This window comes from Pseudomonas sp. TE24901 (genome assembly GCF_054058375.1).
Window position 1 is genome coordinate 339799 of the sequence record NZ_JBSSAF010000001.1, and the last position, 110946, is coordinate 450744.

112 protein-coding genes and 1 other RNA gene (2 of these 113 cut by a window edge) are annotated in these 110946 nt (G+C 61.0%); 45 read left to right on the forward strand and 68 right to left on the reverse strand.

From position 1 onward, the window contains the following. On the forward strand, positions 1-324 hold the 3' end of the coding sequence (locus ACVWVP_RS01565) for a penicillin acylase family protein (protein ID WP_457404315.1). Its footprint begins 2031 nt before the window's first position; the window shows 324 of its 2355 coding nt (coding positions 2032-2355); its start codon lies beyond the left edge, outside the window; its stop codon occupies positions 322-324. Positions 325-455: 131 nt separating this feature from the next. On the opposite strand, the gene ACVWVP_RS01570 is transcribed toward ACVWVP_RS01565, so the two are convergent. Further along, entirely contained in the window at positions 456-1358 is a 903-nt protein-coding gene (locus tag ACVWVP_RS01570) for an AraC family transcriptional regulator (protein WP_457404317.1), read from the reverse strand. Positions 1359-1457: 99 nt separating this feature from the next. On the opposite strand from ACVWVP_RS01570, the gene ACVWVP_RS01575 reads away from it, so the two are divergent. Beyond that, positions 1458-1811: a carboxymuconolactone decarboxylase family protein gene (locus ACVWVP_RS01575; protein WP_016973032.1), complete on the forward strand. Its 354-nt coding sequence runs from the start codon at positions 1458-1460 to the stop codon at positions 1809-1811. On the opposite strand, the gene ACVWVP_RS01580 is transcribed toward ACVWVP_RS01575, so the two are convergent. Next, entirely contained in the window at positions 1789-2754 is a 966-nt protein-coding gene (locus ACVWVP_RS01580) for a GlxA family transcriptional regulator (RefSeq protein ID WP_457404319.1), read from the reverse strand. The genes ACVWVP_RS01575 and ACVWVP_RS01580 overlap by 23 nt on opposite strands. Before the next feature lie 286 nt (positions 2755-3040). Between ACVWVP_RS01580 and ACVWVP_RS01585 the strand changes: the two genes are divergently transcribed. Beyond that, positions 3041-3682: an HD domain-containing protein gene (locus tag ACVWVP_RS01585; protein WP_058426491.1), complete on the forward strand. Its 642-nt coding sequence runs from the start codon at positions 3041-3043 to the stop codon at positions 3680-3682. A 140-nt stretch (positions 3683-3822) separates the two neighbouring features. Here ACVWVP_RS01585 and ACVWVP_RS01590 read toward each other — a convergent pair whose 3' ends face one another. The 8 genes from ACVWVP_RS01590 to ACVWVP_RS01625 form a co-directional block, all read right to left on the reverse strand. Next, positions 3823-4707, reverse strand: a complete 885-nt coding sequence (locus ACVWVP_RS01590) for an ABC transporter permease subunit (RefSeq protein ID WP_178919977.1) — start codon at positions 4705-4707, stop codon at positions 3823-3825. Then, the gene (locus ACVWVP_RS01595) at positions 4704-5624 is read right to left on the reverse strand and encodes an ABC transporter permease subunit (protein ID WP_176996832.1); all 921 of its coding nucleotides are present in this window, start codon (positions 5622-5624) and stop codon (positions 4704-4706) included. The genes ACVWVP_RS01590 and ACVWVP_RS01595 overlap by 4 nt, the downstream gene beginning before the upstream one ends. Further along, positions 5621-6763, reverse strand: a complete 1143-nt coding sequence (locus ACVWVP_RS01600; RefSeq protein WP_176996833.1) for an ABC transporter ATP-binding protein — start codon at positions 6761-6763, stop codon at positions 5621-5623. Before ACVWVP_RS01600 ends, ACVWVP_RS01595 begins: the two co-directional genes overlap by 4 nt. Positions 6764-6827: 64 nt before the next feature. Beyond that, positions 6828-7922 (reverse strand): polyamine ABC transporter substrate-binding protein, encoded by a 1095-nt coding sequence (locus tag ACVWVP_RS01605; RefSeq protein WP_176996834.1) that lies wholly within the window; start codon positions 7920-7922, stop codon positions 6828-6830. 151 nt (positions 7923-8073) lie between these two features. Then, positions 8074-9168 carry a polyamine ABC transporter substrate-binding protein gene (locus ACVWVP_RS01610; RefSeq protein ID WP_176996904.1) on the reverse strand — a complete coding sequence of 365 codons (1095 nt, stop codon included), beginning with the start codon at positions 9166-9168 and terminating at the stop codon, positions 8074-8076. 194 nt (positions 9169-9362) lie between these two features. Further along, positions 9363-10727 (reverse strand): aspartate aminotransferase family protein, encoded by a 1365-nt coding sequence (locus ACVWVP_RS01615; protein WP_178919976.1) that lies wholly within the window; start codon positions 10725-10727, stop codon positions 9363-9365. A 58-nt stretch (positions 10728-10785) separates the two neighbouring features. Next, the gene (locus tag ACVWVP_RS01620) at positions 10786-12144 is read right to left on the reverse strand and encodes a glutamine synthetase family protein (RefSeq protein WP_135310765.1); all 1359 of its coding nucleotides are present in this window, start codon (positions 12142-12144) and stop codon (positions 10786-10788) included. A 39-nt stretch (positions 12145-12183) separates the two neighbouring features. Next, positions 12184-12963, reverse strand: a complete 780-nt coding sequence (locus ACVWVP_RS01625; RefSeq protein ID WP_178919975.1) for a gamma-glutamyl-gamma-aminobutyrate hydrolase family protein — start codon at positions 12961-12963, stop codon at positions 12184-12186. A gap of 278 nt (positions 12964-13241) precedes the next feature. Here ACVWVP_RS01625 and ACVWVP_RS01630 point away from each other — a divergent pair, with 278 nt between their 5' ends. Further along, positions 13242-14618, forward strand: coding sequence for a glutamine synthetase family protein (locus tag ACVWVP_RS01630; RefSeq protein ID WP_178919974.1), 1377 nt, complete (start codon positions 13242-13244; stop codon positions 14616-14618). Positions 14619-14869: 251 nt separating this feature from the next. After that, on the forward strand, positions 14870-15499 hold the full coding sequence (locus ACVWVP_RS01635) for a TetR/AcrR family transcriptional regulator (protein WP_457404323.1): 630 nt from the start codon (positions 14870-14872) through the stop codon (positions 15497-15499). 136 nt (positions 15500-15635) lie between these two features. Here ACVWVP_RS01635 and ACVWVP_RS01640 read toward each other — a convergent pair whose 3' ends face one another. From ACVWVP_RS01640 to ACVWVP_RS01675, 8 genes are all read right to left on the reverse strand, one after another. Further along, complete coding sequence (locus tag ACVWVP_RS01640; protein ID WP_003213899.1) at positions 15636-15851, reverse strand: TOBE domain-containing protein; 216 nt, start codon at positions 15849-15851, stop codon at positions 15636-15638. Positions 15852-15878: 27 nt separating this feature from the next. Next, positions 15879-16685: an aliphatic sulfonates ABC transporter ATP-binding protein gene (ssuB, locus tag ACVWVP_RS01645; protein ID WP_259172334.1), complete on the reverse strand. Its 807-nt coding sequence runs from the start codon at positions 16683-16685 to the stop codon at positions 15879-15881. Next, on the reverse strand, positions 16682-17470 hold the full coding sequence (ssuC, locus tag ACVWVP_RS01650; RefSeq protein ID WP_176996840.1) for an aliphatic sulfonate ABC transporter permease SsuC: 789 nt from the start codon (positions 17468-17470) through the stop codon (positions 16682-16684). Before ssuC ends, ssuB begins: the two co-directional genes overlap by 4 nt. Positions 17471-17479: 9 nt before the next feature. After that, positions 17480-18628 (reverse strand): FMNH2-dependent alkanesulfonate monooxygenase, encoded by a 1149-nt coding sequence (ssuD, locus tag ACVWVP_RS01655; RefSeq protein WP_071485087.1) that lies wholly within the window; start codon positions 18626-18628, stop codon positions 17480-17482. A 25-nt stretch (positions 18629-18653) separates the two neighbouring features. Further along, positions 18654-19622, reverse strand: coding sequence for a sulfonate ABC transporter substrate-binding protein (locus ACVWVP_RS01660; RefSeq protein ID WP_259172335.1), 969 nt, complete (start codon positions 19620-19622; stop codon positions 18654-18656). A 94-nt stretch (positions 19623-19716) separates the two neighbouring features. Beyond that, a complete protein-coding gene (gene ssuE, locus ACVWVP_RS01665; RefSeq protein WP_176996843.1) occupies positions 19717-20310 on the reverse strand; it encodes an NADPH-dependent FMN reductase in 594 nt (197 codons plus the stop codon). 316 nt (positions 20311-20626) lie between these two features. Beyond that, the gene (locus ACVWVP_RS01670) at positions 20627-21265 is read right to left on the reverse strand and encodes a peroxiredoxin (protein WP_178919970.1); all 639 of its coding nucleotides are present in this window, start codon (positions 21263-21265) and stop codon (positions 20627-20629) included. A 291-nt stretch (positions 21266-21556) separates the two neighbouring features. Then, positions 21557-22957 (reverse strand): OprD family porin, encoded by a 1401-nt coding sequence (locus ACVWVP_RS01675; protein ID WP_178919969.1) that lies wholly within the window; start codon positions 22955-22957, stop codon positions 21557-21559. A gap of 370 nt (positions 22958-23327) precedes the next feature. Between ACVWVP_RS01675 and tauA the strand changes: the two genes are divergently transcribed. Continuing rightward, positions 23328-24314: a taurine ABC transporter substrate-binding protein gene (gene tauA / locus ACVWVP_RS01680; RefSeq protein ID WP_457404327.1), complete on the forward strand. Its 987-nt coding sequence runs from the start codon at positions 23328-23330 to the stop codon at positions 24312-24314. A 119-nt stretch (positions 24315-24433) separates the two neighbouring features. Here tauA and argA read toward each other — a convergent pair whose 3' ends face one another. Both argA and argE read right to left on the reverse strand, forming a co-directional pair. Next, positions 24434-25735, reverse strand: a complete 1302-nt coding sequence (gene argA / locus ACVWVP_RS01685) for an amino-acid N-acetyltransferase (RefSeq protein ID WP_178919967.1) — start codon at positions 25733-25735, stop codon at positions 24434-24436. 135 nt (positions 25736-25870) lie between these two features. Continuing rightward, positions 25871-27019, reverse strand: coding sequence for an acetylornithine deacetylase (gene argE, locus ACVWVP_RS01690; protein WP_178919966.1), 1149 nt, complete (start codon positions 27017-27019; stop codon positions 25871-25873). Between the two features lie 158 nt (positions 27020-27177). Between argE and ACVWVP_RS01695 the strand changes: the two genes are divergently transcribed. Next, positions 27178-28545, forward strand: coding sequence for a CYTH domain-containing protein (locus ACVWVP_RS01695; RefSeq protein WP_178919965.1), 1368 nt, complete (start codon positions 27178-27180; stop codon positions 28543-28545). Between the two features lie 101 nt (positions 28546-28646). Here the strand turns inward: ACVWVP_RS01695 and ACVWVP_RS01700 are convergent, their stop codons facing one another. Beyond that, on the reverse strand, positions 28647-29117 hold the full coding sequence (locus tag ACVWVP_RS01700) for an Lrp/AsnC family transcriptional regulator (protein ID WP_007928270.1): 471 nt from the start codon (positions 29115-29117) through the stop codon (positions 28647-28649). A gap of 127 nt (positions 29118-29244) precedes the next feature. On the opposite strand from ACVWVP_RS01700, the gene ACVWVP_RS01705 reads away from it, so the two are divergent. From ACVWVP_RS01705 to ACVWVP_RS01735, 7 genes are all read left to right on the forward strand, one after another. Beyond that, positions 29245-29583 (forward strand): hypothetical protein, encoded by a 339-nt coding sequence (locus tag ACVWVP_RS01705; RefSeq protein WP_457404330.1) that lies wholly within the window; start codon positions 29245-29247, stop codon positions 29581-29583. 85 nt (positions 29584-29668) lie between these two features. Continuing rightward, positions 29669-31354: a GspE/PulE family protein gene (locus tag ACVWVP_RS01710; protein WP_259172340.1), complete on the forward strand. Its 1686-nt coding sequence runs from the start codon at positions 29669-29671 to the stop codon at positions 31352-31354. A 77-nt stretch (positions 31355-31431) separates the two neighbouring features. Beyond that, positions 31432-32352: an SPFH domain-containing protein gene (locus ACVWVP_RS01715; RefSeq protein WP_065902324.1), complete on the forward strand. Its 921-nt coding sequence runs from the start codon at positions 31432-31434 to the stop codon at positions 32350-32352. Between the two features lie 4 nt (positions 32353-32356). Next, positions 32357-32803: an NfeD family protein gene (locus ACVWVP_RS01720; RefSeq protein ID WP_176996853.1), complete on the forward strand. Its 447-nt coding sequence runs from the start codon at positions 32357-32359 to the stop codon at positions 32801-32803. 69 nt (positions 32804-32872) lie between these two features. Next, positions 32873-33187, forward strand: coding sequence for a DUF2388 domain-containing protein (locus tag ACVWVP_RS01725; RefSeq protein WP_003176799.1), 315 nt, complete (start codon positions 32873-32875; stop codon positions 33185-33187). Between the two features lie 187 nt (positions 33188-33374). Then, positions 33375-34040 (forward strand): outer membrane protein, encoded by a 666-nt coding sequence (locus ACVWVP_RS01730; RefSeq protein WP_259172341.1) that lies wholly within the window; start codon positions 33375-33377, stop codon positions 34038-34040. 159 nt (positions 34041-34199) lie between these two features. Beyond that, a complete protein-coding gene (locus ACVWVP_RS01735) occupies positions 34200-35339 on the forward strand; it encodes a DegT/DnrJ/EryC1/StrS family aminotransferase (RefSeq protein ID WP_178919961.1) in 1140 nt (379 codons plus the stop codon). Positions 35340-35439: 100 nt separating this feature from the next. Here ACVWVP_RS01735 and gcvH read toward each other — a convergent pair whose 3' ends face one another. The 9 genes from gcvH to ACVWVP_RS01780 all read right to left on the reverse strand — a co-directional run bounded on the left by gcvH (position 35440) and on the right by ACVWVP_RS01780 (position 44914). Next, positions 35440-35823 (reverse strand): glycine cleavage system protein GcvH, encoded by a 384-nt coding sequence (gene gcvH / locus ACVWVP_RS01740; protein WP_178919960.1) that lies wholly within the window; start codon positions 35821-35823, stop codon positions 35440-35442. A gap of 53 nt (positions 35824-35876) precedes the next feature. Then, a complete protein-coding gene (gene gcvT / locus ACVWVP_RS01745; RefSeq protein ID WP_457404334.1) occupies positions 35877-36959 on the reverse strand; it encodes a glycine cleavage system aminomethyltransferase GcvT in 1083 nt (360 codons plus the stop codon). 156 nt (positions 36960-37115) lie between these two features. Further along, on the reverse strand, positions 37116-38732 hold the full coding sequence (locus ACVWVP_RS01750) for an ABC transporter permease (protein ID WP_457404336.1): 1617 nt from the start codon (positions 38730-38732) through the stop codon (positions 37116-37118). A 165-nt stretch (positions 38733-38897) separates the two neighbouring features. Beyond that, positions 38898-39902 (reverse strand): extracellular solute-binding protein, encoded by a 1005-nt coding sequence (locus ACVWVP_RS01755; RefSeq protein ID WP_457404338.1) that lies wholly within the window; start codon positions 39900-39902, stop codon positions 38898-38900. A 222-nt stretch (positions 39903-40124) separates the two neighbouring features. After that, positions 40125-41342: a 2-octaprenyl-3-methyl-6-methoxy-1,4-benzoquinol hydroxylase gene (locus tag ACVWVP_RS01760; RefSeq protein ID WP_178920098.1), complete on the reverse strand. Its 1218-nt coding sequence runs from the start codon at positions 41340-41342 to the stop codon at positions 40125-40127. A gap of 9 nt (positions 41343-41351) precedes the next feature. After that, on the reverse strand, positions 41352-41837 hold the full coding sequence (locus ACVWVP_RS01765) for a DUF4442 domain-containing protein (protein ID WP_457404339.1): 486 nt from the start codon (positions 41835-41837) through the stop codon (positions 41352-41354). Beyond that, a complete protein-coding gene (ubiH, locus tag ACVWVP_RS01770) occupies positions 41830-43017 on the reverse strand; it encodes a 2-octaprenyl-6-methoxyphenyl hydroxylase (protein WP_178919955.1) in 1188 nt (395 codons plus the stop codon). Before ubiH ends, ACVWVP_RS01765 begins: the two co-directional genes overlap by 8 nt. Further along, a complete protein-coding gene (gene pepP, locus ACVWVP_RS01775; RefSeq protein ID WP_457404341.1) occupies positions 43014-44336 on the reverse strand; it encodes a Xaa-Pro aminopeptidase in 1323 nt (440 codons plus the stop codon). The genes ubiH and pepP overlap by 4 nt, the downstream gene beginning before the upstream one ends. A 20-nt stretch (positions 44337-44356) precedes the next feature. Further along, complete coding sequence (locus ACVWVP_RS01780) at positions 44357-44914, reverse strand: YecA/YgfB family protein (protein ID WP_176996862.1); 558 nt, start codon at positions 44912-44914, stop codon at positions 44357-44359. 138 nt (positions 44915-45052) lie between these two features. Between ACVWVP_RS01780 and ACVWVP_RS01785 the strand changes: the two genes are divergently transcribed. From ACVWVP_RS01785 to ACVWVP_RS01800, 4 genes are all read left to right on the forward strand, one after another. Next, positions 45053-45262, forward strand: coding sequence for a TIGR02449 family protein (locus ACVWVP_RS01785; RefSeq protein ID WP_003177365.1), 210 nt, complete (start codon positions 45053-45055; stop codon positions 45260-45262). Then, positions 45259-45576, forward strand: a complete 318-nt coding sequence (locus tag ACVWVP_RS01790) for a cell division protein ZapA (protein WP_003176812.1) — start codon at positions 45259-45261, stop codon at positions 45574-45576. The genes ACVWVP_RS01785 and ACVWVP_RS01790 overlap by 4 nt, the downstream gene beginning before the upstream one ends. Positions 45577-45606: 30 nt before the next feature. Next, a non-coding RNA gene (gene ssrS, locus ACVWVP_RS01795) (6S RNA) lies at positions 45607-45785 on the forward strand. A 57-nt stretch (positions 45786-45842) separates the two neighbouring features. After that, positions 45843-46472: a 5-formyltetrahydrofolate cyclo-ligase gene (locus ACVWVP_RS01800; protein ID WP_457404343.1), complete on the forward strand. Its 630-nt coding sequence runs from the start codon at positions 45843-45845 to the stop codon at positions 46470-46472. Positions 46473-46479: 7 nt separating this feature from the next. On the opposite strand, the gene ACVWVP_RS01805 is transcribed toward ACVWVP_RS01800, so the two are convergent. Beyond that, positions 46480-46629: a hypothetical protein gene (locus tag ACVWVP_RS01805; RefSeq protein WP_259172347.1), complete on the reverse strand. Its 150-nt coding sequence runs from the start codon at positions 46627-46629 to the stop codon at positions 46480-46482. A gap of 195 nt (positions 46630-46824) precedes the next feature. Here ACVWVP_RS01805 and ACVWVP_RS01810 point away from each other — a divergent pair, with 195 nt between their 5' ends. Continuing rightward, positions 46825-47274: an EVE domain-containing protein gene (locus ACVWVP_RS01810; RefSeq protein WP_259172348.1), complete on the forward strand. Its 450-nt coding sequence runs from the start codon at positions 46825-46827 to the stop codon at positions 47272-47274. Positions 47275-47278: 4 nt separating this feature from the next. Here the strand turns inward: ACVWVP_RS01810 and ACVWVP_RS01815 are convergent, their stop codons facing one another. After that, positions 47279-47686, reverse strand: coding sequence for a flagellar basal body-associated protein FliL (locus ACVWVP_RS01815; RefSeq protein ID WP_178919952.1), 408 nt, complete (start codon positions 47684-47686; stop codon positions 47279-47281). Positions 47687-47836: 150 nt separating this feature from the next. On the opposite strand from ACVWVP_RS01815, the gene ACVWVP_RS01820 reads away from it, so the two are divergent. Together ACVWVP_RS01820 and glpT are read left to right on the forward strand one after the other, a co-directional pair. Beyond that, the gene (locus ACVWVP_RS01820; protein WP_259172349.1) at positions 47837-48814 is read left to right on the forward strand and encodes an NADPH:quinone oxidoreductase family protein; all 978 of its coding nucleotides are present in this window, start codon (positions 47837-47839) and stop codon (positions 48812-48814) included. Between the two features lie 292 nt (positions 48815-49106). Beyond that, positions 49107-50456, forward strand: a complete 1350-nt coding sequence (gene glpT / locus ACVWVP_RS01825; RefSeq protein ID WP_176996867.1) for a glycerol-3-phosphate transporter — start codon at positions 49107-49109, stop codon at positions 50454-50456. Here the strand turns inward: glpT and ACVWVP_RS01830 are convergent. Together ACVWVP_RS01830 and ACVWVP_RS01835 are read right to left on the reverse strand one after the other, a co-directional pair. Then, a complete protein-coding gene (locus ACVWVP_RS01830) occupies positions 50442-51098 on the reverse strand; it encodes a gamma-glutamylcyclotransferase (RefSeq protein ID WP_178919950.1) in 657 nt (218 codons plus the stop codon). The genes glpT and ACVWVP_RS01830 overlap by 15 nt on opposite strands. 26 nt (positions 51099-51124) lie before the next feature. Then, positions 51125-53512, reverse strand: a complete 2388-nt coding sequence (locus ACVWVP_RS01835) for a TonB-dependent receptor plug domain-containing protein (RefSeq protein WP_457404347.1) — start codon at positions 53510-53512, stop codon at positions 51125-51127. A 329-nt stretch (positions 53513-53841) separates the two neighbouring features. On the opposite strand from ACVWVP_RS01835, the gene ACVWVP_RS01840 reads away from it, so the two are divergent. Next, positions 53842-54324 carry a sn-glycerol-3-phosphate transporter gene (locus ACVWVP_RS01840; protein ID WP_310522012.1) on the forward strand — a complete coding sequence of 161 codons (483 nt, stop codon included), beginning with the start codon at positions 53842-53844 and terminating at the stop codon, positions 54322-54324. 120 nt (positions 54325-54444) lie between these two features. On the opposite strand, the gene ACVWVP_RS01845 is transcribed toward ACVWVP_RS01840, so the two are convergent. The 6 genes from ACVWVP_RS01845 to ACVWVP_RS01870 all read right to left on the reverse strand — a co-directional run bounded on the left by ACVWVP_RS01845 (position 54445) and on the right by ACVWVP_RS01870 (position 61717). Continuing rightward, entirely contained in the window at positions 54445-55413 is a 969-nt protein-coding gene (locus tag ACVWVP_RS01845) for a CDP-6-deoxy-delta-3,4-glucoseen reductase (RefSeq protein WP_178919947.1), read from the reverse strand. Further along, a complete protein-coding gene (gene ubiD / locus ACVWVP_RS01850; protein WP_178919946.1) occupies positions 55413-56879 on the reverse strand; it encodes a 4-hydroxy-3-polyprenylbenzoate decarboxylase in 1467 nt (488 codons plus the stop codon). Before ubiD ends, ACVWVP_RS01845 begins: the two co-directional genes overlap by 1 nt. 59 nt (positions 56880-56938) lie before the next feature. Next, positions 56939-58921, reverse strand: a complete 1983-nt coding sequence (locus ACVWVP_RS01855) for an acyltransferase family protein (RefSeq protein ID WP_457404350.1) — start codon at positions 58919-58921, stop codon at positions 56939-56941. Positions 58922-59076: 155 nt separating this feature from the next. Next, positions 59077-60336, reverse strand: coding sequence for a transcription termination factor Rho (gene rho / locus ACVWVP_RS01860; RefSeq protein ID WP_016973082.1), 1260 nt, complete (start codon positions 60334-60336; stop codon positions 59077-59079). Between the two features lie 234 nt (positions 60337-60570). Next, complete coding sequence (trxA, locus tag ACVWVP_RS01865; protein WP_003213989.1) at positions 60571-60900, reverse strand: thioredoxin TrxA; 330 nt, start codon at positions 60898-60900, stop codon at positions 60571-60573. A gap of 121 nt (positions 60901-61021) precedes the next feature. Continuing rightward, positions 61022-61717, reverse strand: coding sequence for a FadR/GntR family transcriptional regulator (locus ACVWVP_RS01870; RefSeq protein WP_457404352.1), 696 nt, complete (start codon positions 61715-61717; stop codon positions 61022-61024). Positions 61718-61971: 254 nt separating this feature from the next. Between ACVWVP_RS01870 and ACVWVP_RS01875 the strand changes: the two genes are divergently transcribed. From ACVWVP_RS01875 to ACVWVP_RS01890, 4 genes are read left to right on the forward strand one after another with little or no spacing between them, the layout of a single operon-like run. After that, positions 61972-62757 carry a transporter substrate-binding domain-containing protein gene (locus tag ACVWVP_RS01875; RefSeq protein ID WP_259172353.1) on the forward strand — a complete coding sequence of 262 codons (786 nt, stop codon included), beginning with the start codon at positions 61972-61974 and terminating at the stop codon, positions 62755-62757. 17 nt (positions 62758-62774) lie between these two features. Then, positions 62775-63443, forward strand: a complete 669-nt coding sequence (locus ACVWVP_RS01880) for an amino acid ABC transporter permease (RefSeq protein WP_457404354.1) — start codon at positions 62775-62777, stop codon at positions 63441-63443. After that, complete coding sequence (locus tag ACVWVP_RS01885; protein ID WP_178919942.1) at positions 63440-64090, forward strand: amino acid ABC transporter permease; 651 nt, start codon at positions 63440-63442, stop codon at positions 64088-64090. The genes ACVWVP_RS01880 and ACVWVP_RS01885 overlap by 4 nt, the downstream gene beginning before the upstream one ends. Further along, complete coding sequence (locus ACVWVP_RS01890) at positions 64077-64814, forward strand: amino acid ABC transporter ATP-binding protein (RefSeq protein ID WP_178919941.1); 738 nt, start codon at positions 64077-64079, stop codon at positions 64812-64814. Before ACVWVP_RS01885 ends, ACVWVP_RS01890 begins: the two co-directional genes overlap by 14 nt. On the opposite strand, the gene ACVWVP_RS01895 is transcribed toward ACVWVP_RS01890, so the two are convergent. From ACVWVP_RS01895 to ACVWVP_RS01910, 4 genes are all read right to left on the reverse strand, one after another. Next, positions 64786-65310, reverse strand: a complete 525-nt coding sequence (locus tag ACVWVP_RS01895; protein ID WP_457404356.1) for a DUF1120 domain-containing protein — start codon at positions 65308-65310, stop codon at positions 64786-64788. The two genes, ACVWVP_RS01890 and ACVWVP_RS01895, sit on opposite strands and share 29 nt — an antisense overlap. Further along, entirely contained in the window at positions 65300-67807 is a 2508-nt protein-coding gene (locus ACVWVP_RS01900) for a fimbria/pilus outer membrane usher protein (RefSeq protein WP_457404358.1), read from the reverse strand. The genes ACVWVP_RS01895 and ACVWVP_RS01900 overlap by 11 nt, the downstream gene beginning before the upstream one ends. 7 nt (positions 67808-67814) lie before the next feature. Beyond that, a complete protein-coding gene (locus tag ACVWVP_RS01905) occupies positions 67815-68513 on the reverse strand; it encodes a fimbria/pilus chaperone family protein (RefSeq protein ID WP_457404360.1) in 699 nt (232 codons plus the stop codon). A 119-nt stretch (positions 68514-68632) separates the two neighbouring features. Then, positions 68633-69280, reverse strand: coding sequence for a DUF1120 domain-containing protein (locus ACVWVP_RS01910; protein ID WP_457404362.1), 648 nt, complete (start codon positions 69278-69280; stop codon positions 68633-68635). Positions 69281-69728: 448 nt separating this feature from the next. On the opposite strand from ACVWVP_RS01910, the gene ppx reads away from it, so the two are divergent. Next, positions 69729-71231, forward strand: coding sequence for an exopolyphosphatase (ppx, locus tag ACVWVP_RS01915; RefSeq protein WP_178919936.1), 1503 nt, complete (start codon positions 69729-69731; stop codon positions 71229-71231). Between the two features lie 145 nt (positions 71232-71376). Here the strand turns inward: ppx and ppk1 are convergent, their stop codons facing one another. Together ppk1 and hemB are read right to left on the reverse strand one after the other, a co-directional pair. After that, the gene (ppk1, locus tag ACVWVP_RS01920) at positions 71377-73599 is read right to left on the reverse strand and encodes a polyphosphate kinase 1 (protein ID WP_176996883.1); all 2223 of its coding nucleotides are present in this window, start codon (positions 73597-73599) and stop codon (positions 71377-71379) included. Positions 73600-73617: 18 nt separating this feature from the next. Then, positions 73618-74631 carry a porphobilinogen synthase gene (gene hemB / locus ACVWVP_RS01925; RefSeq protein ID WP_178919935.1) on the reverse strand — a complete coding sequence of 338 codons (1014 nt, stop codon included), beginning with the start codon at positions 74629-74631 and terminating at the stop codon, positions 73618-73620. A 208-nt stretch (positions 74632-74839) separates the two neighbouring features. Here hemB and ACVWVP_RS01930 point away from each other — a divergent pair, with 208 nt between their 5' ends. Continuing rightward, positions 74840-75475, forward strand: a complete 636-nt coding sequence (locus tag ACVWVP_RS01930) for a DedA family protein (RefSeq protein WP_178920097.1) — start codon at positions 74840-74842, stop codon at positions 75473-75475. Here the strand turns inward: ACVWVP_RS01930 and ACVWVP_RS01935 are convergent. Continuing rightward, on the reverse strand, positions 75456-76691 hold the full coding sequence (locus tag ACVWVP_RS01935) for a sterol desaturase family protein (RefSeq protein WP_457404365.1): 1236 nt from the start codon (positions 76689-76691) through the stop codon (positions 75456-75458). The genes ACVWVP_RS01930 and ACVWVP_RS01935 overlap by 20 nt on opposite strands. A 116-nt stretch (positions 76692-76807) precedes the next feature. On the opposite strand from ACVWVP_RS01935, the gene elbB reads away from it, so the two are divergent. Beyond that, positions 76808-77473 (forward strand): isoprenoid biosynthesis glyoxalase ElbB, encoded by a 666-nt coding sequence (gene elbB / locus ACVWVP_RS01940; protein WP_178919933.1) that lies wholly within the window; start codon positions 76808-76810, stop codon positions 77471-77473. 128 nt (positions 77474-77601) lie between these two features. Here elbB and ACVWVP_RS01945 read toward each other — a convergent pair whose 3' ends face one another. Both ACVWVP_RS01945 and ACVWVP_RS01950 read right to left on the reverse strand, forming a co-directional pair. Next, complete coding sequence (locus ACVWVP_RS01945) at positions 77602-78057, reverse strand: YaiI/YqxD family protein (RefSeq protein WP_178919932.1); 456 nt, start codon at positions 78055-78057, stop codon at positions 77602-77604. 171 nt (positions 78058-78228) lie between these two features. Then, positions 78229-80124: an FTR1 family protein gene (locus ACVWVP_RS01950; protein WP_457404367.1), complete on the reverse strand. Its 1896-nt coding sequence runs from the start codon at positions 80122-80124 to the stop codon at positions 78229-78231. Positions 80125-80392: 268 nt separating this feature from the next. Here ACVWVP_RS01950 and ACVWVP_RS01955 point away from each other — a divergent pair, with 268 nt between their 5' ends. The 4 genes from ACVWVP_RS01955 to ACVWVP_RS01970 are packed head-to-tail and all read left to right on the forward strand — an operon-like array spanning position 80393 to position 83539. Continuing rightward, complete coding sequence (locus tag ACVWVP_RS01955; RefSeq protein ID WP_457404368.1) at positions 80393-81790, forward strand: COG3014 family protein; 1398 nt, start codon at positions 80393-80395, stop codon at positions 81788-81790. Between the two features lie 10 nt (positions 81791-81800). Further along, positions 81801-82172 carry a YcfL family protein gene (locus ACVWVP_RS01960; protein ID WP_457404369.1) on the forward strand — a complete coding sequence of 124 codons (372 nt, stop codon included), beginning with the start codon at positions 81801-81803 and terminating at the stop codon, positions 82170-82172. A gap of 35 nt (positions 82173-82207) precedes the next feature. Beyond that, entirely contained in the window at positions 82208-82795 is a 588-nt protein-coding gene (gene lpoB, locus ACVWVP_RS01965; protein WP_457404370.1) for a penicillin-binding protein activator LpoB, read from the forward strand. Between the two features lie 3 nt (positions 82796-82798). Beyond that, positions 82799-83539, forward strand: a complete 741-nt coding sequence (locus ACVWVP_RS01970) for a penicillin-binding protein activator LpoB (protein WP_259172360.1) — start codon at positions 82799-82801, stop codon at positions 83537-83539. Positions 83540-83661: 122 nt separating this feature from the next. On the opposite strand, the gene ACVWVP_RS01975 is transcribed toward ACVWVP_RS01970, so the two are convergent. The 3 genes from ACVWVP_RS01975 to ACVWVP_RS01985 all read right to left on the reverse strand — a co-directional run bounded on the left by ACVWVP_RS01975 (position 83662) and on the right by ACVWVP_RS01985 (position 86865). After that, complete coding sequence (locus ACVWVP_RS01975; protein WP_457404372.1) at positions 83662-84294, reverse strand: LysE family transporter; 633 nt, start codon at positions 84292-84294, stop codon at positions 83662-83664. Between the two features lie 88 nt (positions 84295-84382). After that, the gene (locus ACVWVP_RS01980; RefSeq protein WP_178919927.1) at positions 84383-84955 is read right to left on the reverse strand and encodes a mechanosensitive ion channel family protein; all 573 of its coding nucleotides are present in this window, start codon (positions 84953-84955) and stop codon (positions 84383-84385) included. Continuing rightward, entirely contained in the window at positions 84955-86865 is a 1911-nt protein-coding gene (locus tag ACVWVP_RS01985; protein ID WP_178919926.1) for an ATP-binding cassette domain-containing protein, read from the reverse strand. The genes ACVWVP_RS01980 and ACVWVP_RS01985 overlap by 1 nt, the downstream gene beginning before the upstream one ends. Before the next feature lie 50 nt (positions 86866-86915). Here ACVWVP_RS01985 and ACVWVP_RS01990 point away from each other — a divergent pair, with 50 nt between their 5' ends. Continuing rightward, on the forward strand, positions 86916-87374 hold the full coding sequence (locus tag ACVWVP_RS01990) for a TIGR02444 family protein (RefSeq protein ID WP_259172361.1): 459 nt from the start codon (positions 86916-86918) through the stop codon (positions 87372-87374). Here ACVWVP_RS01990 and ACVWVP_RS01995 read toward each other — a convergent pair. Then, positions 87371-88516, reverse strand: a complete 1146-nt coding sequence (locus ACVWVP_RS01995; RefSeq protein ID WP_457404374.1) for an AlgP family protein — start codon at positions 88514-88516, stop codon at positions 87371-87373. The genes ACVWVP_RS01990 and ACVWVP_RS01995 overlap by 4 nt on opposite strands. Positions 88517-88708: 192 nt before the next feature. Between ACVWVP_RS01995 and ACVWVP_RS02000 the strand changes: the two genes are divergently transcribed. Then, positions 88709-89386, forward strand: coding sequence for an FKBP-type peptidyl-prolyl cis-trans isomerase (locus tag ACVWVP_RS02000; RefSeq protein WP_259172363.1), 678 nt, complete (start codon positions 88709-88711; stop codon positions 89384-89386). Positions 89387-89440: 54 nt separating this feature from the next. Here the strand turns inward: ACVWVP_RS02000 and rsd are convergent, their stop codons facing one another. From rsd to ACVWVP_RS02035, 7 genes are all read right to left on the reverse strand, one after another. After that, positions 89441-89899: a sigma D regulator gene (rsd, locus tag ACVWVP_RS02005; protein ID WP_178920275.1), complete on the reverse strand. Its 459-nt coding sequence runs from the start codon at positions 89897-89899 to the stop codon at positions 89441-89443. A gap of 210 nt (positions 89900-90109) precedes the next feature. Beyond that, a complete protein-coding gene (locus tag ACVWVP_RS02010; protein WP_178920276.1) occupies positions 90110-90631 on the reverse strand; it encodes a disulfide bond formation protein B in 522 nt (173 codons plus the stop codon). Between the two features lie 236 nt (positions 90632-90867). Further along, the gene (locus ACVWVP_RS02015) at positions 90868-92109 is read right to left on the reverse strand and encodes a heme biosynthesis protein HemY (RefSeq protein ID WP_178920278.1); all 1242 of its coding nucleotides are present in this window, start codon (positions 92107-92109) and stop codon (positions 90868-90870) included. Between the two features lie 5 nt (positions 92110-92114). Further along, the gene (locus ACVWVP_RS02020; protein ID WP_259172365.1) at positions 92115-93230 is read right to left on the reverse strand and encodes a uroporphyrinogen-III C-methyltransferase; all 1116 of its coding nucleotides are present in this window, start codon (positions 93228-93230) and stop codon (positions 92115-92117) included. Positions 93231-93272: 42 nt separating this feature from the next. Further along, positions 93273-94022, reverse strand: a complete 750-nt coding sequence (locus tag ACVWVP_RS02025; protein WP_457404378.1) for a uroporphyrinogen-III synthase — start codon at positions 94020-94022, stop codon at positions 93273-93275. Then, positions 94019-94960, reverse strand: a complete 942-nt coding sequence (gene hemC, locus ACVWVP_RS02030) for a hydroxymethylbilane synthase (RefSeq protein ID WP_178920280.1) — start codon at positions 94958-94960, stop codon at positions 94019-94021. Before hemC ends, ACVWVP_RS02025 begins: the two co-directional genes overlap by 4 nt. A 138-nt stretch (positions 94961-95098) precedes the next feature. After that, on the reverse strand, positions 95099-95845 hold the full coding sequence (locus ACVWVP_RS02035; protein WP_457404380.1) for a LytR/AlgR family response regulator transcription factor: 747 nt from the start codon (positions 95843-95845) through the stop codon (positions 95099-95101). Positions 95846-96348: 503 nt separating this feature from the next. On the opposite strand from ACVWVP_RS02035, the gene argH reads away from it, so the two are divergent. Beyond that, the gene (gene argH / locus ACVWVP_RS02040) at positions 96349-97743 is read left to right on the forward strand and encodes an argininosuccinate lyase (RefSeq protein ID WP_176994423.1); all 1395 of its coding nucleotides are present in this window, start codon (positions 96349-96351) and stop codon (positions 97741-97743) included. Positions 97744-97885: 142 nt separating this feature from the next. On the opposite strand, the gene ACVWVP_RS02045 is transcribed toward argH, so the two are convergent. Next, entirely contained in the window at positions 97886-98545 is a 660-nt protein-coding gene (locus ACVWVP_RS02045) for a glutathione S-transferase family protein (protein ID WP_178920284.1), read from the reverse strand. Between the two features lie 126 nt (positions 98546-98671). Here ACVWVP_RS02045 and ACVWVP_RS02050 point away from each other — a divergent pair, with 126 nt between their 5' ends. The 3 genes from ACVWVP_RS02050 (at position 98672) to ACVWVP_RS02060 (ending at position 102313) form a co-directional block, all read left to right on the forward strand. Continuing rightward, the gene (locus ACVWVP_RS02050) at positions 98672-98956 is read left to right on the forward strand and encodes a hypothetical protein (RefSeq protein WP_178920286.1); all 285 of its coding nucleotides are present in this window, start codon (positions 98672-98674) and stop codon (positions 98954-98956) included. A 95-nt stretch (positions 98957-99051) separates the two neighbouring features. Next, the gene (locus ACVWVP_RS02055; protein WP_457404381.1) at positions 99052-99306 is read left to right on the forward strand and encodes a TIGR02647 family protein; all 255 of its coding nucleotides are present in this window, start codon (positions 99052-99054) and stop codon (positions 99304-99306) included. 166 nt (positions 99307-99472) lie between these two features. Then, positions 99473-102313 (forward strand): class I adenylate cyclase, encoded by a 2841-nt coding sequence (locus tag ACVWVP_RS02060; RefSeq protein WP_457404382.1) that lies wholly within the window; start codon positions 99473-99475, stop codon positions 102311-102313. On the opposite strand, the gene rnk is transcribed toward ACVWVP_RS02060, so the two are convergent. The 3 genes from rnk to cyaY all read right to left on the reverse strand — a co-directional run bounded on the left by rnk (position 102310) and on the right by cyaY (position 103423). After that, on the reverse strand, positions 102310-102723 hold the full coding sequence (gene rnk / locus ACVWVP_RS02065; RefSeq protein ID WP_135311347.1) for a nucleoside diphosphate kinase regulator: 414 nt from the start codon (positions 102721-102723) through the stop codon (positions 102310-102312). The genes ACVWVP_RS02060 and rnk overlap by 4 nt on opposite strands. Before the next feature lie 131 nt (positions 102724-102854). After that, positions 102855-103073: a DUF1289 domain-containing protein gene (locus ACVWVP_RS02070; RefSeq protein ID WP_046070059.1), complete on the reverse strand. Its 219-nt coding sequence runs from the start codon at positions 103071-103073 to the stop codon at positions 102855-102857. Positions 103074-103075: 2 nt separating this feature from the next. Then, positions 103076-103423 (reverse strand): iron donor protein CyaY, encoded by a 348-nt coding sequence (gene cyaY, locus ACVWVP_RS02075; RefSeq protein ID WP_016975873.1) that lies wholly within the window; start codon positions 103421-103423, stop codon positions 103076-103078. Between the two features lie 238 nt (positions 103424-103661). Here cyaY and lptM point away from each other — a divergent pair, with 238 nt between their 5' ends. The 6 genes from lptM to ACVWVP_RS02105 are packed head-to-tail and all read left to right on the forward strand — an operon-like array spanning position 103662 to position 108247. Further along, a complete protein-coding gene (lptM, locus tag ACVWVP_RS02080; RefSeq protein ID WP_034110232.1) occupies positions 103662-103832 on the forward strand; it encodes an LPS translocon maturation chaperone LptM in 171 nt (56 codons plus the stop codon). A gap of 9 nt (positions 103833-103841) precedes the next feature. Next, positions 103842-105089 (forward strand): diaminopimelate decarboxylase, encoded by a 1248-nt coding sequence (lysA, locus tag ACVWVP_RS02085; RefSeq protein WP_178920292.1) that lies wholly within the window; start codon positions 103842-103844, stop codon positions 105087-105089. 3 nt (positions 105090-105092) lie between these two features. Next, the gene (gene dapF / locus ACVWVP_RS02090; protein WP_178920294.1) at positions 105093-105923 is read left to right on the forward strand and encodes a diaminopimelate epimerase; all 831 of its coding nucleotides are present in this window, start codon (positions 105093-105095) and stop codon (positions 105921-105923) included. A 13-nt stretch (positions 105924-105936) separates the two neighbouring features. Further along, entirely contained in the window at positions 105937-106653 is a 717-nt protein-coding gene (locus ACVWVP_RS02095) for a DUF484 family protein (protein WP_259172369.1), read from the forward strand. A gap of 2 nt (positions 106654-106655) precedes the next feature. Continuing rightward, positions 106656-107555, forward strand: a complete 900-nt coding sequence (xerC, locus tag ACVWVP_RS02100; RefSeq protein WP_178920298.1) for a tyrosine recombinase XerC — start codon at positions 106656-106658, stop codon at positions 107553-107555. Continuing rightward, positions 107552-108247, forward strand: coding sequence for an HAD family hydrolase (locus ACVWVP_RS02105; RefSeq protein WP_178920300.1), 696 nt, complete (start codon positions 107552-107554; stop codon positions 108245-108247). The genes xerC and ACVWVP_RS02105 overlap by 4 nt, the downstream gene beginning before the upstream one ends. Positions 108248-108443: 196 nt before the next feature. Here ACVWVP_RS02105 and sutA read toward each other — a convergent pair whose 3' ends face one another. The 4 genes from sutA to glnK all read right to left on the reverse strand — a co-directional run. Further along, the gene (gene sutA, locus ACVWVP_RS02110) at positions 108444-108770 is read right to left on the reverse strand and encodes a transcriptional regulator SutA (protein ID WP_178920302.1); all 327 of its coding nucleotides are present in this window, start codon (positions 108768-108770) and stop codon (positions 108444-108446) included. A gap of 103 nt (positions 108771-108873) precedes the next feature. Further along, a complete protein-coding gene (locus ACVWVP_RS02115) occupies positions 108874-109299 on the reverse strand; it encodes a secondary thiamine-phosphate synthase enzyme YjbQ (RefSeq protein ID WP_178920304.1) in 426 nt (141 codons plus the stop codon). A 211-nt stretch (positions 109300-109510) separates the two neighbouring features. Next, positions 109511-110851, reverse strand: coding sequence for an ammonium transporter (locus tag ACVWVP_RS02120; protein WP_176994434.1), 1341 nt, complete (start codon positions 110849-110851; stop codon positions 109511-109513). Positions 110852-110885: 34 nt separating this feature from the next. After that, positions 110886-110946, reverse strand: the 3' portion of a protein-coding gene (gene glnK, locus ACVWVP_RS02125; RefSeq protein ID WP_002555808.1) for a P-II family nitrogen regulator. 278 nt of this gene lie beyond the right edge of the window; only the last 61 of its 339 coding nucleotides appear in the window; the start codon falls outside the window, past its right edge; it ends in the stop codon at positions 110886-110888.

A 110946-nucleotide genomic window follows, 5' to 3' on the forward strand; every position in this document is an offset into this window, starting at 1 on the left:
CAGAAGCCATTGGACAAGGTGTTCAACGTCGGCCCGTTCCCTGCGCCGGGCACCCACGAAGTACCCAACAACCAATCCGCCATGATCGGCCCGGCGCCGTGGCCCGTGACCTACGGCCCGTCGACCCGCCGCCTGATCGACTTCGCCGACCCGGCCCACGCCCTCACCATCAACCCGGTGGGGCAAAGCGGCGTGCCGTTTGATGCACATTATGGGGATCAGGCGGAGACGTACATCGAGGGCGGGTATGAGCAGGCGCATTTCAGTGACGAGGAAGTGACGGCGAATACGCGCGGCACCCTGAAATTGCTGCCCGCCCGATAGCAACTTGAAATAGGGTCAAAATGTGGGAGCGGGCTTGCTCGCGAATACGGTGGATCAGTCGATATTTCTGGTGACTGATACCCCGCATTCGCGAGCAAGCCCGCTCCCACATTTGATTTGTGTTGTGGCGACTATCGTGCCCGCAACCGCCCCGGCGCCTCGCCGTAGGTCTCCTTGAATTTCTTGCTGAACGCCGCCTGGGACTGGTAACCCACCTGGGCGGCGATATCCAGCAGGCTCAGGCGCGATTGGCGCAGCAGGTTGTACGCCAGCTCCATGCGCAACTGTGTCAACAACAGCCACGGCGAGACACCCGCGACTTTCACAAAAGCCCGCATGAAGGTCGCCCGCGACATCGTTGCCACCGCCGCCAGATTGTCGATGGTCCATTCGTGCCCAGGCTCGGCCAACATTGCTTGCCAGGCCTTGCTCAGGCGTTTGTCAGCCAACAGCGCGAACGTGCCGGCGACCGGCGCCTGGCGGCTCAGCCAGGTGCGCAGGATGAGGGTGAAGAGCGCCGATGACAGCGCATCGATAAAAGTCCGTGCGCCCAGCTGCTGCCCGTCCGCTTCACTGCGCATCAGGGCGATCAACGCCGCCAGTTGCCCATCGCCCTGCCACTCGCGGCTGGACACCACCAGGTATTCCGGCAGCGCACCGAACAGCAACGACTGGCGGTTGTAGTGAAAGGAGCCACACAGCATATCGATGTCCGGCTGGTTGCCGCCCAGGCGATGCACCTTGAGCAGCCCGCCGTCGATCACCTGTGGCGGCTTCGGCGCAGTCCGTGCGCCCTGGCTGCGCAGCAAGTGGGTGGCGCCACCGGGCATCAACAGAATATCCCCGGGTTCCAGGGTCACCTGCTGGCCGCCCGACAACTCGGCCCGGCAGGTGCCGCTGAGCACGATGTGGTATGGCGCCACGCCAAATGCTTCCGGCGCGTGGTCCATGGCCCAGTCGCCCTGGAACTGGCACCGCAGGTCCAGGCTGCCGCGCAGGTTGGCCAGCGCGATAAGGGTGTCGATCGAATTCATTTGCGAACATCGGTCAAAAAGATGAGCGGATTGAACAATAACGCCAACCCCGAACGGCACACACTGGCTTCACACCCAACCCGTTCAGGAGTTACCGCAATGTTCAATAACTGGTCCGACTTGCTGCCTACCGTGAAGAAAGCCTTTGGCGCGCTGGGCAAGAGCAATCCGAAGATGGTCAAAGCCTACATGGCGCTGGGCGAAGCTGCCGAGGAAAACAACGTCCTCGACGCCAAGACCCGTGAGCTGATCTCCATCGCCGTGGCCATCACTACTCGCTGCGACGGCTGCATCGGTGTGCATGCCGACGCGGCGATCAAGGCCGGCGCCACCCGCGAAGAAGTCGCCGCGACCCTGGCGACCGCCATCTCGCTGAACGCCGGCGCTGCGTACATCTACTCCCTGCGCGCCCTGGAAGCCTACGACACCCTCAAACCGGCGCCGCAAAGTTGAGCCGAAACTGTTGCGGCGTCACGCCCAGCCGGCGATTGAACACACTGCGCATGTGCTGGGCGTCGCGAAAGCCGCACTGATAGGCCACGGTCTTGAGCGGTGCGGGGCTGCTTTCGAGCATCACCCGCGCCGCATCCACCCTCGCCCGCTCGACGAACTCGGCCGGGGTTATCCGCGCTTCCCGGGCAAACACCCGGGAGAAGTTGCGCGCGCTCATGTTGGCCGCCTTGGCTAAGTCCGCAATGGTCAGGTCTCCCGTCAGGTTCGCCAGCACGTACAACTGCACCAGTGCCACCGCCGAGGTGGTTTCGGCGTGAGGCGTAAGGAACGGGCTGAACTGCGACTGCCCGCCCGAACGCTGGGTGAACACCACCAGGCGCTTAGCCACGCTCAGCGCGACTTCCGGGCCGTGGTCCTGGGCCAGCAAATACAGCGACAAGTCGATGCCCGCCGTGACCCCCGCCGAGGTGTAGAGGTTGCCGTCCTGCACATACAGGCGATCGGCCTCGACCTGGGCCGTGGGGCACAGGCGCGCCAGGTCAGCGGCGTCGTTCCAGTGGGTGGTCACAGTCTTGCCGTCGAGCAGCCCGGCGCGGGCGAGCATGAAGGCGCCGTTGCAGATCGAGCCGAAGCGTTGCGCTCGGGCGGTGGCGCCGCGCAGCCAATCATCGAATTCGGCACCGAAATCTTCGAACGGCAATTGCGGGCCGCCCGCCACCAGCAATAGGTCGTAGGCCTGCAGGGCTTCGCTGTAGTGCCGGTGGGCCTGCAACGACAAACCATTGGACGCGGCCAGGCTGCCGTGGCCGAAGCCGATCACTTCCAGCCGGTAGTGATCCTGGGGCAGCAAAAAGCGGTTGGCTTCGCAGAACACATCCAGGGGGCCGGTCACGTCCAGTGACTGGACGCCGGGGAAGATCAGGATGCCGACGGTTTTGCCCATGAACAACACACCTTATCTAGCTGGATAAACACAAATCCCCTGTGGGAGCGGGCTTGCTCGCGAATGCGATTTTTCAGTCACCACAGGTATTAACTGACATACCGCATTCGCGAGCAAGCCCGCTCCCACATTTGATCTGCTCAAGCCTCAAGAGATGATTAAGGCTGGCGCGATATGACGGCAGGTTGGCCGGGATCGCGCCCTCGCGGCGATAGCCCCTTCGCGGGCGCGCGACCAGACTGGACTCATCGGCGCCACCCCCGGCGCTTTCTTGAGGAGAACGACCATGAGCACCACCATCGCCGGCATCCAGATCCCGGACAGCGCCCTGGCCAAGGCCACCACCGAATACATCCGCGACGTCGAATCGGACCTGCTGTACCACCACTCCCGCCGTGTATTCCTGTTCGGCGCCTTGAGCGGTGAGCGCAAACAACTGGCCTACAACCCGGAGCTGCTGTACGTCGGCGCGATGTTCCACGACCTGGGCCTGGTCGAAGGCCATCGCAGTGACAACGAGCGTTTCGAAGTGGACGGCGCCAACGCCGCGGCGGCGTTCCTCAAGCCTTACGGGCTGAGCGATGACGATATCGAACAGGTGTGGTTGTCCATCGCCCTGCACACCACACCGGGGGTGCCGCAGCATTTGCGCCCCACCGTGGCACTGGTGACGGCGGGCGTGGAAATGGACGTGCTGGGCATGGACTACGCGGCATTTTCCAGCGTGCAGCGCGAAGCGGTGGTGCATGCGCATCCACGGGGTGAAGGGTTCAAGGAGTGCATCATCTGCGCATTCGCCGACGGCTTGCGCCATCGCCCGCAGACCACGTTTGGCAACGTGAAGACGGATGTGCTGGTGGATCAGGAGCCAGGGTTCAAGCCGATGAACTTTGTGGAGGTGATTCGCAAGTCGCCGTGGGTTGCCTGAAACACAACCCTATAAACACCACAAAACCACTGTGGGAGCTGGCTTGCCTGCGATAGCGATGTATCAGTAAACCAATCAATCACTGATAGATTGCTATCGCAGGCAAGCCAGCTCCCACATTTCTTACCGCGTTGCGCCAGTTAGACCGGTGCAGGCGCGCGGCGCTTGTCAGGCTGTTGCCAGCCGTCCGCCGCCGCTTCTTCAATGGCTTGCTGAATGGCTTTCTTGCGGTGTTCTTCGGCACGACGGCTGAAGAACCACACCAGGAAGGTCACCAGCGACACCGCCAGCAGGATGAGGCTGGCCACGGCGTTGATCTCGGGTTTAACCCCCAGGCGCACCGCCGAGAACACTTCCATCGGCAAGGTGGTCGAGCCCGGGCCCGACACGAAGCTGGCCAGTACCAGGTCATCGAGGGACAGCGCGAACGACATCATGCCGCCCGCCGCCAACGATGGCGCGATCATCGGGATGGTAATCAGGAAGAACACCTTCCACGGCCGCGCACCCAGGTCCATGGCCGCTTCTTCGATCGACAGGTCCAGCTCACGCAAGCGTGCCGACACCACCACCGCCACATACGCCGCGCAGAAGGTGGTGTGGGCGATCCAGATAGTGACGATGCCACGTTCCTGGGGCCAACCGATCATCTGCGCCATGGCCACGAACAGCAGCAACAGCGACAGACCGGTGATCACTTCTGGCATCACCAACGGCGCCGTCACCAGGCCGCCGAACAGCGTGCGGCCCTTGAAGTGGCTGATACGCGTCAGCACGAAGGCCGCCAATGTACCCAGCGCCACCGCAGCCACCGCCGTGTAGCAGGCGATTTCCAAGGAGCGGGCCACCGAGCCCATCAATTGGGTGTTGTCCAGCAGGCCCACGTACCACTTCACCGACCAACCGCCCCACACGGTCACCAGCTTGGATTCGTTGAACGAGTAGATCACCAGGATCAGCATCGGCAGGTAGATGAACAACAACCCCGCCACCAGCATGAAGCTTGAGAAACTGACGCGCTTCATATCTTGCCCTCCATCTCTTTGGCTTGGCTGCGGTTGAACAGGATGATCGGCACGATCAGGATCGCCAGCATCACCACCGCCAGGGCAGACGCCACCGGCCAGTCACGGTTGTTGAAGAATTCTTGCCACAGCACTTTACCGATCATCAGGGTTTCCGGGCCGCCAAGCAGCTCGGGAATCACGAACTCACCCACGACCGGGATGAACACCAGCATGCAGCCGGCGATGATGCCGTTCTTGGACAGCGGCACGGTGATTTTCCAGAAGCTGTTGAAGGTGCTCGAACCCAGGTCGGATGCGGCTTCCAGCAGACTCTGGTCGTGTTTCACCAGGTTGGCGTACAGCGGCAGGATCATGAACGGCAGGTACGAATAGACCACGCCGATATACACCGCGATGTTGGTGTTGAGGATCTGCAGCGGCTCGTTGATCAGCCCCATGGACATCAGGAAACCGTTGAGCAAACCGTTGTTGCTGAGGATGCCCATCCACGCATACACGCGGATCAGGATCGCGGTCCAGGTCGGCATCATGATCAGCAGCACCAGCACGGTCTGCATCTCTTTGCGCGCACTGGCAATGGCGTAGGCCATTGGATAGCCGATCAGCAGGCACAGCAGCGTGCTGAAAAACGCCATCTTCAGCGAGCCCAGGTAGGCGGCGATGTACAACTCGTCGTCGCCCAGCATCGCGTAGTTGGCCAGGTTGAGCACCAACTGCAGCTTCTGCTCAACGAAGGTGTAGATCTCGGTGTAAGGCGGGATCGCGACGTCGGCTTCGGCAAAGCTGATCTTCAAGACGATGAAGAACGGCAGCATGAAGAACAGGAATAGCCAGAGGAAAGGGATCCCGATGACCACATGCCGGCCACCGGGTGTTATTCGTTGCAGCTGGCGCTTGAGCTTCTTCATGTTCATGAGCGAAGTACCACGCCGCTGTCGTCTTCCCACCACACGTACACCTGGTCACCCCAGGTTGGGCGTTGGCCACGGCGCTCGGCGTTGGCCACGAACGACTGCACCAGCTTGCCGCTGGGCAGTTCCACGTAGAACACCGAATGACCGCCCAGGTAGGCGATGTCGTGCACCTTGCCGCTGGACCAGTTGTGCTCGCAGGTCGGCATTTCGGTGGTCACCAGCAGCTTTTCAGGGCGGATGGCGTAAGTCACCGACTTGTCTTCCACGGCGGTGGCGATGCCATAGCCCACGTAGATGTCGCGGTCCAGGTCCGGGCACTTGAGCACCGCGTGGCCTTCGGCGTCGTCCACCACCTGGGTGTCGAAGATGTTGACGTTGCCGATGAACTCGCACACCAGGCGGCTGGTGGGGGTTTCATAGATGTCGATCGGGCTGCCGATCTGGGCGATCCAGCCCAGGTGCATGATCGCGATGCGCTCGGCCATGGTCATGGCCTCTTCCTGGTCGTGGGTCACCATCACGCAGGTCACGCCCACGCGCTCGATGATCTCCACCAGCTCCAGCTGCATCTGCGAACGCAGCTTCTTGTCCAGCGCGCCCATGGGCTCATCGAGCAGCAGCAGTTTCGGGCGTTTGGCCAGGGAACGCGCCAGGGCCACACGCTGACGCTGGCCACCGGACAACTGGTGCGGCTTGCGCTTGGCGAACTGGCTCATCTGCACCAGCTTGAGCATCTCGGCCACACGGGCGTCGATCTCGGCCTTGGGGATCTTGTCCTGTTGCAGGCCGAAGGCGATGTTTTGCGCCACGGTCATGTGCGGGAACAGGGCGTAGGACTGGAACATCATGTTGATCGGCCGCTCGTAGGGCGGCATGTCGGTGATGTCCACACCGTCGAGGTAGATGCGACCTTCCGTTGGGCGCTCGAAGCCTGCGAGCATGCGCAGCAAGGTGGATTTGCCCGAACCCGAACCGCCGAGCAAGGCGAAGATCTCGCCTTTCTTGATTTCCAGGGACACATCGTCCACGGCAATCGTCTCGTCGAACTTCTTCGTGACCCGGTCGATTTTGACCAACACCTTTTTCGGTGTCTGGTCGCCCTCGAGGGCTTTCTTATAGGCGCCGGAGGCAACTGCCATTTACGAAACTCCCAACAAAAAATTCTGTGCGCCCGAGGCGGGCGAACCTTGGATAGTTTGAGCCTTACTTGCCCGTCTTGACCTTGGTCCAGCTACGGGTCATTAAACGTTGCACTTTCGGGGGTAACTCGAAGTTGACGAATGTCCGATCGAGAACCGCCTGCGGTGGGTAAACCGCTGCGTCGGTGCGTATCGATTGCTCCATCAGTTTGTCCGCCCCAGGGTTAGGGTTGGCGTAACCGACTTGATCACTGACCTGAGCGATCACCTCAGGTTTCAGCAAATAGTTGATGAAGGCGTGGGCCTCTTTGACGTTGGCTGCGTCCGCGGGGATCGCCAGCACGTCAAACCACAGGTTGCCGCCCTCTTTCGGAATCACGTAGGCGATGTTCACGCCTTTGCCCGCCTCAGCCGCACGGGCCTTGGCCTGGAACACATCACCGGAAAACCCTGCCGCCACGCAAATGTTGCCGTTGGCCAGGTCCGAGATGTATTTGGACGAATGGAAGTAGGTCACGTAGGGCCGCACTTTGAGCAGCTTCTCTTCGGCCTTCTTGTAGTCTTCGGGGTTGGTGCTGTTGGGGTTCAGGCCCATGTAGTTGAGCACTGCCGGCAGCATTTCATCGGCCGAGTCCATGAACGACACGCCGCAACTGGCCAGCTTCTTCATGTTCTCCGGCTCGAACAGCACGGCCCAGGAGTCGATATGGTCGACGCCCAGCACTTCCTTCACTTTATCGACGTTGTAACCAATGCCGTTGGTGCCCCACAGGTACGGCACGGCGTATTGATTACCCGGGTCGTTCTTTTCCAGGCGCTTGAGCAGCACCGGGTCCAGGTTGGAATAATTGGTCAGCAATGAACGGTCGAGCTTCTGGAACGCCCCGGCCTTGATCTGCTTGCCGAGGAAGTGGTTGGACGGCACGACCACGTCGTAACCGGTACGACCGGCCAGCAACTTGCCTTCCAGGGTTTCGTTGGAATCAAACACGTCATACACAGGCTTGATGCCGGTGGCCTTTTCGAAGTTGGCCAGGGTGTCGGGGCCAATGTAGTCCGACCAGTTATAAATATGCACAGTCGGTGCGGCCTGCACGCTCAACGCCAGCGTGATACCTGCGCCCACCAGCAAGGCTTTGCGAAATAAAGAAATTGGCAAGTGGAGGTCCTCTTAAATAGTTGGGCCCAAAGTTGTTGCCCGGCAACAAAACCGGCGCGCAACTTACCCTCGATAAACCGATCCGGCAAAACTTTCTGTCATTTAATGTGTAAGAAGGGCAGTCAACCTGCCCCTCCTACTGTTTTAAGGCTTACTTGCCCGATTTGATCTTGGTCCAGCTGCGTGTCATTTCACGCTGGGTTGCAGCCGGCAAGTCAGCAATGGCGTAGAGCTTGGCTTGCACGTCAGCTGGCGGGTAGATGCCCGGGTCGCTGGTGATGTCCTTGTCCACCAGTGCAGTGGCTTTCTCGTTACCGTTCGGGAAACGTACGCTGTTGGTGATCCCGGCCATCACTTTAGGCTCGAGCAGGTAGTTCATGAACTTGTAGGCGGCGTCGACGTTTTCGGCATCTTTAGGGATGGCGACCATGTCATAGAAGCTGCCAGCGCCTTCTTTCGGAATGTCGTAGGCCACCTTGACCTTGCCACCGGCTTCAGCCGCGCGGGACTTGGCTTGCTGCACGTCACCCGAGTAACCCACGGCCACGCAGATGTTGCCGTTGGCGAGGTCCGAGATGTACTTGGACGAGTGGAAGTAGCCGATCGATGGGCGCAGCTTGAGGAACAGGTCCTCGGCTTGCTTGAGGTCAGCCTTCTTCTGGGTGTCGGTCGGCAGGCCCAGATAATGCAGCGCGACTGGCAGCATTTCGGTTGGCGAGTCGAGGAAGCTCACGCCGCAGCTTTTGAGCTTGGCGAGGTTTTCCGGCTTGAGGATCACGTCCCACGAGTCGATCTTGTCGATACCCAGTGCGGCCTTGACCTTCTCCGGGTTGTAACCGATGCCGATCGAACCCCACATGTACGGGAAGGCGTGCTTGTTGTCCGGGTCGCTGACCGACACGGCTTTGAGCAGGGATTTGTTCAGGTTGTCGTAGTTGGACAGTTTGGACTTGTCCAGCTCCTGGTAAACACCCGCCTTGATCTGCTTGGCGAGGAAGTTGTTCGACGGTACGACGATGTCGTAACCGGACTTGCCTGCCAGCAACTTGGCTTCCAGGGTTTCGTTGCTGTCAAAAACGTCGTACACCACCTTGATGCCCGACTCTTTTTCAAAGTTGGCGATGGTGTCCGGTGCAATGTAGTCGGACCAGTTGTACACGTGCAGCACTTTATTGTCTGCCTGGGCCGCGCCCGCCATTGCGCCCATCAGGGACAAGGCGAGGAGGGTCTTGCCAGCGTTCTTCAAACCTAATGCCTTCATTTGGTGATGCTCCAATTTTTTCTTTTTTGGGCCACGTTCTTCATCGTTATGCGGCCCGTCTAAGGGCAACAAAACAGGGCGACAGTCTGGCAAGTTCCGAGGCCGGCTTTCAACCAAAGCCTCATTTATAACTGCTCAGCACGCAGCGCCCGAAAGCCGCTGCGCACTGAGCCTAGCACTTAGCCCTGCAATGCCGCCAAAGTCAGGTCCAGGCAGTGGCGAGCCTTGGTCACCAGCTCGTCGATTTCAGCCTTGCTGATCACCAGCGACGGCGAAATGATCATGGTGTCGCCCACGGCGCGCATGATCAGGCCATTCTCGAAGCAGAATGTGCGGCAGATCATGCCCACACCTTTGCCTTCGTAGCGTTTGCGCGTGGCTTTGTCCTGCACCAGCTCAATCGCACCGAGCATGCCCACACCGCGCACTTCACCCACCAACGGGTGATCAGCCAGTTCCCTCAGACGTTTCTGCAAATACGGTGCCGTTTCTTCGTGGACACGGCTGACGATTTTTTCATCACGCAGGATGCGGATGTTTTCCAGGGCGACCGCGGCGGCCACCGGGTGACCGGAGTAGGTAAAGCCGTGGTTGAAATCACCGCCTTCGTTGAGCACGGCAACGATGTCGTCGCGTACGATCAGGCCACCCATGGGGATGTAGCCCGAGGTCAGGCCCTTGGCAATGGTCATCATGTGGGGCTTGAGGTCGTAGAAGTCGCTACCGAACCACTCACCGGTACGGCCGAAACCGCAGATCACTTCGTCGGCGACAAACAGGATGTCGTACTTGGCAAGGATTTCCTTGATGCGCGGCCAGTAGGTGTCTGGCGGTACGATCACACCGCCGGCGCCCTGGATCGGCTCGGCAATGAAGGCACCGACGTTGTCCACGCCGATTTCCAGGATCTTCTCTTCCAGCTGGTTGGCGGCCCAGATCCCGAACTCTTCCGGGCTCATGTCGCCGCCTTCGCCATACCAGTACGGCTGGGCGATGTGGGTGATGCCCGGGATCGGCAAGTCGCCCTGCTCATGCATGTAGGTCATGCCGCCCAGGCTGGCGCCGGCCACGGTGGAGCCGTGGTAGCCATTCTTGCGGCTGATGATGGTTTTCTTGTTCGGCTGGCCCTTGATCGCCCAGTAGTGGCGGACCATACGCAGCATAGTGTCGTTGCCTTCCGAGCCGGAACCGGTGAAGAACACGTGGTTCATGCCGGCCGGTGCGACGTCGGAAATAACCTTGGCCAGTTCCAGCACAGGCGGGTGGGCGGTCTGGAAGAACAGGTTGTAGTACGGCAGTTCTTTCATCTGCTTGGCGGCAGCATCAGCCAGTTCGTCACGACCGTAACCGATCGCCACGCACCACAAGCCAGCCATGCCATCGAGGATCTTGTTGCCTTCGCTGTCCCACAGGTAAACGCCGTGGGCTTTGGTGATGATCCGTGGGCCCTTCTCTTTCAATTGCTTGAAATCGCTGAACGGCGCCAAGTGATGATCGCTGCTCAAGGCTTGCCATTCACGGGTTTGCGGGTTGTTGCTGGACATACCAATCTCCTAGATGTTTCAGGTGAGGGCGAGCCGTTCCCACGGCCCGCCCGGCGCATCAGACGGCAAAGAGCAGGAATTCCCGCTCCCATGAGCTGATCACGCGCTTGAAGTTTTCATGCTCGGCCCGCTTGACCGCGACGTAGCCGGTGATGAATTTCTGACCCAGGTATTTCTCGATGGTCTTGCTGTTTTCCATGCGTTCCAGGGCGTCTTCGATGGTCAACGGCAGGCGCAGGTTGCGGCGCTCGTAACCACGGCCGACCACCGGCGCGCTCGGGTTATGGCCTTCGACCATGCCGATGAAGCCACACAGCAGGCTGGCGGCAATCGCCAGGTATGGGTTGGCGTCGGCGCCCGGCAGGCGGTTTTCCACGCGGCGGTTCTGCGGGCCGGCATCCGGTACGCGCAGGCCCACAGTGCGGTTTTCTTCGCCCCATTCCACGTTCACGGGCGCCGAGGTGTCCGGCAGGAAGCGGCGGAACGAGTTCACGTTGGGGGCAAACAACGGCAGCAATTCAGGGATGAATTTCTGCAGGCCGCCAATGTGGTTGAGGAACAGCTGGCTCATGGTCCCGTCTTCATTGGAGAAGACGTTCTTGCCAGTGGCGATGTCGATGATGCTCTGGTGCAGGTGCATCGCGCTGCCGGGCTCGCCGGTCATCGGCTTGGCCATGAAGGTGGCAGCCACGTCGTGCTTGAGCGCGGCTTCGCGCATGGTGCGCTTGAACACCAGGATCTGGTCGGCCAGAGACAGGGCATCGCCGTGACGGAAGTTGATTTCCATCTGTGCCGTGCCGTCCTCGTGGATCAGGGTGTCGAGGTCCAGCTCCTGCAGTTCGCACCAGTCGTAGACGTCTTCGAACAGCGGGTCGAATTCGTTGGCCGCTTCTATAGAGAAGGACTGGCGACCGGTCTCCGGGCGCCCGGAACGGCCGATCGGCGGTTGCAGCGGGAAGTCCGGGTCTTCGCAGCGCTTGGTCAGGTAGAACTCCATCTCCGGCGCCACGATAGGCTGCCAGCCTTTGTCGGCATAGAGCTTGAGGACTTTCTTGAGCACGTTGCGCGGCGACAGCTCGATCGGGTTGCCTTGCTTGTCGTAGGTGTCGTGGATCACCTGGGCGGTCGGCTCGATGGCCCAAGGCACCAGGTACACGGCGTTCTGGTCGGGGCGGCAGATCATGTCGATGTCGGCCGGGTCGAGCAGTTCGTAATAGATGTCGTCTTCGACATAGTCGCCGGTCACGGTCTGCAACAGAACGCTCTCGGGCAGGCGCATGCCTTTCTCGGCAATGAACTTGTTGGTCGGCGAGATCTTGCCCCGGGTGATGCCCGTGAGGTCGCCAATCATGCATTCGACTTCTGTGATCTTGTGGTCTTTCAACCAATCGGTGAGCTGGTCGAGGTTGTTACTCATAAATGCCTCTGGGCTGGGTTTCCTGACATCCATTAAAGGTCAGGCGTTGGTTGACGCAGCATCCGCGTCGCGTTGCATCGCCCGCTTTCGACAGGCGGTGCCAAATGCCTGGAAGATCGCTAGGTAGTGCGGGTTAGAGCTTACCTGCCATTCGGGGTGCCATTGCACTCCTAAAGCAAAAGCCTTGCCCTGTTTCACCGAAAAAGCTTCGATCAGGCCGTCCGGCGCCGTCGCTTCGACCAGAAGCCCAGGCGCCAGGCGGTCAACGCCCTGCCCGTGGATCGAGTTGACCTCAATCGTCTGTGGCAACCCCAGGCTTGCCAATACCCCATTCGGGGAGATCGCCACGGCGTGCGCCGGGCCGTACTGGACGTCCAGCGGCTGCGTGTCGTCTTCGCGGTGATCCATCATGCCCGGCACTTCATGAACCTTCTGGTGCAGGCTGCCGCCAAACGCCACGTTCATCTCCTGGAAGCCCCGGCAGATGCCCAGTACCGGAACGCCTGCAGCAATCGCGGCGCGCAGCAACGGCAATGTGGTCTGGTCGCGTGCAGAATCATGAGCAGTCCCAGGCGCACTGGCCGGACCGTCGTAGTGAAAGGGTTCGATATTGGAGGGAGAGCCGGTAAAGAGGATGCCATCCAGGCCGTCAAGAATATTGGCCGGGTCGAGCAGATGCCCAAGGGACGGAATGATCAATGGCAAGCCCTTGGCAGCGGTGGCCACTGCACGGACGTATTTGTCGCCACTGATGTGATAAGCATGCAGACCGACCTGTTTGGAGCAGGCGGTGACGCCGATTAACGGCAGGCGAGACATGAAGCACCCCGGTATTATTGCTGTTATGGGTTTGAATCGAGCTTAGCCTTGTTCATTTTTTTACACAACACCCCCGTAAAAAATACAACACGGCCCGCTCAAGCCTGCTAGTCCCAAGCCGTCCAAACCCAAAAAACCGCCCCAAAAAGCCCCAAAAAAGCCTTCGAGGCGCTTTTTTAGGGCAAAAAAGGCCTCGCTTGACTTCGGCATGCCGTTCGGGTTGACTGAAACCAGAAAAGATCAATGATTGATATTTTTAACAACAAAGGTGTTGCATCATGTCGGTACCCCCGCGTGCCGTTCAGCTTAACGAAGCGAACGCGTTCCTTAAGGATCATCCTGAGGTTCTGTACGTAGACCTTCTAATTGCGGATATGAATGGTGTGGTGCGCGGCAAGCGCATCGAACGCACCAGCCTCCACAAGGTTTACGAGAAGGGCATTAACCTGCCTGCCTCTTTATTTGCCCTGGATATCAACGGCTCGACGGTGGAAAGCACCGGCCTGGGCCTGGACATCGGTGATGCTGACCGAATCTGTTATCCGATCCCCGACACCCTGTGCAATGAACCCTGGCAAAAGCGCCCTACCGCGCAACTGCTGATGACCATGCACGAACTTGAAGGTGAACCTTTCTTCGCCGATCCACGCGAAGTGCTCCGCCAAGTTGTAACCAAATTCGACGACCTCGGTCTGACCATCTGCGCCGCCTTCGAACTCGAGTTCTACCTGATCGACCAGGAGAACGTGAACGGCCGCCCACAACCGCCCCGCTCGCCGATTTCCGGCAAACGCCCGCACTCGACACAGGTCTACCTGATCGACGACCTCGACGAATACGTCGACTGCCTCCAGGACATCCTGGAAGGTGCCAAGGAGCAAGGCATCCCGGCCGACGCCATCGTCAAGGAAAGTGCCCCGGCGCAGTTCGAAGTGAACCTGCACCACGTGGCCGACCCGATCAAGGCCTGCGACTACGCCGTATTGCTCAAGCGCCTGATCAAGAACATCGCCTACGACCATGAGATGGACACCACCTTCATGGCCAAGCCTTACCCAGGCCAGGCAGGCAACGGTTTGCACGTGCACATTTCGATCCTGGACAAGGAAGGCAAGAACATCTTTGCCAGCGAGGATCCCGAGCAGAACGCCGCATTGCGTCACGCGATCGGCGGTGTGCTCGAGACCCTACCCGCCCAAATGGCGTTCCTGTGCCCCAACGTCAACTCCTACCGTCGTTTCGGCGCACAGTTCTACGTGCCGAACTCGCCGTGCTGGGGCCTGGACAACCGCACCGTGGCGATTCGCGTACCGACCGGCTCGTCCGACGCGGTGCGTATCGAACACCGTGTGGCCGGCGCCGACGCCAACCCTTACCTGCTGATGGCTTCGGTCTTGGCAGGCGTGCACCACGGCCTGACCAACAAGATCGAGCCCAACGCACCGGTGGAAGGCAACAGCTACGAGCAGAACGAGCAGAGCCTGCCGAACAACCTGCGCGATGCCTTGCGCGAGTTGGACGACAGCGAGGTGATGGCCAAGTACATCGATCCTAAGTACATCGATATCTTCGTCGCCTGTAAGGAAAGTGAGCTGGAAGAGTTTGAACACTCCATCTCCGACCTTGAGTACAACTGGTACCTGCATACCGTCTAAACGGCGGCTGCATTAAAAGAACGCCGCAGGCTATTGGCCTGCGGCGTTTTTTTATGGCCGTTGTGGCGAGGGAGCTTGCTCCCGCTGGGCTGCGAAGCGGCCCCAATAAAGCTACCCGGTTCTTTCAGGCAGTACTGGGGCGCTGATTTTGGGCCTGCTGCGCAGTCCAGCGGGAGCAAGCTCCCTCGCCACAAGGTATGGATCATCCAGTGGCTCTGCGTACAATGCCCGCTGCCTTGTAGGAGACTTCCATGACCACCCGCCCCGCCCCCCCTCGCAAACCCCGCGCCCGCAGCCAGGCCCGGATCGACGCGATTCTCGACGCCGCCCGCACCTTGCTGGCCGCCGAAGGCGTGGCCGGCTTGTCGATCTACAGCGTGGCCGAGCGGGCGCAGATTCCGCCGTCGTCGGTGTACCACTTCTTCGCCAGCGTGCCGGCCCTTCTCGAAGCGCTGACGGCCGATGTGCACGCGGCCTTCCGGGCCGCCATCCAGGCACCCATCGACCATGAATCACTCAAGCACTGGCGCGACCTGTCCTATATCGTCGAACACCGCATGCTCACCATCTATGAGCAGGACGCCGCCGCTCGCCAGCTGATCCTGGCGCAGCACGGGCTGACGGAAGTGACCCAGGCGGACCGTCAGCATGACCTGGAGTTGGGCGACCTGATGCTCGCCGTGTTCAACCGTCACTTTGAAGTGCCGACCTTGCCAAACGATGTGGATGTGTTTGCACTGGCGCTGGAACTGAGCGACCGCGTGTACGCGCGTTCGGTGCATCAGCATGGGCTGATCACACCGCGCATGGCGGAGGAAGGGATGCGGGTGTTTGATGCGTATGTGGGGCTCTACCTGCCAGCCTATTTGCCCAAGCGTTGAGCCTTGTGGTGGCTGGGCGTGCCCCTTCGCAGGCAAGCCAGCTCCCACATTTGAATGCATTTCAAAGTTGAAACTCGGTCAAATGTGGGAGCGGGCTTGCTCGCGAAAGCGGCCTTAAGAGCACCGCAAATCTCGATCACAACTTGGCGATCGACACCTCGGTGGATTTAACGAAGGCAATCACTTCACTGCCAATCACCAATTCCAGCTCTTTGACCGAGCGAGTGGTGATCACCGAAGTCACGATGCCGGACGCAGTCTGCACGTCGATTTCCGACAGCACGTCGCCTTCGACGATTTCCTTGATGGTGCCTTTGAACTGGTTACGCACGTTGATGGCTTTAATAGTCATGGTGTTCTTCCTTCAGGGACGAGTGAGTTATTGAGCCCAACGCAATTGCGTAGGCAGCGGTGAAACAGGTTCGGGTTCCGGCGGCGAGCCCGGCAACGACAGCACGCGGTTGAGCACTTCGGCTTCCAGCGCAGCCAGGCGGTGTGAGCCCCGGGCACGTGGGCGCGGCAGGTCGACGATCAGGTCGAGGCCGATCTCGCCGTCTTCGATCAGGATCACGCGGTCGGCAATTGCCACGGCTTCGCTGACGTCGTGGGTTACCAGCAACACGGTGAAACCGTGTTTCTGCCAGAGGTTTTCGATCAGTTGCTGCATCTCGATGCGGGTCAGGGCATCCAGGGCGCCCAACGGCTCATCGAGCAGCAGCAGGCGCGGTTGGTGGATCAGGGCACGAGCCAGGGCCACACGCTGCTTCTGGCCACCGGACAAGGCCGCTGGCCACTCATTGGCGCGCTCGGCCAGGCCCACGGCTTCCAAGGCTTCCAACGCCTGGGGGCGCCAGTTGCCCTTGAGACCGAGGCCCACGTTATCGATGATCTTTTTCCACGGCAGCAAGCGCGCTTCCTGGAACATCAACCGCGTGTCTTCAATCGCTTCGCTCAAGGGCGCGGAGCCGGCCAGCAGCTCGCCGCCGCTGGCTTTATCCAAGCCGGCCAGCAGGCGTAGCAAGGTACTTTTGCCGCAACCACTGCGGCCGACCACAGCCACGAACTGACCAGCTGGGATGTGCAGGTCGATCTCTTTGAGCACTTCCCGCGTGCCAAAGGCCTTGCGCAACTTGCGCACCGCCAGCGGGATACCTTTCAACAGGCGTGGAGGTTGTTGAGCGGTCATGCCGCACCTCCTTTATTCACTTGATAAGCCGGGTGCCAACGCAGCCACACACGCTCCAGGCCACGCGCTGCCAGGTCGGCCAACTTGCCGAGGATGGCGTACATCACGATGGCGAGTACCACCACGTCGGTCTGCAGGAATTCACGGGCGTTCATTGCCAGGTAACCGATGCCGGAGCTGGCCGAGATGGTTTCCGCCACGATCAGCGTCAGCCACATGAAGCCCAGGGCAAAGCGCACGCCCACCAGGATCGACGGCAACGCGCCCGGCAGGATCACCTGGCGAAACAGGCTGAAACCGGACAAGCCGTAGCTGCGCGACATTTCCACCAGCGCCGGGTCGACGTTGCGGATGCCGTGGTAGGTGTTCAGGTAGATCGGGAACAGCGTGCCGAGGGCGACCAGGAAAATCTTCGCGGTCTCGTCAATGCCGAACCACAGGATCACCAGCGGGATCAGCGCCAGGTGCGGCACGTTGCGGATCATCTGCACCGAGCTGTCCAGCAGGCGCTCGCCCCACTTCGACAACCCGGTGATAAAGCCCAGGGCCAGACCGATGCTGCCACCGATCACAAACCCCAGGCCCGCGCGCCAGCCGCTGATCGCCAGGTGCGTCCAGATTTCGCCGCTGCGTACCAGGTTGATCCCGGCTTCGATCACGGCGCTGGGCGCCGGCAGAATACGCGTCGACAACCAACCGGCCGACACCGACAACTGCCAGATCGCCAACAACAGGATCGGCAGCACCCAAGGGGCCACGCGATGGCTCAATTTTTCAAAGTTCATGGCGGCGCCTCAACTCTGTGACGCAGCTTTGGGAAGGATGTCGTTGGCGACCATCTCGCCGAACGGGCTGACGTAACCGGCGCTTTTCGGCAACTCGGGACGTTCGATGTCCAGGTGCGGGAACAGCAGTTCGGCCACCCGATACGACTCTTCCAGGTGGGGATAACCGGAGAAAATAAAGGTGTCGATACCCAGGGCTGCGTATTCCTTGACCCGCGCCGCAACGGTCGGCCCATCGCCCACCAGCGCCGTGCCGGCACCACCGCGTACCAGGCCAACGCCTGCCCACAGGTTGGGGCTGACTTCGAGGTTGTCGCGGTTGCCACCATGCAAGGCCGCCATGCGTTGCTGGCCGACGGAATCGAAGCGCGCCAGGGAGGCCTGGGCACGGGCGATGGTGTCGTCGTCCAGATGGGAGATCAGTTTGTCGGCGGCTTTCCACGCCTCGTCGTTGGTTTCACGCACGATCACGTGCAGGCGAATACCAAAGCGCACGGTACGTCCCAGCTTGGCGGCCTTGGCGCGCACCTGCTCGATTTTCTCCGCGACCGCAGCGGGCGGCTCGCCCCAGGTCAGCACCATTTCCACTTGCTCGGCAGCCAGGTCCTGGGCGGCTTCGGAAGAACCGCCGAAGTACAGCGGCGGACGCGGTTGCTGGATCGGTGGGTAGAGTAATTTTGCGCCTTTGACGCTGATGTGCTGGCCGTCGTAATCCACGGTTTCGCCTTCCAGCACACGACGCCAGATGCGGGTGAACTCCACCGAGGCTTGGTAGCGCTCTTCGTGGCTGAGGAACAAGCCATCACCGGCCAATTCTTCCGGATCACCGCCGGTGACCAGGTTGAACAGCGCACGGCCACCGGACAGGCGGTCCAGGGTTGCGGCCTGGCGCGCAGCCACCGTCGGGGAAATGATCCCGGGGCGCAGGGCAACGAGGAATTTCAGACGCTGGGTCACCGGAATCAGCGAGGCGGCCACCAGCCACGAGTCTTCGCAGGAGCGACCGGTGGGGATCAGCACCCCGCCGAAGCCCAGGCGATCAGCGGCCTGGGCCACTTGCTGCAGGTAACCGTGGTCGACGGCGCGTGCGCCTTCGGCGGTGCCAAGGTAATGGCCGTCGCCGTGGGTAGGCAGAAACCAGAAAATATTGAGGCTCATGGAGTTGTCTCCTGAAGAAGTCGGATTACGGCGCTTTGGCAACGGCGGCGGGTGGCGTCCAGATGACGTCCTTGATGTTCAAGGGCTTGGGGATCAGTTTGAGTTGGTAGAAGCTGTCGGCGATTTTCTGCTGGGCGGCGACCACTTCCGGGGTCAGGAACAGCGCGCCGTAGCCCTGGCGTTTCACCGAGGTCAGGGTGATGTCAGCCGGCAGGCCAAGCAGCGGGGCAACTTGTTCGGTGACTTCCTGTGGATTGGCCTTGGACCATTCGCCCACCGCGCGCACTTCTTCCACCAGTGCCTTGATCACTTCCGGGTGTTTTTCGGCGTAGGGTTTGGTGGCCAGGTAGAACTGGTGGTTGTCGGCAATGCCGGTGCCGTCACGCAGGGTGCGGGCTTGCAGTTGTTTCTCGGCAGCAGCCTGGTACGGGTCCCAGATCACCCAGGCGTCCACGCTGCCACGTTCAAACGCGGCACGGGCATCGGCGGGCGGCAGGAATACGGCCTGCACGTCGGTGTATTTGAGGCCGGCGTCTTCCAGCGCACGTACCAGCAGGTAGTGCACGTTGGAGCCTTTGTTGAGCACGACTTTCTTGCCCTTGAGCTCGGCCACGGATTTGATCGGCGAATCTTTCGGTACCAGGATCGCTTCGCTGGTCGGTGCTGGCGGTTCGTAGGCGACGTAGAGCAGGTCGGCACCAGCGGCCTGGGCGAATACCGGTGGGGTCTCGCCGGTGACCCCGAAGTCGATGGAGCCGACGTTCAGGCCTTCGAGCAATTGCGGGCCGCCAGGGAACTCGGTCCACTGCACGTTCACGCCTTGGGCAGCCAGGCGCTTTTCCAGCGAGCCCTTGGCCTTGAGCAGCACCAGGGTGCCGTATTTCTGATAACCGATCCGCAGGGTTTCGGCGGCGTGGGCTTGAACAATGGCGCCGAAGGACACAGCCGCAGCAAACAGTGCGACCAGACCACGACGCAAGATGACAGTGCGCATGGCGCTCTCTCCAAATAGTGCGTTTAGGGGGTTGGCTGCACCTGCTTGGCCGTTGGCGGCTGAGTAAGGTGAGTACTACAAAATCCGGTAAGGCTCAGATGCTCCAGCGAGCACTCAACAAACGTTCATTCAACACATGGGGGTCCAGCGGTTTCGGGCGACGGGCCATGGCGCTGTAGAAAGTTTCCAGGGCCTCGTGCAAGCGGTGTTCAAGCACCGGCACCAGTTGCGCCTGCGCACTGCCTTCGCCATAGGCGATCTGGCTGTCTTCGGCAAAGATACCGTGGAGCAATTCCTGGGCCTTGAGCGCCGACAACACCGGCTTCAGGGCGTAGTCCACCGCCAGCATGTGGGCGATGCTGCCGCCCGTGGCCATCGGCAGAACGATCTTGTGGGCCAGGGCGCGCTCAGGCAGCAGGTCCAGCACAGTTTTCAGTGCGCCGGAGAACGAGGCCTTGTACACCGGCGTGGCAATCACCAAGCCATCGGCATTGGCGACTTGCTGCAACAGGTCGATGACCTTGGGGCTGTCGAAGCGCGCGTGCAGCAAGTCTTCGGCCGGGAAGTCCCGTATCTGATAACTCACCACTTCCACGCCTTTCTGCTGTAGCCACTGACGGGTTTTATCCAGCAAGACCCCGGAGCGGGAACGCTGGCTGGGACTGCCTCCAAGTGTTACGACCAGCATGCAGGTATTCCTTGAGCAAGTGTCGGCGGTTCGCTGTGTGGCGATGTCGCCAAGATGGAACAGACCTTATCAGCACATTTATATATCTATAAATCTTATTTTTTCATTTGTTTATTCTTAAAGTGCATATGCAATTCAGGCCTCTCCAGGCGAAAAAAAAGGCCGTCGAAACGGCCTGAAAACCCCTGCTATGTGATTCGGTTTACAACGCAATGCGGTGGTGGATGTACCACCGCCATCGCGGGCAAGCCCAGCTCCCACAGGGGAATGCGGTCAACTGTGGGAGCCGGGCTTGCCCGCGATGGCGGCCTGAGCCTTAACGGTTGGGTTGTGGGGTGAGCCGCAGGTACGGCTTCACCGCGCGATACCCCTTCGGAAAGCGTTTCTTGATCTCTTCCTCATCCTTGAGCGACGGCACGATCACCACTTCATCACCGTCCTGCCAGTTGGCGGGCGTGGCGACCTTATGGTTGTCGGTCAGCTGCAACGAGTCGATGACCCGCAGGATTTCGTGGAAGTTGCGACCGGTGCTGGCCGGGTAGGTGATGGTCAGGCGGATCTTCTTGTTCGGGTCGATCACGAACAAGGAACGCACGGTGAGGGTGTCGCTGGCATTCGGGTGGATCAGGTCGTACAGGTCCGATACTTTGCGATCGGCATCAGCCAGAATCGGGAAGTTGACGACGGTGTGCTGGGTTTCGTTGATGTCTTCGATCCACTTGTGGTGCGAGTCCACAGGGTCGACCGACAGGGCGATGGCCTTGACGCCACGCTTGGCAAATTCGTCCTTGAGCTTGGCGGTAAAGCCCAGCTCTGTGGTGCACACCGGAGTGAAGTCCGCCGGGTGGGAGAACAGCACACCCCAGCTATCGCCCAGCCATTCGTGGAAACGAATCTTGCCGGCGCTGGAATCCTGTTCAAAGTCGGGGGCGATGTCGCCCAGTCTTAGGCTCATGGTGTGGCTCCTAGTGAGTGCTTATGGAGCCCACTGTGCATGCATTGCGGATTATTTAAAAAGAATAAATATCGATTTATCTAGACGATATAGGAATATTAAAAATCTGTTCATTGGACGTGGGTGCAGGCAAGGAGCAACATCGTTTTCAAGGTTCGAGAAGGCCTTGAGACGCTGTACAAGAGGGGATTCGGGAAGGGCTTGCGGGGGTTGAGCCCGACCTGAAAGCAAGACACCTTGCCCGGCATTGCGCCGGGCAAGGTTTTGCACACTTGGAATTGACTCAGACGACTAGAACAGTGGCAGCGAGTAGCTCACGATCAGACGGTTTTCGTCTTGGTTACGCTGGCCAGGAATGTCGTTGCGCCACATAGCGTTTTTCCAGGCTACACCAACGTTTTTCAGTGGGCCTTCTGGCACGACGTAGGCAACAGTGATGTCACGTTCCCACTCGTTCGCGCCATTGGCATTTGTAGCCCGTTGCGGTGTACCGGTGTTGCCACGGGTGTCGATATTGTCACCACGCAGGTAAACCACGCCGGCGGTCAAGCCAGGCACGCCAACCTTGGCGAAGTCGTAAGCGTAGCGAGCTTGCCAGGTACGTTCACCGGCACGGGCGAACTTGGCGATCTGCATGTCAGTAGTCAGATAGGCCGAGGAACCGTCGCCTTGGTTCAACCAAGGGAAGTCGCTGTTGCCGTTGCTGACCTGGTAACCGCCACCGAAGGTGTGACCTGCAACGGTGTACAGGAACAAGCCGCTGTACAGGTTGTTGTCGACTTTACCTTTAGTGATGGTAGCGCCAGCGGCGTTAGTACCGTAGTCACCGGTGGTGTAGTAGTTCGCATCGTGGCCGTTGGCACCATCGTCGCGGCTATTGAAGTAGCGCAAGTCGGTTTTCAACACGCCAGGACCGATTGCCCAGTTATGCAGCAGGCCCAGGAAGTGCTGCTTGTAGAACTGATCCAGATTGCCGTAGTAGTACTGGGCAGTCAGATCCTTGGTGATTTTGTAGTCACCGCCGGCGTAGTAGAACTTGTTGCTGTCGCGACCTGTGGCACTACGACCGTTGGCACCGGCAATCGACAGGTTCTCGACGTTGCTGGAGTTACGACCCTTGGCCTTTTCGATCTGACCGGCAACCAGCGTCAGGTCCTTGATGTCGTTAGTGGTGATCTGGCCACCCTGGAAGGTCTGCGGCAGCAGGCGACCGTCGTTGGACACAATAACGGGCAACTTAGGCATCAGGGTGCCCAGTTTCAGTTCGGTCTGGGAGATCTTGGCTTTTGCAGTCAGGCCCAGGCTGGAAAAGTCGTTAACAGCTTTGCCGTTGGACTCGCTTGGGAAGACAGTGCCGCCGTAGGAACCGTAGCTGGTGCCGCCGCGTTTGGTCGCGCCGTTAGTACCACCGCCCGAATCCAGGCGCACGCCCAGCAGGCCGATTGCATCAAGACCGAAACCCACAGTACCTTGGGTATAGCCCGAGGTGAAACGCAGGTCGAAGGCTTGGCCCCATTCTTCTTGCTTGCTCTGTGCACCGGCCGCTTTGGTAGCGTCGTCACGGTTGTCAGTGTTGATGTAGAAGTTACGCAGACCCAGTGTGGCCTTGCTGTCTTCGATGAAACCGGCAGCGCCTGCTTGCTGGGCAATTGCGCCCAAAGCTACAGCCAAAGCCAAGGTGGACTTCTTCATGTACCGCTCCTCTCATTTCTAATTTTTGTATTTCTAAGGTCTCGGGTCTGACGCCCTTGATCCACAGATGCGCGATTAGCGCCAGATAGTGACTACCAAGTCAATCGTAACCTTGTGTGTCTACTACCTTCGTCTAATCGCAGTTAATTTGGTCCCTGCAGGGTAATGAGTTTTTCATACACCCAAAAAGAATTGTTTCATTCTTTTTCATACGATCCAGGAATAAGGCTTTCCATGAAGCGAGCACGTTCGGGGGAACGAACCGCTCCATAAGCTAATTCCTAAAGGGTATTTACCAGCCTTTTTTTAGATCGATTAGTGTGGCCGTACTGTTGCATACGTCACCCACGATCAAAAAGGCGACGCCATCATGGCCAAACGCACATCCTCCCGTCAATTTGTTACAGTTTTTGTGTCACTAATACTTTCTTTTGGTGTCAACGCGGCCGATTTAACCATCGGCTACCAAACCGGTATTGACCCCAGCAAAGTCCCTCAGGCCGACGGCCTCTATGAGAAGGCCATCGGCGAGAAAATCGCCTGGCGCCGGTTCAACAGTGGGCCTGAAGTCGTGACGGCCATCGCGTCCGGCGACGTCCAGATCGGCAATCTGGGTTCCAGCCCGCTCGCAGCGGCGGCTTCACGCCATCTACCGATCGTGGCGTTCATCGTATCGGCGCAGATCAATGCTTCTGAAGCCTTGGTAGTGCGCAACGGCAGCGGCATCGACACACCGCAGGACCTGGTCGGCAAAACCATCGCCACGCCTTTTGTCTCAACCTCTCATTACAGCCTGCTCGGCGCGTTGAAGCACTGGGGCCTGGACACTAAAAAAGTCAAAGTGGTGAACCTGCAACCAGCCGAAATCGCCGCCGCGTGGAAACGGGGCGATATTGACGGCGCCTTCGTGTGGTCGCCCGCCCTGGGCGAGATCCGCAAGACCGGCAAAACCCTGACAGACGCGGCCCAAGTGGGTCAGTGGGGTGCGCCCACCTTTGAAGTGTGGGTGGCCCGCAAGGATTTCGCCGAAAAACATCCTGACGTAGTGGCCAGGTTTGCCAAAGTTACCCTCGACTCATTCGCCGACTACGCCGCCCATAAAGAGAGCTGGACGGTGGATTCCGAGCCTGTGCAGAAAATCGCTAAATTGACAGGCTCGAACGCCGCCGACATTCCTGAGTTGCTGGCCGGCACCACATTCCCCGACGCCCAGGCGCAGCAAACCGACGCGCTGCTTAAAGGCGGCACGGCGAAGGCGATTGGGGAAACAGCGAAGTTCTTGAAGGAACAGGGGAAGGTTGAGACGGTGCTGCCGGACTATTCGGCGTTCGTCACTGACAAATTCGCTCGAGATTAAACGCAATCCAATGTGAGAGCTGGCTTGCCTGCAATTGCATCACCTCGGATCAACTGAAAGACCGAGGTGCTTGTATCGCAGGCAAGCCAGCTCCCACAAAAACCTGCCCCTGCTATTAGTTACAGCGCCTTTTCGAAAATCTTCGAGTTACGCTGGTAGTTGTACAGCGACGCCCGCGCCGACGGCAGGCGGTCCACGCTGCTCGGTTCAAAACCGCGCTCACGGAACCAGTGGGCGGTACGGGTGGTGAGGACAAACAAGGTCTTCAAACCCTGCGCCCGCGCCCGGGTCTCGATGCGTTCCAGCAACACATCACCCCGCGCACCATGACGGTACTCCGGGTTGACCGCCAGGCATGCCAGCTCGCCCGCATCCGAATCCGCGATCTGGTACAGCGCCGCGCAAGCGATGATCATGCCCTCGCGCTCCACCACGCTGAACTGTTCGATCTCACGCTCCAGCACTTCCCGCGAGCGGCGCACCAGGATGCCCTGCTCTTCCAGCGGGCTGATCAGGTCGAGCAACCCACCGACGTCTTCAATCGCCGCTTCGCGCACCTGCTCGAATTGTTCCTGGGCCACCAGCGTACCGCCGCCGTCCCGGGTAAACAGCTCGGTGAGCAAGGCGCCGTCTTCGGCGTAGCTCACGATGTGGCTGCGCCCAACCCCGCCCCGGCATGCCTCTGCGGCTGCATCGAGCAATTCGGCCTGATAGTTACTTTTGCCCAGGCGCTGCAGATGCGCTGGCACTTGTTGCGGGCGCAGTTCGCGCACCAGGCGGCCATGCTCATCGATCAGGCCCAGATCGGCGCCGAACAGCAGCAGTTTGTCGGCGCCCAGGTCGATGGCGGCGCGCGTGGCGACGTCTTCGCAAGCCAGGTTGAATATCTCGCCAGTGGGCGAGTAACCCAGAGGCGACAACAGCACGATGGAGCGCTCGTCCAGCAGGCGGTTGATGCCCTTGCGGTCGACCCGGCGCACTTCGCCGGTGTGGTGGTAGTCCACCCCTTCGAGCACACCGATTGGCCGTGCGGTCACCAGGTTGCCGCTGGCTACCCGCAGGCGCGAGCCCTGCATCGGCGAGGAAGCCATGTCCATGGACAGGCGCGCTTCAATGGCAATGCGCAAGTGGCCGACTGCGTCGATCACACACTCCAGCGTTGCAGCATCGGTGATGCGCAAGCCTTCGTGGTAAGCCGGGGTGAGGCCACGCGCTTCAAGACGGGTTTCGATCTGTGGGCGTGAGCCATGGACCAGCACCAGCCGCACGCCGAGGCTGTGGAGCAGCACCAGGTCGTGGACGATATTGCCGAAGTTGGGGTGTTCCACACCGTCGCCCGGGAGCATGACCACAAAGGTGCAGTCGCGGTGGGCATTGATGTAGGGCGAAGCGTGACGAAGCCAATTTACGTAGTCGGGCATAACACCTGGGCCTGTAATAAAAAGCAGCCGAAAAAGGATGAATCATGAAAGCGCACAGCGGGCTGATGGTTATCGTCGGAACAGGCTTGGCGACACGCTCGCTCTCCTTCTATGTACGAATGGGCAGGGGTTAAATTACGCAGGTTTCAGGCAGTAGTGTTCGATCAGTTCCCGCAATAGACGCACTGTAGGCGTCAAGCGTGACATTTCGAGGTACTCGCCCGGCTGATGGGCGCAGGCGATATCGCCGGGACCCAGCACCAGGGTTTCACACCCGAGGCGCTGAAGATAAGGCGCTTCGGTGCCGAACGCTACTGCTTCGGCACGATGACCGGTCAAACGTTCGGCCACCCGCACCAGTTCGGCGTCTTCGGGTTGTTCGAACGGCGGCACTTCGGGGAACAACGGCGCGTAATCGATCTTGACCTGATGACGCTCGGCCAGGGGTTGCAGCTTCTGCCGGATTGCATCGCGCAGCACCTGGGGGTCCATGCCCGGCAGGGGGCGCAGGTCGAATTCCAGGGAACACTGGCCGCAGATGCGGTTGGGATTGTCGCCACCGTGGATGCAGCCAAAGTTCATGGTCGGCTGGGGCACACTGAATTGCGGGTTGCGGTACTCGCGTTGCCAGGCCAGGCGCAGGCCGCGCAGTTCGCCAATGGCGTCGTGCATAGCCTCAAGTGCGCTGTGGCCCAGGCTCGGATCCGACGAATGGCCACTTTGGCCCAGGATGTCGATACGTTCCATCATCACACCTTTGTGCAAGCGGATCGGCTTGAGGCCGGTGGGCTCGCCAATCACAGCCGCACGCCCCAGTGGCCGACCGGCTTCGGCCAGCGCACGGGCGCCGGACATGGAGCTTTCTTCATCACAGGTAGCGAGGATCAACAGCGGCTGCTTGAACGGTTGGTCCAGCAGCGGCAACACCGCTTCGATGGCCAGGGCGAAAAAGCCCTTCATGTCGCAACTGCCCAGCCCTACCCAGCGGCCGTCAACTTCCGTCAGCTTGAGCGGGTCGGTCTTCCACAATGCGGCGTCATACGGAACCGTATCGCTGTGACCTGCCAACACCAACCCGCCCGGGCCACTGCCGAAGCTGGCGAGCAGGTTGAATTTGCCGGGGCTGACTTGCTGGATGTCGATGGCAAACCCCAGGTCCCCCAGCCAACCGGCGAGCAAATCGATCACCGGGCGGTTGGTCTGGTCGAGAGACGCCTGGGTGCAACTGACCGACGGCGCAGCAATCAGCGCGGCGAACTGCTCTTTCATGGACGGTAATGGCATGCGCGGTCTCTCAACTTCCCGGATGAGCCCCACTATAGAGCCATCTGCACGACACAATAAACCGTTGCGGCGCGTTGCCGGGCTCAGTCCTGTACACTGCACGACCTTGGCAGCCACTCTTTTCCCCGGCTGCGCTCCCGATCCTGGATGTTCCGGCCATGCAAAAAGAAACCGAAATCAAGCTCCGCGTCAGCCGCGAGACCCTCGCCGCGCTGCGTGAGCACCCGCTCCTGAAAAAACGCAACAAAAGTGGCTGGGAACGCCGTGAGTTGATGAACCAGTATTTCGACACCCCTGAGCGCGACCTGGCCCAGGCCAAAGTCGCCCTGCGCCTGCGCAAGGACGGTGACGACATCATCCAGACCCTCAAGACCCGTGGCCAGAGCGTCGCCGGCTTGTCGGAACGCAACGAGTACAACTGGGACCTGCCCAAAGCCAAGCTCGACGTGAAGAAGCTCGACGGCGAATGCTGGCCCGAGCAACTGGCCGACCTGGACAAAAAGACCCTCAAGCCGATCTTCACCACCGACTTCGTGCGTGAGCGCGCGGAAATCGCCTGGGGCCGCGGCAAGGCCAAGGTGGTCATCGAAGCAGCCCTGGACCTGGGCCACGTGGTGGTCGGCAAGCAGAAAGAAGAAATCTGCGAACTGGAACTGGAACTGCGCGAAGGCGAACCGGCTGCCCTGCTGGAACTGGCCGCCGAGCTGGCCGCCACCCTGGCCCTGATGCCATGTGACATCAGCAAAGCCGAGCGCGGCTATCGCCTGTACGACGCCAGCAGCTATTCCCTGAGCCTGCCGGCGCCTGAACTGCACGCCGAAATGCCTTTGGACGACGCGTTTGCCGCCATCCTCTGGCACCTGCTCGGCAGCAGCCAGCGCCTGGCCGAGCAATACCGCTTCAATGGCCACTGGCGCCTGCTGAAGGACTGGGTCGACAACCTCGGCGAACTGCGTGCCCTGATCGGCAGCCTCGGCCAGGCCGCCCCTCGCCAATCCACCAGCGAACTGCGCAGCGCACTGGATGCCCTGCTGGAAGACTGGCGCCCGCTGGTGCAAGCCGGTGACGACGACGAAGACATCCGCAAAGCCGCGCCCGAGCAATTCATCGAAGAACTGGACGATGTGCGTTGGGGCCTGTTCTCACTGAATGCGTCCCGCTGGTTGCTGGCCCGTGCCTGGACCGCCGACCGCAACGTGCGCGGCAATCGCCAGGGCGCGGCACAAATCACCAACTGGTTGCCACGCCTGCTGGCTGACGACGCCGTCGCCCTGCAACTGCCGCGTTACCAGCAGCAGCCGGAAGACCTGGCCGAACAACTGCCGCGTATCGAACGCATCCAGGCCTGGCTGCACCATGCGCGCCATGTGGTGGACATTCCGGAGCTGGACCGTTTGTACGGCGAGCTGAACAAGTTGGCGCAACTGGCCAACCAACTGATCACCGATGAGTCGCTGGATGCGCGGATGCATCAGGCGATTGCGGTGTATCAGAACCGGGCGTGGAAGACTTTGTTGCGTCTGTAAGGACGCCATCGCGGGCGAGCCCGCTCCCACCTTGACCGTGTTCCAACTCTGGAATGCAGTCAAATGTGGGAGCGGGCTTGCCCGCGAAGAGGCCCTCACTGTCAGCGCAATACTGGCAGGCTAGTGGTGGACTTGATCTCCGACAACGCCACAATCGAATTGACCTCCTGAATCCCCGGCACCATCGACAGTTTCTCGAAGAAGAATCGCTCGTACGCCTCAATGTCCGCCGTCACGATGCGCAGCAAAAAATCCACCGCCCCCATCAGCACATAACACTCCAGCACTTCCGGAAAACCGCGAATCGCCTCGGTGAACTCCGTGAAGTTGGACCGACCGTGGGCGTTGAGTTTGACCTCGGCGAAGATCTGCGTGTTGAGGCCGATCTTCTTGCGATCCAGCAAGGTGACCTGGCCACGGATCACCCCCTCTTCCTTGAGCCGCTGGATACGGCGCCAGCATGGCGATTGAGACAAGCCCACCTGCTCGGCGATCTGCGCACTGGACAGCGAGGCGTCCTCTTGCAACAGGGCCAGGATGCGACGGTCGTAGGCGTCCAACTCGCTGTGCATAAAAATACCTTTTATTTAACATATGATGAATTGGATGATTCAAACATCCGCCAATATGGCCGATCTTAGATAAGAAATCTCCCACGCCAAATGCAAAAATTTCTCCAATCGAATCTGGAGAGTCAGCATGCACGGCGTCGAAACCATCCACCCCGCCACCCGCGTCGATGCGTGGGCCGTCAACAGCGCGCATTGCCAGGCGCATTACCGCATCGTCGCCGAAGCTGAGCCGGACGTGCTGTGCCGCGTGCTCAACTACTTTGCACTGCAGTTTCTGACACCCAGCCAGGTTCAGGTGAACCGCGAGGACGACCTACTGAGCGTGGATATCGTGATGAATGGCCTGAGTTGGCACCGGGCCCAGGTGATCGGTGAAAAGATTCGAAACGTGATCAGCGTGTGCAGTCTGGAACTGTGGGAAGCTGATTCCGTGGAGCCTCAAGAGCGGGTGGCCGTCGCGCTGTAAAGGCCTGCAATACAAGCCGGGAGGCGCCGAGTCAGGGGGTGACTAGCCTGGGGTTTACGCCCCAAGCCAGCCCAGGAAACCTGCAATGCCCGTTGATCAACCTTTGGAACTGCATCGACTGTTACCCGCCCTGGTCGACAGCGGCGTGATAACGCCCGAAACCGCCCGGCAGTTGTCTGCGCAACCCGCCAGCAATGCGGTGCATCCCTTGGCGTGCATTGCCGCCCAGGGGCCTTGCCTGGAAACCCTGACGCAATGGCTTGCCCGGCATGTCGGGCAGCCTTATCTGCGCATCGACCCGTTGAAGATCGACGTGGCGACCGTGGTGCCGTTGATGTCCCACGCCTTTGCCCAACGCCATGGCATTCTCGCGGTGGCCGTGGACGCGCATACCGTCACCATCGCCAGCGCCCAACCCGGCATCACCGGCTGGGAAGCCGGCCTGGCACAGGTGCTTAAACGCTCGATCAAACGCGTGGTCGCCAACCCCCAGGACATCCAGCGCTGCATCGGCGAGTTTTACCGCTTGGCCAAGTCGGTCAGTGGCGCCGACCAGAAGACCGCTGCGCCCGGCGCTGCCGAACTGCTCAACCTTGGTGCCCTCGACAAGGAGCCGGATGCCAATGACGCGCACATCGTCAATATCGTCGACTGGCTGCTGCAGTACGCCTTCGCCCAGCGAGCCAGCGATATCCACATCGAGCCGTGCCGCGACCAGGGCCGCGTGCGTTTTCGCATCGACGGGCTGTTGCACGACGTCTACCAGTTCCCACCCCAGGTCACCATGGCCGTGGTCAGCCGCCTCAAAAGCCTGGGCCGGATGAATGTGGCAGAGAAGCGCAAACCCCAGGATGGGCGAGTCAAGACCAAGAGCCCCACGGGCACCGAGGTGGAGCTGCGCCTGTCCACCTTGCCCACGGCGTTCGGCGAAAAACTGGTGATGCGCATTTTCGACCCGCAGGTCCTGCTCAAGGGCTTTGACCAACTGGGGTTGTCTGCCGATGATCAGCAACGTTGGCACGCCATGACACGCCAGGCCAATGGCATCATCCTCGTCACCGGGCCAACGGGGTCGGGCAAGACCAGCACGCTCTACACCACACTCAGGCAACTGGCGACCCGCGAGGTCAACCTGTGCACGGTGGAAGACCCGATCGAAATGGTCGAGCCCGCCTTCAACCAGATGCAGGTGCAGCACAACATCGACCTGACCTTCGCCAGCGGCATTCGCGCGCTGCTGCGACAAGACCCGGACATCATCATGATCGGTGAGATTCGTGATCAGGAAACGGCAGAAATGGCGATCCAGGCCGCACTGACCGGGCACCTGGTGCTATCAACCCTGCACACCAACGATGCCCCCAGCGCCATCAGTCGCTTGCAGGAACTGGGCATTGCTCATTATTTGATCAAAGCTACGCTGATAGGCGTAATGGCGCAGCGGCTGGTGAGGGTCTTGTGCCCTCACTGCAAACGCGCCGTGAAAGACACTGAAGTCCATGAAGCGGTCGGGTGCATGGAGTGTCGTGACAGCGGCTACCGGGGTCGAGCCGGTCTCTATGAAATCATGGTGGTGGACGAAGCGCTCAAGGCGCTCATCACGCCCGGCGCCGACATACAGGCGCTGCGCCAGGCGGCGCTTGAACAAGGCATGTGCAGCCTTCGCATGGCCGGTATCGACAAGATGAGGGCCGGCCTCACCACCCTGGCTGAAGTATTGCGCGTAACACCTGGGGATTCAGAAACAAATCCTTTGATTGTCGGGGCATGAAACCGTTCTTATCCGTGACGAGACCGTTACAATCGGCCGAACGTCGTTTCACTGACACTTTCAGATAGGGAATCGTTATGCAGATCGGAACCGTACTGCTTCTTTTCGTGGGCCTGGCCGTGGCCATCCTGTTCATGGGCTTCAAGGTGGTGCCTCAGGGCTACCAGTGGACCGTCGAACGTTTCGGCCGCTATACCAACACCCTCAAGCCCGGTCTCAACATCATCATCCCGGTCATGGACCGCATCGGTCGCAAGATCAACGTGATGGAGAGCGTGCTGGATATTCCGCCCCAGGAAGTGATCACCGCCGACAACGCCACCGTCCAGATCGATGCGGTGTGCTTCTTCCAAGTGGTCAACACCGCCCAGGCCGCCTACGAGGTCAATAACCTCGAACATGCCATCCGTAACCTGCTGCAAACCAACATCCGTACCGTGCTGGGCTCCATGGAGCTGGACGCCATGCTCAGCCAACGCGACGGTATCAACGAAAAACTGCTGAAAACCGTGGACGAAGCCACCGCGCCGTGGGGCATCAAGATCACCCGTATCGAGATCAAGGATATCAGTCCGCCCGCCGACCTGATGGCCGCCATGTCCGGCCAGATGAAAGCCGAACGGATCAAGCGTGCACAAATCCTTGAAGCCGAAGGCCTGCGCGCCTCGGCGATCCTGACCGCCGAAGGCAAGAAGCAGGCACAGATCCTTGAGGCCGAAGGTAGCCGACAGGCGGCCTTCCTTGAATCCGAAGCCCGTGAACGCCAGGCTGAAGCGGAAGCCCGCGCGACGCAGGTGGTATCGGAGGCCATCGCGTCGGGCAACGTGCAGGCGGTCAACTACTTCGTGGCGCAGAAATACATCGACGCCTTGGGCAAACTGGCGTCGGCCAACAACAGCAAGGTCATCCTGATGCCGCTGGAAGCCAGCCAGGTGATTGGCGCCGTGGGCGGCATCGGCGAGATCGTCAAGGCCACCTTCGACAGCAAGAAAGGCTGAAGCCATGTGGGAATTCCTGCAGCACCTGTCGTTCTGGGACTGGCTGGCACTGGGCACGGTGCTGCTGATTCTGGAGGTATTCGGGGCCGGCGGTTACCTGCTGTGGATGGGCATCGCTGCCGCCGCCGTGGGCGTGATCAAGTTCCTGGTGCCGCCGCTCGGGCTGGAATGGCAACTGCTGTTGTTCGCGGTGTTGTCCATATTGACGGCGGTGTACTGGTGGAAACGCCAACGCAGCAGCGCAAAGGCCAGTGACCAACCGGGGTTGAACGAACGCGGCTCGGAGCTGGTGGGGCGCGTCTTCGTGGTGCACCAGGCGATCGTCGATGGCCGGGGCAAGATAAAAGTCGGTGATGGGGTGTGGATGGCAACCGGTCCGGACAGCCCTGTAGGCGCTCAAGTACGGGTGATTGGTCAGAATGGCGTGGTTTTAACAGTTGAAACTGTTTAGTCAGTGATGGAACTCGGCTGGGCTTACTACAATCATAAAGTACAGATAACCCACCCGGAGTCACCCATCATGCGTCTTAAATATGCTGTCGCAACCCTCGCTGTGCTTTCCCTCCCTGTCGGTTCAGCCATGGCCGACAGCTTCTGGCGCAACGTCATCTCGTCGGGTGCCACCACCGGCTCGACGTACCTGACCTTCAAGGACCACAAGCTGGTGGTCGCCGCCCAGGACGACGCCGGCAGCTTCGTTGCCAGCGACGGCGGCATTCGTGGCCCGTACTTGGAAGCAGCCATGCAAAAGGTTCGCGCCGACAATCCGGGTCTGCAGGCCACGGATATGGAGCTGGCCAACGCCATCCTCGCAAAAAACGCTGTGACCGAATAACTCGAGCTTTATAAAAAATACCGCTTTAAACAGCGGTATTTTTTTGCCTTCAATTCCTACGATCTTCGCCGCTAAGCACTACGTAAGCGTTCCTGCTTTCGCAGCTGACTACAGAAAAGTCCTGTCGAGCCTCATCCTGCCAGGCAACAAGCTAAGGATTCCTTTTAAATAAAGCGAATCACTGCCCATGCAAAAGATTGCCTACGCGCTGCTGCTCTCTGTCTTCGCTACCCCCTACGCCCAGGCAGAAACCTGGTACGGATCAGCCAAATTCAATAACGCCCGTCAGAACCTTTCCAGTTCGCTGCTCACTAGCCCTCGCGTGACTGACCGGGTGGACGCCCCGGACAGCAGCAAGTCATTCGTGGCCTCTTTCGCCGCGGGTTATGCCTTCGAGAATGGCTGGCGACTGGAAGGGGAATACACAATGCCGAACAACTCGACATTCAAATCCTACTGGGCCCCCTTTAATGCCAACGTCAACAGCCTGCACGTCCAGAGCCAACGCTTGATGCTCAACGGCTATAAAGACATCCCGATCAACCCATGGTTGTCGTTCTACGGTATGGCCGGTGTGGGTATCGCTCGCATTGAAAGCGAAGGCTATCAAACCAACGAGACCCGTCGCTTTGCCAATAATCGCCAACACAACCTTGCCTACAGCGTAGGTATGGGGCTGGAAGCCAAGGTCAGTGAGCCAATCACACTGGGGGTTGGTTATCGTTATATCGCGATGGGCGATATTGAAACCGGCTACAACACCTTCGCAAACCGGGTGAATGCGCGGGATGAGCAGCTCAAGGGTAAGCTCAAGGAACAAAATGTGTTTCTGGAAGCGCGTTACGCCTTCTGAATACCCGCTGAGAATGCCGCTGTTGAAGCGGCATTTTTTTGCCCAACCGATGACGATTCATTCACAGGTGACAGGCTATATTCAGTCGAGCCGTGTAACCATGCTGATACTGATGCGCCCCTCACTCATCGCCAATCTGAAACGGATGCCTTCGTCGTTATGAGCCAATTGCCCTTTCTGCCGTTTTCCAAACCTACCATTGATGAAGCCACCATCTCGGCGGTCGGTGATGTATTGCGCTCGGGCTGGATCACCAGCGGGCCGAAAGTGCAGGCCTTCGAGGCGCAGTTGTCGGAGTATTTTGGTGGCCGCCCGGTGCGTACCTTCAACTCGGGCACCTGCACCATGGAAATTGCGCTGCGCATTGCGGGTATCGGCCCTGGCGATGAAGTGATCACCACACCGATCTCGTGGGTTGCCACGGCCAACGTGATTCTGGAAGTGGGCGCCACGCCGGTGTTTGCCGATATCGACCCGGTTACCCGCAATATCGACCTGGCCCAGGTGGAAGCGGCGATTACCCCGCGCACCAAGGCAATCATTCCGGTGTACCTGGCCGGCCTGCCGTTGGACATGCCGATGCTTTACGCGCTGGCCAACAAGTACAACCTGCGCATCGTCGAAGACGCTGCCCAAGCCCTGGGGTCCAGCTGGGATGGCGAACGCATTGGCGCCACCGGCGACTTCGTGTCGTTCAGCTTCCAGGCCAACAAGAACATCACGTCGTCCGAAGGTGGCTGCCTAGTGCTGAATAACGCCGAAGAAGCCCGCCTGGCCGAAAAATACCGCCTGCAGGGCGTTACCCGCACCGGCTTCGATGGCCTGGACGTGGATGTGCTGGGCGGCAAGTTCAACATGACCGACATCGCTGCCGCCATTGGCCTGGGTCAGTTCGCTCATATCGAAAAGATCACCGCTCACCGCCAGAACCTGGCGCGGCACTACTTCAAATGCTTTGGCAGTGACTTCGAAGAGCAATACGGCGCGCAACTGCCGCCGGCGGACTTCGAAAACAGCAACTGGCACCTGTTTCAGCTGGTGCTGCCGGAACGCCAGGATGGCCTGCCCGCCCGTGCAACCTTCATGGAACAGATGCAAGCTCACGGCGTGGGCATCGGCTACCACTACCCGCCCATCCACCTGCTGAGCCTTTATCGGGCACAGGGGTTCAAGGAAGGCATGTTCCCGGTCGCGGAGAAGGTGGGGCGCTTGATCGTGTCATTGCCGATGTTCACGGCCATGACAGAAGCGGATGTGGAGCGGTCGGTGGCGGCCGTAAAAGCGGTATTGAAACGCTGACCCTGTAGGAGCCGGCTTGCCGGCGATGAGGCCCTCAAGCTTTGCAGCGAACCTGAGGCCGCCATCGCCGGCAAGCCGGCTCCTACAGTAGATTGCGGTGTTACTCGCCGATGGCGGCTTTGTAGCCAGCCGCATCCAGCAGTTTTTCCAGGTCAGCCGGGTTACTCGGCTTGAGCTTGAAGATCCACGCACCGTAAGGATCGGAGTTCAACAGCTCTGGCTCACCGCTCAGGGCTTCGTTCACCGCAATCACTTCGCCAGCGATTGGCGAGTAGATATCCGACGCGGCTTTCACCGATTCAACCACACCCGCCTGGTCAGCTGCGGCAAACACGTTGCCGACTTCGGTCAGCTCAACGAACACCACGTCACCCAACGCTTCCTGGGCATGGTCGGAGATACCGACGGTCACTGTGCCGTCAGCTTCCAGACGGGCCCATTCGTGACTTTCGGCAAAACGCAGGTCGGCAGGGATATCGCTCATAGTCTGTGTCCTCAAGAAGAAATGTCAGCGGCCTTTGGCCTGCCGGAAATAGGTTAGATCAAGGTTTTGCCATGGCGCACGAAGGTCGGTTTGACCACTCGAACCGGGTACCACTTGCCGCGGATTTCCACTTCGGCCCGATCGGCAGTTGCCGTCGGTACGCGCGCCAGGGCAATGGATTTGCTCAGCGTAGGAGAGAAACTACCACTGGTGATCTCCCCTTCGCCAACATTGGCGATACGAACCACCTGGTGGGCACGTAAAACCCCGCGCTCTTCCAGTACCAGCCCCACCAGTTTGAACTGCACCCCGGCCGCTTTTTCCGCTTCAAGCGCGGCACGACCAATGAAGTCTCGCTCGGCGGGTTCCCAGGCAATGCTCCAGGCCATGTTCGCCGCCAGCGGCGACACGTCCTGGTGAATGTCCTGGCCGTACAGATTCATACCGGCCTCCAGGCGCAGGGTGTCGCGCGCGCCAAGGCCGATAGGTGAAATGCCAGCCCCCACCAGGTCGTTGAAAAAACCAGGGGCCTGATCGGCAGGCAGTACAATTTCCAGGCCGTCTTCGCCGGTATAGCCCGTGCGGGCAATAAACCAGTCGCCGTCGGCCTGGCCTTCGAAAGGCTTGAGCTGGTGGATCAAGGTGCTGCGCGATTGGGTGACCAGCTCGGCAATCTTCTGCCGGGCGTGAGGGCCTTGAATGGCGAGCATGGCCAATTCGGGCCGCTCATGCAGTTGCACCTGGTAGCTGCCCAGTTGCGCCTGCATCCAGGCCATGTCCTGGTCACGGGTGGCCGCGTTGACCACCAGCCGGTAACCGTCGTCGGTTCGGTAGACGATCATGTCGTCCACCACGCCGCCCCGCTCGTTGAGCATGGCGCTGTAGAGCGCACGGCCGCAGCCATGCAAACGATCCACATCATTGGCCAGCAAGTGCTGGAGCCATTCCTTGGCCTGGGGGCCTGTGATATCGATCACGGTCATATGAGATACATCGAACACCCCGCAGTCGCGTCGCACCTGATGGTGCTCTTCAACTTGCGAGCCGTAATGCAGAGGCATATCCCAACCGCCAAAATCGACCATTTTCGCGCCGAGGGCGAGATGCAGGTCATACAGAGGCGTACGCTGTCCCATGGGTTTCTCCTTCCGGGCTTGGCGAAGGTGCGCAGAGTTGCCATTTGCGCTGGAGACCTTGAATTACAAGGCCCGCAGCCACACACAGCGACTCGATCCGAAAGACGGACCGCACCGAATGCCGCGCATTGTAGCCGCAAGCCGTAGGACTGGCACCTAACCGATTTGCCGTGCGGAGCGACGGATCAGCCCGATCACTGGCAACAGGCCCACCAACACCAGCGTCAACGCCGGCAGCGAAGCCCTTGCCCACTCGCCTTCGCTGGTCATTTCAAAGATACGAACCGCCAAGGTGTCCCAGCCGAATGGGCGCATCAGCAAGGTGGCGGGCATTTCCTTGAGCACGTCCACGAACACCAGCAACGCGGCGCTCAGGGTCCCCGGCAGCAATAACGGCAGATACACTTTGCAAAACAGTCGTGGCCCGCTCACGCCAAGGCTGCGCGCGGCTTCCGGTAATGACGGCCGGATGCGCGCCAGGCTGTTTTCCAGCGGCCCATAGGCCACCGCCAGGAAGCGCACCAGATACGCCAGTACCAGCGCCGACAGGCTGCCCAGCAACAGCGGCTTGCCTGCACCACCAAGCCAACCGGAAAGCGGCACCACCAGCTCACGGTCCAGGTAACTGAACGCCAGCATGATCGACACCGCCAGCACCGAGCCCGGCAACGCATAGCCGACGTTGGCCAGGCTGATGCAGGAGCGGATCGCCCGGGTCGGTGCCAGCCGGTTGGCAAAGGCCAGTATCAACGCCACGCTGACCGTGATCAGCGCGGCGATGCCGCCCAGGTACAGGGTGTGAAGGATCAGGCCCGAATAGCGCTCATCCAGATCGAACCTGCCGCGCTGCCAGAACCAGGCGACCAATTGCACCATCGGGATGATAAAGGCGCAGGCGAACACCAGGCCGCACCAGGTGCTCGCCGCCGCTGCCTTGAACCCGCGCAGGTGATACAACGCCTTGCCCCGTGGCCGCTCGTTGCTCGGCCGGCTGGCTCCTCGTGCACGGCGCTCGCCATAGAGCACCAGCATCACCACCAGCAGCAGCAGGCTGGCCAACTGCGCCGCACTCGACAGGCTGAAAAAGCCGTACCAGGTCTTGTAGATCGCCGTGGTGAACGTATCGAAATTGAACACCGAGACCGCGCCGAAATCCGCCAGAGTCTCCATCAGGGCCAAGGCCACGCCAGCTCCGATGGCGGGTCGCGCCATGGGCAAGGCCACGTGCCAGAACGCTCGCCACGGTGATTGCCCGAGCACCCGTGCCGCTTCCATCAAGCCTTTGCCCTGGGCCAGGAACGCCGTGCGCGCCAGCAGGTAGACATAGGGGTAAAACACCAGCACCAGCACGATGATCACGCCACTGGTGGAGCGCACCCGTGGCAGGCGCAGGCCTGTGCCGAACCATTCGCGCAGCAGGGTTTGCACGGGGCCGGCAAAATCCAGCAGGCCGACGAAGACAAACGCCAGCACATAGGCCGGGATGGCGAACGGCAGCATCAGCGCCCAATCGAGCCAGCGTCGCCCGGGGAATTCGCAAAGGCTGGTGAGCCAGGCCAGGCTCACGCCGAGGAGGGTCACACCGACGCCGACGCCAAGTACCAACGTCAGGGTGTTGCCCAGCAGGCGCGGCATCTGGGTGTCCCAGAGGTGGGACCAGATTTGCGCATCGATACTTTGCCAGGACAGCAACAGCACACTCAGCGGCAGCAGCACCAGGGCGGCGGCGGTGAAGACCGGCAGGTACCAGCGGCGTTGGGCGGGGTGAGCCAAAGTCAGTTCTCAGTGAATAGATATCAGGATGTCACCACAATCCAAATGTGGGAGCGGGCTTGCTCGCGAAGGCGGTGTATCAGTCACACATGTATCGACTGACACGACGCCTTCGCGAGCAAGCCCGCTCCCACATTCAACACTGCAGTGCCCTGCAGATTGTACTTAGTTCCAGCCGGCGCGATCCATCAAGCGGATGGCCTCAGCCTGGCGTTTGCCCGCCACTTCCACCGGCAGGGTGTCCGCCACGAACTTGCCCCAGGTCGCCACTTCGGCCGACGGCGGCACGGCCGGGTTGGCCGGAAATTCCTGGTTCACATCGGCAAAGATCTTCTGGGCTTCAGCCGTGGTCATCCACTCCACCAGCGCCTTGGCAGCTTCCGGGTGTGGCGCGTGCTTGGTCAGGCCGATGCCCGACAGGTTCACGTGCACGCCACGGTCGCCCTGGTTCGGCCAGAACAGCTTCACCGCCAGGTTCGGGTTCTGCTTGTGCAGGCGGCCGTAGTAGTAGGTGTTGACGATGCCTACGTCGCATTGCCCGGCGTTGATCGCCTCAAGCACCGCGATGTCATCGGAAAATACATCGGTGGACAGGTTGTTGACCCAACCCTTCACGATTTCTTCGGTCTTGGCCGCGCCATGGGTTTCGATCAGGGTGGCGGTCAGCGACTGGTTGTAGACCTTTTTCGCCGTGCGCAGGCACAGGCGGCCTTCCCACTGTTTGTCGGCCAGCGCTTCGTAAGTGGTGAGGTCACCCGGTTTCACCCGGTCGGTGGAATAGGCGATGGTCCGCGCACGCAGGCTCAAGCCGGTCCAGGCATGGTTCGAAGAGCGGTATTGCAGAGGGATGTTCTTGTCGATCACGGCCGACGTGAACGGTTGCAGGATGCCCATCTGCTCGGCCTGCCACAGGTTGCCCGCATCCACGGTGAGCAGCAGGTCGGCAGTGGCATTTTCGCCCTCGGCCTTGATGCGCTGCATCAGCGGGGCTTCCTTGTCGGTGATGAACTTCACCTGAACGCCGGTCTTCTGGGTGTAGGCATCGAACACCGGCTTGATCAGTTCGTCGATGCGTGAGGAGTAGACCACGACTTCGTCGGCTGCCTGCACGGAGGTGCTGCCGATGAGGGTGAGTGCCAGGGCAGTCAGGAGGCGCTTGGATGCCAACATGGGTGCGGTCTCTCATTTGCAAAAAGTGGGCAAATGATAAGGACTCACATTTGGTGGCGCTTGGTGGAGGCGTTACCAGATGTTGCATAACAGCTTGTGCGGAGACTGACTTCCCTTGTGGGAGCGGGCTTGCTCGCGAAAGCGGTACATCAGCAACACATTCAGTGGCTGACACTCCGCTTTCGCGAGCAAGCCCTCTCCCACAGGAGGGTGTATTTCACATCAGGGTTGGGCGAGGTCGGGGAGGTCGCCGCTTAGGCCGAGCGCTTGGCGTACGAAGACGGCCTTGGCTTCGGGCATCTGGTCGACCATCTTCAAGCCAGCGTTGCGCAACCAGCGCAGCGGCAGTTGGTCGGCCTGGAACAGTCGCTCGAAACCTTCCATCGCCGCCATCAAGGCCAGGTTGTGGGGCATGCGCCGGCGCTCGTAGCGACTCAGCACTTTCACATCCGCCAGGCGTTCGCCGCGTTCAGCCGCCGAGAGCAGCACCTCAGCCAAGGTCGCCGCGTCGAGAAAGCCCAGGTTCACGCCCTGCCCGGCCAGCGGATGGATCACGTGGGCCGCGTCGCCGATCAATGCCAGGCCTTCGGCCACATAGCGCTTGGCATGACGCTGACGCAATGGCACACAAACGCGCGGGTCGGCGCTGATCACTGTTCCCAACCGCCCCTCAAAGGCGCGCTCCAGCTCACGACAGAAGCCTTCATCATTCAGCGCCATCAAGCGCTCGGATTCAGCCGGCGTGGTGGACCAGACGATCGAGCACCAATCCTCTTGCCCATCGCGCACCAACGGCAAAAACGCCAGTGGGCCGGTGTCGGTAAAGCGTTGCCAGGCCGTGCGCTGATGCGGTTGGCTGCTGCGCACGCTGGTGACGATAGCGTTGTGCAGGTAATCCCACTCGCGGGTCGCGGTGCCGGTCAGGCGGCGCACGGCGGAGTTGGCACCATCGGCGGCAATCACCAGGGGTGCGCGCAATGTGCGGCCGTCGGCCAGGGTCAGCAACCAGTCATCGCCGGAGCGACGCATCTGCTCCAGGCGTGCATTGGCCAGCAGGCCCAGGTCGCAATCGTGCAGGCGGTCGAGCAAAGCGTCCTGCACCACACGGTTCTCGACGATATGCCCGAGCACCTCGGCATGCACGCTGGCCGCCGAAAAGTGGATCTGCCCGGTGCCACTGCCGTCCCACACTTGCATCTCGCCGTAAGGGCTGGCGCGGCGCGAGACGATGCCGTCCCACACGCCCAGGCGCTCCAGAATACGCTGGCTGGCGGCCGACAAGGCGCTCACGCGCGGTTCGAATGCGGCCTGGCGGTCGAATGGCTTGACGCTCAGCGGGCTGCCGTCGAGCAGCAGCACCTGCAGGCCACTGCCCTGCAACGCCAGCGCCAGGGCGCTCCCGACCATTCCGGCCCCGACAATCAGCACATCTGCGCGCATGTCCATGCTTTAAGCCTGTCTCGCTGGCGGCTTGCGCCGCACGTAAAGGGTTTTGTCGACCCGCGCCACCAGAGTGCCGGAGCAGTCATGAATCTGTACCTTGAGGTGGGGCAGGTACTTCTCTCCACCCTCGGTCTGCCGGCGAATCTCATCGAGCAACGCGTCGTCGATGGAGAACTCGGCATACACCGGGCCTTTGCCCGGCGAAATGAAATCGATGCTCGCGGCCTTGTCCCAGACGATGTAGTCGCGGCCCAGGTTCTCCATCAACAGCAGCATGTAGAACGGGTCGACCATCGAATACAGGCTGCCGCCGAACTGCGTGCCGACATAGTTACGGTTGTACCAGCCCAGGCCCATGCGCACCTTGGCATGTCGAAAATCCGCGCTCAACGCCTGTACCCGAACGCCCGCGCCGAGGTACGGCGGGTACAGGGTCAGGAACAGCCGCAACAACCGCGCCTTGCCCAGGCGCCGGGTCAGCCAGTTACGCATCCGGACGCGTGCCCAGGCCCATGGCCTGACGGGCGAACCAGCGTTTGGCCGGTGGCAGCAAGTCCAGGCCCAGCAGGCCCAGGTTGCGGCCCAACGCCACCAGCGGTTGCGCGCTGCCGAACAGGCGCGTGACCTGGTCAGAAAAACCCACGGTCATTTTCTGGTCCAGGCGCTGGCGCTCAAGGTAGCCCTGCAAGGTCGCCAGGTCGCCCGGCACCGCAGGCCCGGCCAGCAAGGCCTCGGCCAGGGCATTCGCATCGCGCAGGGACAGGTTGAAGCCTTGCCCGGCAATCGGGTGCAGGCTGTGGGCAGCGTTGCCGAGGATGGCCAGGTGCGAGCGTACTTGCTCCTCGGCCTCGACCAGGGTCAACGGGTACAGGTGGCGGGCTCCGACTTGCTTCAAGGTGCCCAGGCGGTAGCCGAACACGCCCTGCAGTTCGCTGAGGAAGGCTCGCTCGTCGAGGTTGGCCAGGCGCTGGGCGTCCATGCCGATGCGGGTCCAGACCAGCGCGCAACGGTTGTCCGGCAGCGGCAGCAGAGCCATCGGGCCTTCATCGGTGAAACGCTCGAAGGCTTCGCCGTTATGGGCTTCGCTTGGGGTGATGTTGGCGATCAATGCGCTCTGGTTGTAAGGGCGGGTCTTCACGCCGATACCCAGTTGCTCGCGCAGGCCAGAACGACCGCCGTCGGCGAGTACCGCCAGGTCGCATTCCAACACGGTTTCATCGTTGAGGGTCAGGCGGTAGCCATCGGGCAGCGGCTCCATGCGCGTGACTTCGGCCGGGCAACGCCAACTGACCACGTCCTTGTCCAGGCCTTGCCACAGGCATTGGCCCAGCCAGGCATTTTCCACGACGTAACCCAGGGCCGGTACGCCCTCCTCCTGCGCGGTCAACCGTGCGGTGGAGAAGCGCCCACGGTCCGACACGTGAATCTGCTTGATCGGCTCGGCACGCCGGGAAATTTCCTGCCACAGGCCCAGGCGCTGGTAAATCTGGCGGGCGCCAAATGAGAGTGCCGAGGACCGTGCGTCGTAGCTCGGCTGATAACTGTCACCGGGTGCGAAGGGTTCGATCAGTACGATCTTCCAGCCGCGCGCCTTGGCCCCGGCCTGCAATGCCAGCGCCAGGCTGGCACCCACCAGGCCGCCGCCGATGATGGCGAGGTTGACCCTGCTCATCGGGCGGCTGCCATCAGCGCTTCGATCTCGGCAACGGCCTTGGGCACGCCACCGGTCAGAATTTCACAGCCTTGCTTGGTCACTACCACGTCGTCCTCGATGCGTACGCCAATGCCACGCCATTTCTTTGCCACGTTCTGGTTGTCCGGTGAAATGTAGATCCCCGGCTCCACGGTCAACGCCATGCCCACTTCCAGCACGCGCCATTCACCGCCTACCTTGTACTCGCCCACATCATGCACATCCATGCCCAGCCAATGGCCGGCGCGGTGCATATAGAAAGCCTTGTAGGCTTCGCTGGCGATCAACTCGTCGACGTCGCCCTGCAGCAAGCCCAGCTTCACCAGCCCGGCAGTGATCACCTGGACGGTCGCCTCGTGCGCCTGGTTCCAATGCTTGTCCGGGGCGATCTCGGCAAACGCGGCTTCCTGGGAAGCCAGCACAATCTCGTAGATCGCCTTCTGTTCCGGCGAAAACTTGCCATTGACCGGCCAGGTGCGGGTGATGTCGCTGGCATAGCAGTCGATCTCGCAACCGGCATCGATCAGCACCAGGTCGCCGTCCTTGAGCACTGCATCATTCTGCTGGTAATGCAGGATGCAGCTGTTGCGCCCGGCGGCAACGATGGAGCCATAAGCCGGCATTTTCGCGCCGCCCTTGCGGAACTCGTAATCCAGCTCGGCTTCCAGGCTGAACTCATGCAAACCGGCGCGGCTGGCCTGCATGGCCCGCACATGCGCCGCGCAGGAGATCCGCGCGGCTTCGCGCATCACCTTCACTTCTGCCGCCGATTTATACAGGCGCATGTCGTGCAGCAGATGATCCAGGGCAACGAATTCGTTCGGTGGTTGGGCGCCGAGGTGCGCTTTGGAGCGGATCACGTTGATCCACTCCATCAGGTGGCGGTCGAATTCGGCATTGCTGCCCATGGCCGAATACACCCGATCGCGGCCTTCGATCAGGCCGGGCAGGATGTCGTCGATGTCGGTAATGGGGAATGCGTCGTCGGCGCCAAAGTCACGGATCGCGCCTTCGGTGCCGGCGCGCAGGCCGTCCCACAGTTCGCGTTCGGAATTGCGTTCGCGGCAGAACAGCACGTATTCGCCGTGCTGGCGACCGGGCATCAGCACGATCACTGCCTCGGGCTCGGGGAAGCCGCTGAGGTACTGGAAGTCGCTGTCCTGGCGATACACGTGTTCGACATCACGATTACGGATCGCCACGGCGGCGGCTGGCAGGATCGCGATGCTGTTGGGTTCCATCTGCGCCATGAGCGCCTTGCGGCGCCGGGTGTATTCCGCTCTGGGGATATGAATCATGGGCAGATGGGCTTCCTTTCTTAGTGAAGCGACGGTTTGGGCGCAGCCGGCTCAGCGGACTTTTTGGTCTCGGTGAACAGCAACAGCGGCGCGACGCGCAGGTATTCCATCACTTCCATATAGTCGCTTTCACCGTCTTCGGATTCTTCCAGGGCATCTTGCACCTGGGAGATCGCTGCCAAATCCTGCAACACTTCCTGTGCGTCGGTGCTCAACTCCAGGCCGCCGGCATTCACGCCGAAACCGTGGAGGAAACCTTGGCACCATTGGCCCAGGGCGGCGGCACGTTCGGTGAGCGGCGCGTCGTCGGTCGGCAGCAGCAGAACCACGGTGACGTCGTCACCGGTCAGCTCGCCCTTGACCATTTCCTGCAGGCCGATCAGCGCGTTGCGCACGTTGTCTTCGGGCTCTTTCTCCAGCAGTTCGGCCACATCGGCCAGCCAGTTGTCGGCATCGAAGCCGACACCGGTGCAGCTGCGGCCCAGCAACACGCCGTGCAGCTCGGCAGGCGAGCATGGGTGGCCGCTGGTGCTCAGCAGTTTGGAAAAAGCGTCATACGGGGAGTTCTGAATGGGCATGGTGAGCTAGGCGCCAGACGGCGCAATGTCTAGAATGGAGCGCTGTATCCTAGCACCGGCAGACGTACCAAGACTATCGAGGGCGTCAGATCGTTTATCCTGAAGTTGCCATTCATCAGACAAATCCAGTGGAACCCAATGGAAGACACCGACCTGCAAGCGCTGATGGCCAGACTCGAACTGCTAATTGATCGGGTCGAGCAACTTAAGAGTCAAAACGGACTCCTATTAGCTCAGGAAAAGACCTGGCGCGAGGAACGCGCTCACCTCATTGAAAAAAACGAAATCGCCCGGCGTAAGGTCGAATCGATGATTTCGCGCCTGAAGGCCCTGGAGCAAGACTCATGAGTTCAAGCAATAGCGTAACCGTGCAGATCCTCGACAAAGAATATTCGATCATCTGCCCCCAGGAAGAGCGCAACAACCTGGTGAGCGCCGCCCGTTACCTGGATGGCAAGATGCGTGAAATCCGCAGCAGCGGCAAAGTGATCGGTGCCGACCGCATCGCCGTGATGGCCGCGTTGAATATCACCCACGACCTGCTGCACAAGCAGGAACGGCCTGACGTGCAGGCCAGCGGCTCGACGCGTGAGCAGGTGCGCGACCTGCTGGAGCGTGTCGATCTGGTGCTTTCCAGCGATTCAGACGCACCCAAGGGCTGATTGCCGAGGCTGTTTAAGGTATACTCGCCCCACTCCCTGGCGTGTTTGCCAGTCGGCGATGTCCCTGAGCCGATTCGCACTACCCTGGAAGTTGCACGTTGGGCTGGTGTGCATGTCCGCTAGACGGAAAGCCTTAAAGCCTACTGCATCTTCCACCTTGAACTTTCGGGTTCAAGGGCTAAGTCGACAGCGGCTCTGTCGGGGAGCCTGAATTCCCAAACTCAATGCCAGTCTTCGGACTGGCATTGTTTTATGAGCCGAAAACCATGACCGAACCTGCGCCGCTTTCCCGTCCGCAACTTCGACGCATGTTGCGCAAAGCCCGTCGCGCCCTCACGCCGAGCGAGCAGCGCAAGGCCGCTCACGGCCTGTATCGGCAACTGGCACAGCAACCGCTGTTTCGCCGGGCCAAACACATTTCCTTGTATCTACCGACGGACGGTGAAATCGATCCGCGCCTGCTGCTGCGCGCCGCCCAACGCCGGGGCAAAGCCACCTACCTGCCGGTGCTCAGCGCCTGGCCACGGACCAAGATGGTGTTTCAGCGTGTGCGGCCTGGGGATAAGTTATCGCCCAACCGCTTCCGTATTCTTGAGCCACGGGTGAATGCCAAACACCAACGTCAGGTCTGGGCGCTGGACCTGGTATTGCTGCCGCTGGTGGGGTTCGATGATGCTGGCGGTCGCCTGGGCATGGGCGGCGGATTCTATGACCGCAGCCTGGCTTACCTCGCTCGCCGACAACACTGGCGCAAGCCGACATTGCTGGGCCTGGCCCATGAATGTCAGAAGGTCGATCGCCTGGCACAGGCAAGCTGGGACGTGCCGTTGGCAGGCACTGTCACCGATAAGCAATGGTATGTTGCGGAAACGCCGCTGGAACCAGCGACGCCTTGAAGCAGTGTTAACGCTTGAACGGTTGCGGCGGCTGTTGAGCCAGCTCAACGGGCGCATCGCTCTTGTTCGACCACAAGCTTTGCGCATACCCGGTGGTCACGACGCCCAGACCAAACAAAATAACCAAAATCCATAGTAAATCCGGTTTACGTTGCATCGATTGCCCCCCTTCAGGCACCTCGTACACGATGACAACAACGTTCCAAAGTAGTCCGTTGCAGCTGCGTCAAGCTTAAAATCCCGGCATTCTGCGGTAACGTGAACCAACACGCAAACCTTGGCGCCAACCGACTGTCGGTTTGTCATAAAATTGCCAGACAACTTGCCCAACGCCTTTTTCAGGAGCCCCAAAATGGCCTACTGGCTGATGAAATCCGAGCCCGACGAACTCTCGATCAAGGGCCTGGAAAAGCTGGGCGAAGCCCGCTGGGACGGGGTGCGCAACTACCAGGCGCGCAATTTCCTGCGCGCCATGGCGGTGGGCGACGAGTTTTTCTTCTATCACTCCAGCTGCCCCGAACCTGGCATTGCCGGCATCGGCAAAATCGTCGAGGCGGCGTATCCAGATCCCACCGCGCTTGAACCCGAAAGCCACTACTTCGACGCCAAGGCAACCCCGGAGAAGAACCCGTGGAGCGCAATCAACGTGGCCCACGTCGAAACCTTTCCCAACGTGCTCGGCCTGGGCTACCTGAAACAGCAGACCGCCCTCGCCGAACTGCCATTGGTACAAAAAGGCAGTCGGCTTTCGGTAATGCCGGTAACCGCCGAACAATGGGCGGCGGTGATCGGTTTGCGGTGAAGCGTTACTGGATGATCAGGTTGTTGAACAACAGGTCTTCCACCACCGGCTTGCCGGTTTCATCGCTCATCACCTGCTGAGTCTGCTTCAAGGCTTCCTGGCGCAGCTTCTCTTTGCCTTCGACACTGCTCATGGTGTCGTTGGTCTGCTGGGTGAACAGCGCCACCAACTGGTTGCGGATCAGCGCATCATTGGCTTTGACTGCAGCGGCGGCTTCTGGCCCGGTCACACGCAGGGCGATGTCGGCCTTGTACACCTTGAGTTTGGCCGTACCGTCCAGCCCGTAGTTGCCCACGAACGGCGGGGTCAGGCTGATATAGCTGACCTTCGGCGCCTCCCCTTCTTTCGCTTCTTCGGCCTGGGCTGCCATCGGCAAGGTCAGGGCCAGCATCAACAGGATCCACGCTTTCACAGTTCATTCCTCGAATTCGGTTGCCGGGTAGCATAACGCTAGCAAGGCTGAGCACAAGCTTATGGCGGCTTATCAGGCCCGGGCATGCTCGTTGACCCACGGGCGTACCCTCCTACACTTATCGGCCACGATGCCAAAAGGAATAGCCCGATGAAAGCTGTGCTCTGCAAAGCCTTCGGCCCCGCCGAAACCCTGGTGCTGGAAGAGGTCGCCAGCCCGGCGATCAAGAAGAACGAAATCCTGCTGGACGTGCACGCCGCCGGGGTCAACTTCCCGGACACGCTGATCATCGAGGGTAAATACCAGTTCAAGCCACCCTTCCCGTTTTCACCGGGCGGCGAAGCGGCAGGCGTGGTCAGTGAAGTGGGTGAGAAGGTCAGTCACCTCAAGGCCGGCGACCGGGTCATGGCCCTGACTGGCTGGGGCAGCTTCGCCGAGCAGGTCGCAGTACCGGGCTACAACGTGCTGCCGATTCCGCCGAGCATGGATTTCAACACCGCCGCTGCGTTCAGCATGACCTACGGCACCTCCATGCACGCCCTGAAACAACGCGCCAACCTGCAGCCCGGCGAAACCCTGTTGGTACTCGGCGCCTCGGGCGGCGTGGGCCTGGCCGCCGTGGAAATCGGCAAGGCCATGGGCGCCCGGGTAATCGCCGCCGCCAGCAGCGCCGACAAGCTGGCCGTGGCCAAGGCGGCCGGCGCCGATGAGCTGATCAACTACAGCGAAACCAGCCTCAAGGACGAAATCAAGCGCCTGACCGATGGCAACGGCGTCGATGTGATCTACGACCCGGTGGGTGGTGACCTGTTTGACCAGGCTGTCCGCGCCATCGCCTGGAACGGCCGCCTGCTGGTGGTGGGGTTTGCCAGCGGGCGGATTCCCGAGTTGCCGGTGAACCTGGCGCTGCTCAAAGGCGCATCCGTGGTCGGCGTGTTCTGGGGCTCTTTCGCCCAGCGCCAGCCGCAGGACAATGCGGCGAACTTTCAGCAACTGTTCACGTGGTATGCCGAGGGCAAGCTCAAGCCATTGGTGTCACAGGTATACCCGCTGGAACAGGCCGCCCAAGCGATCAATGACCTGGGGCAGCGCCGAGCTGTGGGCAAAGTGGTCGTCCAGACCCGCTAACGGACCTGAAATGCAATCCCTGTGGGAGCTGGCTTGCCTGCGATAGCGGTGGGTCAGCCAACACATTCTCTGCTGATAGATCGCTATCGCAGGCAAGCCAGCTCCCACATTTGTTCTCCAACACCCTCAAGAACCCAATAACGACCCACACTTATCCATTTGCGACATGTTCGTAAGAGAACATGCGATTGCTCTCATTTCCTGTGTTTGCAGATAAGAGGCGATGCTATTTTCGGTAACGAAACTGTAACATTCGCATCCGCAGTCAAAACAAGAAATTTGGAGCTCTTGAATGTTTGCTTTCTTTCGACCTGCCGCACACCAGGCGCCCCTGCCTGAAGAAAAAATAGACAGTACCTACCGACGGCTGCGTTGGCAGATCTTCGCCGGTATCTTCTTCGGCTATGCCGGGTACTACCTGCTGCGCAAGAACTTCTCCCTTGCCATGCCCTACTTGATCGACGAGGGTTACACCCGCGGTGAACTGGGCCTGGCCATGTCGGCCATCGCGATTGCCTACGGCTTGTCCAAGTTCCTGATGGGCCTGGTGTCCGACCGCTCCAACCCACGCTACTTCCTGACCTTCGGCCTGCTGGTGTCGGCGGGGGTGATGTTCATTTTCGGTTTCGCACCTTGGGCAACGTCCAGCGTGACCATGATGTTCATTTTGCTGTTCATCAACGGCTGGGCCCAAGGCATGGGCTGGCCTCCAAGTGGGCGCACCATGGTGCACTGGTGGTCGCAGAAAGAACGCGGCGGCGTGGTGTCGGTGTGGAACGTGGCGCACAACGTCGGCGGAGGCCTGATCGGCCCGCTGTTCCTGCTGGGCATGGCCTGGTTCAACGACTGGCACGCAGCATTCTACGTACCGGCCACCGTGGCCCTGCTGGTGGCAGCGTTTGCCTTCATCACCATGCGCGATACCCCGCAATCGGTAGGCCTGCCGCCGATCGAGCAGTACAAGAACGACTACCCGGAAGGCTACAACGCCAGCCACGAAGAAGAGTTCAGCGCCAAGGAAATCTTCGTCAAGTACGTGCTGCGCAACAAAATGCTGTGGTACATCGCCTTCGCCAACGTCTTCGTCTACCTGCTGCGCTATGGCGTGCTGGACTGGGCGCCGACCTACCTCAAGGAAGCCAAGCACTTCGACGTGGATAAAACCTCGTGGGCGTACTTCTTTTACGAGTGGGCGGGTATTCCGGGCACGCTGTTGTGCGGCTGGATGTCGGACAAGATCTTCCGTGGCAACCGTGGCCTGACCGGCGTGGTGTTCATGGCGCTGGTGACCGTGGCAACCCTGGTCTATTGGCTCAACCCACCGGGCAACCCGACCATCGACATGATCGCGCTGTTCTCCATCGGCTTCCTGATCTATGGCCCGGTGATGCTGATCGGCCTGCAGGCCCTGGAACTGGCGCCGAAAAAAGCGGCCGGTACGGCGGCGGGCTTCACGGGCCTGTTCGGTTACCTGGGCGGTTCGGTGGCAGCGAGTGCAGCCATGGGCTACACCGTGGACCATTTCGGTTGGAATGGCGGGTTCGTGTTGCTGGTGGGCGCGTGCCTGTTGGCCATCGCGTTCCTCATCCCAACGCTGTGGCACACCAACAGTGTCAGCGAGGCGCGGTCAGCTACCGCCTGAGCAACCCTTGGCACAACGCTTGAGCCGCGCCTCCAGGTTTTTATCTGGCATGGCGTGGCTACGCAGGGCGTTGACGGTCTGCTCGACATAATCGCGAGTCGTGCCGTAACGCCCGCAAGCGCTCTGTAGCACATGGTTGAGCACGATATCGGGCAGGTTGCCGGCGTAGCTCGGCAGATGCCGCTCCAGGACAAACCCCAATGCCTGCACCTGGCTGCCATCTTCAAGACGGCAACTGAGCCAGTGTGGCCGGTAGGAGGGATAGGGCATTTCGCGGCACCACAAGGCGTACAACGAAGCCTCCAATTGGTCTTCCGGCAAGCGGTAGGCAAACCCGCTGCAGGAACCGCCGCGATCCAGGCCAAAGACCAGCCCCGGCAACTCCGGCGTACCCCGATGCTCCTGGGACCACAGGTACAGCCCCCGGTGATAACCGTGGACCCGGGCCCGCACTCGCTCGGTGGACGAGCATTCCGGGCGCCAGATCAAAGAACCGTAAGCGAATAGCCAGACCGGCCCACCCTTATGCCGCGCCATGGTGGCCTGCATCGAGCTCATCAACTGTTCGTGAGTGAGTTGCGGCCCAAGGTCGAGCCGCGGAGGGTAAGCCAAATGCGAGAGATCGGTTTCAATAACGGTCATGGCGAATCGCTTAGGTCTCCTGCGTACTACCAGTTATAGGCAACTTTACCGTAATAGAACGCGCCGCTGTAACCGTACGGCGAAAAAGTGCTATAGGCGAGGTTGCCGCCGCTGCTGGCAAAAGCATTGACCTTTTCCGGGTATTTGTCGGTGACGTTGTCGCCGCCCAGGGTGAAGGTCCAGTTCTTGAGCTTGTAGTCCGCCGACAGGTCCAACACCCACGCAGCCTTGAAGGTCTGGTCGTTGACCTTGTCCGCCTGATAACTGGTGAATTCACCATAGCGCACCAGGTTGCTGTGCAGCGCCCAATTGCCGAACGTGAAGTCGTTGCCCAGGCTCAGCTTGTGCTGTGGCGTGGTATCGCCCAGCAAACCGATGCGCTCGCGACGGTCGACCCGCACCAGGTTGGCGCCCAGGCTGTCGAGGATGGCCGGGTTGGCCTTCACGTCCGTGACCTTGGTGTGGTTGTAGTTGTAGCCCACGGTGCTGTTCCAGCGGATGCCGTTGTCGAACTGGTAGCGATAATTGGCGACCAGGTCGACGCCATCAGTGCTGGTGTCGGTGGCGTTGGTGAAGTAACGGGCGCTGGTGTAGTTGATATTGCCGACCCCATTGGCTTGCAGGTAGGCAATGGTCGCCGGGTTGAGGTTCAGGTTGGAGGACAGGCTGATGCGATCGCGGATGTCGATACGATACACATCCACCGTCACGGTCAGGTCATCCGCCGGTTCCAGCACCAGGCCGAGGCTGTAGTTGCGCGATTTCTCGGCCTTCAAGTCTTCGGCGCCGAGCAGACGGGCCACTCTGCTGTTGGCTGGGAACGTGCCGGCTTCCTGGATGGTGCTACCGATCAACTGCGACGACGTGTAGGCAAAGTTCTGCTGGGCCAGGGACGGCGCGCGGAAGCCGTTGGAAATACTGCCGCGCAAGGCCACTTGTGGGGTGAAGTCGTAGCGGGCCGACAGCGAACCGCTGACGTTGGAACCGAAGTCGCTGTAATCCTCATGCCGCACGGCGGCCGACGCGCTGAGTTTTTCGGTGAAGTTGGTTTCGAGGTCCAGGTATTGGGCCCAGTTGTGTCGTGAACTGCTGCCGGCGTCGGCATCCCGGAAACCACCCAGGCCCGAACTGCCGGTCTGATAGTAGGACGCCGGTTCGCCCGCTTCGATTTCATAGCCCTGGTGCAGGTACTCGCCGCCAAACGCCACGGAAACCGGATACGGCAAAAAGCCCACGTCGAATTCACGGGACAGGTCCAGGCTCACCTGCTTCTGGTCGTTGCTCAGGGTGCCGTTGTCGAACTTGCGCGGCGTGGCCAGGCCCAGGGAGGTGTTGATGGTTTCAGTGCTCAGCGCATATTGGTTCTTGCCGTAGTTCGCCGACAGGTCGTAATGCCAGTCGTAGGCCAGCAGGCCGCGCAGGCCCACTACCAGCGAGGTGTCTTCCAGGTTGCCCTTGATCAGAGGCAGGTAGCCATTGGGGTTGAGCGCCACAATGTTGTTGGAGGCATTGCTGGCCCGATAGAACGCGGCGGTCTCGCCACGGCGCTTGCTGTAGCCGCCGAAGGTGTAAAACTCCAGCCCGTCGTTGAAGGCGTAGGCGGAGTTGAACTGCAGTTTACCTTCATTGGTAGCCGGCTCGCCTTGGCGGAAGACCCGCTGGCCATAGGTGGTCGAACCGACACTCGCCGGCCGCAAGTCATTGCCGGCGCGGTTGGTGTAGTCGTTGTCGGCACCTTCGCCGGAGAGGTTGAAAAAGCCGTTGTCGCCCAATGCAAAGCCGGTATTGCCGCTGAGATTGCGCTGGATACCATCACCCTTCTTGTACTCGCCAAACTTGGTGGAAACTGAACCGCCATGGTCGTCATGCTTGAGGATCACGTTGATCACACCGGCAATCGCGTCGGAACCGTAGCGTGCAGAAGCGCCGTCGCGCAGCACTTCGATGTGATCGACCGCCGACAGCGGGATCGCATTCAGGTCGGCGGGCGCCGAGCCACGGCCCACCGCGCCACCCAGGTTGACGAACGCACTGGTGTGGCGGCGTTTGCCATTGACCAGCACCAGCACCTGGTCCGGCGACAAGCCGCGCAACTGCGCGGGACGCACCAGTTCGGCGCCGTCCACCAGGCTCGGGCGTGGGAAATTGATCGAAGGAATCAGCCGCGCCAACACCGCCCCCAGTTCATCAGAGCCGGTGCTGCGCAAGGTGTCGCCGGAGATCACATCGATGGGCGACAGCGACGCACTGGCCGTGCGCTCTTGGGCGCGGGTGCCGGTGACAATGACCGCGTCGAGTTTGGGTGCATCGGCCGCAGCTGTTTCCGCCGCCTGTGCTGGATTGAATCCCACGGCGGTCAGCAAATTGGCCGACAAAATCGCCGTGTACAGCGCGTGTTTCTTGTAACTCCCCATACCGCTCCCCTTGGAATCAAAAGTCAGAACGTCAATGCTCTGAATGCATACGATCGATCCGGCTGGCGGGCGGTGGCGGTCAGTTATTGGTTAGTGGCAGATAATCGGTAGTCCGTTGCGATATAGCCTAAAGATATCTATTGAATAAATTAAATACCCAAAAAGAATAAGCGAAAGCATAAGCGCCCGCGCCCGCTCATCAGGATTGGCCCAGGCAATCCCGGTACTTTCAGCCCCGGTTCAGCCTGGGCCGGCGTCAAGCCGTCAAAATAGCGCCCCTGTCACGACCCAACTAGCCGCCCTTCAAACCGACTATCGAGGTCGCACCCATGAAAAAATCCACACTGCCTGGCCTGCTGTTCCTCGCCCAGGCCTCTGCGGCCCTCGCCGGCGAAATGCCTGCGGCCAATGACGACAAGGGCTTCTGGTACGCGCAGACCAGCCTCTACACCCGGCACTTTTCACCCGACCCCGACCACAACAACCACCAGGACCTGATCGGCCTGGAGCGCAATCAAGCGTCGGGGCTGGTGATTGGCGGGGCGACCTTTCGCAACTCATTCAGCCAGCGCTCGTATTACGCCTATGCAGGCAAGCGCTACGACATGACTGACTACCCGGTGTATTTAAAACTCACAGGCGGAGTGATCCAGGGCTATCGTGGCGAATACCGCGACAAGATCCCGTTGAACCGTTTCGGCGTTGCGCCGGTGATCATCCCGTCGGTCGGCGCGCATTACGGGCCCGTCGCGGCAGAGGTGGTGTTGCTGGGGTTCAATGCGGCGATGGTGACCACTGGCGTACGTTTCTGACAGCAACATAAATCACTGTGGGAGCTGGCTTGCCTGCGATAGCGGTGTGTCAGCCAAATATTTGCCACTGATACACCGCTATCGCAGGCAAGCCAGCTCCCACATTAGATCCGAGCCAGGTCAGGGACGGGGTGCGTAGGCGAAGACGTCGGCACGCATCTGGTGTGCATCCATGCCGGCGTCCACCAGCGCGTCCAGCGTGCCGTAGATCATCGCCGGCGAACCGCTGGCATAGACGTGCACAGCCTTGAGGTCGCTGATGTCTTCGCACACCGCTTCGTGCAACAACCCGCAGCGCCCTTCCCAACCGCACAGGTCACTGACCACTTTGTGCAGGAACAGGTTGGGCAGTTGCAGCCATTGATCCCAGTGTTCGATCTCATAGAAATCTTCTGGACGACGCACGCCCCAGTACAGGTGCACCGGGTGCTTGAAGCCGGAGGCGCGGCAATGTTCGATCAGGCTGTGCATCTGCGCCATACCCGTGCCAGCAGCGATCAGCACCAGGGGCCCGTCCGGCAACTCGGCCAAATGGGTATCGCCAAACGGCAGCTCGATACGCGCCATCTGGTTGCGCTGCAGTTGCTCAAGCAGGTTGCGGGCACTGTCCTCGCGGGCCAGCACATGCAGTTCCAGCTCGCGCCCGGCGTGGGGTGCGGACGCCAGGGAGAAGGCGGACTTCTCGCCGTTGTCCCGCTCGATCATCAGGTACTGCCCGGCGTGATAGCGCACCGCCTTGCCGGCCGGCGCCCGCAGGCGCACGCGCCACACGTCGCCACCGACTTCCACGCATTCGCTCAATTGGCACGACAACTTGCGCAACGGCAACTCTCCCGGCGCCAGCACGCCATCCCACAACACAATGCAATCTTCCAGCGGCTCGGCAATGCAGGTGTAGAACTCGCCATGGTCACGCACCTCACCGGCCTGCTGCACCCGGCCCTCCACCAACAGCGCCGCACACACGTGGCACACGCCATTGCGGCAAGCCTGGGGGCATTCATAACCCAGGCGACGCGCGCCTTCGAGGATTCGCTCGCCAGGGACCAGTTCCAGCACGGCGCCGGAAGGTTGCAGGGTTACACGCATCAATCTATTCCCAATTCTTTCCAGATCGCATCGACACGGGCAGTCACGGCTTCATCCTTGACGATCACGCGGCCCCACTCGCGGGTGGTTTCACCCGGCCATTTGTGGGTGGCATCCAGGCCCATCTTCGACCCCAGGCCCGACACCGGCGAGGCGAAGTCGAGGTAGTCGATCGGCGTGTTGTCGATCATCACCGTGTCGCGCTTGGGGTCCATGCGCGTGGTGATGGCCCAGATCACGTCGTTCCAGTCGCGGGCGTTGATGTCGTCGTCGGTGACGATAACGAACTTGGTGTACATGAACTGTCGCAAAAACGACCACACACCCAGCATTACCCGCTTGGCGTGGCCCGGGTACGACTTTTTCATGGTCACGACGGCCATGCGGTACGAACAGCCTTCGGGCGGCAGGTAGAAGTCGGTGATTTCCGGGAATTGCTTCTGCAGGATCGGCACGAACACTTCGTTGAGCGCCACGCCGAGGATCGCCGGCTCATCCGGCGGACGGCCGGTGTAGGTGCTGTGGTAGATCGGTTTGACCCGGTGGGTGATGCGCTCGACGGTGAACACCGGGAAGCTGTCGACTTCGTTGTAGTAGCCGGTGTGATCGCCGTACGGGCCTTCATCGGCCATTTCGCCCGGATGAATCACGCCTTCGAGGATGATCTCGGCGGTGGCCGGCACTTGCAGGTCGTTGCCACGGCACTTCACCAGCTCGGTGCGGTTGCCGCGCAGCAGGCCAGCGAAGGCGTACTCGGACAGGCTGTCGGGCACCGGGGTCACGGCGCCGAGGATGGTGGCCGGGTCGGCGCCCAGGGCCACGGAGACCGGGAACGGTTTGCCGGGGTGCTTTTCGCACCACTCGCGGAAGTCCAGCGCGCCGCCACGGTGGCTCAGCCAGCGCATGATCACCTTGTTGCGGCCGATCACTTGCTGGCGGTAGATACCGAGGTTCTGGCGGTCCTTGTTCGGGCCCTTGGTGACGGTCAGGCCCCAGGTGATCAGCGGCCCGACGTCGCCGGGCCAGCAGGTCTGCACCGGCAGCATGGCCAAGTCCACGTCGTCGCCTTCGATGACCACTTCCTGGCACACCGCGTCCTTGACCACCTTGGGCGCCATGGCAATGATCTTGCGGAAGATCGGCAGCTTCGACCAGGCGTCCTTCAAGCCCTTGGGCGGCTCCGGCTCCTTGAGGAAGGCCAGCAGCTTGCCGATCTCGCGCAGCTCGCTGACTGACTCGGCACCCATGCCAAAAGCCACACGCTCGGGGGTGCCGAACAGGTTGCCAAGCACCGGGATGTCAAAGCCGGTCGGGTTTTCGAACAGCAGCGCCGGGCCCTTGTTGCGCAGGGTACGGTCGCAAATCTCAGTCATTTCCAGTACCGGCGAAATCGGCATCTGGATACGTTTCAACTCTCCGCGCTGCTCAAGTTGCTGCACGAAATCCCGAAGATCCTTGAATTTCATTAACCATGCCACCCGTAAAATAGGCGTACATCCTACCTGCTCTGAGGGCGGCTGGCAGCTTAATTGGCCGTCAACCCTCGTGATTGCAGCGAACTGAACAACGGTTCCAGGAAGGCCTCGACGTGCCGCGCACCGACGTCAGAAAGGTGATTGTCATCGGTGTACAGCGCTCGGCCGTTGAGCTCCACCCGGCACAAGCCATCGGCGCCGCACAACAAGGGCGCGGGGTCGAGCACCGCGACACCACTGTCGGCCGCCGCCAACTCGGCAAACAGCTGGGAGATAAAGGCCTGGCGCTTGAGGTGCTCCGCCACGGGCAAGCCTTCCCGATCCACCGGCCGGTGCATCATGGCCAGGCGGCTGAGCCGGTAAGGCACAATGATTTCCTGCAGCGGCACCTCTTTGACCAACCAGACCCTGTGGCCTGCGGTGCGCAAGCCCTTGATGCGCTCGCGAAGGCCTTGGGCGAAGCGCTGCTCGGCAATGGCGCGCACGTATTGACCCGTCGCGGGGTCTTTGAGCGCATGCTCCTTGTCACCCGACATCTGCCCATAGAGGTACAGGCTCCAGCGCGCCGCCAGCACCACATCGCTGAAGGATTGCTCGGCCATCGCTTTCTCCACGCGATGGTTGAAGTGGGCGCAACGGGCAATGTTCTCCAGGCCATCCAAAGGCACACAACCGGCAAAACTGGCCTCGACCAGGCTGATGTCGTGCCGCTTGGCCGCCACCTCGAGCGCAGGAATCAAGGCGGTGGCGTGACTGTCGCCCCAGACCAGCGCAGAGACCGAGCTGCCTTTGGGGCCGAAATGGCAAAACAGGCGCTCATCGGGCGTGTCTTTGTCCGCCATGCACGCCATCAACTCCGGGCTCCACTTTTTCGCTTGGGCATAACGCAGGGCCTGTTCGGACAAGCGCGACGGCACACCGTCGGCCTTGCGCAATGCCACGCCCGTAAGGCCGAGGCACAGGATCCCGACACACGCTGTCGCCAGAATCGCCTTGCGCCCGGGCAGCAGGCGCTTCTCCCGAAACGGGGTTTCCACAAAACGCCAGGACAGGTAGCCCAGCACCAGGCTCAGCAGCATCAACCCACCCAGCTCCAGCGGGCACAGGCCATCAACCGCGGCGTAGCTGGCATACACGAACACAGGCCAGTGCCACAGGTACCAGGAATAGGAAATCAGCCCCACGCCCACCATCACCCGTGAACTCAGCAGGCGCCCGACCCAGGTGGATTGCTGCCCGTTGGCCCAGATCAGGCCAACGACGCCCAGCACCGGCAACAACGCAGCCGCGCCGGGGAAGGGTGTAGCTGAATCGAAACCGAATACCGCGATCAGTATCAGCGCCATCGACAACAGGCTGACTCCTTGGGCCAAGCCGGGCGAGGCACGCCAATCACGCAGCGGCACCACCGCCAGCATGGCGCCGGCCAGCAATTCCCAGGCACGCAGATGCAACAGGTAGAACGCCTTTTGCGGTGCATGGGCCACCGCCCACACGCTCATGCCGAACGACACCAGCAGGATCCCGAACAGCGCCAGGCGCCAATGCTTCAAGCGGCTGGCAAGCAAGGTCAGCAACAACGGGAAGATGATGTAGAACTGCTCTTCGACCGCCAGCGACCAGGTGTGCAACAACGGTTTGATATCGGAGGCCGCATCGAAGTAGCCGTGCTGGCGGGAAAACAGCAGGTTGGAGGTGAAGATCACCTGATAGTGCACCGACCGCCCCAGCTCCTCGTAGTCCTTGGGCGCCAGCAGGAACCAGCCTACGGCCAGGGTAGCCGCCATCATCACAAACAACGCCGGCAGGATGCGCCGGGCACGTCGCGCCCAGAAATCTACAAAGCTGAAGCGCCCGGCTTGGCGCTCCCGCCAGATGATCGAGGTGATCAGGAACCCTGAAATCACGAAAAATACATCAACCCCGACGAAGCCGCCTGTTACACCAGGCACCCCAAAATGGAACAGCACCACAGCCAGGACCGCAGCGGCGCGCAAACCATCGATGTCTCTTCGATAAGCAAGAACAGTCATAAAACGTAGTCAGCCTGATTCGAATGGAAGCGAACGTAGCTTCCCTCACCTTTTTTGTTTCTTAACTGACACTTATGCCGCCCAAACCTCCCTTTTCTGACGCAAAAAAAATGGCGCCCCTTGGGGCGCCATTCTTTCGGACCTGAAACGTCGTGTTACTTACGCTTCATCGACAGGAAGAACTCGTCGTTGGTCTTGGTGGTTTTCAGCTTGTCGACCAGGAACTCGATGGCCGCCACTTCGTCCATCGGGTGCAGCAGCTTGCGCAGGATCCACATGCGCTGCAGTTCGTCGTCGGCGGTCAGCAACTCTTCGCGGCGGGTACCGGAACGGTTGATGTTGATCGCCGGGAACACGCGTTTTTCCGCGATGCGACGGTCCAGGGGCAGCTCCATGTTGCCGGTACCCTTGAACTCTTCGTAGATCACTTCGTCCATCTTCGAACCGGTTTCAACCAGTGCGGTGGCGATAATGGTCAGCGAGCCGCCTTCTTCGATGTTCCGCGCAGCGCCAAAGAAACGCTTCGGTTTCTCCAGGGCATGGGCATCGACACCACCGGTCAATACCTTGCCGGAGCTCGGAATCACGGTGTTGTAGGCACGGGCCAGACGGGTGATGGAGTCGAGCAGGATCACCACGTCCTTCTTGTGTTCAACCAGGCGCTTGGCCTTCTCGATCACCATTTCGGCAACCTGCACGTGGCGGGTTGGCGGTTCATCGAACGTGGAGGCAACCACTTCGCCGCGCACGGTGCGCTGCATTTCGGTCACTTCTTCCGGACGTTCATCGATCAACAGCACGATCAGGTGAACTTCAGGATTGTTACGCGCGATGTTCGCGGCAATGTTCTGCAGCATGATGGTCTTGCCGGCTTTCGGCGGTGCGACGATCAGGCCACGCTGGCCTTTGCCGATCGGGGCGCACAAGTCGATCACACGACCGGTCAAGTCTTCGGTGGAACCGTTGCCGGCTTCCATCTTCATGCGTACGGTCGGGAACAGCGGGGTCAGGTTCTCGAAGAGAATCTTGTTTTTCGCGTTCTCGGGACGATCAAAGTTGATCGTGTCGACCTTGAGCAGGGCGAAGTAACGCTCGCCTTCCTTAGGAGGGCGGATCTTGCCAACGATGGTGTCACCGGTGCGCAAGTTGAAGCGACGGATCTGGCTCGGCGAGACGTAGATATCGTCTGGGCCGGCAAGATAGGAGGCGTCAGCAGAGCGGAGGAAGCCGAAGCCGTCCTGGAGAATCTCCAGCACGCCATCACCGGAGATTTCCTCGCCGCTTTTCGCGTGCTTTTTCAGCAGGGAGAAAATCACGTCCTGCTTGCGCGAACGGGCCATATTTTCTATGCCCATTTCTTCGGCCAGCTGGAGCAGGTCGGTAATCGGCTTTTGCTTGAGTTCAGTCAGATTCATATAGGAATGACGTAATCATTTATGGAGGGGGGAAATTAAGCTTTTGGCTTAATGAGGCCGCGCCGCAGAGAAGGCGACAGGATCGCGTACTAATCGAAAAGGAGAGCGTCGGCGACGGCTTGCAGGGGGCAGTGGAGAAACCAGTGCGGGGCCGAATGTACCACCTGAGTTTAGGAGCGTCTAGCCCTGTTTCACGAAAAAGCCCCGCAATTTGCGGGGCTTTTTTGACAACGCTTAGATGTTCGCGTCGAGGAAAGCTTGCAGCTGAGACTTCGACAGCGCGCCCACTTTAGTGGCTTCGACGTTGCCGTTCTTGAACAGCATCAGCGTCGGGATACCACGCACGCCATGCTTGGCCGGGGTTTCCTGGTTGTCGTCGATATTCAGCTTGGCAATGGTCAGCTTGCCTTCATAGGTGGTCGCAATGTCGTCCAGAACAGGCGCGATCATTTTGCAAGGGCCACACCATTCAGCCCAGTAGTCAACCAGCACCGGGCCCTGAGCCTTGAGTACTTCGGCCTCAAAGGTCGCGTCGGTGACGTGCTTGATAAGATCGTTGCTCATGGATGTCTCCGGATTGTAAGCAAAAAAAACGTGGCCCATCATAGCCGCCCTTCCCCCGTTCAGGAAGCCGCCTCTGATTGAGTCTTGCTATGGTGGTGCATGAGTTTGGGTATAGCTCAACTCAGGGCGTCACGGGCGTCACGAAGGCAATGCCGGTGCGCAAGGCCGCGTTGCGCACGTGCTCCTGCATGGCTTTCTGCGCTGCTGCGCTGGCACGACGGGCCAGGGCACGCAGGATCTTGCGGTGCTCCTGCCAGGTCTCCATGGCCCGCTCCGGCCGGATGAACGGTAGCTTCTGGCTTTCCAGGAACACCTCGGCACTGGCACTCAGGATGCTCACCATTGCCTGATTGCCGCTGGCCAGCAGGATGCGCTGGTGGAATTCGAAGTCCAGCCGCGCCGCCGCCTCAAAGTCACCCGCCTTGAGCACCTTGCGCATCGCCTCGACATTGTCTTCGAGGCCATCGAGCTCATCGAGCGTCAACGTGACCGTCGCCAGCCCCGCCGCGAAGCCTTCGAGGGCATAGCGCAACTGGAAGATATCCAGCGGCGTTGCCTGCGCCGCAAACGGCCAGGCAAACCCCGGCGACTCCTCCACCGCCTGCACGAACACGCCCTTGCCCGGTTGCACACTGACGACCCCCAAGGCACTCAAGGACGACAGCGCCTCGCGCAAAGACGCCCGACTGACCCCCAACTGCACAGCCAGGTCGCGTTGGGAGGGCAAGGCATCACCCGGCCCAAAGCCCTGTTCATTAATGAGTTTGCGGATGGCCTGCAGGGCCGCTTCCGGTACGGCTTGGGCGATGGAATTCATGGAAAACTCAAGGTTGCAGTCAACGGTGCGGCTAGTTGTAAAGCTATTCGCAGCCCACGGCAAGCCACGCCCCAAAGGGGCTCGCGTGGTTTTATCGACGCTCGAAAAGGGTGCGAAAAACATGAGCACTGTTCAGACCAGTAAGACCACCGCACCTCAACAAACACCAGCGTTACAGGCCAACCTGACGAGGCTGGCATGGGCTGTGCACTGGGCCAAGACAGATTTCCCTTCGCCCTTTCCGGAGAGTTGCCATGACCAAGCGCTACAGCGCCCTGCTCACAGCCCTGTTTGCCAGCCTGATGCTGAGCCAGGCACCCGCCCAGGCCAACGGTCTGGACGATATCGTCGCCCGTGGCACCCTCAAGGTCGCCGTGCCCCAGGACTTCCCGCCGTTCGGCTCGGTCGGCCCCGACATGAAACCCCGTGGCCTGGACATCGACACCGCCAAGCTGCTGGCCGACCAGCTCAAGGTCAAGCTGGAGCTGACACCGGTCAACAGCACCAACCGCATCCCGTTCCTCACCACCGGCAAGGTCGACCTGGTGATCTCCAGCCTGGGCAAGAACGCCGAGCGTGAGAAAGTCATCGACTTCTCCAAGGCCTACGCGCCGTTCTACCTGGCGGTGTTTGGTCCGCCTGACGCGCCTGTCAGCACCACCGACGACCTCAAGGGCAAGACCATCAGCGTGACACGCGGTGCGATCGAAGACATCGAACTGACCGCCGTAGCCCCCAAGGAAGCCACCATCAAGCGCTTCGAGGACAACAACTCGACCATCGCCGCCTACCTGGCCGGTCAAGTCGACCTGATCGCCAGCGGCAACGTGGTGATGGTGGCGATCAGCGAGCGCAACCCCAAGCGCGTGCCTGCCCTGAAGGTGAAACTCAAGGACTCCCCGGTGTACGTGGGCGTGAACAAGAACGAGCCGGCACTGCTGGAAAAGGTCAACCAGATCCTGATCGCCGCCAAGGCTGATGGCAGCCTGGAAAAGAACGCGATGCAATGGCTCAAAGAGCCGCTGCCTGCCGACCTCTGACGCGACGGAGCTGATTGATGGCGTATCAATTTGACTTTGTGCCGGTGCTGGCCAATACCGACCTGCTGTTACGCGGTGCGCTGTTCACCCTGGAACTGACGGTCATCGGCGCCATCCTGGGGGTGGCCCTGGGCACCGTGGGCGCCGTGGTGCGGGCGTGGAAGATCCAGCCGTTCGCCTGGTTCTTCGGGGTGTATGTCGAGTTGATCCGCAACACGCCGTTCCTGGTTCAGTTGTTCTTCATCTTTTTCGGCCTGCCGTCCCTGGGGCTGAAAATCACCGAATGGCAAGCCGCCGTGCTGGCAATGGTGATCAACCTCGGGGCTTACTCCACCGAGATCATCCGCGCCGGCATCCAGGCTGTTCCCCGGGGCCAACTGGAAGCGGCGGCCGCGCTGGCCATGACGCGCTTTGAGGCGTTCCGTCACGTAGTGCTGCTGCCGGCGCTGGGCAAGGTGTGGCCAGCCCTGAGCAGCCAGATCATCATCGTGATGCTCGGTTCGGCGGTGTGTTCGCAAATCGCCACTGAAGAGCTGAGCTTTGCCGCCAACTTTATCCAGTCTCGCAACTTTCGCGCCTTTGAAACCTACGCACTGACCACCCTGGTGTACCTGTGCATGGCACTGATGATTCGCCAGTTGCTCAACTGGATCGGCCGCCGTTACGTGATGAGGAACAGCCGATGAGTGATTTTTCCTTCTGGGACATCGTGCGCAACCTCGCCACCGGCCTGCAATGGACTCTGCTGCTGTCCCTGGTGGCGTTTGTGGGCGGTGGTGTGATCGGCCTGTTGGTGATGACGATGCGCATCAGCCGCAAGGCGTTCCCCAGCCAAGTGGCCCGTGCCTATATCGAACTGTTCCAGGGCACGCCGTTGCTGATGCAGCTGTTCCTGGTGTTTTTCGGCATCGCCCTGCTCGGTGTGGATATTTCACCCTGGCTGGCGGCCGCCATTGCACTGACCCTGTTTACCAGTGCCTACCTCGCCGAAATCTGGCGTGGCTGCGTCGATTCCATTGCCCACGGGCAGTGGGAAGCCTCGGCCAGCCTGGCCCTCAACCCGCTGGAGCAACTGCGCTACGTGATCCTGCCCCAGGCCCTGCGCATTGCCGTGGCGCCCACCGTGGGTTTCTCGGTGCAGGTGGTCAAAGGCACCGCCGTGACCTCGATCATCGGTTTTACCGAACTGACCAAGACCGGCGGCATGCTCGCCAACGCCACCTTCGAACCCTTCATGGTCTACGGCCTGGTGGCCCTTGGTTACTTCTTGCTCTGCTACCCCTTGTCCCTCAGTGCGCGCTACCTGGAAAGGAGACTGCATGCCTCTGCTTAGAATTTCCGCCCTGCATAAGTATTACGGCGATCACCATGTGCTCAAGGGCATCGACCTGACCGTTGAAGAAGGCCAGGTGGTGGCGATCATCGGCCGCAGCGGCTCGGGCAAGTCCACCTTGCTGCGTACCCTCAATGGCCTGGAATCGATCAACGATGGCGTGATCGAAGTCGACGGCGAATACCTCGACGCCGCCCGCGCCGACCTGCGCAGCCTGCGGCAGAAAGTCGGCATGGTGTTCCAGCAGTTCAACCTGTTCCCGCACCTCACGGTGGGCGAAAACGTGATGCTCGCGCCGCAAGTGGTGCAGAAAGTACCCAAGGCCAAGGCCGCCCAGTTGGCCAAGCAGATGCTGGAACGCGTCGGGCTGGGCGAGAAGTTTGACGCCTTCCCGGATCGCCTGTCCGGCGGCCAGCAACAGCGCGTGGCGATTGCACGCGCCCTGGCCATGTCGCCCAAGGTGCTGCTGTGCGACGAAATCACCTCGGCCCTGGACCCGGAACTGGTCAATGAAGTGCTCAGCGTGGTGCGCCAACTGGCCAAGGATGGCATGACGCTGATCATGGTGACCCACGAAATGCGCTTTGCCCGCGAAGTCGGCGACAAGCTGGTGTTCATGCACCAGGGCAAGGTGCATGAAGTGGGCGACCCCAAGGTGTTGTTTGCCAACCCGCAAACGCCCGAGTTCGCCAACTTCATTGGCTCCGTGGAACAGGCGGACTGACCAGCTCGAAATGCCCCTGCCCCTCCAGCACTGTGTGGCTGCGTACACGCAGGGCGTCGACAGGCAGGTCGGCATCGATCTCGACCTGGGCCGCCAACTGCCGGCCAGCCCCTTGGGCCACCAGGGTCCGTCCCGGCAGCAATTGCCCGGCGGCCGGTTCACCCATGTCCGCCCATTCCACCGGCTGCCCATCCAGCCGGGCATGCCTGAGGCTCAGGCGAAAACGCCCTTCGCGCCCAAACCGAAAGCCCTCGCTATCGGACGCCATCCCGTTGAACCGCAACGCCATGGTCGATGGCTGAGGGCACAGAATATTCAAGTGCACCGTGCGAGTGCCCATCGCCACTGCCCCACGCTCATCGCGGCGCTCATTGCGGATCGCGCCATAATCGACACGTCCCTGGCTGACAATCAGCCGACACTCATCTGCCCGCGCCCATTGGGCCATCATTCCGCCCCAGAGCAATAGGCCCAGGCACATCGCTTTAGCGGCCATGGCACACCGCCGACGTGGTTTCATAGAGTTTGTCATTGTCCGGCTCAACTTCAGGAGCCAGGCGCAGCTGGCAGGAGGACGAGTCCGGCAGGGATACCCGCAGGCTTTGCGGCGCCGTTACATCACTCAGGAAAATCATGCCGTCAGCCACCACGCTGGTCATGAAGCGATCGTCCGCACCGAACACCGAAGCTCCCTGGGGCAACGGCTGGCCCTTCTGGTCGCGAGCATTGATCAACACTCGACGCACCTTCACCACTTCAAAGTCCACGGTATTGAACGATCCCCGGCCAGCGGCGACGACTCGGGTGCCATTCTTCAGGTCGACCCGTTTGGGCAGGGATCGGGTTTGCACCTCGATACGGCTATTGCTGTAGGCCGGCAGGCCCGCGATCACCGCATGACCGCGTGGATCGGTCCACACCGGGCCCTGAGGGGTGTCGATTCTGGCCGATCCGATATCTCCCACCGAGACGATGCCAAATGTGTCCTGGACCGTATAGGGCGAGAAGGTCAGCCCGCGTTCATGGGCCACCACACCTCCTCGCAGTTGCCCCGAATAGCTGGTGTTCTGCGAATCGCGGCTGACACCCAGGCCAACCTGGGTGTAACGCGGCGTCAGGTTGAGTTGGCCACGCACCGATTGCTCCCGAGCGTTGAAATCCCGCTCACTACCGACCTCGTAGCTCACAGCGTCATTGACCCGCTCACTGAGCGCCGTCCCCGCGTTGACCTGATGACCGCGCCGGCTGGCATAACTGTTCACACGGCGATCACCGCCCAACGGCACACTGACCTGCAAGCGCAAGGAAAGACCTTCATCCAGCACGGCATCTCGCCTGCGAGCTCCAGGTGCCGCATCACGTCCCGCTTTTTTGCCTCCGACCTGTGAATCGGCAATCAACGCCAAATCGGTGCCACCGAACGACTTGTTCCATGACGCAAAGACATGTTCCATCGACCGCCCATCAAATGGGTCGCTGCGGGCATACCCCAGGGAAAAACCACCCATCACCGGATCCACCCAGCTGAGGCCTGCCGTGTAGTGGTTCTTGAAACGCGAATTGAGGTCGTCAACCCGAAGCGAGCTGCCAGCTTCGAGCACCTCTCGGTAGCCCCGGGTCTGCCGGGTGGCGCTCAGGTTGAGGTCCAGGTTGTCGTACACAGGGCTGCTCACCGACAGCGTACTGCGCACACCGGAAACGGCGTTGCGGCTGTCACGGGAGACGTTCTGGCGTGCGGCCACATTCACCCGCTGGAAAAAAACACTGCCAAGCGTGCCACCCGCCGCCCAGTAGTCTTCGGCACTCAACAATCCCAGGCCCAGGGTTGAATCACGTCCCAGGCCCCAGCTTGCGCTGCCCATGGCAAACATCGGGGTACGGCTATCCCCCACCGAAGCCTCGCGCACCTTGCCCGTCGAAAAGTAGTACCCCGGCGGCGCCTGCGCGCCTCCCCTGAACGAGGCCGCCGACACCGCGAAGTTGCGCTTTGCGCCCCGTACGTCGATCACCGTGACATCCAGGTCACTGGTGCCATTGAGCAACGGCAAGCCGGTGAGGCGGTAAGGCCCCTCAGGCACCAGGGTGCTGTGAATCAACACCCCGGACTGGCGGACTTCAATACGTGACTGGCTCTGGGCAAGGCCCTCCACCACCACATTGGCGGCGCCTGCCTGGGTTCGGGACAATCCATCGGGAGATAACTGAAAACCTGAAAACTGCACACCACCGAATACCGGGTTGTTGCTCGACAATTGACCCACCTGAAAGGTTGATTGCAACGCGACAAGGTCCCGTTGCGCGTATGCGTAAAGGTGCTCGGTGCGCGACTCACTGTTGTCGGAGACATAGAACTGGCGACTGCGCACAATCCAGTCGCCCAAATTGAAGCCAGCCTCGGTGTAGGCGGATACAAACCGGCTCGGCTCCCCCCCTGTGCGGCTGTCGAAACCCAGCACGTCATAATTGAACACGGCCGCACCACCGCCGGAGGAAAAATGCCCGGCCTCCCATTCAGGCTCACGCAAGGATTGGGTCGGCACCACCAGCACCACTTCGTCACTGCCAGGGCGCAATCGCACCATGGTCGTCGGAAAGGCACCCAGAAAATCATGACAGGCCTGCTCCGGCGTCGAGCCTTCACGGATTACCCGGGGCGGTTTCACCACCCCCGCCTTCTCCAGCAGCCCCGGGGTAAAACACAGCTGCCCTTGCGAATCGAACCGCGCATCCACCAACCCCAGAGGGTTACCATTGACCCGCAGCCCCACTACCTGGACACCTTCGCGAAAACGCGCTGCGCTGCGAAAGTAATCGGACACCTTCGGGTCAATGCCATGGGTGGTCAGTGCTGCGAGGTCGAACCCCTCGCCCAGCTCCACTGCAGTCACGAAGCCAGGCAGCCCACACAGTGTCGCCAGCCCCAGGAGCAACGGGGGACGGCCCAGCCGGAGAGCGGCCCTACCATTGCCGGCCCGCTTTGTTGTATTCGGCATGAGCCCATCATCCCTCGGTGGCGTCGAGAGGGGCCTGGTAGCTGTCCGCCGCAAATCCATAGACGGTGGCCGGCTGGATTTCAACGCTCGTCGCGCCCTCAAGGCGCCCCTCGAACGTTGCCGTCAGGGCCTCTCCCGGCAGGATGTAGGTGCGCGGCAATGTGCCTGGCGCATTTTGCGGCAACAGCTTTACATCGGGGGCCAGGCGCACCACGTAGGCACTTGGGTTATGGACGGTCAGGCGCCCGCCATCGTGCCTCCACTTCAGCAATTCCCAGGGCGTAGCGTGCCGAGGCAATCCCTTTGGGTGCAGGATCAGCGGCAGGTTCTGTCGCAGGGTGATACCAATGGTGGCACCGCCCGTTGCTCGGGCCTGGGGAATGCCTTCGAAGGAAATGCGCTTCAAGCGCTGGGTCTTCAGGGGTTCCTTCAGCGTACTGATGAAACGCACCAATTGAGTGTCGCCCGCCTCTACACGGGTGATGGGCGGGGTGACGACAAGCAAGGGCTCCAGGTCTTCAGGCAGGTCCTCCACCACCGAATGAAGCAGCGCCGGTCCCTCATCGGTATTCTTCACATTAAGGGTGGCCTCACCCTCTTCCTCGTATAGAACGACCAGCGTGGTTTCAGGCCGCATACCGTCTGCCAGCGCGATAATCGAAAAGCAGGCACTTATCGCCACACTTAAAACCAGCGACTTAATCATTATTAAAAGACCGCGCACTTCGCTTCCCCGCAGGTGTTTCCGTTAACGTAAAAAAATCAAACAGCCATATAAAAACAGCCAATAAAAAGTTTGACTTTTTATTGGCTGCCAAAAGCAACTTAGAGGTAGCTCAGTACCAACGTGGCGCGCCCATCGATGGACACATCGCGACTCAGGTCAAGATCCTGCGCTTTATTGATCACGGCCTTAACGGCGATGGTGCCGGTCAACAGGGAGATCGATGCCGGCGTAACCGCCGTGCCGCTGCGCCATGAGTACTGGCTGGGTGCTTGCGCGACTTTGCCATCACTGTTCTGCCAGCCGCCGGTGCCAGTGCGCACGATCGGGTTGAGTACCAGGTTCGAAGACTTCAGGTCTTTGAGCGTGATCGAGTAGCCACCGGTGCGCCGGGTGCCTACGGCGCCAAGGCCGAAGTTCTGCTGTTCGGTGAAGCCAGCCCCCAGGATACCGGTCACCTTGCTGCCAGCCTGCAGGTCAGTGAAGGTCAAGCCAAACATCGCGGGTGTGGCGCCACAGCTAACCGCCAGGGAAGTGCTACGCTCCTCACGCGGGTTGAACGCAGTCTGGGACAACTCACCGGAACGTATGACGCGATAATCGATAATGCCACTCCCAACCAGGCTGAGGTTGCAGGAGGCGGGGGTAATCGTTCCCCTCACCACCAGTTGAGCGCTAGTGGTGGCCTGGGCACTTACCACCGCCGCCAGGCATGCAATACCGATCGCTGATCCAACTATTTTCTTCATGTTCGACCTGTCACTAAAAGTTATCAGGTGTATTTATTTTTGCCCTGCCAATACAAAACCATAAATAAATAACACCACGGCAAAATCGCCGAGTGACAGTCTGTCGCTTTAACACTTCACTTAAAAATAAGACCACACCTTCATTCTCGTGGGAGCGGTTAAAACAATCTGTCATCTGTACCTGATCAAACAGTAGTCTCAACTAAAATTACGATGTGGCCCAAAGCATCTAACCTGTAGGCCGAGTCGAATTCTGAAGAACAACACACGAGAGTTAAAAAATCCTACAGAGTTGCAGCATCTCTCGGCTGATGCCTGAAAAGGCAACCTACATTTCCTACAGCGACTTCCCGCAAGCACCCTCAGACAAATTCCCGCAGCACTACGCGTTGGCGTCAGCGGTCGATCGTGGCACGATGGCAAGGTTATCGACCGAGACCCCCAAACCATGCCGCAATCCCAAGCCAAGAATCTGTCCCTGATCGCCGCCATCGACCTGGGCTCCAACAGCTTTCACATGGTCGTGGCCAAGGCCCAGAATGGCGAAATCCGCATCCTTGAGCGGCTCGGCGAGAAAGTGCAGCTGGCTGCCGGGATCGACGACGAGCGCCAGCTCAACGAAGAATCCATGCAACGCGGCCTCGATTGCCTCAAGCGTTTTGCCCAACTGATCAACGGCATGCCCCTGGGCGCCGTACGGATCGTCGGCACCAACGCCCTGCGTGAAGCGCGCAACCGCGGCGAATTCATCCGCCGCGCCGAAGAGATCCTGGGGCACCCGGTAGAAGTCATCTCCGGCCGTGAAGAGGCCCGCCTCATCTACCTCGGCGTGTCCCACACCCTGGCTGATACACCCGGCAAACGCCTGGTCGCCGACATCGGCGGCGGCAGTACCGAATTCATCATCGGCCAGCGTTTTGAGCCGCTGCTACGTGAAAGCCTGCAGATGGGCTGCGTCAGCTACACCCAACGCTATTTCAAAGACGGCAAGATCACTCCGGCGCGCTACGCCCAGGCCTACACGGCAGCCCGCCTGGAGATCATGAGCATTGAGCACGCCCTGCATCGCCTGACCTGGGATGAAGCCATCGGCTCCTCTGGCACCATCCGCGCCATCGGCCTGGCCCTGAAAGCCGGCGGCCATGGCACCGGCGAGGTCAACGCCGAAGGCCTGGCATGGCTCAAGCGCAAGCTGTTCAAACTGGGGGATGCCGAGAAGATCGACTTCGATGGCATCAAGCCCGACCGCCGTACCATCTTCCCGGCGGGCCTGGCGATTCTCGAAGCCATCTTCGATGCCCTCGAACTGCAACGCATGGACCACTGTGACGGCGCCCTGCGCGAAGGCGTGCTCTATGACCTGCTGGGTCGCCATCATCATGAAGACGTGCGAGAGCGCACCCTCACGTCGCTGATGGAGCGTTATCACGTCGACCTGGAACAGGCTGCGCGCGTGGAACGCAAGGCCCTGCACGCCTTCGACCAGGTGGCCGAAGACTGGGACCTGGAAGACGGTGTCTGGCGCGAGCTGCTCGGCTGGGCCGCCAAGGTCCATGAAGTGGGCCTGGATATCGCCCACTACCATTACCACAAGCACGGCGCCTACCTGATCGAGCACTCCGACCTCGCCGGTTTCTCCCGCGAAGACCAACAGATGCTCGCGCTGCTGGTGCGCGGCCACCGTCGCAACATTCCCCGGGACAAGTTCGCCGAGTTCGGCGACGAAGGCATCAAGCTGATTCGCCTGTGCGTGCTGCTGCGCTTTGCGATCCTGTTCCACCACATCCGTGGCACCCAGGAAATGCCCCAGGTGACCCTGCGCGCCGACGGCGACAGCCTGGACGTGGTGTTCCCCAAAGGCTGGCTGGATGAAAACCAGCTGACCCAGGCGGACTTCGCCCAGGAAGCCGAGTGGCTGACGCGGGTGGGTTTCAGCCTGAACCTGCGTTAACCACACCGACCTGTTGTGAGCGGGCTTGCCCCGCGCTGGGTGGCGAAGCCGCCCCAAACAAAACGCCGCGGTGTTTGAGAACAACCGCGGCGTCGGGTTTCAGGGCCCAGCGCGGGGCAAGCCCGCTCACTACAAAGGCCTGCTGTCAGTTCACCGACAGAATCGGGCTACCCAACTTCTCCAGCAACGTCGCCTGCGCACTGCGCGGGTTCTGGTTGCCGGTTGGCGTGTTGCGCACGTAGCGGCCGTCCGACTGCAGGCTCCAACTGTGGGTGTTGTCGGTGAGGTAGCTTTCCAGCTCCTTCTTGACGCGCATGATCAGCTTCTTGCCCTCCACCGGGAAGCAGGTCTCTACCCGCTTATCGAGGTTGCGCTCCATCCAGTCGGCGCTGGAGAGGAACATCTGCTCTTCGCCACCGTTGAGGAAGTAGAACACTCGCGTGTGCTCCAGGAAGCGGCCGATGATGGAACGCACATGGATGTTGTGCGACACACCGACGATGCCCGGGCGCAGGCAGCACATGCCACGCACCACCAGGTCAATGCGCACGCCGGACTGGCTGGCCTTGTACAGCGCGCGGATGATCTTCGGATCGGTCAGCGAGTTGAACTTGGCAATGATGTGCGCCGGCTTGCCGTCGAGGGCGAACTGGGTTTCGCGGGCAATCATGTCGAGCATGCCCTTCTTGAGGGTGAACGGCGCGTGCAGCAGCTTCTTCATGCGCAAGGTCTTGCCCATGCCGATCAGCTGGCTGAACAACTTGCCGACGTCTTCGCACAAGGCGTCGTCGGAAGTCAGCAGGCTGTAGTCGGTGTAGAGCTTGGCGTTGCCGGCGTGATAGTTGCCGGTACCCAAGTGGGCGTAACGCACGATCTCGCCGGCTTCGCGACGCAGAATCAGCATCATCTTGGCGTGGGTCTTGAAGCCGACCACACCGTAGATCACCACCGCACCCGCCGCTTGCAGGCGGCTGGCCAATTGCAGGTTGGACTCTTCGTCGAACCGCGCTCGCAGTTCGATCACCGCGGTGACTTCCTTGCCGTTACGCGCAGCGTCAACCAAGGCATCGACGATTTCCGAGTTGGCACCGGAGCGGTACAGGGTCTGGCGTACGGCCAACACGTGCGGGTCCTTGGCAGCCTGGCGCAGCAGGTCGACCACCGGGGTGAAGGACTCGAATGGGTGCAACAGCAAGATGTCCTGCTTGCTCACCACGCTGAAGATGTTCTCGCTGTTTTGCAGCAGTTTCGGGATCTGCGGGGTGAACGGGGTGTACTGCAGCTCGGGGTGGCTGTCCAGGCCGGTGATGCTGAACAGGCGCGTCAGGTTCACCGGGCCGTTGACCTGGTACAGCTCGGTCTCGCCCAGGTTGAACTGCTTGAGCAGGTAGTCCGAGAGGTGTTTCGGGCAGGTGTCCGCCACTTCCAGGCGCACCGCATCGCCGTAACGGCGCGAGAACAGCTCGCCGCGCAGGGCACGGGCCAAGTCTTCGACATCTTCGGAGTCCAGCGCCAGGTCGGCGTTACGGGTCAGGCGGAACTGGTAGCAGCCCTTGACCTTCATGCCTTGGAACAGGTCATCGGCGTGTGCATGGATCATCGACGACAGGAATACATAGTTGTCGCCAGGGCCACCCACCTCTTCAGGTACCTTGATGATCCGTGGCAGCAAGCGTGGCGCCGGTATGATCGCCAGGCCGGAATCGCGGCCGAAGGCGTCGATACCTTCCAGCTCGACGATGAAGTTGAGGCTCTTGTTCACCAGCAACGGGAACGGGTGCGTCGGGTCGAGGCCGATCGGGGTGATGATCGGTGCGATCTCGTCGCGGAAGTAGCGGCGCACCCACGTCTTGATCTTGGTGGTCCAGTGGCGGCGACGGATGAAGCGGACCTGATGTTTTTCCAGTTCCGGCAGCAGGATGTCGTTGAGGATCGCGTACTGGCGGTCCACATGGCCGTGCACCAGCTCGCTGATGCGCGCCAGCGCCTGGTGGGGTTGCAGGCCGTCTGCGCCGGCTTGTTCACGGGCGAAGGTGATCTGCTTCTTGAGGCCGGCCACGCGGATCTCGAAGAACTCGTCCAGGTTGCTGGAGAAGATCAGCAGGAACTTCAGCCGTTCCAGCAACGGATAGGACTCATCCAGCGCCTGTTCCAGCACGCGGATGTTGAATTGCAGTTGTGACAGCTCGCGGTGGATGTACAGGCTGCTGTCATCCAAGTTGGTGACGGCGGCCACCGGGGCCGGCACAGGCGGCTCGGCCACCACGGCGGGCGGTGCGGGCTCCAGTTCCGGCGGGGTCTCGGTGACTTGTTCAACCACCGGGTGAGCGTCTTTTACAGCAACTTCGGAGAGTCCTTCGGTATTCATCGAGTGTTCCTGTGAGGGCTATTGTTGCTCTCTAAGCAATTGGGCAGCGCGGGCGGCGAAGTAGGTCAGAATGCCATCAGCGCCAGCACGTTTAAAGGCAGTCAGGGATTCGAGGATCACCCCTTCACTCAACCAACCATTCTGGATCGCGGCCATGTGCATGGCGTATTCACCGCTGACCTGATAGACAAAGGTCGGCACTTTGAATTCCTCTTTGACCCGGTAAAGGATGTCCAGGTAGGGCATACCGGGCTTGACCATCACCATGTCGGCGCCTTCGGCCAAATCGGCCGCCACTTCGTGCAGGGCTTCCTGGCTGTTGGCCGGGTCCATCTGGTACGAGGCCTTGTTGGCCTTGCCCAGGTTCAGCGCCGAGCCCACCGCATCGCGAAACGGGCCGTAATAGGCACTGGCGTACTTGGCCGAATAGGCCATGATCCGCACATTGACGTGGCCGGCCAGTTCCAGGGCTTCGCGAATCGCCTGGATGCGGCCGTCCATCATGTCCGACGGTGCAACCACCTGGGCGCCTGCAGCGGCATGGGACAAGGCTTGCTTGACCAGCGCGTCGACGGTGATGTCGTTCTGAACATAGCCGTCTTCATCGAGAATGCCATCCTGGCCGTGGGTGGTGAACGGGTCCAGCGCCACGTCGGTGATCACCCCCAGCTCCGGAAAACGCTCGCGCAGGGCGCGGGTGGCGCGCTGGGCAATACCCTCAGGGTTCCAGGCTTCAGCGGCATCGAGTGATTTGAGTTCAGACGGCGTCACCGGAAACAGCGCCAGCGCTGGAATTCCCAGTGCGACCCAACCGGCCGCTTCGATCAACAACTGATCGATGGTCAAGCGCTCCACACCCGGCATCGAGGCCACCGCTTCGCGCCGGTTTTCACCGTCGAGCACAAACACCGGCAGGATCAGATCATTCGTCGTCAGTACATTTTCACGTACGAGGCGGCGAGAAAAATCATCACGACGATTGCGGCGCAGACGGGTGGCGGGGAACAGGCGATTGGCAGGGGTAAAGCTCACGACAGACTCCTGAGCCCGCGTTTACGGGCGAGCGTTGCAGTTATAAGCGGCCATTATGACGAAGGAATGACAGTTGTGCTTATCGATGCGACCTGTAGTCGCATTCGTCGTTTATGTAGGAATTGTTCACTTCGTGACACATCTCGATACTTTCATGAATGTTCACGAAGGCGTAGGCTGCGCGTTCATTTCGCCAGCACCCCAGACCATGCTTCAACAATTTCTGCATGACTTCGGCTACTTTGCGCTCTTCCTGGGCACCTTCTTTGAAGGCGAGACCATCCTGGTTCTCGCAGGCTTCCTGGCGTTCCGTGGCTACATGGATATCAACCTGGTGGTGGTCGTTGCCTTTTTCGGCAGCTACGCCGGCGATCAGCTTTGGTATTACATGGGCCGCAAGCACGGCCGCAAGCTGCTGGCGCGCAAGCCGCGCTGGCAATTGATGGGTGACAAGGCCCTGGAGCATATCCGCAAGCACCCGGATATCTGGGTGCTGAGCTTTCGTTTCGTCTACGGATTGCGCACGGTCATGCCCGTGGCGATCGGCCTTTCTGGCTATCCGCCGCTGCGCTACCTGATCCTCAACGGCATTGGCGCCGCGATCTGGGCGGTGGCATTGGGGGCTGCGGCGTATCACTTCGGCGCCGTGCTGGAAGGGATGCTGGGCAGCATCAAGAAATACGAGCTGTGGGTGCTCGGCGCGTTGCTGGTACTGGGCTTCGGCCTGTGGCTGCGCCGCCGGGTCAAGAACGCGCGCATCGCCCGCGAGGCCTGTGCCGACGCCAAGGCCCGGCTCGCGGCCGGGCAGGCCTCGGTAGAAGCGCCTAAGACGCCAGTCGAGTAAGTCGGCTTCTGCAGCAGTAGAGACCGATCACACTGAGCAGGCTGTAGCTCACCAGGCCCAGCCAGCCCAGGTTGCTGGCCGGCCATAGCCCCACCAACGGCGCCAGCCATACCAGCGGTACATTCAGTGCCAGGCGCACCAGCTCGGCCTTCAGGGCCCAGGGGCGATTCTCCAGCGCCACGCCCAGGGTAAACAGCCCCAACGCCATCGCGCTCCAACCCAGGATCAGCGCCGCAGTGGGCAACCCCTCGCCAAAATTCATCAGATAGCTGCCAAACCCCACATACGCGGCAAATTGCAGGGCGATGTACACCTGTTGGCGCACATCCAGCGGCACCTCGAATTTGCGGAACTGACTCAGGTCCGGCTTGGCCATCGGGTACTTGGCCTTCACATCCGCCGGGCGCCAGCCGGTGCGCATGAACCAGATGCGCAGTTTGTCCCACCCACTTTCTGTACGCCGCGCGTCACTCCACAGCTGTGCATAAAACTGCAGGTTGGCCCACAGCGGGTTCCAGCTGGCCAGGGGCGTGGTCACGCCGAAAATCACCGGCTCGTTGTCGTCCTCTTTCTGGAAGGAACCGAACAGCCGGTCCCAAATAATGAACACCCCGCCGTAGTTGCGATCCATGTAGAGAGCGTTCTGTGCATGGTGGGCCCGATGATTGGACGGCGTGACGAAGAACCACTCGTACCAACCGAGTTTGGGCACGTGACGGGTGTGTACCCAGAATTGGTACAGCAGGTTGAGCGACGCGACGCTGATAAACACCACCAGTGGCACGCCGACCACGGCCAGCGGCAGGTAGAAGATCCAGCTCAGCAGAAAGCCGGTGCTGGTCTGGCGCAGTGCGGTGCTGAGGTTGTAGTCCTCACTCTGGTGATGCACCGAGTGCGCGGCCCACAGGATATTGCGCTCATGGCCCATGCGGTGCAGCCAGTAGTAGCAGAAGTCGTAGAACACAAAGGCGAACACCCAGGTCCACACGCTTTGGGCTGGCAATTCGAAGAGCGCCAGGTGCTTGAGCGCGAAGGCGTAGGTCAGAATCCCTACCCCTTTGGTCAACAAACCCGTGGTGGTGGACAGCACGCCGGTGCTGAGGCTGTTGATGGCGTCCGCCACCCGGTAGTTGCGCTCACCACGCCAATGGTCGACAAGCAGCTCCACCACGATCAAGGCGATGAAAAACGGTACCGCGTAAGGCACGAAGTCCATGGTCTGGTCCGGTCTATTTTTGTTACATCAAGATTAGGTGCAGCGGCGCGAGATCCCATTGGCAACAGATGACAAATTAGTAGACATTTAACGCCATGACCCCAGGAGAAATGCCCATGAGCAAAAAGATTGCAGTGATCCTTTCCGGCTGCGGCGTGTACGACGGCGCAGAGATCCACGAAAGCGTGATCACCTTGCTGCGCCTGGACCAGCGTGGCGCTCAGGTCCAATGTTTTGCCCCCGATATTGCGCAACTGCACGTGATCAACCACCTCACCGGTGAAGAGATGCCCGAGTCGCGCAACGTGCTGGTCGAATCCGCGCGGATCGCCCGAGGTGACGTGAAAGATCTTCGCGAAGCCAATGCCGAAGCGTTTGATGCGCTGATCGTGCCGGGTGGCTTTGGCGCAGCCAAGAACCTGTCCAACTTTGCCGTGCAAGGCGCCGCGTGCAGCGTCAACCCGCAGGTGCTGGAGCTGGCCGAAGCGTTTGCCGAAGCGGGCAAGCCGGTGGGGCTGATCTGCATCTCGCCGGCGCTGGCCGCGAAGATCTACGGCCCGGGCGTGACCTGCACCATCGGCAACTGCGCCGACACGGCAGCCGCCCTGGACAAGATGGGCGCCACCCACCAGGAGTGCGCCGTCGAAGACATCGTGGAAGACAAGGCGCGCAAGCTGGTGAGCACGCCGGCCTACATGCTGGGCAAGAACATCAGTGAAGTGGCGTCAGGCATCAACAAGCTGGTGGACCGGGTGCTCGAACTCACCCACGAAAACGACTGAGCATCCCATTGAATGTAGTGAGCGGACTCGCCCCGCGCCGCGGTATACCAGGCGCCTCACGTTTACCTGACACACCGCGGCGCGGGCCAAGCCCGCTCACTACAAGGGGTGGCGCGTCAGTGGCCCAGTCAGGGTTGGCGCATCAGCCGTGTGAGGAGGCGATCCAGGGCATTGGCGAAGGCCTGCTTGTCCTTGTCGCCATGGGGTGCTGGCCCACCGCCCATCTGGCCCTGTTCGCGCAGGTCGGTGAACAGGTTGCGCACCGCCAGCCGCTCACTCATGTTCGCCGGGCTGAATTCCTTGCCCCGTGGGTCGAGGGCCGCTACGCCCTTCTTTACCAGACGGTCAGCCAGGGGCACATCGCTGCAGATCACCAACTCACCGGGCACCGCGTGTTCCACCAGGTAATCGTCCGCCGCATCCGGGCCGCTGGGCACCACGATCAGCTTTACGCACGAGAAGCTCGGCTTGATCTGGCTCTGCCCCGCCACCAGCACCACGTCGAACTGGCGCTTGAGGGCGAACTTGACCACCTGGTCCTTGGCCGCCCGAGGACAGGCATCGGCATCGATCCATACGCGCATCCATCCACCTTCTCATTAACAACATAGATCCAGTGTGGGAGCGGCGGTGCGACGATTCGACTTGCTCGCGAAAGCGGTCTATCCGTTGATGAATGCATCGACTGACACTCCGTATTCGCGAGCAAGTCGAATCGTCGCACCGCCGCTCCCACATTTTTTGACCGCGTTCGTTCAAGCGGTAACGCGGCGTTTCTCGGCCAACCGACTGCGACCATACAGCACCACAATCGCCAGGATCGCCAGCGCCTGCGCACTCAGCGAGTAAGCGTCGGCGTGAATACCCAGCCAGTCGAAGTCAAAGAACGGCACCGGCCGCGTACCGAAGATGCCGGCCTCTTGCAACGCCTTCACGCCATGCCCGGCAAACACCACCGACAACGCACACAGCAGCGCCGCGTTGATGCCGAAGAACAGCGCCAACGGCAACTTCGCCGAACCGCGCAGGATCACCCAGGCCAGGCCCACCAGCAGCACCAGCGCCGTGGCACCACCCGCCAGCACCGCGTTGTGCCCGGCGGGCCCGGCTTGCAGCCACAGGGTTTCGTAGAACAGGATCACTTCGAACAACTCGCGGTACACCGAGAAGAACGCCAGCATCGCAAAACCGAAGCGACCGCCGCCGCCCACCAGGCTGCTCTTGATGTAATCCTGCCAGGCCGCGGCATGGCGTCGGTCGTGCATCCACACCCCCAGCCACAACACCATCACACTGGCGAACAGCGCCGTGCAGCCTTCGAGCAACTCACGCTGCGCACCGCTCACGTCAATCACATACGCCGCCAATGCCCAGGTGGCCAAGCCGGCCAGCAATGCCAGGCCCCAGCCCGCGTTGACGCTGCGCACCGCCGATTGCTGGCCGGTGTTACGCAGGAACGCGAGGATCGCCGCCAGCACCAAGATCGCTTCCAGGCCTTCGCGCAGCAGGATCAGCAAGCCTGAGATGTAGCTCAACGACCAACTCAGGCCATCACTGCCCAGCAAGCCGGCCGATTCGGTGAGCTTGCCCTTGGCCACGTCCAGGCGCTGTTGCACCTGTTCGACCGGCAACCCGTCCTGCAACGACTGCCGGTAAGCCATCAAGGCCTTCTCAGTGTCCTTGCGGACGTTGGCGTCGACGTTGTCCAAAGAGCTTTCCACCAGCTCGAAGCCTTCCAGGTAGGCCGCGACGGACAGGTCATACGCCTGCTCGTGGTCACCGTTGCGGAACGCGGCGAGGCTCTTGTCCAAGGTGGTCGCGGTGTAGTCCAGCAACTGCGCCGGGCCACGCTTGACCTGCGGCGGCTGGGCACGCTGAGCACGGAATGTCGCCGCGGCACCGGGGCCGCCGGCGGCGAGCACTTCATTGGGGGTCTGGCGCGCCAGGTCAGCGAGGTTGAACGGCTGCTCGCTCTTGGCCGCCGCCGGGTCGGCGGTAAAACCGGCGATGTAGGTGGCCAGGTCCCAGCGCTGGCGGTCGTCCAACTGGTCGGCGAACGACGGCATGTCAGTGCCTTCAACGCCCAGCCCAAGGGTGTTGTAAATCGCATAGAGGCTCAGGCGATCCAGGCGCGTGGCATCACGCAGGTTGGCGGGTGGCGGGGTCATGCCCATGCCCGCCGGGCCATCACCGGCACCGGTCGTGCCGTGGCACACCGAGCAATGCTGGGCGTAGAGCGGTGCACCCCGAGTGGGGTCAGGCGTGATCGCCGGGGCCTGGCTGACTTCATACGCCACGGCCAGCTTGGCGCCCAACTGACGGGCTTGGCGAGCGACAGCAGCGCCGTCTTCGTGGGCAGTTACAGCGGCTAACAATTCGTCGACGCCTTTGATCAACGCCTCACGCTCTGGCCTCTGTGGCAGTTCTGCCACCAAGCCCTGCAACACCCCGAGAAACTCGACCTGTTCACGGTATTCGGATTCGTCGATAACCTTGCCCGCCTCCACCGTTGGCGGGTAGTCGGCACCAATGTAGTCCAGCAAATGCAGGGCTTGCGGGGCGCCCTCAGCGGTAGCGGCCAACAGGCTGAAGCTGCACGACATCAGCGCCGGCAGCAGCAGCCAGGCGAGAAAGCGAAAGGGGGCAGTCATGAATGAATCTCAAAGGGAAATACGAAGTAACACATTGTCAAACCTTAAAGGGTTTGACTCAAGGCGTTAGTGAATTGGCGTTTGGAAGGCTGGGGCTTTTTTAGAAATATGATGCTGGCATTTTGTGGATTGAATCACATCAATAAGCCATTGTTTTGCCAGTAATGGCGCTTATAATGCCGCGCCCTGTTAGTGCGAAAGGGAATTTCGTTCCTCGTTTTTATGAGGAATTACCTCACCGGTTGACTACTTTCAGGGAAGAAGCTGCATGGCATTTCGCGCCTTACCTCCGCTCGCGCTCGTGGCGGTTACCTTGCTCTCCGGCTGTTCAATGTTCCGCAGCTACGACACCGAGCTGCAAGCCACCAACCAGCAATTGGCCACCGGCAATGTCGACGGCGCCCTGACCCTACTGGAAAAGAACAACACCGGCGAAGACAAGGACCTGCTCTATTTCTTCGAAAAGGGTGAGTTGTTGCGGGCCAAGGGCGACCTGACCGGCAGCCAGACCGCGTGGCGCAGCGCCGACCTGCAAGTCTACAAGTGGGAAGAGTCCGTCAAGTTCGACAGCGAGAAGTACCTCGCCCAGTTCGGCAGTTTCCTGGTCAACGACAAGGTGCGTCGCTACGAAGGCTATGACTACGAAAAGGTCATGCTGACCACCCAGATGGCCCTGAACCTCCTGGCCCTGAACGACTTCGACGGTGCCCGCACCGAAATCAAGAAGACCCACGAACGCGAAGCGGTGATCGCCGACCTGCGCGACAAGGAATACCTCAAGCGCGAGGACGAAGCCCAGCGCGAAGGCGTGACCACCCAGATGAAAGACCTGAGTGGCTACCCGGTGGAAGCCTTGAACGCGCCAGACGTGGTTGGCCTGAAAAACAGCTACCAGAGTGCGTTCAGCCATTACCTGGCCGGCTTTGTCTACGAAGCCCTCGGCGAAAAAGACCTGGCCGCCCCTGGTTACCGCAAGGCTGCCGAGCTGCGCCCTAACACCCCGCTGCTGGAGCAGGCATTGCTGGACCTGGACAAGTCCAAGGTCGAGGCCGATGAAACCGATGTGTTGATCGTGGTCCAGAGCGGCCTGGCACCGGCGCGTGACTCCATTCGCCTGCCACTGCCGATTCCTATCGACAGCCATCTGGTGATCACGCCGCTGTCGTTCCCGGTGATCAAGGCCGACACCTCTACCGCGACCTTCGCCCAGATTGGCGTCGACGGTAAACAGCAGAACCTCACGGCACTCAACAGCACCACCGCCATGTCCCGCCGCGCCCTGCGCGATGACATGCCAGGCATCATCCTGCGCACCACGGTGCGTGCGGTCAGCCGTGGCGTGGCGCAAAACAACCTGAACAAGACCAACCCCATGGCCGGCCTGGTGCTGGGCATCGCCTCGGCCGTCACCGAAGGCGCCGATACCCGTACCTGGCGCACCTTGCCGGACATGACCCAGGTGACCCGCCTGCGCCTCAAGCACGGCGAGCATCAGGTCAGCCTGCCCAATGCCCTGGGCGGCACGCTGGTGACGGTCAAGGCCGATCAGCGCTACCAGGTGATCACCTTGCGCGTGGTCGGCAACCAGGTATTCGCCGGGGGCCTCGCCGCCCATGTCGTACCAAGCAGCACGCCCCAGGCCATCGCCACACTCAAGCAACCTTAAGGAGCACGCTATGCGTCATTTCATCCTCGGCGCCCTGGCGCTGGTCCTGCTCGCCGGCTGCGCCACCCCGCCGCCACCGGAGCCCGGCAGCGCTGCGAGCAAAATCGTGGTGATGGGCAAGTTCAAGGGTATCGCCGTCGGCGCCATCCGCGTTGCACGCGAGAACGGCTTCCTTACCGCCAAGGTGCAGTTGAGCAACATCACCAGCAGCAACCAGACGATGTATTACCGCTTCGCCTGGCTGGGCGCCGATGGCTTCCCGGTGGGCGACGAAGAAACCTGGAAAGTGCTGACCCTGTACGCCAACCAGGCGACCTTCCTGCCGGCCATTGCCAACCTCCCCCAGGCAGCGGACTTCCGCCTTGAAGTCAAGACGCCTTGAGCCGTTCCCCTTTTTCGTTTCAGAGAGAATTCCCCATGTTTGCACGCTTCTCGATGCTCGCTGTCGTTGTCCTGCTGGCCAGCGGCTGCTCCAACACCTCGCCTGTACTGGGCAGCAAGAACATCAGCTACGGTGACACCAAGGCCGTGGAAACGGTGACCAACGAGTTCGGTTCCACCGACTTGCAGATGATCGCCGAAAGCATGACCCGTTCCCTGGCCCAGTCCGGCATCTTGCAAGGCCGCCCGGTGGTGCAGGTGTATGACGTGAAGAACAAGACCAGCGAGTACATCGACACCCGCGAGATCACCACATCGATCAAGACCCAGTTGATGAAGACCGGCACCGCGCGCTTCGCCAGCGACAACACCGACATGCAGAGCCAGGTCGACCAGCTCAAGCTGCAGAACCAGAGCGGCCTGTACAAGAAGTCCACCGTCAGCAAGACCGGCAACATGGTTGCCGCCAAGTACCGCCTTGAAGGCTCCATCAGCTCCATCGTCAAGCGCAGCTCGGACTACAAAGACGTGTTCTACAAGTTCAGCCTGCAGCTGATCGACGTCGAGAGCGGCCTGGCCGAATGGATGGACGAGAAAGAAATCCGCAAGACCACGGAGCGCTAAGCAATGCGTGCATGGATCGGCATGATCGGCCTGCTGTGCGCCTTTGGCGCCGAGGCCGCCCCGAAGATCGCGGTGACCGACCTGGCCTACGAGGCGCGGGTCGAGGAGTACATCCACCAGGTTTCGGCGAGCAACAACTACCAGGCGAATGCCTACAACGCCAGCGGTGCCTCGAACTACAGCGAGTACGAGAGCCGTACCAGCTACATCGAGCAGACCGAGCTGCGTAAGTTCAGCGGTGACATCAAGGGCGAGATCCTCAAGTCCCGCCAGTTCCAACTGGTGCAAGGCACGCCCTACACCGCCGATGCCAAGGGAGACGTCTACGACGTGATCAAGCGCATCAAGGCCGGGCACTTCAAGGGGGCTGACTACGTGCTGTTCGGCACGCTATCGGACATCGACTTCACCCAGGACATCAACGCCATCGACCGCACCAACAGCTACTCGGCGGTGCTGGGCCTGACGCTGGTAGCGGATTTCAGCCTGATCAATACGCGCACCTACGAAATCACCTCGGCGTTCACCGCCATGGGTGAAGGCCAGGACACCAAGTTGGTGAACAGCCGTGACGTGCGCGTGAGCCTGAACCGGCCGCGTGTGGTGAAGGAAGTGTCGAAAGCGCTGGGCGAAGATGTGGCGCGTCAGTTGGCGGAGCAGTTGGGTGGTGGGTACCAAGACCCAGGCAAGCCGGCGTTGCGCAACAACCTGCCAAGGGATGAGGCGCCGAAAATCCTGCGCTGAAACTCCATAGGTCGGCTAACACAAATCAATGTGGGAGCTGGCTTGCCTGCGATAGCGGTGTATCTGATACACCGCTATCGCAGGCAAGCCAGCTCCCACAGTTTTGATTCGGTTCCGTCAGGTCAGGCCGTTGCGCGATGCAAGCTGGCGAGGAAACCCGCCGCCCCCACAAACAACCCGGCAAACGTGCGGTTCATGCGTTTTTGCTGTTTTGGCGTGCGCAACAGGCGCAATACCTTCGACGCCAGCCCGGTATAGCCCGCCATCACGATCATATCCACGGTGATCATCGTCGCGCCCAGGATCAGGTACTGGATCAGCAGCGGTGCCTGCGGGTTCACGAACTGCGGCAGCACTGCCAGCATGAACACCAATGCCTTGGGGTTGCTGGCGTTGACCAGGAAACCACGGAACATCATCGCCATCGGTTTGCCGATCGGGCGCACGGCGGCGCCATCGGTCATGTCCATGGGCAAGGCGCGCCACTGCTTGATGGCCAGGTACACCAGGTACGCCACACCGAACCATTTGATCGCATAGAACGCGGTAGACGACGCTGCCAAAATGGCACCCAACCCGCCGGCCACAACGGCAATCTGCATCGCCAGGCCCAGTTGCAGGCCGATGGCGTTCCAGTAACCGCGCAGGAAACCGTATTGCAGGCCGCTGGACATCGAAGCGATGGCGCCTGCACCAGGAGAAAGGGAGATGATCCAACTGGCCACGAAAAAGGCCAGCCACGTATCGAGTGCCATTACACACCTCAGGAGGGAGTTTGCTGTGATGCCCTAAGCTAACTCCGCCGACCAAAGGCTGGCTATAGATTTTTACAAGATGTGAATGCTAGCGGTCGCCCGGGAACACGTGGTTACCTGGCCAACGCCGTACCGAACGCTGGAAGAACAGGCTGTTGGGCACTTGCACCATGGCACTGTCGGTACCGGCTTCCGCGACTTCGATCAGCGTGGTGTACAGCAAGTTGATCGCCACGACCCGGCCCTTGACGCCCGGCTTATCGACGGTATCCACCAACTCGACGATGTCGCCCAGGCGAAACGGCCCGACTGTGAAGATCAGAATGGCGCACAGCAGATTCGACAGCACCGACCACATGGCGAAGAACGCCACCGCCGCCACCGCCACAAACCCCGACAATGCTGTCCACAACACCGTGGCAGACACGCCCAGTCGGCCCAGCACGAAGATCAGCGCACTGCCCATGATCAACCAGCGCAAGCCGCCACGCAGCGGCATCAGCAGTTGCGGTGGGAACGGGTAGCGCTCACCCAGGCGGGTCAGGCCCTTGGCGACAAAACGCTGGGCCAGGTAACCGGCCAGCAGGATCAGCAGGATCTGCACGCCGATCCACACCGGTTCCACCCATTGCGCCGGCAGCGGCAGTTGCAGGGCTTCCATCAGGACAGCGCCTCCAGCTCCGCTTGCAAGGTTTCGAGCAGTTCGAGGGCTTCCATCCAGGTTTCCTCCAACTGCCCCTCGCGCACCTTGAGCTTGGCCTGTTCGGCCAGCAGGTCACGCAACTCGTCCTTGCGGGCGGCTTCGTACACCGCGCTGTCACCCAGGCTGGTCTCGATCTTGGCCAGGCGCTCGTGCACCTTGCCCAACTCGGCCTCCAGCTTGTCGGCTTCACGCTTGTGCGGCGCCAGCTGTTGGCGCAGCGCAGCAGCGGCCTGGCGCTGAGCTTTCTTGTCGGTCTTGTCCGGGTTGACCGGTGTGTTGCTGACCGGCGCATTGCGCAGGCGGTAGTCGGTCAACCAGCGCGCGTAGTCGTCGAGGTCACCGTCGAACTCTTCGACTTTGCCGTCAGCCACCAACAGGAAGTTGTCGGTGGTGCTCTTGAGCAAGTGGCGATCGTGAGACACCACCAACACCGCACCACTGAATTCCTGCAGGGCCATGGTCAACGCCAGGCGCATTTCCAGGTCCAGGTGGTTGGTCGGTTCGTCGAGCAACAGCAGGTTCGGACGGTCCCAGGCGATCAACGCCAGGGCCAGGCGGGCCTTTTCGCCGCCGGAGAAGTTCAGCACCGGCTCATCGATGCGTGCGCCACGGAAGTCGAAACCACCAAGGAAGTCGCGCAGCGTCTGCTCGCGCTCGGTCGGCGCCAGGCGCTGCAGGTGCAGCAACGGGCTGGCCTTGGAGTCGAGCGAGTCCAGCTGATGCTGGGCGAAGTAGCCCACCACCGTGTTCTCGCCACGGGTGAGGCGACCCGCCAGGGGCGAGAGCTCGCCCGACAGGTTCTTGATCAGCGTCGACTTGCCCGCGCCGTTGGGGCCCAACAGGCCAATGCGTGCACCCGGCGTGAGCTGCAGCTTGACCTTTTCCAGGATGGTTTTATCGCCGTAACCCAGGCGTGCATCCGAGAGGTCCAGCAACGGGCTGGAGATCTTCACCGACTCGCGGAACACGAAGTCGAACGGCGAGTCGACGTGAGCGGCCGACAATTCTTCCATGCGCTCCAGCGCCTTGATCCGGCTCTGGGCCTGGCGGGCCTTGGTGGCCTGGGCCTTGAACCGGGCGATGTAGCTTTCCATGTGCGCACGTTGCGCCTGTTGCTTCTCGTAGGCCTGCTGCTGCTGAGCCAGGCGCTCGGCACGGGCACGTTCGAACGCGGTGTAGCCGCCACGGTAGAGGGTGATCTTCTTCTGTTCGACGTGGGCGATGTTGTCGACCACGGCGTCGAGGAAGTCCCGGTCGTGGGAAATCAGCAGCAAGGTGCCCTGGTAGCTCTTGAGGAAGTCTTCCAGCCACAGGATCGCATCAAGGTCCAAGTGGTTGGTCGGCTCATCGAGCAGCAACAGGTCCGAAGGGCACATCAGCGCCTGGGCCAGGTTCAGGCGCATGCGCCAGCCACCGGAGAAGTCGGCGACCGGGCGGTCCATCTGTTCGTTGGTAAAGCCAAGGCCGGCGAGCATCTTGCGGGCACGGGCGTCGGCGGTATAACCGTCGGCGCTGTCGAGCTCCGAGTGCAGGCGCGCCAGGGCGGCGCCGTCCTGGGCCTTCTCGGCCTCGGCGAGGTCGTGCTGCACCTGCCGCAGGCGCAGATCGCCATCGAGCACGTAGTCGATCGCGATGCGGTCCAGGGTGTCGATCTCCTGGCGCATGTGGGCGATGCGCCAGTCGGCCGGCAGCAGGCAATCCCCGGAGTCCGGGGTCAGTTCACCCAACAACAGGGCGAACAACGTGGATTTGCCGGCGCCGTTGGCACCGATCAGGCCGGCTTTGTGACCGGCGTGCAGGGTCAGCTCGGCGTCTTCGAGAAGACGTTGCGGGCCACGCTGTAATGTTAGGCTTTGAAGTCGGATCATAATGGCGGCGGAGTCTACCAGCTTCGTTGGCCGCTGGCTTGGGTGTGAATATGTACGCTGACCTGTGGAGCTTTGCCCTTTCGACTTACGCCCGCTCGGGCTGCGAAGCCGCCTGCCTGCGCTTGCAGGAACAAGGGGCGGATGTATGCCTGTTGCTGTGTGGCGCCTGGCTGGAGCAACGGGGTGTAGCGCAGACACCCGAACGTCTGCAGGCGCTCAGACACGTCGCCAGCCCCTGGCAGGCACAAGTCATCGAGCCATTACGGCAAGTGCGTGTGCAATGGCGCGCCATGGCGCAGCAGGATGAGGTTTTGGAGAAGTTGCGGGAGCGGGTCAAAGCCCTGGAGTTGGATGCGGAGCGGGAATTACTGACGCGCCTGGAGGCAGCGGCGCAGGCATGGCCGACGGAGGAAGGTCAGCACAGATGGCTTGAAGGCTTGGCGACCGAAGCCGCCAACCTTGACCACGACGCGCTGCAACTGCTGCGCGCCGTGGCTGCCAGCACTTAGGAAGCGCTGGTTGGGGTCGTGCTTGGCGCTACCGGAGCAGGCGTGCTGCTGGCGGTTGCGGCTGGAGCAGTGGAGGCTGCCGGGGTAGCCGCTGGGGTGGCTGGTTTGGCCGGTGCTGGTTTTGCTGCAGCGGGTTTGGCAACGGCGGGTTTAGCTACTGGCTTGGCGGCCGGTTTCGCAGCAGCAGGTTTAGCGGCTGGCTTGGCGGCCGGTTTCGCAGCAGCAGGTTTAGCGGCTGGCTTGGCGGCTGGTTTTGCAGCAGCAGGTTTAGCAGCAGGTTTAGCAGCTGGCTTGGCGGCTGGTTTTGCAGCAGCAGTTTTGGCAGCTGGCTTGGCGGCTGGTTTCGCAGCAGCAGGTTTAGCAGCTGGCTTGGCGGCTGGTTTCGCAGCAGCAGGCTTAGCAGCTGGCTTGGCGGCTGGTTTCGCAGCAGCAGTTTTGGCAGCTGGCTTGGCGGCTGATTTCGCAGCAGCAGGCTTAGCAGCTGGCTTGGCGGCTGGTTTTGCAGCAGCAGTTTTGGCAACTGGCTTGGCGGCTGGTTTTGCAGCAGCAGGTTTAGCAGCTGGCTTGGCGGCTGGTTTTGCAGCAGCAGTTTTGGCAGCTGGCTTGGCGGCTGGTTTCGCAGCAGCAGGTTTAGCAGCTGGCTTGGCGGCTGGTTTCGCAGCAGCGGTTTTGGCAGCAGGCTTGGCGGCTGGCTTGACGGTAGCTTTGGCCGGAGCTTTCACGGCAACCGCTTTTGCAGGGGTACGCGCGCCCAACACTTTGGCTACGGCTTCCTTCACACGACCAACGCCCTGGGCCAGTTTCAGGCTTTCTTGAGCGTCTTTTTTGAGTTGGGAAATGTAGGTGCGGGTTTCAGCTTGGCGATCCTTGAGGGCGTCCAGCAGGTCCTCAAGTTCTTTGACAGCGTCTTTGGCTTTGGCTTGTGCCTTGGCCTTGCCGGCAGTGGCGGCGTCTTGCAGTTTGGTGCGGGATTTGTGCAGCTTCTCTTGCGCTTTACCGCGTTGTTTTTCCAGCTTGGCGAGCAGCTTTTCTGCATCGGCCAACGCTTGGGAACAAGCGCTTTCCAGGTGTTCGAGCAAGCTGCCCGACAGTTGTTGGAGTAAATGCAACGGGGTATTAACAGGCTTCTGTTTGGCCGACATGGTTTACCTCCTGGCTGACGTGGGTGCGGCTCATACTAGCCCTCTGCTCTTACCGCCGCTAGGGCATGTTGACAGTATCGTTTGCGTTGCGTTGCAACGTGCGAAAATTCTTATCGATATAACGAAAAACCGCGCCACTTTTTACCCACCCACACTGGCATAATCCGTCGCACTTTCGGCGGGAGGATGCCCATGTCGCGTTACCTTTTTCTAGTGCTTGGCCTGGCGGTTTGCACAGCCAATGCGGGCGAGCAAACGCCGTCCAAAACGACGGCCCCAGACCCGCACGACCTCGCCTACAGCCTAGGTGCCAGCCTGGGCGAGCGCTTGCGCCAAGAGGTTCCCGACCTGCAGATTCAGGCATTGCTCGACGGTCTCAAACAAGCCTATCAAGGCAAACCCCTGGCTCTGGACAATGCGCGCATTGAACAGGTGCTCGCCCAGCACGAAGCTCAAAGCGAAGCCGATGCCCAGGTTCCACAAACCGAAAAAGCGCTCGCCGCCGAGCAGCAATTTTTAGCCAAGGAAAAAGCACTGAGTGGCGTGCGCGAATTGGCGGATGGCATCCTGCTCACCGAGCTCTCGCCCGGCAGTGGCAGCAAGCCATTGGCCAGTGATGAGGTACAGGTCAAATACGTGGGGCGATTGCCCGATGGGACCGTCTTCGATCAGAGCACGCAACCGCAGTGGTTCCGCCTGGACAGCGTAATCAGCGGCTGGAGCAGCGCCTTGCAGCAGATGCCGGTCGGCGCGAAATGGCGCTTGGTGATTCCTTCTGCCCAGGCCTATGGCGCCGACGGCGCAGGTGAGTTGATCCCACCCTACTCGCCCCTCGTATTCGAGATCGAACTGCTCGGAACCCGCCACTGACCCCATAAAAAACGGTGCGCCAAGCGCACCGTTTTTTTATCTCGCCATCAGGGTTCAGGCCTGGGTGGCGGACTCTTCCTTGTGCGCGTTGTGCAGCACTTCGATCAGGCAATCTTCCAGCTCGAATCGCTCGTGAAGCAGCGCGCCCAGCTCTTTGAATTTTGCCGCCACGCAGTTGCCGGCGTCGCACAGATCGGTGAACGCCAGCAACTTTTCAGTGATGACGTCGATACGCGGATAAATGGTTTCGGCAAGGTCCAGGCCACGCTGATCATCAAAGGCTTCCGCCTCCTTGGTCAGTTGCTCGTAGACCCCGAAGTGGCCAGCAGACACGTAGTCCACCAAGACCCCACAGAAATCCTGCAATGGTTCGCGGTTCTGGGACAATGCTTCGGGCTTGGCACCGAGAGCATCAAAGGCCCGAACCAGTTCGTGACGTGCCTTCAGCCAGCTGTCGATCAGCTTGTGCACTCCACCCCAGCGTTCCTGAGCATTCTGACAACTTTCCAGCATGATGATCTCTCTTCCCTAGTAGGGGCGCTGCCGCCTGGTGCCCGCGCAACACTTCAAGGATAAAGCAGCAACCGGACAAGGCTGCATCTGACAAACGGTTTTACTGATGCGTGCGGGCCAGATTATGCCCGCATGACTATGGCTTCAAGGTACGCAGGACAGAAAGTTCATACAAGTGTTTAATCCCGTCCTACTACCTTCGGCCCACACTCAGCGCTTTGCCAACCCCGAGGGCTGGCTCAAAAACAATCGTGAAAACTGCAGGACACCAAGGATCAGCATCGCCACGAAGCACAACAGGCTCCATTCAGGCAGGCTCAAGTCAAACAGCGTCCAATTGATCTCGACGCAGTCCACGGAGCCTTTGACCGTCGATTGCAAGGCCTGCCAAAACGACAGGTTTTCAAGCATGGACTGCAAGCTGGGCCAGCAGTCAGCCGGCTGATCCGATGCGACATTTTGCAGCAACACCTGGCGCACAGCGGTGACCGCTCCCAGCAATGCACACCCCATGCTGGCCACCCCGTACAGGATGACCGCAGAGCGCTTGGGGTTATGAAGGGCGGCCACCAGGTTGATCACGGTGAATGTCGCCACATAAATGCGTTGGACCTGGCACAGGAAGCAGGGGCGTAGCAGCGCGCCGTACTCGACATAAAAAGACGCGCCCAACGTCAGCGCACCCGCCAGGAAGGCCAGGAAAAACAAGGAGCGTGAAGGGGCCAAAGACATTGTTGATCCGTACCGCAGGAGACAGGCCGCTACGGTAGAGGAAAGGCCTGACTCCTTTCAATACGCGCTGGAGCAGACGATTCGGCGAGGGCATGAGGATATGCCGTCAGAGTCTGGATGACTTGGGACGGCCAAGAGTAGGAATTTGCTTCCTCATCTACTTTCCCCTGTATTTACAGGGAATCGAAGGGCTGGCTCCAGAAAATTCCGAGCCAGCCTCCGCTTGCTTTCCTACTTCACGCTCGCACGGGCACTGGCAAGGGTGACGCCAGCAAACGGTTGTCCAGAAGTCCCAGACCTTCCTGGAACAACTGGTTACTGCGTTCAGTGTCACCCAGTTGCGCAAGCAACCGTGCCAACTCGGCACAGGCTTCAGGATTGCGCTGCACCTGCAGGCTGCTTTCAAGGTAGTCCCGCGCCTTGCCCCACAAACTGTTCTGCAGGCACAGGCGGCCCAACGTCAGCAGCAGGCTGGCATCGCCCGGGTGGTCCTTGAGCCAGCCTTCGGCAAACTTCAACTGGCGGGCCGGATCGCTACCACGCAGCAGACCATAGAGCCGGATCAAGTGGCTGTCATAGCCGCGCTTGATAGCGCCACGCAACACTTCCTCAGCCTTCGTATCGGCACCCAATCGGCGCAGTTGCTCGGCGTAGGCCAAGACCAATGGCGGCTCCTGACGCTGGGCAGACGTGAGTTGTTCCCACGCACGCTCAAGGGACTGCAACCCGGCTTCACTCTGGTCTTCACGCTGGGCTGCCAGGCTGAGGTTCTCACCCCAGGCACGGCGCTCGAGTTCGGCCAGCTCCGGGGGTGGCAAAACCTTGTCTTTGCGCAGCTCAGGCATCAGCCGAATCACCGACGACCAATCGCCGCGCTGCTGATGCAGGCGTTGCAACTGGCGCAGCACCTGGGCGTTATGCGGGTGGCGCTCGTGCATCGCCTGCAAGGTGGTCAGCGCACCCTCGGTATCACCACGGTCCAGTTGCAATTGCGCATGGCTCAGGGCAACCGCCAACTCAGCTTGGGGTTGACGCTCCAGGGCGCGCTCCAACAAACCGTCGGACTCTTCATAACGCCCCTGCTCGTTGGCCGCACGCGCAGCACCGAGGTAGTAAAGCAGCGGCTGGCGCTCGGCTTCTGCGGCACGGTGCAAGTGGCGTTCGGCGCTGGCCCAGCGGCCTTCGGCAAGGTCCATCTGGCCCTGCTCGATCGCAATCTGTACGCGCCGGCTGCGGTTGCGCCGCGACCACGGGTTGACCACCCCACCCGACGTCGTGAGCAGGCTCAGCAGCACGCGGATCAGGTAGATCGCCAAGCCGAGCACAAATACCGCCACCAGCGTGGCCCACAGGCTCGACTCGTAATGCAGCAGATGGGGATAGGTAATCAACACGTAGCCGGTGTGTTTCGAAATGCCCACGGCCAGTGCCAGGGCGATCGCAACCGCCAGCACCAGGATCACATAGAAACGCTTCATCGGCTCTACTCCTGGGTCGCCGGCGTACCCGCCGCCGCCTTGGCTTCATCAGCAGACAGGTGACGACGATCCAGGTAGGCCTGCACCGCCGCAAGGCTCGCCGCCAGGTCCGGTGTCACCACCGAAACGGCCTTGGGCTCAAGTTCGGCGATACGCGCCAGCATGGCCTTGCTCTGCGGATTGTCCTGATTGAAGTTGTCCTGCAACACGCTGCGCGCTTCGCCGAGGGCACGGCTGTACACCGCCGTTTCGCCATTGAGCGCGGCCCACTGCGCCTGCTCGAGTGCCAGGCTCAACGCCAGGCGTACCTGGTTCAAGCCCTGGCCGGCGAGCAGCGGACGGATGTTGTCATCCGGGTTGAAGTCGATGCGGAAGTAACGGGAAATCTGCTCCCACCATTGGCTCCAGCGGCTTTCCGTATCGGTGGTCGGACGCCCTTGCGAGGCCGGCTCGGTGAGTTGGTATTCCGGCGCGATGGCTGCCAGTTGCACCACCTGGTCACGCAACGCTGCCAGTTGAAGGTACAGCCCGGTACGGTCCGGCTGCTCGACACTGCGCAGGGCAACAAGGCTCTTGGCCAACTGCTCACGCGCGGCATAGGAACCTGGGTCGCTCTGCTCACGCAGAATTTCGTCGGCACCCTGCACCAGCGCCTGGGCACTGTTGATGTCCTGCAGGGCAGAAAGGCGCAAGCTGGCCAGACGGATCAGGTGCTCGGCTTCTGCCAGGCGCCAGTCCTGGCGGCTGGCACCCAGCACGGTTTCCAGGCGCTGGCTCAGGCGTTGCTGATCGCCTTGTAGTTGGGCGACCAGACGACGACGCTCCTCCAGTTCATCTGCGGCGGGCAGCTGTGCCAGGCGTGCAGCCAGTTGCTGCTGGCTCTGCTTGAGCGACTGGGATTGGTCATCGAGGGTCTGCACCTGCCCCAGCTGTTGCTGGCTGCTGGCTTGCAGGGCACGGACCTGCCAGATCCCCCAACCGCCGGCAGCAACCCCTGCGGCGCCGAGCAACAGGGCCACGACTGCCAGACCATTGCCACGACGTGGCGCGGTGACCGGTGGCTCAACCGGCGCACTCAGTGCGGGCTGGGCTTCTTCTTTAGGCAAGGCTGTTTCGCTCACGTATCCGTCCTTTGCGTATTCAGAGAGTGGGAGCGGCTTGCCTCATGGGACAGAGCTGCGCAACGCCACTAACAAAGCCGCGGCACTCGCGCCGCGACAATCCACAACTTTTTCTGCGCCCGCCGCCCGCGCCATCTCACAGACTCGCGGGCTCGGCACGAACAACGGCAACTGTGCCACAAGCGGCCAATCCGGGCCGGCCAACGCCTGCAGGTGCAAAAAACCCTGCCCACTGCTGACCACCAGGCCATTCAAGCGTTCCAACTGGATGCGTTGCATCAGCACCCCGACGTCATAGGCCGGCAGGAAACGGCGGTACAACGCCAGATACTCGACACTAGCACCTTGCTCGCGCAAACGCTCAGCCAGCAGCTCCCGGCCGCCCTCCCCGCGCAGGATCAACACCCGTGCACCGGGCCGTGCAATCGCTTCGCGCAGGGCCGGCAGCGCCAGCAAGGCCTCGCTGTCGTCACCGGTTTGCGGATAATGAACGTCCAGGCCCTGGTCGGCCAGTACCTGCGCAGTCGCAGCACCGACACTGAACCACGGCAGTTGCGGCCAGCGTCGGTCCAACCGCTGCACAGCGAGGCGCGCAGCCGGCTTGCTGACGACGATCACCGCGCAATAGCGGCCTAGATCATCGAACACAGCCTGCTGTGCCGGGGTGATGGGTAAAGGTTCGGTGTCCAGCAAGGGCAGGCTGCTGCTGAAGATGCCCGCATCGGACAACGTCGCCGCCAGTGCTGCCGACTCCTCGGCAGGCCGCGTCAGCAGCACACGCCAGTCGGTCACTGTGGACCGGCCTCGCCATAGACTTTCTGCAGAATGGCGCCGGCGCCTTTTTCCAGCAGCTCTTCGGCCACCTGGATGCCCAGGGCCGTGGCATCGCGTTGCGGGCCGCGCACCTGGGCGGTGAGCAAGGTACCGCCCTCAGGGTCGCCCACCAGACCACGCAACCACAGGTTTTCACCCTCAAGCACGGCGTAGCAGGCGATCGGCACCTGGCAGCCGCCGTTGAGGTGCTTGTTCAAGGCGCGTTCGGCGGTCACACGGACTTCAGTGTCGGGGTGATCGAGAGGCTTGAGCAGCGCGTGGATTTCACTGTCGGCGGTACGGCATTCGATGCCCACGGCGCCCTGCCCGCCTGCTGGCAGGCTGTCTTCGACGCTGATGGCCGAGGTGATGCGATCCTCGAAACCCAGGCGGATCAGGCCGGCGGCGGCGAGAATGATCGCGTCATACTCACCCGCATCCAACTTGGCCAGGCGCGTATTGACGTTGCCCCGCAGGAAGCGGATCTGCAGGTCCGGGCGGCGGGTCAGCAACTGTGCCTGGCGACGCAGGCTGGAGGTGCCGACGATGCTGCCCAGGGGCAGATCATCCAAGGAGGCGTAGGTGTTGGAAACGAAGGCATCACGTGGGTCTTCACGCTCGCAAATGCAGTACAGGCCCAGGCCTTCAGGGAAGTCCATCGGCACGTCTTTCATGGAGTGCACGGCGATGTCGGCTTCGTTTTCCAGCAGCGCGGTTTCCAGCTCCTTGACGAAAAGCCCCTTGCCGCCGATCTTCGACAGCGGCGAGTCGAGCAGCTTGTCGCCGCGACTGACCATGGGCACCAGGGACACTTTGAGGCCCGGATGGGCCTGCTCAAGGCGTGCTTTGACGTATTCGGCCTGCCACAAGGCCAGGGCGCTTTTACGGGTGGCGATGCGGATTTCGCGAGAGGACATGGATCAATCCGTACTGAATAGATACGGCAGATAATAACAGCTCAGGCAAATACGCTTTGATTTGAATCAGCAAGTGCGGGGCCTCCCTGGCCGCGCCGCACCGGGATAAGACATTATGGCCTGGCTCCAGCCCTTGGGCTAAAGCTGCTGCATCATCTTGCGCACACCGGCCACATGGCGGCGACTGACGATCAGAGCGTCGCCGTTAAGCCCCTTGAGGAACAATTGGAAGTGCCCCAGTGGCGTGCGTTGCAGGCGTTCTATTCGCTCGCGGGCAACCAGCGCGTTGCGGTGGATGCGCACGAAACGATCGCCAAATTCATCTTCAAGGGCCTTGAGTGGCTCGTCGAGCAACACCTCGCCGGCCTCGTGGCGCAGCGTCACGTACTTGTGATCGGCAATGAAGTAGACCACCTGGCTCAGGGGAATCAGCTCGATGCCTTTGCGGGTACGCGCACTGATATGGCTGCGCGGTCCATTGCCGCTCTGGGCTGCCGGCTGAGTCAAGGCGGCAAGCTGGACGCGGGTTGGGCGCTCGGCCTTTTTCAGGGCCTTGAGCAAGGCGTCGCCCGTCACCGGCTTGGTGAGGAAGCTGACACCGCTGGCTTCCAGCGTCTCCGCGGAAAACTCTTCAGCGGTTGCGCAAAAGACCACGGCAGGTGGCGACTCTCGCTCGCTCAATCGGGCCGCAACTTGCAAGCCATCGAGGCCCGGCATACGGATATCGAGCAACACCACATCCGGCTTGAGGCTGTCGATTAGCGCCAACGCCTCTTCACCGGTGGTGGCGCTCGGTTCAAGAACTGTATAACCCTCAAGTTCACTGACCAGTCGGCTCAGTCGCTCGCGGGCTTGGGGTTCGTCATCAACGATCAGGACATTCATATTGCGCTGGATTCCTGCGTGAGTCTCGCACAAGGATAGCGTAGACAGGTGCGGTGACTTGCGTCACAGCGATCCACGCTAAGACTAGCGCGAGCGGCAAAAAGTGCCCCGAGAGCGGCACCCATATTTACCCGGACCTGTTCAATTGCGCCCAAGACCTGCTGCCTTCGGGCACTGTCGTAGGGTTTGCTGATACACAATCCGAATACCCCCCTTTTTAAATGGATAGTCTGGGTTCTGACCGCATCACCCGACTTTGGTGCATTCACGCTCTATCAGTGCAACTGTAGACGCTCACTGAGACGACATTGTGCAATCGTCAAATATCGTTTCAATAAACCGCTGCCCCCAGTCTCTTCCCGGACGCGTTCGGCGGCAAGGCACTTAGCCATCCTTCGCACAAATAAAAATGCCGACCACCCGCAGCACCGCGTTCCCGGGCAACCCTGTTATTATCGCCGGCACACCTCAACGCCTCTTTTAAGCAGATCACGAGCGAATCCATGAGCACCGACAAGACCAACCAGTCCTGGGGCGGCCGCTTCAGTGAACCCGTCGACGCCTTCGTCGCCCGCTTCACCGCCTCCGTCACGTTCGACCAGCGCCTCTACCGCCACGACATCATGGGCTCTATCGCCCACGCGACGATGCTGGCCAAGGTCGGCGTACTGACCGACGCCGAGCGCGACAGCATCATCGACGGCCTGACCACCATCCGTGGCGAGATCGAGGCCGGTACGTTCGACTGGCGCGTCGATCTGGAAGACGTGCACATGAACATCGAAGCCCGCCTCACCGACCGCATCGGTGTGACCGGCAAGAAACTGCACACCGGCCGTAGCCGTAACGACCAGGTGGCCACCGATATCCGCCTGTGGCTGCGTGACGAAATCGACCTGATCCTGGGCGAAATCACCCGCCTGCAAAAAGGTCTGCTGGAGCAGGCCGAGCGCGAGTCGGGCACTATCATGCCGGGCTTCACCCACCTGCAAACAGCGCAGCCTGTGACCTTTGGCCACCACCTGCTGGCCTGGTTCGAAATGCTCAGCCGCGACTACGAGCGCCTGGTGGATTGCCGCAAGCGCGCCAACCGCATGCCCCTGGGCAGCGCCGCACTGGCCGGCACCACCTACCCGATCGACCGCGAATACACCGCACAACTGCTGGGTTTTGACGCCGTAGGCGGCAACTCCCTGGACGGCGTGTCGGACCGCGACTTCGCCATCGAATTCTGCGCCGCCGCCAGCATCGCGATGATGCACCTGTCGCGCTTCTCCGAAGAGCTGGTGCTGTGGACCAGCGCGCAATTCCAGTTCATCGACCTGCCGGACCGCTTCTGCACCGGCAGCTCGATCATGCCGCAAAAGAAAAACCCCGACGTACCTGAGCTGGTACGTGGCAAGAGCGGCCGCGTATTCGGCGCGCTGATGGGCCTGCTGACCCTGATGAAAGGCCAACCTCTGGCCTACAACAAGGACAACCAGGAAGACAAGGAACCGCTGTTCGACGCCGCCGACACCCTGCGCGACTCACTGCGTGCCTTTGCCGACATGATCCCGGCGATCAAGCCCAAGCACGCGATCATGCGTGAAGCGGCGCTGCGCGGTTTCTCCACCGCCACCGACCTGGCGGACTACCTGGTACGCCGTGGCCTGCCGTTCCGCGACTGCCACGAAATCGTCGGCCATGCGGTGAAATACGGCGTAGACACCGGCAAGGACCTGGCGGAAATGAGCCTGGAAGAACTGCGTCAGTTCAGCGACCAGATCGAGCAGGACGTGTTTGCCGTGCTGACCCTGGAAGGTTCGGTGAATGCCCGTAACCACGTGGGCGGCACAGCACCGGCGCAGGTCAAGGCCGCCGTCGCACGCGGCCAGGCCCTGCTCGCCAGCCGCTAGACCTCGTTTTCTGCTGCAACGCGGTCAACCCTGTGGGAGCGGGCTTGCTCGCGAAAGCGGTATTTCAGTCACCGATACATTGACTGATCCACCGCTTTCGCGAGCAAGCCCGCTCCCACATTTTGAGCTGCGCTCGTCGTAATTATTTTTTTGCCGCAATCATCGCCATAAACGCCGGCATCGCGGCTTCCCTGTCCGCCGCAACCTTCTGCGCATTGGGCATGGCATGCAGCTTGTCCAGCAGCGCTTTCGCCTTAGGCATCTCAGCCAGAAAATCCAGCCCAAACAACTTCTCGCCCACCACGCAGGCGAGGTTCATGCTGTACATGAAATACAGATCGGCAAGCGTGAAGCTCTCTCCGGCGACATAGGGTGCGAACTTGCCATGTCGCCCCAGTGCCCCCACCCCCAGCAGCAATTCGGCCTTGGATTTGTCCTTGATCGCCTCCGGCACCGGCATACCGAAAAACGCTTCAGCGAAACAGGCGCGGGCTGGCAACTCGATGTACAGCTCGATTTCCCGACACAGCGCCAGCACCTGAGCGCGCTGGAACGGCTCGGCGGGCAGCAGTGAAGGACCTTCCTGGGTTTGCTCGAGGTATTCGAGGATCACGCTGGTCTCGTTGATAAACCCCTGCTTGACGCCCAGTACCGGCACCTTGCCTCGCGGGCTGACCGCCAAGGCTTCGGGGGTTTGGCCAGCGTAAAAAGGCACCTCTTCGAAAGGCAGCCCTTTCTCCAGCAACGCCAGCTTGACCATGTTGTAGTAGTTGCTGACCGAAAAACCGTAGAGCTTGAGCATTGCAGGTGCCTCCAGGCCGGGTATGGGGTTGGCTGCATGAGTTATAGATCCGAAGCGTCCACCTGACCAGCAGCATCACCCGCCTGAATGGGCGTAGACTGGCGCCCTTTCCTTGAGGAGCCTGCCATGAGCGAGCCGACCGATATCGACAACGACGAAGAAGAATTCGCCGAGACCACCCTGATCGAAGCGATCGAAAACCAGATCGAAAGCGAAAACCCGCCTGCCGCCAAGGCCACGTTCAACAAGCTGACCCTGGTGGGTTACGAGCGTGAAGACATCCTGCAAATGATGGCCCACGTGCTGGCCGTCGAGATCGACGCTTTGCTGGAAGAGGACCGCGCGTTCAATACCGAATGGTATGAAACTGCACTGCGCGCGCTGCCGACGCTGCCGCCTGAAAAGCAATAACCCCGGCACACTCAACACGCTGGACAGTTCGGCAAAGTGCGTTCACCTTATTGCCTGCTAGCCTCTAATAAATTCTTAGAAAGTCTGGAGTCCTTATGTCGTATACCCCTGAGTTGGTTGCCGAACTGGAAATCCTTGTACTCTTCCCCCTGGACAGCACCAAAGAAGGTCTGAAAGTCCACCAGACCGCCGCTCCGACTGCCATCGCCGCCGCCAAACGCCTCCACGCCAAAGGGCTGATCGACCAGCCAGACGGAGGCTACCTGACCAGCCTCGGCCGTGACGCTGCGGAGCAGGCCCAAACCCTGCTGACCATCTTGACCACCGCCCATACCAAAGAAGCTGCCTGACACGTGATATCGCCCATGGAGTCCGCCGATTGCGGATTCCGAGGGCGTTGCTGTGGGTCGATAAAATTCTGACGTCAAAAACCTTTTCCCTCTAAACCTCCTACGCTTCTGACTGTAAACTCCTACATGGCCGCCCACGTCGGGCCCTGCAGCCTGCGAAGCCGAAATGACCCGCACCCATGAAATCCGCCCCGACCTGGACGAAGGCATTGACCGCAAGGTGCTGGCCCAGTTGCGCGCGCGTTTCATGGCCCTCAACGAAGGCCGTATGGCCAGGGCAATCGAGGGGCTGACACCGCGTCAGCAAAGCGTGCTGACACTGCTGCCGCTGTTTTTCCACGTCAACCACCCGCTGTTGCCAGGCTATGTTTCGGGCAGCACGCCTGCCGGACTGTCGAACTTCGAACCCGACGCCCAGGCCCTGACCGAAGCCCAGCGCCTGACCCGTTCCTTTTCCTATAAGCCGCGCCATGGCAACCCGCCCCGCCCTATCCACGGCCTGTTCTTGATGGGCAGCCTCGGCACCCTGGCCCAGGCGGACCAGAGCGACATGGACGTGTGGGTGTGCCACGCGCCGGACCTGGGCGAAAACGAACTGGCCGAACTGCGCAAGAAATGCCAGTTGCTGGAAACCTGGGCGCTGAGCATGGGGGCCGAGGCGCATTTCTTCCTGATCGAGCCCACACGCTTTGTGCTGGGCGAGCGCGACACCCAGCTCAGCTCCGACGACTGCGGCACCACCCAGCACTACCTGCTGCTGGACGAGTTCTATCGCACTGCCATCTGGTTGGCTGGGCGCACGCCGATCTGGTGGCTGGTGCCGGTGTATGAAGAAACCCGCTACGCCGAGTTCACCCACGCGCTGATCTCCAAGCGCTTTATCCGCGCGGATGAAACCCTCGACCTCGGCCACCTGGCGCACATTCCTCCGGGGGAGTTCATTGGTGCCGGCCTGTGGCAACTGTTCAAGGGCATCGAATCGCCCTACAAGTCCGTGCTCAAGCTGCTGCTCACCGAGGTCTACGCCAGCGAACACCCCAACGTGCAGTGCCTGAGCCTGCGCTTCAAACGCGCGGTATTCGCCAACCAGATGGACCTGGACGAGCTGGACCCTTACATCGTGGTCTACCGCCGCATCGAGGAGCACCTCAAGGCGCGCAACGAGCCGGAACGCCTAGAGCTGGTACGGCGCGCGCTGTACCTGAAGGTCAATCGCAAGCTCAGCGCCGGCAAGGGCAGCACAAGCTGGCAGCGCTTGCTGCTTGAGCGCCTGGCCCATGAATGGGGCTGGGACCAGCGTCAACTGGCGCTGCTGGACAGTCGCAGCCAGTGGAAAGTGCGCCAGGTGGCGTCCGAGCGCCGCGCCTTGGTCAATGAGCTGAACTACAGTTACCGCTTCCTCACCCAGTTTGCCCGCACCGAACAGACCGTCAGCCTGATCAACAAGCGCGACCTCAATGTGCTGGGCCGGCGCCTGTACGCAGCGTTTGAACGCAAGGCCGGCAAGGTCGAGTTCATCAACCCGGGGATCGCCCCGGACCTGGCCGAAGACACCCTCACCCTGGTGCAGTCGCCTAACCGCAAGGAGCCGGGCCAGCACCATTGGGGCCTGTACAACGGCAACCTCACCGCTCTGGAATGGGAGCACTTTGCGCCGATCAAGCGCAGTCGCGATCTGTTGGAGATGCTGACCTGGTGCCATCGCAACGGCGTGATCGACACCAGCACACGCCTGGCCCTGCACCCGGGCACCAGCGACATGACCGAGTTCGAGCTGTTCAACCTGCTCGGCAGCTTGCAGCAGACCATCGCCCTGCCCCTGGCCAGCGTCGACGAAGAACGCCTGCTGCGCTCGGCGGTGCCGGAGGACGTGTTGCTGCTGATTAACGTCGGGGTCGACCCGCTCAAGCATCACCGCGACCTGAACATCCTGATGACCACCGAGCGTACCGACTCCCTGAGCTACGCCGGGGTGCGCGACAACCTGGTGCTGACCCTGGACCAGGTCACGCTCAATAGCTGGAACGAGGTGATGGTCAGCCGCTACGACGGCCCCCACGCCTTGCTCGACTGCCTGCGCGACTACCTCAACCAACTGCCGTCAGATCACCTGCCCCGGCTGCGGGTGCGCTGCTTCTGTCACAACCGTGCGCAGTTCATTGCACAGCGCGTCGGGGAAATTTTCGACACGGCGCAAAACCTGCTGCTGGGCCAGGGCAACCATCGCTACCTGCTTCAGGTGCAGCAGCACTATCACGTCATGGAACTGATGCCGGGGCAAGCCACCCATGTCTCGTTGCCGACCCAGGAGGCGCTGATCGCCTACCTCAGCGAAGAGCTGGCCAGCTACAGCCCGCTGCACCTGGACGCCATGGCCCTGGAGGACCATGACCTGGCACTGCTGCTACCCATGGGTCAGGCCGATTGCGTGCAGGTGTTCTACAGGGTCAACGAGGGGTTCGCCGAGCTGTACGTGCTGGATGAGTTCAATGCGCTGTGGCAACAGCGCCTGCCATTTCATGATGAACAAAGCCTGTTGGCGCCGTTGCAGCGCTTCCTGCAATCGATCATCTATCGTCGCGAGGCGCTCTCGCCCCTGAACACTCAACACCCCTTGGGCGGTGTGCAAACCCTGTATTACCAGTTATTACCGTCTGGCAGTACCCGTGCTCGCGGCATCGAACCACGGCCAGCGCCGCAGAACCCGGCGAACAAGCCGTTCTACGATGTGCAGGCGATCATCGGGAAGGCGGCGCCGGGTTTGGTTGGCATCACCCTGTATTGCAACCAGCGGGAATTTTCCGAGCTGGAATTTGGTGACCAGTTGTTTGCCGTGGTGGCCCAGGAGATTGTCGGGCAGCGCCGCGAGACCGAGCGCTACCGCTGCTACATCACCGACCTCGACCTGTCCGGCCTGCTCGGTGATGTGCAAAGCCCTAGCAACCTGTACCTGCGCTACAAGGCCGAGCTGGAGCTGTCGCTCAACGAGGCGTTGAGCCAGCTTTAGAGAGGAAACGCGCCGCCGTCTTTCGGCTGGCCTTCAACGCTGAGCAATTCCAGCTTGAGGGTCTTGCCACCGGGAGCCGGCCAATCGATGTGCTGGCCCACTTGCAGGCCCAGCAAGGCACTGCCCACCGGTGCCAGGATCGAAATCTTGCCCTCGTCGGCATTCGCGTGCTTCGGATAGACCAGGGTCAGATGGTAGTCCTTGCCACTGCCCTGCTCACGGCAATGCACGCTGGAGTTCATGGTCACGACACCCGCAGGCACTTCATCGTGGCCAACCACGTCTTCGGCGCGGTCGAGTTCGGCTTGCAACGCTTCGACGCCGGGAGATTCGTCGCCCAGGCGGTCGATCAGTTGCTCCAGACGCTGCACGTCAAGACGGGTGAGGATGATGGACGGTGCGGTGGTCATGATTCAGGCAGACTCCTTTTTTCTGCACAAAAAAGCAAAACCCCGCCAGAAAAAGGCGGGGTTCTCACGGGCCTCGATGAGTTGAGGCGTACCCGGACACTACCACAGCGTCACAAATAAACAAGACGACCTCAGGCGCGCGCCTTGCGCTGTTCGGCCTCGGCGCAGATCACCCGGCGCCGCGCATCGTCGGCGGAGCGCCATTCCCGGATGTCTTCCACGTGGCGGAAGCAACCGAGGCAGACTTTTTGCTCATCCAGGCGACACAAACTGATACAAGGTGACGGCACCGCCGGGCTGACATTACTGAACAACGGCTTGGGCGGACGGACGGGTGCAGGCTGGGTCACGGTCAGTTCTCGTCCTGCCCCAACTCATCAAAGTCCAGCGCTTCGCCGGTATATTCCTCGACCAGCCGCGCGAGCATTTCACCCAACAGCTCCTCACTCTTATCGCACTGCCATTTGCCGCTTTCTTCGTCATAGTCGAAGTGAACGCCACCGGAACGTGCTGCCAGCCACAGCTGACGCAAAGGCTCCTGGCGGCTGAAGATCAATTGCTGACCGCTCTCGAACTTGACGGTCAGCACGCCCGCCGAGTTTTCCAGGTCCACGTCCAGGCCGCTGTCGTCGAAAATATCTTCCAGCGCCTGCTGGGTCGAATCCACCAGGTCGTGAAAACGGGCTTCGGTCAAACTCATTGTGGCAACCTCAAAAGTGTCTGGTTTTGCTCAAGCGCCGCACGATACGGGCGAGCTTCGCCGATTGCAAAGGATACCGATTTCATCACAGGTGACGGCATGAAATATCCTCAGCCAGCGTAGTACGCATCCGAACTCTCTCGGCAAAGCCCCGCCAGACGGGTATTCCAGCGCATAGGCAAGCTGGCGGGTGGTCGGTATACTCGGGCGCAATTAATGCATATTCAAGGATTTCGCCATGAAGCGCCTGATCTCTTCTCTTGCTGCGCTCGTCGCGGTCGCTTGCCTCGTTAGTGCCTGTGGTCAAAAAGGCCCGCTGTACCTGCCCGATGACAGCAAAGACCCGAATGAACAGGCGCAATCGTCGCAAAAGCCAGCCAAAGCGCATAAGCACGACACCTACGAATAAGGGAAACCCATGGACGCTTTTAACTACCGGGACGGCGAGCTGTTCGCGGAAGGCGTGGCGTTGTCCGCGATTGCCCAGCGCTTTGGCACCCCGACCTATGTGTACTCCCGTGCGCATATCGAAGCCCAGTACCGTTCTTTCACCGACGCCCTCGACGGCGTGCCGCACCTGGTGTGCTACGCGGTCAAGGCCAACTCCAACCTGGGTGTACTGAATGTCCTGGCGCGATTGGGCGCCGGTTTCGACATCGTCTCCCGTGGCGAACTGGAACGTGTGCTGGCCGCTGGCGGCACGGCTGACAAGATCGTGTTCTCCGGCGTCGGCAAGACCCGTGAAGACATGCGCCGCGCCCTGGAAGTCGGCGTGCATTGCTTCAATATCGAATCCACCGACGAGCTCGAACGCCTGCAGGTCGTGGCCGCCGAGATGGGCGTTCGTGCGCCGATTTCCCTGCGCGTCAACCCGGACGTCGACGCCGGCACCCACCCCTACATTTCCACCGGTCTCAAAGAGAACAAGTTCGGCATCGCCATTGCCGACGCCGAGGACGTGTACATCCGCGCCGCCCAGCTGCCGAACCTGGAAGTGCTGGGTGTCGACTGCCATATCGGTTCGCAACTGACCAGCCTGCCGCCGTTCCTGGATGCGCTCGACCGCCTGCTGGCGCTGATCGACCGCCTCGGCGAATGCGGCATCTACCTGCACCACATCGACCTCGGTGGCGGCGTGGGTGTGCGCTACCGCGACGAAGAGCCGCCGCTGATCGCCGACTACATCCAGGCAGTACGCGAGCGCATCGAGGGCCGCGACCTGACGCTGATGTTCGAGCCAGGCCGCTACATCGTGGCCAATGCCGGTGTGCTGCTGACCCAGGTCGAGTACCTCAAGCACACTGAGCACAAGGATTTCGCCATCGTCGACGCGGCGATGAACGACCTTATCCGCCCGGCCCTGTACCAGGCCTGGATGAATGTCACTGCCGTGACGCCTCGCCAAAGCGAAGCCCGCGCCTATGACATCGTCGGCCCGATCTGCGAGACCGGCGACTTCCTCGCCAAGGATCGTCAGTTGGCCCTGGAAGAAGGCGACCTGCTGGCCGTGCATTCGGCCGGTGCCTATGGGTTTGTCATGAGTTCCAACTACAACACCCGCGGTCGTACCGCCGAGGTGCTGGTGGACGGTGATCAAGCGTTTGAAGTGCGTCGCCGCGAGACGGTAGCCGAGTTGTATGCTGGCGAAAGCCTGCTGCCGGAGTAAGCCATGCTGCTGCGTTTTACCAAGATGCACGGGCTGGGCAATGACTTCATGGTCCTGGACCTGGTCAGCCAGCACGCGCATATCCTGCCCAAGCACGCCAAACAGTGGGGCGACCGTCACACCGGGATTGGTTTCGACCAACTGCTGATCGTCGAGGCGCCGAGCAACCCGGAGGTGGATTTCCGCTACCGGATCTTCAACTCCGACGGCTCCGAAGTGGAGCAGTGCGGCAACGGTGCCCGCTGTTTCGCCCGCTTTGTGCTGGACAAGCGCCTGACCGCCAAGCGGCAGATCCGCGTCGAGACCAAGAGCGGCGTGATCGAGCTGGATATCCGCAGCGACGGCCAGATCAGCGTCAACATGGGCGCGCCACGCCTGGTGCCGGCAGACATCCCGTTCCAGGCCACCGAGCAGGCGTCCAGCTACGCGGTCGACGTCGACGGCCAGATCGTCGACCTGGCAGCGGTCTCCATGGGCAACCCCCATGCGGTGCTGCGGGTCAATGACATCAACAACGCGCCCGTGCATGAACTGGGGCCGAAGATCGAACACCACCCGCGCTTTCCGGCACGGGTCAATGTGGGCTTCCTGCAGGTGATCGACCGTTCCCGCGCGCAACTGCGCGTTTGGGAGCGCGGCGCCGGCGAAACCCAGGCCTGCGGCACCGGTGCTTGCGCCGCTGCCGTGGCCGCGATCAGCCAGGGATGGATGGATTCGCCCCTGCTGATCGACCTGCCCGGTGGACGCCTGTCCATCGAATGGGCAGGCCCTGGCCACCCGGTGATGATGACCGGGCCGGCCTCGCGCGTATACGAAGGACAGGTCCGTCTATGAGTGAGCCAAGCCAATGACCGATAAGCCTCAAGTACCCGCACATGCGTCCCCGAGCGAAAGTCTGGAGGCCGCCGCCGTCGCGGCGTACCTTGAGGCTAATCCGGACTTCTTCGTCCAACACGAAGAGTTGCTGCCGGCCCTGCGCATTCCCCACCAGCGTGGCGACACCGTGTCGCTGGTGGAGCGGCAGATGAAGATCCTGCGCGAGCGCAATATCGAAATGCGCCACAAGCTCTCGCACTTGATGGACGTCGCCCGCGACAACGATCGCCTGTTCGAGAAAACCCGCCGCCTGATCCTGACCTTGATGGACGCCACCAGCCTTGAAGAAACCGTCATCGCCGTGGAAGACAGCCTGCGCCAGGACTTTCAGGTGCCGTTTGTCAGCCTGATCCTGTTCAGCGACAACCCGATGCCGGTGGGTCGCTGGGTCAGCGGCGGCGAAGCGCAGACCGCCATTGGCGGCTTGCTGTCCGAAGGCAAGACCATCAGTGGCACCTTGCGTGAGCATGAGCTGGACTTCCTGTTTGGCGCCGAGCAGCGTAAGCAGATCGGCTCCACCGCCGTGGTTGCCCTCAGCCACCAAGGCTTGCATGGCGTACTCGCCATCGCCAGCCGCGACCCTGCGCACTACAAAAGCTCGGTGGGCACGCTGTTCCTGACCTACATCGCCGAAGTGCTGGGCCGCGTGCTGCCACGCTTCACCACCGCCTTGCGCGCGGTGCGCTAGCCATGGAACGGCAACTGGACGCTTATTGCGCTCACCTGCGCAACGAGCGCCAGGTGTCGCCCCATACGCTGGAAGCGTACCGACGGGATTTGAACAAAGTCCTGGCGTACTGCGAAAAGCAGCAAATCAGCAGCTGGAAGGCCCTGGACATCCAGAGCCTGCGCAGCCTGATCGCACGCCTGCACCAGGCCGGGCAATCCTCGCGCAGTCTGTCCCGCCTGCTGTCGGCAGTGCGTGGGCTCTATCACTACTTGAACCGTGAAGGCCTGTGCGATCACGACCCGGCCAATGGCCTGTCGCCGCCCAAAGGCGAACGGCGCCTGCCCAAGACCCTCGACACTGATCGTGCCTTGCAGCTTCTGGACGGTGCTGTCGAAGATGACTTCCTCGCCCATCGCGACCAGGCGATTCTTGAACTGTTCTACTCCTCGGGACTGCGCCTGTCGGAGCTGACCGGCTTGAACCTCGACCAACTCGACTTGGCGGACGGCCTGGTACAAGTACTCGGCAAGGGCAGCAAAACCCGCGTACTGCCAGTGGGCAGGAAGGCCCGGGAAGCCTTGCAACTGTGGTTGCCGCTGCGCGCCCTGGCCAACCCCGTGGACGACGCAGTGTTCATCAGCCAGCAAGGCCGACGCCTGGGGCCACGGGCGATTCAAGTGCGGGTCAAGGCAGCCGGCGAACGCGAGCTGGGGCAGAACCTGCATCCCCATATGCTGCGGCACTCCTTTGCCAGCCATATGCTGGAATCGTCCCAGGACCTGCGCGCAGTGCAGGAACTGCTCGGCCACTCCGACATCAAGACCACGCAGATCTACACCCATCTGGACTTCCAACACCTGGCAACGGTGTACGACAGCGCCCATCCACGGGCCAAACGCATCAAGGGCGGCGACTCATGAGTATCAAGCTGATCACCTTCGACCTGGACGACACGCTCTGGGACAACGTACCGGTCATCATCAGCGCCGAAGCGTCGATGCGCGAATGGCTGGCGGTTAACGCGTCCAAGGTCGGCGACTTGCCTCTGGAGCATTTCGCCAGCCTGCGCCAGCAAGTGCTGGAGCGTCATCCCGAACTCAAACACCGCATCAGCATCTTGCGGCATCGCGTGTTGATGCATGCGTTCGAAGAGGCCGGATATGCACAACCACAAGCTACGGAAATGGCGGATGTGTGTTTTGAAGCGTTCATTCATGCGCGCCATCAACTCACCCCGTTCCCCGAAGCCGAGCCCATGCTCCAGGCCCTGCGCCAGCACTTCCTGCTGGGGGTGATCACCAACGGCAACGCCGATGTGCAACGCGTTGGCCTGGCCGAATACTTCCACTTTGCCTTGCGTGCCGAAGACATCGGCATTGCCAAGCCGGATGCGCGGTTGTTTCAGGAGGCGTTGCAACGTGGCGGCGTGGACGCGAGCCAGGCGGTGCATATTGGCGATCATCCGGGAGATGACATCGCCGGGGCACAGCAGGCGGGGCTGCGGGCGGTGTGGTTCAACCCGACGGGTAAGGTGTGGGACGCGGATAAGCGCCCGGATGCAGAAATCCGCAGCTTGAACGAGCTGCCGCCACTGCTGCGCAACTGGCAGTAACACCAGCGATCAAAATGTGGGAGCGGGCTTGCTCGCGAATGCGGTGTATCAGTGCCAGATGAGCTGGCTGACCCACCGCATTCGCGAGCAAGCCCGCTCCCACATTAGATTCACAGTGACTTGTAGAAAAACTTATTCCAGGCATGAAAAAGCCCGCAGCGACGGCGGGCTCTTTCCTACAAGCAGGTGGCTGACCTCAGATAGGTCGGCTGCCGTACTTGTTATCCGGCTTCTTCGGTGGATCTGCCACCACGTTGGCCTCGACTTCCTGCACTTTGCCGCCTTTGGCGAGGAATTCTTCCATCGCACGGGCCAGCGCATCGCGCTCTTTGTTCTTGGCTTCAACGCTCGGCAGTTCGTCTACCGACACAGCAGCCTTGGCTTTGCCTTTGGCGGCTGGAGCAGGTACATCATCGCCACCGTCGTCGTCAGCAACGTCTTCCGCCGCCGCTTCAAGACCTTCTTCGGTGTCGTCTTCGTCACCTACTTCGAGTTCGTCGTTTTCCAGATCATCGTCGCTCATGTTCTACCTCATGACTTGCGAAAAGCAGATTAGTTATAGCCCAGCTTCACCAACTGTCGAAGGCTGCCGGAAAAAAATCAACATCCACTGGATTTCCAGTGGCTTATGCCTCTTCACCGTGCAAGGTGACGAGGACTTTACGAGCACCGCCATGATCACGGTGCTCGCCCAGATAAACACCTTGCCAGGTCCCCATCGCCAAGCGGCCGGCCTTGACCGGCAAACTCAGCTGGCAGCCCAGGAGACTGGCCTTGAAGTGCGCCGGCAGGTCATCCGGACCTTCGTCGTTGTGTTCGAATCCGGCGCGGCCTTGCGGCACCAGCGAATTGAAGTAACGCTCGAAGTCACGGCGAACCGCCGGATCGGCATTCTCGTTGACGGTCAACGAGGCCGAGGTGTGCTGCAGCCACAGGTGCAAAAGCCCCACACGACAGGCCTTCAATTCAGGCAAGCCGGCCAGCAACTCATCGGTCACCAGGTGAAAGCCCCGGGGCTTTGCCCGCAGGGTAATCAGGGTCTGTTGCCACATACAGTTCTCCGCCCATCGGCGCGCATTCTAGCGCGCTCTGGGAAAAAACAAAGTGTCGAATACGCCTACATGCCTGTAAGACATTCGCATGCTCAAAAGTGCCGCGTGCGCCCCATCACAAACTCGACGCAAAAACCGGTACAGCGCCCTATGACTGACAAACACCAGACAAAAAAATGCCCGGCAAGCCGGGCATCTTTTTTTCGCGTACTTACAAGTTGTAGCCGCGTTCGTTGTGTTGCGCCAGGTCGAGGCCAACCGCCTCTTCTTCTTCGGTAACCCGCAGACCCATCACGGCATCCAGCACCTTGAGGATGATGAAGGTCACGATGGCCGTGTAGATCACGGTGAAGCCGACGCCTTTGCACTGGATCCAGACTTGCGCCGCGATGTCAGTGGTGGCCGCGTTGAAGCCGCCCAGCGAAGGGGCAGCGAACACGCCGGTCAGGATCGCACCGAGGATACCGCCGATGCCGTGCACGCCGAAGGCGTCCAGGGAGTCGTCGTAGCCCAGTTTGCGTTTCAGGGTAGTGGCGCAGAAGAAGCACACCACGCCCGCTGCCAGGCCGATCACCAGGGCGCCCATCGGGCCCACGGTGCCAGCGGCCGGCGTGATTGCGACCAGGCCAGCCACCACACCCGAGGCAATGCCCAGTGCGCTTGGCTTACCGTGGGTGACCCACTCGGCGAACATCCAGCCCAGGGCCGCAGCAGCGGTCGCGATCTGGGTAACCAGCATCGCCATGCCGGCAGTGCCGTTAGCCGCCGCAGCGGAACCGGCGTTGAAGCCGAACCAGCCGACCCACAGCATCGCCGCGCCCACCAGGGTGTAACCCAGGTTGTGCGGTGCCATTGGCGTGGTCGGGAAACCTTTGCGCTTGCCCAGTACCAGGCACGCCACCAGGCCAGCCACACCGGCGTTGATGTGCACCACGGTGCCGCCAGCGAAGTCCAGCACGCCCCAGTCGCCCAGCAACGAACCCGGACCGCCCCATACCATGTGGGCAATCGGCGCGTAGACCAGGGTGAACCAGACGCCCATGAAGATCAGCATCGCGGAGAACTTCATGCGCTCGGCGAAAGCACCGACGATCAGCGCAGGGGTGATGATGGCGAAGGTCATCTGGAAGGTGACGAACACCGCTTCAGGGAACAGCGCCGCAGGGCCGGTGATGCTTGCCGGGGTGACGCCCGACAGGAACAACTTGGACAGGCCGCCCACGAAGGAGTTGAAGTTGACGACGCCTGCTTCCATGCCGGTGGTGTCGAACGCCATGCTGTAGCCGTAGACGAACCACAGAATGGTGATCAGGCCGGTGATGGCGAAGCACTGCATCATCACGGACAGAATGTTTTTGGAGCGAACCATGCCGCCGTAGAACAGCGCCAGGCCCGGAATGGTCATGAACAGTACCAGCGCGGTGGATGTGAGCATCCACGCGGTGTCGCCGGAATTGAGGACTGGAGCAGGGGCTGGATCCGCCGCCAATGCCAGGGCCGGCATTACGAGGGACAACAGGGCTCCTAGCCCTGCGAATTTACGCAGAGTCATATTGTTTTCTCCTGGGGCGTTGGGGTTTGGCGGCTTAGATTGCGTCGGTATCGGTTTCGCCGGTACGGATGCGAATAGCCTGTTCCAGATTGACC

What these genes read in the sequence shown, in the direction of transcription:
- ACVWVP_RS01570 (WP_457404317.1), bottom strand. Translation starts at nt 1,358, where the DNA reads ATGAATTCGATCGACACCCTTATCGCGCTGGCCAACCTGCGCGGCAGC.
- ACVWVP_RS01575 (WP_016973032.1), top strand. Translation starts at nt 1,458, where the DNA reads ATGTTCAATAACTGGTCCGACTTGCTGCCTACCGTGAAGAAAGCCTTT.
- ACVWVP_RS01580 (WP_457404319.1), bottom strand. Translation starts at nt 2,754, where the DNA reads ATGGGCAAAACCGTCGGCATCCTGATCTTCCCCGGCGTCCAGTCACTG.
- ACVWVP_RS01585 (WP_058426491.1), top strand. Translation starts at nt 3,041, where the DNA reads ATGAGCACCACCATCGCCGGCATCCAGATCCCGGACAGCGCCCTGGCC.
- ACVWVP_RS01590 (WP_178919977.1), bottom strand. Translation starts at nt 4,707, where the DNA reads ATGAAGCGCGTCAGTTTCTCAAGCTTCATGCTGGTGGCGGGGTTGTTG.
- ACVWVP_RS01595 (WP_176996832.1), bottom strand. Translation starts at nt 5,624, where the DNA reads ATGAACATGAAGAAGCTCAAGCGCCAGCTGCAACGAATAACACCCGGT.
- ACVWVP_RS01600 (WP_176996833.1), bottom strand. Translation starts at nt 6,763, where the DNA reads ATGGCAGTTGCCTCCGGCGCCTATAAGAAAGCCCTCGAGGGCGACCAG.
- ACVWVP_RS01615 (WP_178919976.1), bottom strand. Translation starts at nt 10,727, where the DNA reads ATGTCCAGCAACAACCCGCAAACCCGTGAATGGCAAGCCTTGAGCAGC.
- ACVWVP_RS01620 (WP_135310765.1), bottom strand. Translation starts at nt 12,144, where the DNA reads ATGAGTAACAACCTCGACCAGCTCACCGATTGGTTGAAAGACCACAAG.
- ACVWVP_RS01625 (WP_178919975.1), bottom strand. Translation starts at nt 12,963, where the DNA reads ATGTCTCGCCTGCCGTTAATCGGCGTCACCGCCTGCTCCAAACAGGTC.
- ACVWVP_RS01630 (WP_178919974.1), top strand. Translation starts at nt 13,242, where the DNA reads ATGTCGGTACCCCCGCGTGCCGTTCAGCTTAACGAAGCGAACGCGTTC.
- ACVWVP_RS01635 (WP_457404323.1), top strand. Translation starts at nt 14,870, where the DNA reads ATGACCACCCGCCCCGCCCCCCCTCGCAAACCCCGCGCCCGCAGCCAG.
- ACVWVP_RS01640 (WP_003213899.1), bottom strand. Translation starts at nt 15,851, where the DNA reads ATGACTATTAAAGCCATCAACGTGCGTAACCAGTTCAAAGGCACCATC.
- ssuB (WP_259172334.1), bottom strand. Translation starts at nt 16,685, where the DNA reads ATGACCGCTCAACAACCTCCACGCCTGTTGAAAGGTATCCCGCTGGCG.
- ssuC (WP_176996840.1), bottom strand. Translation starts at nt 17,470, where the DNA reads ATGAACTTTGAAAAATTGAGCCATCGCGTGGCCCCTTGGGTGCTGCCG.
- ssuD (WP_071485087.1), bottom strand. Translation starts at nt 18,628, where the DNA reads ATGAGCCTCAATATTTTCTGGTTTCTGCCTACCCACGGCGACGGCCAT.
- ACVWVP_RS01660 (WP_259172335.1), bottom strand. Translation starts at nt 19,622, where the DNA reads ATGCGCACTGTCATCTTGCGTCGTGGTCTGGTCGCACTGTTTGCTGCG.
- ssuE (WP_176996843.1), bottom strand. Translation starts at nt 20,310, where the DNA reads ATGCTGGTCGTAACACTTGGAGGCAGTCCCAGCCAGCGTTCCCGCTCC.
- ACVWVP_RS01670 (WP_178919970.1), bottom strand. Translation starts at nt 21,265, where the DNA reads ATGAGCCTAAGACTGGGCGACATCGCCCCCGACTTTGAACAGGATTCC.
- ACVWVP_RS01675 (WP_178919969.1), bottom strand. Translation starts at nt 22,957, where the DNA reads ATGAAGAAGTCCACCTTGGCTTTGGCTGTAGCTTTGGGCGCAATTGCC.
- tauA (WP_457404327.1), top strand. Translation starts at nt 23,328, where the DNA reads ATGGCCAAACGCACATCCTCCCGTCAATTTGTTACAGTTTTTGTGTCA.
- argA (WP_178919967.1), bottom strand. Translation starts at nt 25,735, where the DNA reads ATGCCCGACTACGTAAATTGGCTTCGTCACGCTTCGCCCTACATCAAT.
- argE (WP_178919966.1), bottom strand. Translation starts at nt 27,019, where the DNA reads ATGCCATTACCGTCCATGAAAGAGCAGTTCGCCGCGCTGATTGCTGCG.
- ACVWVP_RS01695 (WP_178919965.1), top strand. Translation starts at nt 27,178, where the DNA reads ATGCAAAAAGAAACCGAAATCAAGCTCCGCGTCAGCCGCGAGACCCTC.
- ACVWVP_RS01700 (WP_007928270.1), bottom strand. Translation starts at nt 29,117, where the DNA reads ATGCACAGCGAGTTGGACGCCTACGACCGTCGCATCCTGGCCCTGTTG.
- ACVWVP_RS01705 (WP_457404330.1), top strand. Translation starts at nt 29,245, where the DNA reads ATGCACGGCGTCGAAACCATCCACCCCGCCACCCGCGTCGATGCGTGG.
- ACVWVP_RS01710 (WP_259172340.1), top strand. Translation starts at nt 29,669, where the DNA reads ATGCCCGTTGATCAACCTTTGGAACTGCATCGACTGTTACCCGCCCTG.
- ACVWVP_RS01715 (WP_065902324.1), top strand. Translation starts at nt 31,432, where the DNA reads ATGCAGATCGGAACCGTACTGCTTCTTTTCGTGGGCCTGGCCGTGGCC.
- ACVWVP_RS01720 (WP_176996853.1), top strand. Translation starts at nt 32,357, where the DNA reads ATGTGGGAATTCCTGCAGCACCTGTCGTTCTGGGACTGGCTGGCACTG.
- ACVWVP_RS01725 (WP_003176799.1), top strand. Translation starts at nt 32,873, where the DNA reads ATGCGTCTTAAATATGCTGTCGCAACCCTCGCTGTGCTTTCCCTCCCT.
- ACVWVP_RS01730 (WP_259172341.1), top strand. Translation starts at nt 33,375, where the DNA reads ATGCAAAAGATTGCCTACGCGCTGCTGCTCTCTGTCTTCGCTACCCCC.
- ACVWVP_RS01735 (WP_178919961.1), top strand. Translation starts at nt 34,200, where the DNA reads ATGAGCCAATTGCCCTTTCTGCCGTTTTCCAAACCTACCATTGATGAA.
- gcvH (WP_178919960.1), bottom strand. Translation starts at nt 35,823, where the DNA reads ATGAGCGATATCCCTGCCGACCTGCGTTTTGCCGAAAGTCACGAATGG.
- gcvT (WP_457404334.1), bottom strand. Translation starts at nt 36,959, where the DNA reads ATGGGACAGCGTACGCCTCTGTATGACCTGCATCTCGCCCTCGGCGCG.
- ACVWVP_RS01755 (WP_457404338.1), bottom strand. Translation starts at nt 39,902, where the DNA reads ATGTTGGCATCCAAGCGCCTCCTGACTGCCCTGGCACTCACCCTCATC.
- ACVWVP_RS01760 (WP_178920098.1), bottom strand. Translation starts at nt 41,342, where the DNA reads ATGCGCGCAGATGTGCTGATTGTCGGGGCCGGAATGGTCGGGAGCGCC.
- ACVWVP_RS01765 (WP_457404339.1), bottom strand. Translation starts at nt 41,837, where the DNA reads ATGCGTAACTGGCTGACCCGGCGCCTGGGCAAGGCGCGGTTGTTGCGG.
- ubiH (WP_178919955.1), bottom strand. Translation starts at nt 43,017, where the DNA reads ATGAGCAGGGTCAACCTCGCCATCATCGGCGGCGGCCTGGTGGGTGCC.
- pepP (WP_457404341.1), bottom strand. Translation starts at nt 44,336, where the DNA reads ATGATTCATATCCCCAGAGCGGAATACACCCGGCGCCGCAAGGCGCTC.
- ACVWVP_RS01780 (WP_176996862.1), bottom strand. Translation starts at nt 44,914, where the DNA reads ATGCCCATTCAGAACTCCCCGTATGACGCTTTTTCCAAACTGCTGAGC.
- ACVWVP_RS01785 (WP_003177365.1), top strand. Translation starts at nt 45,053, where the DNA reads ATGGAAGACACCGACCTGCAAGCGCTGATGGCCAGACTCGAACTGCTA.
- ACVWVP_RS01790 (WP_003176812.1), top strand. Translation starts at nt 45,259, where the DNA reads ATGAGTTCAAGCAATAGCGTAACCGTGCAGATCCTCGACAAAGAATAT.
- ACVWVP_RS01800 (WP_457404343.1), top strand. Translation starts at nt 45,843, where the DNA reads ATGACCGAACCTGCGCCGCTTTCCCGTCCGCAACTTCGACGCATGTTG.
- ACVWVP_RS01805 (WP_259172347.1), bottom strand. Translation starts at nt 46,629, where the DNA reads ATGCAACGTAAACCGGATTTACTATGGATTTTGGTTATTTTGTTTGGT.
- ACVWVP_RS01810 (WP_259172348.1), top strand. Translation starts at nt 46,825, where the DNA reads ATGGCCTACTGGCTGATGAAATCCGAGCCCGACGAACTCTCGATCAAG.
- ACVWVP_RS01820 (WP_259172349.1), top strand. Translation starts at nt 47,837, where the DNA reads ATGAAAGCTGTGCTCTGCAAAGCCTTCGGCCCCGCCGAAACCCTGGTG.
- glpT (WP_176996867.1), top strand. Translation starts at nt 49,107, where the DNA reads ATGTTTGCTTTCTTTCGACCTGCCGCACACCAGGCGCCCCTGCCTGAA.
- ACVWVP_RS01830 (WP_178919950.1), bottom strand. Translation starts at nt 51,098, where the DNA reads ATGACCGTTATTGAAACCGATCTCTCGCATTTGGCTTACCCTCCGCGG.
- ACVWVP_RS01835 (WP_457404347.1), bottom strand. Translation starts at nt 53,512, where the DNA reads ATGGGGAGTTACAAGAAACACGCGCTGTACACGGCGATTTTGTCGGCC.
- ACVWVP_RS01840 (WP_310522012.1), top strand. Translation starts at nt 53,842, where the DNA reads ATGAAAAAATCCACACTGCCTGGCCTGCTGTTCCTCGCCCAGGCCTCT.
- ACVWVP_RS01845 (WP_178919947.1), bottom strand. Translation starts at nt 55,413, where the DNA reads ATGCGTGTAACCCTGCAACCTTCCGGCGCCGTGCTGGAACTGGTCCCT.
- ubiD (WP_178919946.1), bottom strand. Translation starts at nt 56,879, where the DNA reads ATGAAATTCAAGGATCTTCGGGATTTCGTGCAGCAACTTGAGCAGCGC.
- ACVWVP_RS01855 (WP_457404350.1), bottom strand. Translation starts at nt 58,921, where the DNA reads ATGACTGTTCTTGCTTATCGAAGAGACATCGATGGTTTGCGCGCCGCT.
- rho (WP_016973082.1), bottom strand. Translation starts at nt 60,336, where the DNA reads ATGAATCTGACTGAACTCAAGCAAAAGCCGATTACCGACCTGCTCCAG.
- trxA (WP_003213989.1), bottom strand. Translation starts at nt 60,900, where the DNA reads ATGAGCAACGATCTTATCAAGCACGTCACCGACGCGACCTTTGAGGCC.
- ACVWVP_RS01870 (WP_457404352.1), bottom strand. Translation starts at nt 61,717, where the DNA reads ATGAATTCCATCGCCCAAGCCGTACCGGAAGCGGCCCTGCAGGCCATC.
- ACVWVP_RS01875 (WP_259172353.1), top strand. Translation starts at nt 61,972, where the DNA reads ATGACCAAGCGCTACAGCGCCCTGCTCACAGCCCTGTTTGCCAGCCTG.
- ACVWVP_RS01880 (WP_457404354.1), top strand. Translation starts at nt 62,775, where the DNA reads ATGGCGTATCAATTTGACTTTGTGCCGGTGCTGGCCAATACCGACCTG.
- ACVWVP_RS01885 (WP_178919942.1), top strand. Translation starts at nt 63,440, where the DNA reads ATGAGTGATTTTTCCTTCTGGGACATCGTGCGCAACCTCGCCACCGGC.
- ACVWVP_RS01890 (WP_178919941.1), top strand. Translation starts at nt 64,077, where the DNA reads ATGCCTCTGCTTAGAATTTCCGCCCTGCATAAGTATTACGGCGATCAC.
- ACVWVP_RS01895 (WP_457404356.1), bottom strand. Translation starts at nt 65,310, where the DNA reads ATGGCCGCTAAAGCGATGTGCCTGGGCCTATTGCTCTGGGGCGGAATG.
- ACVWVP_RS01900 (WP_457404358.1), bottom strand. Translation starts at nt 67,807, where the DNA reads ATGCCGAATACAACAAAGCGGGCCGGCAATGGTAGGGCCGCTCTCCGG.
- ACVWVP_RS01905 (WP_457404360.1), bottom strand. Translation starts at nt 68,513, where the DNA reads ATGATTAAGTCGCTGGTTTTAAGTGTGGCGATAAGTGCCTGCTTTTCG.
- ACVWVP_RS01910 (WP_457404362.1), bottom strand. Translation starts at nt 69,280, where the DNA reads ATGAAGAAAATAGTTGGATCAGCGATCGGTATTGCATGCCTGGCGGCG.
- ppx (WP_178919936.1), top strand. Translation starts at nt 69,729, where the DNA reads ATGCCGCAATCCCAAGCCAAGAATCTGTCCCTGATCGCCGCCATCGAC.
- ppk1 (WP_176996883.1), bottom strand. Translation starts at nt 73,599, where the DNA reads ATGAATACCGAAGGACTCTCCGAAGTTGCTGTAAAAGACGCTCACCCG.
- ACVWVP_RS01930 (WP_178920097.1), top strand. Translation starts at nt 74,840, where the DNA reads ATGCTTCAACAATTTCTGCATGACTTCGGCTACTTTGCGCTCTTCCTG.
- ACVWVP_RS01935 (WP_457404365.1), bottom strand. Translation starts at nt 76,691, where the DNA reads ATGGACTTCGTGCCTTACGCGGTACCGTTTTTCATCGCCTTGATCGTG.
- elbB (WP_178919933.1), top strand. Translation starts at nt 76,808, where the DNA reads ATGAGCAAAAAGATTGCAGTGATCCTTTCCGGCTGCGGCGTGTACGAC.
- ACVWVP_RS01945 (WP_178919932.1), bottom strand. Translation starts at nt 78,057, where the DNA reads ATGCGCGTATGGATCGATGCCGATGCCTGTCCTCGGGCGGCCAAGGAC.
- ACVWVP_RS01950 (WP_457404367.1), bottom strand. Translation starts at nt 80,124, where the DNA reads ATGACTGCCCCCTTTCGCTTTCTCGCCTGGCTGCTGCTGCCGGCGCTG.
- ACVWVP_RS01955 (WP_457404368.1), top strand. Translation starts at nt 80,393, where the DNA reads ATGGCATTTCGCGCCTTACCTCCGCTCGCGCTCGTGGCGGTTACCTTG.
- ACVWVP_RS01960 (WP_457404369.1), top strand. Translation starts at nt 81,801, where the DNA reads ATGCGTCATTTCATCCTCGGCGCCCTGGCGCTGGTCCTGCTCGCCGGC.
- lpoB (WP_457404370.1), top strand. Translation starts at nt 82,208, where the DNA reads ATGTTTGCACGCTTCTCGATGCTCGCTGTCGTTGTCCTGCTGGCCAGC.
- ACVWVP_RS01970 (WP_259172360.1), top strand. Translation starts at nt 82,799, where the DNA reads ATGCGTGCATGGATCGGCATGATCGGCCTGCTGTGCGCCTTTGGCGCC.
- ACVWVP_RS01975 (WP_457404372.1), bottom strand. Translation starts at nt 84,294, where the DNA reads ATGGCACTCGATACGTGGCTGGCCTTTTTCGTGGCCAGTTGGATCATC.
- ACVWVP_RS01980 (WP_178919927.1), bottom strand. Translation starts at nt 84,955, where the DNA reads ATGGAAGCCCTGCAACTGCCGCTGCCGGCGCAATGGGTGGAACCGGTG.
- ACVWVP_RS01985 (WP_178919926.1), bottom strand. Translation starts at nt 86,865, where the DNA reads ATGATCCGACTTCAAAGCCTAACATTACAGCGTGGCCCGCAACGTCTT.
- ACVWVP_RS01990 (WP_259172361.1), top strand. Translation starts at nt 86,916, where the DNA reads ATGTACGCTGACCTGTGGAGCTTTGCCCTTTCGACTTACGCCCGCTCG.
- ACVWVP_RS01995 (WP_457404374.1), bottom strand. Translation starts at nt 88,516, where the DNA reads ATGTCGGCCAAACAGAAGCCTGTTAATACCCCGTTGCATTTACTCCAA.
- ACVWVP_RS02000 (WP_259172363.1), top strand. Translation starts at nt 88,709, where the DNA reads ATGTCGCGTTACCTTTTTCTAGTGCTTGGCCTGGCGGTTTGCACAGCC.
- rsd (WP_178920275.1), bottom strand. Translation starts at nt 89,899, where the DNA reads ATGCTGGAAAGTTGTCAGAATGCTCAGGAACGCTGGGGTGGAGTGCAC.
- ACVWVP_RS02010 (WP_178920276.1), bottom strand. Translation starts at nt 90,631, where the DNA reads ATGTCTTTGGCCCCTTCACGCTCCTTGTTTTTCCTGGCCTTCCTGGCG.
- ACVWVP_RS02015 (WP_178920278.1), bottom strand. Translation starts at nt 92,109, where the DNA reads ATGAAGCGTTTCTATGTGATCCTGGTGCTGGCGGTTGCGATCGCCCTG.
- hemC (WP_178920280.1), bottom strand. Translation starts at nt 94,960, where the DNA reads ATGTCCTCTCGCGAAATCCGCATCGCCACCCGTAAAAGCGCCCTGGCC.
- ACVWVP_RS02035 (WP_457404380.1), bottom strand. Translation starts at nt 95,845, where the DNA reads ATGAATGTCCTGATCGTTGATGACGAACCCCAAGCCCGCGAGCGACTG.
- argH (WP_176994423.1), top strand. Translation starts at nt 96,349, where the DNA reads ATGAGCACCGACAAGACCAACCAGTCCTGGGGCGGCCGCTTCAGTGAA.
- ACVWVP_RS02045 (WP_178920284.1), bottom strand. Translation starts at nt 98,545, where the DNA reads ATGCTCAAGCTCTACGGTTTTTCGGTCAGCAACTACTACAACATGGTC.
- ACVWVP_RS02050 (WP_178920286.1), top strand. Translation starts at nt 98,672, where the DNA reads ATGAGCGAGCCGACCGATATCGACAACGACGAAGAAGAATTCGCCGAG.
- ACVWVP_RS02055 (WP_457404381.1), top strand. Translation starts at nt 99,052, where the DNA reads ATGTCGTATACCCCTGAGTTGGTTGCCGAACTGGAAATCCTTGTACTC.
- ACVWVP_RS02060 (WP_457404382.1), top strand. Translation starts at nt 99,473, where the DNA reads ATGACCCGCACCCATGAAATCCGCCCCGACCTGGACGAAGGCATTGAC.
- rnk (WP_135311347.1), bottom strand. Translation starts at nt 102,723, where the DNA reads ATGACCACCGCACCGTCCATCATCCTCACCCGTCTTGACGTGCAGCGT.
- cyaY (WP_016975873.1), bottom strand. Translation starts at nt 103,423, where the DNA reads ATGAGTTTGACCGAAGCCCGTTTTCACGACCTGGTGGATTCGACCCAG.
- lptM (WP_034110232.1), top strand. Translation starts at nt 103,662, where the DNA reads ATGAAGCGCCTGATCTCTTCTCTTGCTGCGCTCGTCGCGGTCGCTTGC.
- lysA (WP_178920292.1), top strand. Translation starts at nt 103,842, where the DNA reads ATGGACGCTTTTAACTACCGGGACGGCGAGCTGTTCGCGGAAGGCGTG.
- dapF (WP_178920294.1), top strand. Translation starts at nt 105,093, where the DNA reads ATGCTGCTGCGTTTTACCAAGATGCACGGGCTGGGCAATGACTTCATG.
- ACVWVP_RS02095 (WP_259172369.1), top strand. Translation starts at nt 105,937, where the DNA reads ATGACCGATAAGCCTCAAGTACCCGCACATGCGTCCCCGAGCGAAAGT.
- xerC (WP_178920298.1), top strand. Translation starts at nt 106,656, where the DNA reads ATGGAACGGCAACTGGACGCTTATTGCGCTCACCTGCGCAACGAGCGC.
- ACVWVP_RS02105 (WP_178920300.1), top strand. Translation starts at nt 107,552, where the DNA reads ATGAGTATCAAGCTGATCACCTTCGACCTGGACGACACGCTCTGGGAC.
- sutA (WP_178920302.1), bottom strand. Translation starts at nt 108,770, where the DNA reads ATGAGCGACGATGATCTGGAAAACGACGAACTCGAAGTAGGTGACGAA.
- ACVWVP_RS02115 (WP_178920304.1), bottom strand. Translation starts at nt 109,299, where the DNA reads ATGTGGCAACAGACCCTGATTACCCTGCGGGCAAAGCCCCGGGGCTTT.
- ACVWVP_RS02120 (WP_176994434.1), bottom strand. Translation starts at nt 110,851, where the DNA reads ATGACTCTGCGTAAATTCGCAGGGCTAGGAGCCCTGTTGTCCCTCGTA.